Origin of the sequence: Pelagibius sp. 7325 (genome assembly GCF_037652055.1) — a bacterium.
In the GTDB taxonomy this organism is placed as follows: domain Bacteria; phylum Pseudomonadota; class Alphaproteobacteria; order Kiloniellales; family Kiloniellaceae; genus Pelagibius.
The window spans coordinates 1-112,299 of sequence record NZ_JBBKAH010000005.1 but is presented as its reverse complement, the minus strand read 5'-3'; the positions used below and the strand labels follow the sequence as shown (position 1 = coordinate 112,299).

The 112,299-nt window shown below is 65.2% G+C and carries 107 protein-coding genes (1 of these 107 only partly in view); 53 read left to right on the top strand and 54 right to left on the bottom strand.

Annotated elements, in window-relative coordinates; genetic code table 11:
• Window positions 1-45, bottom strand: the 5' portion of a protein-coding gene (locus WDC82_RS15530; RefSeq protein ID WP_340118264.1) for an ABC transporter substrate-binding protein. The gene continues 1,863 nt to the left of window position 1, outside the view; only the first 45 of its 1,908 coding nucleotides appear in the window; the start codon lies at window positions 43-45; the stop codon falls past the left edge of the window.
• 192 nt (window positions 46-237) lie between these two features.
• Here WDC82_RS15530 and fdhD (WDC82_RS15525) point away from each other — a divergent pair, with 192 nt between their 5' ends.
• From fdhD (WDC82_RS15525) to WDC82_RS15515, 3 genes are all read left to right on the top strand, one after another.
• Complete coding sequence (gene fdhD, locus WDC82_RS15525) at window positions 238-1,119, top strand: formate dehydrogenase accessory sulfurtransferase FdhD (protein ID WP_340118366.1); 882 nt, start codon at window positions 238-240, stop codon at window positions 1,117-1,119.
• A 43-nt stretch (window positions 1,120-1,162) separates the two neighbouring features.
• A complete protein-coding gene (gene mobA / locus WDC82_RS15520; RefSeq protein WP_340118263.1) occupies window positions 1,163-1,792 on the top strand; it encodes a molybdenum cofactor guanylyltransferase MobA in 630 nt (209 codons plus the stop codon).
• A gap of 423 nt (window positions 1,793-2,215) precedes the next feature.
• Entirely contained in the window at window positions 2,216-2,743 is a 528-nt protein-coding gene (locus WDC82_RS15515; RefSeq protein ID WP_340118262.1) for a PAS domain-containing protein, read from the top strand.
• Between the two features lie 752 nt (window positions 2,744-3,495).
• Here WDC82_RS15515 and WDC82_RS15510 read toward each other — a convergent pair.
• The 4 genes from WDC82_RS15510 to WDC82_RS15495 form a co-directional block, all read right to left on the bottom strand.
• Window positions 3,496-4,410, bottom strand: a complete 915-nt coding sequence (locus WDC82_RS15510; protein ID WP_340118261.1) for a HAMP domain-containing sensor histidine kinase — start codon at window positions 4,408-4,410, stop codon at window positions 3,496-3,498.
• A 55-nt stretch (window positions 4,411-4,465) separates the two neighbouring features.
• Window positions 4,466-4,849, bottom strand: a complete 384-nt coding sequence (locus tag WDC82_RS15505) for a response regulator (protein ID WP_340118260.1) — start codon at window positions 4,847-4,849, stop codon at window positions 4,466-4,468.
• 25 nt (window positions 4,850-4,874) lie between these two features.
• A complete protein-coding gene (locus tag WDC82_RS15500; RefSeq protein ID WP_340118259.1) occupies window positions 4,875-5,594 on the bottom strand; it encodes a response regulator transcription factor in 720 nt (239 codons plus the stop codon).
• 603 nt (window positions 5,595-6,197) lie between these two features.
• Window positions 6,198-6,563 (bottom strand): helix-turn-helix domain-containing protein, encoded by a 366-nt coding sequence (locus WDC82_RS15495; RefSeq protein ID WP_340118258.1) that lies wholly within the window; start codon window positions 6,561-6,563, stop codon window positions 6,198-6,200.
• Between the two features lie 99 nt (window positions 6,564-6,662).
• On the opposite strand from WDC82_RS15495, the gene WDC82_RS15490 reads away from it, so the two are divergent.
• From WDC82_RS15490 to WDC82_RS15460, 7 genes are all read left to right on the top strand, one after another.
• Window positions 6,663-7,676 carry a zinc-binding alcohol dehydrogenase family protein gene (locus WDC82_RS15490; RefSeq protein ID WP_340118257.1) on the top strand — a complete coding sequence of 338 codons (1,014 nt, stop codon included), beginning with the start codon at window positions 6,663-6,665 and terminating at the stop codon, window positions 7,674-7,676.
• 123 nt (window positions 7,677-7,799) lie between these two features.
• A complete protein-coding gene (locus WDC82_RS15485; RefSeq protein WP_340118256.1) occupies window positions 7,800-8,804 on the top strand; it encodes a zinc-binding dehydrogenase in 1,005 nt (334 codons plus the stop codon).
• 93 nt (window positions 8,805-8,897) lie between these two features.
• Entirely contained in the window at window positions 8,898-9,119 is a 222-nt protein-coding gene (locus tag WDC82_RS15480) for a response regulator (protein ID WP_340118254.1), read from the top strand.
• A 275-nt stretch (window positions 9,120-9,394) separates the two neighbouring features.
• A complete protein-coding gene (locus WDC82_RS15475) occupies window positions 9,395-9,850 on the top strand; it encodes a DoxX family protein (RefSeq protein ID WP_340118253.1) in 456 nt (151 codons plus the stop codon).
• A 136-nt stretch (window positions 9,851-9,986) separates the two neighbouring features.
• Window positions 9,987-11,360, top strand: coding sequence for an alginate export family protein (locus tag WDC82_RS15470; protein WP_340118252.1), 1,374 nt, complete (start codon window positions 9,987-9,989; stop codon window positions 11,358-11,360).
• 157 nt (window positions 11,361-11,517) lie between these two features.
• The gene (locus WDC82_RS15465; RefSeq protein WP_340118251.1) at window positions 11,518-12,459 is read left to right on the top strand and encodes an AraC family transcriptional regulator; all 942 of its coding nucleotides are present in this window, start codon (window positions 11,518-11,520) and stop codon (window positions 12,457-12,459) included.
• The gene (locus tag WDC82_RS15460) at window positions 12,456-13,367 is read left to right on the top strand and encodes an AraC family transcriptional regulator (protein WP_340118250.1); all 912 of its coding nucleotides are present in this window, start codon (window positions 12,456-12,458) and stop codon (window positions 13,365-13,367) included. The genes WDC82_RS15465 and WDC82_RS15460 overlap by 4 nt, the downstream gene beginning before the upstream one ends.
• Before the next feature lie 105 nt (window positions 13,368-13,472).
• Here the strand turns inward: WDC82_RS15460 and WDC82_RS15455 are convergent, their stop codons facing one another.
• A complete protein-coding gene (locus tag WDC82_RS15455) occupies window positions 13,473-13,868 on the bottom strand; it encodes a RidA family protein (RefSeq protein ID WP_340118249.1) in 396 nt (131 codons plus the stop codon).
• A gap of 193 nt (window positions 13,869-14,061) precedes the next feature.
• Window positions 14,062-14,715, bottom strand: coding sequence for a hydrolase (locus WDC82_RS15450; RefSeq protein ID WP_340118248.1), 654 nt, complete (start codon window positions 14,713-14,715; stop codon window positions 14,062-14,064).
• A 501-nt stretch (window positions 14,716-15,216) separates the two neighbouring features.
• On the opposite strand from WDC82_RS15450, the gene WDC82_RS15445 reads away from it, so the two are divergent.
• The 4 genes from WDC82_RS15445 (at window position 15,217) to WDC82_RS15430 (ending at window position 18,263) form a co-directional block, all read left to right on the top strand.
• Entirely contained in the window at window positions 15,217-16,233 is a 1,017-nt protein-coding gene (locus WDC82_RS15445) for a zinc-dependent alcohol dehydrogenase family protein (RefSeq protein WP_340118246.1), read from the top strand.
• 53 nt (window positions 16,234-16,286) lie between these two features.
• The gene (locus WDC82_RS15440) at window positions 16,287-16,583 is read left to right on the top strand and encodes an antibiotic biosynthesis monooxygenase (protein WP_340118245.1); all 297 of its coding nucleotides are present in this window, start codon (window positions 16,287-16,289) and stop codon (window positions 16,581-16,583) included.
• 28 nt (window positions 16,584-16,611) lie between these two features.
• The gene (locus WDC82_RS15435; RefSeq protein ID WP_340118244.1) at window positions 16,612-17,547 is read left to right on the top strand and encodes a pirin family protein; all 936 of its coding nucleotides are present in this window, start codon (window positions 16,612-16,614) and stop codon (window positions 17,545-17,547) included.
• Between the two features lie 74 nt (window positions 17,548-17,621).
• Window positions 17,622-18,263, top strand: coding sequence for a LysE family translocator (locus WDC82_RS15430; RefSeq protein ID WP_340118243.1), 642 nt, complete (start codon window positions 17,622-17,624; stop codon window positions 18,261-18,263).
• Window positions 18,264-18,299: 36 nt separating this feature from the next.
• On the opposite strand, the gene WDC82_RS15425 is transcribed toward WDC82_RS15430, so the two are convergent.
• From WDC82_RS15425 to WDC82_RS15355, 15 genes are all read right to left on the bottom strand, one after another.
• Window positions 18,300-19,820 (bottom strand): FGGY-family carbohydrate kinase, encoded by a 1,521-nt coding sequence (locus WDC82_RS15425; protein WP_340118242.1) that lies wholly within the window; start codon window positions 19,818-19,820, stop codon window positions 18,300-18,302.
• Window positions 19,813-20,655, bottom strand: coding sequence for a class I fructose-bisphosphate aldolase (locus WDC82_RS15420; protein ID WP_340118241.1), 843 nt, complete (start codon window positions 20,653-20,655; stop codon window positions 19,813-19,815). Before WDC82_RS15420 ends, WDC82_RS15425 begins: the two co-directional genes overlap by 8 nt.
• Window positions 20,646-22,352 (bottom strand): glycerol-3-phosphate dehydrogenase/oxidase, encoded by a 1,707-nt coding sequence (locus tag WDC82_RS15415; RefSeq protein WP_340118240.1) that lies wholly within the window; start codon window positions 22,350-22,352, stop codon window positions 20,646-20,648. The genes WDC82_RS15420 and WDC82_RS15415 overlap by 10 nt, the downstream gene beginning before the upstream one ends.
• An 88-nt stretch (window positions 22,353-22,440) precedes the next feature.
• A complete protein-coding gene (locus tag WDC82_RS15410) occupies window positions 22,441-23,436 on the bottom strand; it encodes an aldo/keto reductase (RefSeq protein ID WP_340118239.1) in 996 nt (331 codons plus the stop codon).
• Window positions 23,426-24,406: a sugar-binding transcriptional regulator gene (locus WDC82_RS15405; RefSeq protein ID WP_340118238.1), complete on the bottom strand. Its 981-nt coding sequence runs from the start codon at window positions 24,404-24,406 to the stop codon at window positions 23,426-23,428. The genes WDC82_RS15410 and WDC82_RS15405 overlap by 11 nt, the downstream gene beginning before the upstream one ends.
• 5 nt (window positions 24,407-24,411) lie before the next feature.
• Entirely contained in the window at window positions 24,412-25,416 is a 1,005-nt protein-coding gene (locus tag WDC82_RS15400) for an ABC transporter permease (protein WP_340118237.1), read from the bottom strand.
• A gap of 14 nt (window positions 25,417-25,430) precedes the next feature.
• Window positions 25,431-26,951, bottom strand: coding sequence for a sugar ABC transporter ATP-binding protein (locus WDC82_RS15395; RefSeq protein WP_340118236.1), 1,521 nt, complete (start codon window positions 26,949-26,951; stop codon window positions 25,431-25,433).
• Window positions 26,952-27,062: 111 nt separating this feature from the next.
• Entirely contained in the window at window positions 27,063-28,082 is a 1,020-nt protein-coding gene (locus WDC82_RS15390; protein WP_340118235.1) for a substrate-binding domain-containing protein, read from the bottom strand.
• Between the two features lie 353 nt (window positions 28,083-28,435).
• Window positions 28,436-28,609, bottom strand: coding sequence for a hypothetical protein (locus tag WDC82_RS15385; protein ID WP_340118234.1), 174 nt, complete (start codon window positions 28,607-28,609; stop codon window positions 28,436-28,438).
• Between the two features lie 33 nt (window positions 28,610-28,642).
• Window positions 28,643-29,428 (bottom strand): SDR family oxidoreductase, encoded by a 786-nt coding sequence (locus WDC82_RS15380; protein ID WP_340118233.1) that lies wholly within the window; start codon window positions 29,426-29,428, stop codon window positions 28,643-28,645.
• Between the two features lie 20 nt (window positions 29,429-29,448).
• The gene (locus WDC82_RS15375; protein ID WP_340118232.1) at window positions 29,449-30,159 is read right to left on the bottom strand and encodes an ABC transporter ATP-binding protein; all 711 of its coding nucleotides are present in this window, start codon (window positions 30,157-30,159) and stop codon (window positions 29,449-29,451) included.
• A complete protein-coding gene (locus tag WDC82_RS15370; RefSeq protein WP_340118231.1) occupies window positions 30,156-30,911 on the bottom strand; it encodes an ABC transporter ATP-binding protein in 756 nt (251 codons plus the stop codon). Before WDC82_RS15370 ends, WDC82_RS15375 begins: the two co-directional genes overlap by 4 nt.
• The gene (locus tag WDC82_RS15365; protein WP_340118230.1) at window positions 30,908-32,170 is read right to left on the bottom strand and encodes a branched-chain amino acid ABC transporter permease; all 1,263 of its coding nucleotides are present in this window, start codon (window positions 32,168-32,170) and stop codon (window positions 30,908-30,910) included. The genes WDC82_RS15370 and WDC82_RS15365 overlap by 4 nt, the downstream gene beginning before the upstream one ends.
• 1 nt (window position 32,171) lies before the next feature.
• Window positions 32,172-33,113: a branched-chain amino acid ABC transporter permease gene (locus tag WDC82_RS15360; RefSeq protein ID WP_340118229.1), complete on the bottom strand. Its 942-nt coding sequence runs from the start codon at window positions 33,111-33,113 to the stop codon at window positions 32,172-32,174.
• A gap of 67 nt (window positions 33,114-33,180) precedes the next feature.
• Window positions 33,181-34,410 carry a branched-chain amino acid ABC transporter substrate-binding protein gene (locus WDC82_RS15355; RefSeq protein WP_340118228.1) on the bottom strand — a complete coding sequence of 410 codons (1,230 nt, stop codon included), beginning with the start codon at window positions 34,408-34,410 and terminating at the stop codon, window positions 33,181-33,183.
• A 327-nt stretch (window positions 34,411-34,737) separates the two neighbouring features.
• Here WDC82_RS15355 and WDC82_RS15350 point away from each other — a divergent pair, with 327 nt between their 5' ends.
• The 3 genes from WDC82_RS15350 (at window position 34,738) to WDC82_RS15340 (ending at window position 37,591) form a co-directional block, all read left to right on the top strand.
• Window positions 34,738-35,457, top strand: coding sequence for a GntR family transcriptional regulator (locus WDC82_RS15350; protein WP_340118227.1), 720 nt, complete (start codon window positions 34,738-34,740; stop codon window positions 35,455-35,457).
• 243 nt (window positions 35,458-35,700) lie between these two features.
• Window positions 35,701-36,648, top strand: coding sequence for a 3-hydroxyacyl-CoA dehydrogenase (locus tag WDC82_RS15345; RefSeq protein ID WP_340118226.1), 948 nt, complete (start codon window positions 35,701-35,703; stop codon window positions 36,646-36,648).
• 10 nt (window positions 36,649-36,658) lie between these two features.
• Complete coding sequence (locus WDC82_RS15340; RefSeq protein WP_340118225.1) at window positions 36,659-37,591, top strand: 3-keto-5-aminohexanoate cleavage protein; 933 nt, start codon at window positions 36,659-36,661, stop codon at window positions 37,589-37,591.
• 109 nt (window positions 37,592-37,700) lie between these two features.
• Here the strand turns inward: WDC82_RS15340 and WDC82_RS15335 are convergent, their stop codons facing one another.
• Genes WDC82_RS15335 through WDC82_RS15320 form a run of 4 tightly spaced genes read right to left on the bottom strand, consistent with a single transcriptional unit; the run spans window position 37,701 to window position 42,307 of the window.
• Window positions 37,701-39,296 (bottom strand): gamma-glutamyltransferase family protein, encoded by a 1,596-nt coding sequence (locus tag WDC82_RS15335; RefSeq protein ID WP_340118224.1) that lies wholly within the window; start codon window positions 39,294-39,296, stop codon window positions 37,701-37,703.
• Window positions 39,297-39,308: 12 nt separating this feature from the next.
• On the bottom strand, window positions 39,309-40,829 hold the full coding sequence (locus WDC82_RS15330) for a tripartite tricarboxylate transporter permease (protein WP_340118223.1): 1,521 nt from the start codon (window positions 40,827-40,829) through the stop codon (window positions 39,309-39,311).
• The gene (locus tag WDC82_RS15325) at window positions 40,826-41,347 is read right to left on the bottom strand and encodes a tripartite tricarboxylate transporter TctB family protein (RefSeq protein WP_340118222.1); all 522 of its coding nucleotides are present in this window, start codon (window positions 41,345-41,347) and stop codon (window positions 40,826-40,828) included. The genes WDC82_RS15330 and WDC82_RS15325 overlap by 4 nt, the downstream gene beginning before the upstream one ends.
• Window positions 41,348-41,353: 6 nt before the next feature.
• Window positions 41,354-42,307 (bottom strand): tripartite tricarboxylate transporter substrate binding protein, encoded by a 954-nt coding sequence (locus WDC82_RS15320; protein ID WP_340118221.1) that lies wholly within the window; start codon window positions 42,305-42,307, stop codon window positions 41,354-41,356.
• Window positions 42,308-42,527: 220 nt separating this feature from the next.
• Between WDC82_RS15320 and WDC82_RS15315 the strand changes: the two genes are divergently transcribed.
• Window positions 42,528-43,439, top strand: a complete 912-nt coding sequence (locus WDC82_RS15315) for a LysR family transcriptional regulator (protein ID WP_340118220.1) — start codon at window positions 42,528-42,530, stop codon at window positions 43,437-43,439.
• Between the two features lie 255 nt (window positions 43,440-43,694).
• Here WDC82_RS15315 and WDC82_RS15310 read toward each other — a convergent pair whose 3' ends face one another.
• Window positions 43,695-44,846 carry a MurR/RpiR family transcriptional regulator gene (locus tag WDC82_RS15310; RefSeq protein ID WP_340118219.1) on the bottom strand — a complete coding sequence of 384 codons (1,152 nt, stop codon included), beginning with the start codon at window positions 44,844-44,846 and terminating at the stop codon, window positions 43,695-43,697.
• On the opposite strand from WDC82_RS15310, the gene WDC82_RS15305 reads away from it, so the two are divergent.
• The 10 genes from WDC82_RS15305 to WDC82_RS15260 all read left to right on the top strand — a co-directional run bounded on the left by WDC82_RS15305 (window position 44,833) and on the right by WDC82_RS15260 (window position 53,832).
• On the top strand, window positions 44,833-46,122 hold the full coding sequence (locus WDC82_RS15305) for an ABC transporter substrate-binding protein (protein WP_340118218.1): 1,290 nt from the start codon (window positions 44,833-44,835) through the stop codon (window positions 46,120-46,122). The genes WDC82_RS15310 and WDC82_RS15305 overlap by 14 nt on opposite strands.
• 75 nt (window positions 46,123-46,197) lie before the next feature.
• Entirely contained in the window at window positions 46,198-47,118 is a 921-nt protein-coding gene (locus tag WDC82_RS15300; RefSeq protein ID WP_340118217.1) for a branched-chain amino acid ABC transporter permease, read from the top strand.
• A gap of 4 nt (window positions 47,119-47,122) precedes the next feature.
• Window positions 47,123-48,145: a branched-chain amino acid ABC transporter permease gene (locus WDC82_RS15295; protein WP_340118216.1), complete on the top strand. Its 1,023-nt coding sequence runs from the start codon at window positions 47,123-47,125 to the stop codon at window positions 48,143-48,145.
• Window positions 48,145-48,888 carry an ABC transporter ATP-binding protein gene (locus WDC82_RS15290; RefSeq protein WP_340118215.1) on the top strand — a complete coding sequence of 248 codons (744 nt, stop codon included), beginning with the start codon at window positions 48,145-48,147 and terminating at the stop codon, window positions 48,886-48,888. The genes WDC82_RS15295 and WDC82_RS15290 overlap by 1 nt, the downstream gene beginning before the upstream one ends.
• Entirely contained in the window at window positions 48,888-49,583 is a 696-nt protein-coding gene (locus tag WDC82_RS15285) for an ABC transporter ATP-binding protein (RefSeq protein WP_340118365.1), read from the top strand. The genes WDC82_RS15290 and WDC82_RS15285 overlap by 1 nt, the downstream gene beginning before the upstream one ends.
• 3 nt (window positions 49,584-49,586) lie before the next feature.
• Window positions 49,587-50,213, top strand: coding sequence for an ATP-binding cassette domain-containing protein (locus WDC82_RS15280; protein ID WP_340118214.1), 627 nt, complete (start codon window positions 49,587-49,589; stop codon window positions 50,211-50,213).
• Window positions 50,210-50,536, top strand: a complete 327-nt coding sequence (locus tag WDC82_RS15275; RefSeq protein ID WP_340118213.1) for a cupin domain-containing protein — start codon at window positions 50,210-50,212, stop codon at window positions 50,534-50,536. Before WDC82_RS15280 ends, WDC82_RS15275 begins: the two co-directional genes overlap by 4 nt.
• Window positions 50,529-51,533, top strand: coding sequence for a Gfo/Idh/MocA family oxidoreductase (locus tag WDC82_RS15270; RefSeq protein ID WP_340118212.1), 1,005 nt, complete (start codon window positions 50,529-50,531; stop codon window positions 51,531-51,533). Before WDC82_RS15275 ends, WDC82_RS15270 begins: the two co-directional genes overlap by 8 nt.
• Window positions 51,530-52,357, top strand: coding sequence for an SDR family NAD(P)-dependent oxidoreductase (locus tag WDC82_RS15265; protein ID WP_340118211.1), 828 nt, complete (start codon window positions 51,530-51,532; stop codon window positions 52,355-52,357). Before WDC82_RS15270 ends, WDC82_RS15265 begins: the two co-directional genes overlap by 4 nt.
• Before the next feature lie 35 nt (window positions 52,358-52,392).
• Complete coding sequence (locus WDC82_RS15260) at window positions 52,393-53,832, top strand: NAD-dependent succinate-semialdehyde dehydrogenase (RefSeq protein ID WP_340118210.1); 1,440 nt, start codon at window positions 52,393-52,395, stop codon at window positions 53,830-53,832.
• Between the two features lie 116 nt (window positions 53,833-53,948).
• On the opposite strand, the gene katG is transcribed toward WDC82_RS15260, so the two are convergent.
• Entirely contained in the window at window positions 53,949-56,108 is a 2,160-nt protein-coding gene (katG, locus tag WDC82_RS15255; protein ID WP_340118209.1) for a catalase/peroxidase HPI, read from the bottom strand.
• Window positions 56,109-56,379: 271 nt separating this feature from the next.
• Here katG and WDC82_RS15250 point away from each other — a divergent pair, with 271 nt between their 5' ends.
• From WDC82_RS15250 to WDC82_RS15240, 3 genes are all read left to right on the top strand, one after another.
• Window positions 56,380-56,541 carry a hypothetical protein gene (locus WDC82_RS15250; RefSeq protein WP_340118208.1) on the top strand — a complete coding sequence of 54 codons (162 nt, stop codon included), beginning with the start codon at window positions 56,380-56,382 and terminating at the stop codon, window positions 56,539-56,541.
• Between the two features lie 167 nt (window positions 56,542-56,708).
• Window positions 56,709-57,224, top strand: coding sequence for a hemerythrin domain-containing protein (locus WDC82_RS15245; protein WP_340118207.1), 516 nt, complete (start codon window positions 56,709-56,711; stop codon window positions 57,222-57,224).
• A complete protein-coding gene (locus tag WDC82_RS15240) occupies window positions 57,221-57,517 on the top strand; it encodes a hypothetical protein (protein ID WP_340118206.1) in 297 nt (98 codons plus the stop codon). The genes WDC82_RS15245 and WDC82_RS15240 overlap by 4 nt, the downstream gene beginning before the upstream one ends.
• A 180-nt stretch (window positions 57,518-57,697) precedes the next feature.
• Here WDC82_RS15240 and WDC82_RS15235 read toward each other — a convergent pair whose 3' ends face one another.
• The 5 genes from WDC82_RS15235 to WDC82_RS15215 all read right to left on the bottom strand — a co-directional run bounded on the left by WDC82_RS15235 (window position 57,698) and on the right by WDC82_RS15215 (window position 64,353).
• A complete protein-coding gene (locus tag WDC82_RS15235) occupies window positions 57,698-59,347 on the bottom strand; it encodes an ABC transporter ATP-binding protein (protein ID WP_340118205.1) in 1,650 nt (549 codons plus the stop codon).
• A gap of 11 nt (window positions 59,348-59,358) precedes the next feature.
• Window positions 59,359-60,192 (bottom strand): ABC transporter permease, encoded by an 834-nt coding sequence (locus WDC82_RS15230; protein ID WP_340118204.1) that lies wholly within the window; start codon window positions 60,190-60,192, stop codon window positions 59,359-59,361.
• Window positions 60,193-60,214: 22 nt separating this feature from the next.
• A complete protein-coding gene (locus WDC82_RS15225) occupies window positions 60,215-61,189 on the bottom strand; it encodes an ABC transporter permease (RefSeq protein WP_340118203.1) in 975 nt (324 codons plus the stop codon).
• Window positions 61,190-61,273: 84 nt separating this feature from the next.
• Window positions 61,274-62,866 (bottom strand): ABC transporter substrate-binding protein, encoded by a 1,593-nt coding sequence (locus WDC82_RS15220; RefSeq protein ID WP_340118202.1) that lies wholly within the window; start codon window positions 62,864-62,866, stop codon window positions 61,274-61,276.
• A 17-nt stretch (window positions 62,867-62,883) separates the two neighbouring features.
• Window positions 62,884-64,353, bottom strand: a complete 1,470-nt coding sequence (locus WDC82_RS15215) for an amidase (RefSeq protein ID WP_340118201.1) — start codon at window positions 64,351-64,353, stop codon at window positions 62,884-62,886.
• Window positions 64,354-64,530: 177 nt separating this feature from the next.
• Here WDC82_RS15215 and WDC82_RS15210 point away from each other — a divergent pair, with 177 nt between their 5' ends.
• Window positions 64,531-65,466 (top strand): LysR family transcriptional regulator, encoded by a 936-nt coding sequence (locus tag WDC82_RS15210; RefSeq protein WP_340118200.1) that lies wholly within the window; start codon window positions 64,531-64,533, stop codon window positions 65,464-65,466.
• Between the two features lie 20 nt (window positions 65,467-65,486).
• On the opposite strand, the gene WDC82_RS15205 is transcribed toward WDC82_RS15210, so the two are convergent.
• From WDC82_RS15205 to WDC82_RS15195, 3 genes are read right to left on the bottom strand one after another with little or no spacing between them, the layout of a single operon-like run.
• The gene (locus WDC82_RS15205; RefSeq protein ID WP_340118199.1) at window positions 65,487-66,188 is read right to left on the bottom strand and encodes a hypothetical protein; all 702 of its coding nucleotides are present in this window, start codon (window positions 66,186-66,188) and stop codon (window positions 65,487-65,489) included.
• A complete protein-coding gene (locus tag WDC82_RS15200) occupies window positions 66,185-66,718 on the bottom strand; it encodes a tetratricopeptide repeat protein (RefSeq protein WP_340118198.1) in 534 nt (177 codons plus the stop codon). The genes WDC82_RS15205 and WDC82_RS15200 overlap by 4 nt, the downstream gene beginning before the upstream one ends.
• Window positions 66,719-66,767: 49 nt before the next feature.
• Complete coding sequence (locus WDC82_RS15195) at window positions 66,768-68,003, bottom strand: SLC13 family permease (RefSeq protein WP_340118197.1); 1,236 nt, start codon at window positions 68,001-68,003, stop codon at window positions 66,768-66,770.
• Window positions 68,004-68,148: 145 nt separating this feature from the next.
• Between WDC82_RS15195 and WDC82_RS15190 the strand changes: the two genes are divergently transcribed.
• From WDC82_RS15190 to WDC82_RS15150, 9 genes are all read left to right on the top strand, one after another.
• Window positions 68,149-69,069 carry a LysR family transcriptional regulator gene (locus WDC82_RS15190; RefSeq protein ID WP_340118196.1) on the top strand — a complete coding sequence of 307 codons (921 nt, stop codon included), beginning with the start codon at window positions 68,149-68,151 and terminating at the stop codon, window positions 69,067-69,069.
• 99 nt (window positions 69,070-69,168) lie between these two features.
• Window positions 69,169-69,645 carry a formate dehydrogenase subunit gamma gene (locus tag WDC82_RS15185; RefSeq protein WP_340118195.1) on the top strand — a complete coding sequence of 159 codons (477 nt, stop codon included), beginning with the start codon at window positions 69,169-69,171 and terminating at the stop codon, window positions 69,643-69,645.
• Window positions 69,642-71,192, top strand: coding sequence for an NADH-ubiquinone oxidoreductase-F iron-sulfur binding region domain-containing protein (locus WDC82_RS15180; RefSeq protein WP_340118194.1), 1,551 nt, complete (start codon window positions 69,642-69,644; stop codon window positions 71,190-71,192). The genes WDC82_RS15185 and WDC82_RS15180 overlap by 4 nt, the downstream gene beginning before the upstream one ends.
• Window positions 71,193-71,202: 10 nt before the next feature.
• Window positions 71,203-74,052 (top strand): formate dehydrogenase subunit alpha, encoded by a 2,850-nt coding sequence (fdhF, locus tag WDC82_RS15175; protein ID WP_340118193.1) that lies wholly within the window; start codon window positions 71,203-71,205, stop codon window positions 74,050-74,052.
• Between the two features lie 8 nt (window positions 74,053-74,060).
• The gene (fdhD, locus tag WDC82_RS15170) at window positions 74,061-74,903 is read left to right on the top strand and encodes a formate dehydrogenase accessory sulfurtransferase FdhD (protein WP_340118192.1); all 843 of its coding nucleotides are present in this window, start codon (window positions 74,061-74,063) and stop codon (window positions 74,901-74,903) included.
• A complete protein-coding gene (locus WDC82_RS15165; RefSeq protein WP_340118191.1) occupies window positions 74,900-75,115 on the top strand; it encodes a formate dehydrogenase subunit delta in 216 nt (71 codons plus the stop codon). The genes fdhD (WDC82_RS15170) and WDC82_RS15165 overlap by 4 nt, the downstream gene beginning before the upstream one ends.
• A 105-nt stretch (window positions 75,116-75,220) precedes the next feature.
• Window positions 75,221-75,970: a TylF/MycF/NovP-related O-methyltransferase gene (locus WDC82_RS15160; protein WP_340118190.1), complete on the top strand. Its 750-nt coding sequence runs from the start codon at window positions 75,221-75,223 to the stop codon at window positions 75,968-75,970.
• Between the two features lie 89 nt (window positions 75,971-76,059).
• Window positions 76,060-77,778, top strand: a complete 1,719-nt coding sequence (locus tag WDC82_RS15155; protein WP_340118189.1) for an ABC transporter ATP-binding protein — start codon at window positions 76,060-76,062, stop codon at window positions 77,776-77,778.
• A 190-nt stretch (window positions 77,779-77,968) separates the two neighbouring features.
• Window positions 77,969-80,071 carry an acyltransferase family protein gene (locus tag WDC82_RS15150; RefSeq protein WP_340118188.1) on the top strand — a complete coding sequence of 701 codons (2,103 nt, stop codon included), beginning with the start codon at window positions 77,969-77,971 and terminating at the stop codon, window positions 80,069-80,071.
• A gap of 22 nt (window positions 80,072-80,093) precedes the next feature.
• Here WDC82_RS15150 and WDC82_RS15145 read toward each other — a convergent pair whose 3' ends face one another.
• The 4 genes from WDC82_RS15145 to WDC82_RS15130 all read right to left on the bottom strand — a co-directional run bounded on the left by WDC82_RS15145 (window position 80,094) and on the right by WDC82_RS15130 (window position 85,213).
• A complete protein-coding gene (locus tag WDC82_RS15145; protein ID WP_340118187.1) occupies window positions 80,094-80,840 on the bottom strand; it encodes a hypothetical protein in 747 nt (248 codons plus the stop codon).
• A 172-nt stretch (window positions 80,841-81,012) separates the two neighbouring features.
• A complete protein-coding gene (locus tag WDC82_RS15140) occupies window positions 81,013-82,416 on the bottom strand; it encodes a hypothetical protein (RefSeq protein WP_340118186.1) in 1,404 nt (467 codons plus the stop codon).
• A gap of 278 nt (window positions 82,417-82,694) precedes the next feature.
• Entirely contained in the window at window positions 82,695-84,068 is a 1,374-nt protein-coding gene (locus tag WDC82_RS15135; protein WP_340118185.1) for a hypothetical protein, read from the bottom strand.
• Between the two features lie 2 nt (window positions 84,069-84,070).
• A complete protein-coding gene (locus WDC82_RS15130; RefSeq protein WP_340118184.1) occupies window positions 84,071-85,213 on the bottom strand; it encodes an ELM1/GtrOC1 family putative glycosyltransferase in 1,143 nt (380 codons plus the stop codon).
• Between the two features lie 209 nt (window positions 85,214-85,422).
• Between WDC82_RS15130 and WDC82_RS15125 the strand changes: the two genes are divergently transcribed.
• From WDC82_RS15125 to WDC82_RS15110, 4 genes are all read left to right on the top strand, one after another.
• Window positions 85,423-86,181, top strand: a complete 759-nt coding sequence (locus tag WDC82_RS15125; RefSeq protein WP_340118183.1) for a 2,3-bisphosphoglycerate-dependent phosphoglycerate mutase — start codon at window positions 85,423-85,425, stop codon at window positions 86,179-86,181.
• Between the two features lie 148 nt (window positions 86,182-86,329).
• Entirely contained in the window at window positions 86,330-87,040 is a 711-nt protein-coding gene (locus WDC82_RS15120; protein ID WP_370661556.1) for a sterol desaturase family protein, read from the top strand.
• Window positions 87,037-88,203, top strand: coding sequence for a dATP pyrophosphohydrolase (locus WDC82_RS15115; RefSeq protein ID WP_340118181.1), 1,167 nt, complete (start codon window positions 87,037-87,039; stop codon window positions 88,201-88,203). Before WDC82_RS15120 ends, WDC82_RS15115 begins: the two co-directional genes overlap by 4 nt.
• Window positions 88,203-89,045: an NTP transferase domain-containing protein gene (locus WDC82_RS15110; RefSeq protein WP_340118180.1), complete on the top strand. Its 843-nt coding sequence runs from the start codon at window positions 88,203-88,205 to the stop codon at window positions 89,043-89,045. Before WDC82_RS15115 ends, WDC82_RS15110 begins: the two co-directional genes overlap by 1 nt.
• Here the strand turns inward: WDC82_RS15110 and WDC82_RS15105 are convergent.
• Window positions 89,009-89,788, bottom strand: coding sequence for a phosphocholine cytidylyltransferase family protein (locus WDC82_RS15105; protein WP_340118179.1), 780 nt, complete (start codon window positions 89,786-89,788; stop codon window positions 89,009-89,011). The genes WDC82_RS15110 and WDC82_RS15105 overlap by 37 nt on opposite strands.
• Window positions 89,789-89,914: 126 nt before the next feature.
• Between WDC82_RS15105 and WDC82_RS15100 the strand changes: the two genes are divergently transcribed.
• Complete coding sequence (locus WDC82_RS15100; protein ID WP_340118178.1) at window positions 89,915-90,850, top strand: metallophosphoesterase; 936 nt, start codon at window positions 89,915-89,917, stop codon at window positions 90,848-90,850.
• A gap of 22 nt (window positions 90,851-90,872) precedes the next feature.
• On the opposite strand, the gene WDC82_RS15095 is transcribed toward WDC82_RS15100, so the two are convergent.
• The gene (locus tag WDC82_RS15095; RefSeq protein WP_340118177.1) at window positions 90,873-91,457 is read right to left on the bottom strand and encodes a DUF2141 domain-containing protein; all 585 of its coding nucleotides are present in this window, start codon (window positions 91,455-91,457) and stop codon (window positions 90,873-90,875) included.
• 211 nt (window positions 91,458-91,668) lie between these two features.
• On the opposite strand from WDC82_RS15095, the gene WDC82_RS15090 reads away from it, so the two are divergent.
• The 6 genes from WDC82_RS15090 (at window position 91,669) to WDC82_RS15065 (ending at window position 97,699) form a co-directional block, all read left to right on the top strand.
• Window positions 91,669-92,097 (top strand): HIT family protein, encoded by a 429-nt coding sequence (locus WDC82_RS15090; protein ID WP_340118176.1) that lies wholly within the window; start codon window positions 91,669-91,671, stop codon window positions 92,095-92,097.
• Window positions 92,098-92,142: 45 nt separating this feature from the next.
• Entirely contained in the window at window positions 92,143-93,351 is a 1,209-nt protein-coding gene (locus WDC82_RS15085) for an LptF/LptG family permease (protein ID WP_340118175.1), read from the top strand.
• 10 nt (window positions 93,352-93,361) lie between these two features.
• Window positions 93,362-94,444 carry an LptF/LptG family permease gene (locus tag WDC82_RS15080; protein ID WP_340118174.1) on the top strand — a complete coding sequence of 361 codons (1,083 nt, stop codon included), beginning with the start codon at window positions 93,362-93,364 and terminating at the stop codon, window positions 94,442-94,444.
• A 287-nt stretch (window positions 94,445-94,731) separates the two neighbouring features.
• Entirely contained in the window at window positions 94,732-95,769 is a 1,038-nt protein-coding gene (locus WDC82_RS15075) for a CDP-alcohol phosphatidyltransferase family protein (RefSeq protein WP_340118173.1), read from the top strand.
• Window positions 95,769-96,752, top strand: a complete 984-nt coding sequence (locus WDC82_RS15070; protein WP_340118172.1) for a diacylglycerol kinase family protein — start codon at window positions 95,769-95,771, stop codon at window positions 96,750-96,752. The genes WDC82_RS15075 and WDC82_RS15070 overlap by 1 nt, the downstream gene beginning before the upstream one ends.
• 5 nt (window positions 96,753-96,757) lie before the next feature.
• Window positions 96,758-97,699, top strand: a complete 942-nt coding sequence (locus tag WDC82_RS15065) for a hypothetical protein (protein WP_340118171.1) — start codon at window positions 96,758-96,760, stop codon at window positions 97,697-97,699.
• A gap of 6 nt (window positions 97,700-97,705) precedes the next feature.
• Here the strand turns inward: WDC82_RS15065 and WDC82_RS15060 are convergent, their stop codons facing one another.
• From WDC82_RS15060 to WDC82_RS15045, 4 genes are all read right to left on the bottom strand, one after another.
• Complete coding sequence (locus tag WDC82_RS15060) at window positions 97,706-98,920, bottom strand: aminotransferase class I/II-fold pyridoxal phosphate-dependent enzyme (protein WP_340118170.1); 1,215 nt, start codon at window positions 98,918-98,920, stop codon at window positions 97,706-97,708.
• Between the two features lie 4 nt (window positions 98,921-98,924).
• The gene (locus WDC82_RS15055; protein WP_340118169.1) at window positions 98,925-99,140 is read right to left on the bottom strand and encodes an acyl carrier protein; all 216 of its coding nucleotides are present in this window, start codon (window positions 99,138-99,140) and stop codon (window positions 98,925-98,927) included.
• Window positions 99,141-99,279: 139 nt separating this feature from the next.
• Window positions 99,280-100,254, bottom strand: coding sequence for an NAD-dependent epimerase/dehydratase family protein (locus tag WDC82_RS15050; RefSeq protein ID WP_340118168.1), 975 nt, complete (start codon window positions 100,252-100,254; stop codon window positions 99,280-99,282).
• Window positions 100,255-100,311: 57 nt separating this feature from the next.
• Window positions 100,312-102,126: a fatty acyl-AMP ligase gene (locus WDC82_RS15045; RefSeq protein ID WP_340118167.1), complete on the bottom strand. Its 1,815-nt coding sequence runs from the start codon at window positions 102,124-102,126 to the stop codon at window positions 100,312-100,314.
• Between the two features lie 927 nt (window positions 102,127-103,053).
• Between WDC82_RS15045 and WDC82_RS15040 the strand changes: the two genes are divergently transcribed.
• Entirely contained in the window at window positions 103,054-103,740 is a 687-nt protein-coding gene (locus WDC82_RS15040; RefSeq protein WP_340118166.1) for a response regulator transcription factor, read from the top strand.
• Here WDC82_RS15040 and WDC82_RS15035 read toward each other — a convergent pair.
• From WDC82_RS15035 to WDC82_RS15000, 8 genes are all read right to left on the bottom strand, one after another.
• The gene (locus tag WDC82_RS15035) at window positions 103,683-106,013 is read right to left on the bottom strand and encodes a PAS-domain containing protein (RefSeq protein ID WP_340118165.1); all 2,331 of its coding nucleotides are present in this window, start codon (window positions 106,011-106,013) and stop codon (window positions 103,683-103,685) included. The two genes, WDC82_RS15040 and WDC82_RS15035, sit on opposite strands and share 58 nt — an antisense overlap.
• Window positions 106,010-107,263, bottom strand: coding sequence for an FIST N-terminal domain-containing protein (locus tag WDC82_RS15030; RefSeq protein ID WP_340118164.1), 1,254 nt, complete (start codon window positions 107,261-107,263; stop codon window positions 106,010-106,012). Before WDC82_RS15030 ends, WDC82_RS15035 begins: the two co-directional genes overlap by 4 nt.
• Window positions 107,264-107,404: 141 nt before the next feature.
• Entirely contained in the window at window positions 107,405-107,755 is a 351-nt protein-coding gene (locus tag WDC82_RS15025; protein ID WP_340118163.1) for a hypothetical protein, read from the bottom strand.
• A complete protein-coding gene (locus WDC82_RS15020) occupies window positions 107,752-108,465 on the bottom strand; it encodes a hypothetical protein (RefSeq protein WP_340118162.1) in 714 nt (237 codons plus the stop codon). Before WDC82_RS15020 ends, WDC82_RS15025 begins: the two co-directional genes overlap by 4 nt.
• Before the next feature lie 2 nt (window positions 108,466-108,467).
• Window positions 108,468-109,064, bottom strand: coding sequence for a hypothetical protein (locus WDC82_RS15015; RefSeq protein ID WP_340118161.1), 597 nt, complete (start codon window positions 109,062-109,064; stop codon window positions 108,468-108,470).
• 8 nt (window positions 109,065-109,072) lie between these two features.
• The gene (locus WDC82_RS15010) at window positions 109,073-109,540 is read right to left on the bottom strand and encodes a hypothetical protein (protein WP_340118160.1); all 468 of its coding nucleotides are present in this window, start codon (window positions 109,538-109,540) and stop codon (window positions 109,073-109,075) included.
• Between the two features lie 35 nt (window positions 109,541-109,575).
• On the bottom strand, window positions 109,576-110,556 hold the full coding sequence (locus WDC82_RS15005; protein WP_340118159.1) for a PQQ-dependent catabolism-associated beta-propeller protein: 981 nt from the start codon (window positions 110,554-110,556) through the stop codon (window positions 109,576-109,578).
• A gap of 23 nt (window positions 110,557-110,579) precedes the next feature.
• Window positions 110,580-111,797, bottom strand: coding sequence for an ABC transporter substrate-binding protein (locus WDC82_RS15000; RefSeq protein WP_340118158.1), 1,218 nt, complete (start codon window positions 111,795-111,797; stop codon window positions 110,580-110,582).
• Window positions 111,798-112,299: the final 502 nt, after the last annotated feature.

The following is a 112,299-nucleotide window of genomic DNA, read 5'->3' as shown; positions in this document are numbered from 1 at the left end:
GGCGAGCGCCGGCAGCAGGGCCCGAAATCGAACTGGGAATCGCATGGATTTCTTATAGCTTTTCAGGGGTGCGGGACCAAATGAACTCTTGGCAACTCGTCTCTCAAGGGGGGTGGCCTTGCGGGCGCCGTCCCCGGCCTTCATAGTTGGGCCCCGGCACTAACAAGAGGTTACGACGTGAGCGCAGAAGAGCCGAAAGTCCTGCGGAAGGGCCGTGCCAAGGCGGACGAGGCGGCGCTGGCCGAGTTCACGCTGCGCCCGGATCCGGACGATCCGCGCCTCACCGAGCGCGTCCAAGGCATCGACCAGGATGGCCGGGCGGTGGAGACCGCGGTGGTGGTGGAGCGGCCGCTGACCCTGTTCCTCAACGGGCAGGAGATCGTCACCATGATGACCATCGGTGACTATCCCGACTACCTCGCCGTCGGCTATCTCTTGAACCAGAACATGCTGCGCCCAGACGACGTCATCGAAGGCATCGACTACGACGAGGAATTGGAAGTCGTCGTGGTGCGCACCCAGCGCGAGACGAATTACGAGGAAAAGCTGAAGAAGAAGGTGCGCACCTCCGGCTGTGCCCAGGGAACGGTCTTCGGCGATCTCATGGAAAAGTTCGAGACGGTGGCATTGCCTAAGGATGTGGTCCTGAAGACTTCGTGGCTCGTCAGCCTCTCGAAGAAGATCAATTCGGTGCCGAGCCTCTACCTGGAAGCCGGCGCCATCCATGGCTGCGTGCTGTGTCAGGGCGACCGCCCGCTGCTCTACATGGAGGACGTCGGGCGCCACAACGCCGTCGACAAGATCGCCGGCTACATGCTGATGCACGGCGTCAGCCCCGGCGACAAGATTTTCTATACGACGGGGCGGCTCACCTCGGAGATGGTGATCAAGACGGTGCAGATGGGCATCCCCATTCTGGTGTCGCGCTCCGGCTTCACGGCCTGGGGTGTCGAACTGGCCAAGCAGGCGGGCCTCACCCTGGTCGGCCGCGCCAAGGGCAGGCGCTTTGTCGCGCTGGCGGGCAGCGAGCGCCTGGTCTTCGACCACGATCCCGACGCCCTGGAAGACGAGGACCCGCGCCACCAGCGCAAGAGCGGCCGCGCCGATGACGCGGCGTAAAGAGGTTGGGCGTGAAGAGGGTGGGCGTGAGGGGCGCTAGCCTATGACCGATGGGAAACTGGTTGCCGGCGTGCTGCTGGCCGGCGGCCTGTCGCGCCGCATGGGCGGCGGCGACAAATGCCTGCGCGACCTCGGCGGCCGCCCGATCCTGGCGCACATCATCGAGCGCGCCGCGCCGCAGGTCGGCGCTCTGGTGCTGAACGCCAACGGCGACCCGGCGCGCTTCGATGCTTTCGGGTTGCCGGTCGCCGCCGACGTGGTGGAGGGCTACGCGGGACCTTTGGCAGGGGTGCTGACCGGACTGGACTGGGCGGCGGCGCAGGCCCCCGGCGCACGCTGGCTGGCGAGCTTTGCCTGCGACGCACCGTTCTTTCCGATGGACATGGTGGCGCGCATGCTGGCGGCGGTGGAAGCAGCGGGCGCGGACATGGCCTGCGCCGTCACCCACGGGCGCACCCACCCCGTCTTCGGCCTCTGGCCTCTCAGTCTGCGCGAGGAACTGCGCCGCGCGATGGTGGAGGAGGAGATGCGCAAGGTCGACCTCTGGACCGCGCGCTACCGCCTGGTGGCGGTCGACTTCCCGGACGTCGATACGGCACGGGGACCGCTCGATCCCTTCTTCAACACCAACCGCCCCGAAGACCTGGAAGAGGCCGCGGGGTACTTGCGTTAGGCGCGTGTCTGGCGTCTCACATAAAGACGCAGAATCTCACATAAGTCGGGTCACGCTGCGGGGTTGAGCTCGAGGGGCGGCGGCCTGTAGCGGGCGCAGGAAGTCTGACAGCAGCTTTGACTCTCCTGGACGCCTAGGTCGGGAAGATGCTCGTAAGCATTGTTGCCTGCCGTTTCCCAGTGGCAAGCAACAGCGAGACGCATCGCCATCTGCATCAGCCAACCAATCAGTGATTGAACGACGTTGCGCCTCTCTACACGCAAGGGGTGGATGAATACAGTCAAAACGCCATTGGTAGATCGGGGAAGGGCGGCTAGGGTATCTCTTGCATTTCTGTGCCCAAGAGTAGGTGGGGCTGCCTGTGGGCGCGCTTTTGACCTATGTCTGTCGCTCCCCACGGTCTCAGCTCTCGGGGAGCTGCTATTGGCGAAGGGGTTGAGTGTGTTGCGCAACTTGGCCATCACCCGGATTTACGGCGTGAACGAGGAGACGGTGACGGAGGCGACTGCGTTCCTCTCATCCAAGGTCGCGGGCCTCTATCGGTGGTGGCATTCTCATGCAGCGGAAGGGCGCCTGCCACTCCGACGCGAGTTCGACATCACCGAGCATACACCCATCGTCCCCGACCTTTTCCTGGTCGAGGTGCTGGCCGATGGGCAGTTCCTGATGAAGCTGGAAGGCGAGCGGGTGATTGAGCTTTTCGGGGTGAACAATACCGGCCGTATTATTACCGAGGCCGCAGGCGTGGGAGAGTACGGGCACGCGCTCGCCGAGTACTACCAGAGCATTGCCGATGAGAGGCAGTGTCGCCGCTGCACCGGCAATATGGAACACCTGAACCACCGCCGTTGGATCGAGTTCGAATCGATCGACTGCCCGCTGTCGCGCGACGGCCGTCAGGTGGATTTCATCCTCGGCGTCTCGGTGAGCGTGCGGGAAAATCGACTGTAAGCGATCCCCGGCAGGCGCTCCGCTACTGAATTGTACGCTTTGAACAAGATTGCCTCCTTCGCTTGAGGGAGCGAATGGATGGTACCGGCCTGGGCGCCGAACCTGATGTGTCCGCATTCGACTCATCTCAGATGTTTATCGGAAAGGTGTCGGAGGGGTCAGGTCTCAAGTTGACCCAGTGCGGACCTGCGGTTTGGTAGTGCTACAGCCGGCCCGCCGCGGCTTCCTTAATCGCTTTTTCCGAATTTGCCTCTGGTTCGGCGTTCAGGCGGCAGGTCGCGTCTTGTGCCACAGGCGGTCAAGGTGGCAACCGCGACGACGAGGGAACCAGCAAGAAGGCTCCGGAGGACCGAGCGTCGAGCAGGCCAGGATGGAGGAGATTGAGTCTCCGCTACATGGTGATTCATGGTCATCTGTCCCTTCTGATAAATGCTGACAATATTCAATAAGCGGGTCTTTGGTGGTTGGCCGAGAGGCCAGTACATCCCAAGCTCGCGAACTAACTATTCAGGCGGAAAAAGACTGCCAGGCTCAGGCGAACAGCCGGGAAGGGGTTGGCCATGAGGGCATTGGGGGATCGCGGTCTCATGGTCCTCGCTCCCTTCCAGGTGACAGGGGCTTTCTTCCCCGCCGTGCCGTTGCCTGAGCCTGGCGGCAAGTGGCAGGGAGGGTGTAGCGAGAGACTGCACTTCCCGAGAGGGATTCGGTATCATGCGGCGGGGCTGGTTGCCGTCGCCGATTGTCAGGTTAAGCTATGCGCCGGCAGAGGGCACCGCCGACCGGCCGGCGCAGACCTCATCGGACAGAGCGGGCAGGGAGACTGAAAACAGGGCGCCGCCCTCGCAATGGTTCGAAGCTGCGATGGTGCCGCCGTGCGCCACGACGATCGACTCGCAGAGCGCGAGCCCCACCCCCATGCCACCGGCCTTGGTGGTGAAGAAGCTTTGGAAGACACAGTCGCGAAGGCTGTCGGGAATGCCCGGCCCACTGTCACGCACCGCGACGGTCACCGCGGACGTCTCCGGCTGCGCTTCGACGCTCACGGAGACTTGACGTTTCGCGCAGCGTACCTGCGCAATCGCCTGAATGCTGTTGGACAGCAGGTTGACCACGACCTGCTGGAGCTGGATGCGGTCACCCAGCACCTCGGGCGAGGGTCGCGCAATCAGAAGCGACAGCTCGATCCCTTCGGATTCCAGATCGTGACGAACCAGCAGCAAGGCTTCTTCAACGACGTCACTCAGGTCAACAGGGATGTGCCGCGGCGCGTCGTCCGCGGCCATATCCAGGATACGCTGGACAATGTCGTTTGCACGGCGCGCGCTCGCAACCATGCGGCTGGTAAGGTTGCGGACCTTCTCGGCGTTCAGGTCGTCGCGCGACATCCAGCGCAGGCTAGTCTCCCCATTGGTCACGATGGCCGAGAGCGGCTGCCGGATCTCGTGAGCAATCAAGGTGGCAAGCTCGCCAAGGGCTCTATGGTACAGCAGCGAATGAACAGGGTCATCGCCCGGCTGCATCCGCGAGGCGGCCAGGGCGGCGAACTCCGCCCCCTTGTCCTTGCGTTCCCGACCGGTGAAGCTGCTACCGTTACCATGTCCCTTGTGAACTGAGCGTTCTCTCGACCGCATCGGCAGTTCCGATTCGTGCAACCGGGTTTTCGACATTTTAGAGATTCCCATCCCGCCTACCCTTTCCCGTGATCGAAACGCCTCCACTGAACTACACCTGAGCCTCACCCTCCCGCAGAGCCGACATGATGTGACCCACCAGGACTTTGTCCTTTACCGGCTTTTCCAGATAAGCGAAGGCGCCGTTTTCCAGGGCGCGTGTGCGCAGCATCGGATTTGACGTTGCCGTTACCACGATGATCGGCATCGACGAGCCGAGCGCGTGCAGTTTGCGCTGCAGCTCGAGTCCGCACATGCCCGGCAAACTCAAGTCCGTTATGAGACAGTCGAAGACCTGCGGTTCATAAGCAGCCAGGAATGCCTCCGCCCGATCGAAGTCGCGACAGGTAAGCGAAAGCACTTCAACCAGCTCCGAGAGTGCCAGCCGCATGGCTTCGTCATCGTCAACAACCGCAATTACGGGCGGATTTGGCAAACATTTTCTCCTCGGCACGGCACGCTCAGGCAATCTGTCCCGCCCGCTGCACGGGTCGAGGCTCCAGACTCTCCTTGAGGGCCTCGGGCAAGGCTTCCCAAGCTCGGACAAGGTCCCCCACGGAAACAACCTGCATCTTCCGCATGGCGTTGCCACGATGCAGCTTCACCGTGACTTCGCTGATACCCAGATCGAAGGCGATCTGCTTGTTGACCTGGCCGAGCACCACCTCACGCAGGACCTGCCGTTCGCGCGGTGTAAGCGTGGAGAAGCGCTCAACGATCTGGCCGGTACGCCGCGCTACGACGCGCTGGCTGATGTCGATTTGAATGGCGGTCATCACGGCGTCGATGAGGGTCTGGTCCCGGAAGGGCTTGGTGAGGAAGTCGACGGCGCCGGCTTTCATGGCCTGCACGGTCATTGGAATGTCGCCATGGGCCGTGAGAAAGATGATCGGCTTCGAGCAGCCGCGAGCCCTGAACTGATGCTGGAAATCCAGACCGCTGAGGCCAGGCAGCCGCACGTCGAGAATCAGGCATCCGGGCCGGTCTTCCATTTTGCCGGCAAGCAGTTCTCTGGCGGAAGAATAACAGATCGACGCCAGTCCGACGGACAGCATCAGTTCCTGCAAGGCTTCGCGCAGGTCGCTATCGTCGTCGACGATGAGCACAAGCGGAGCGTCCGCAAACGAATCTTTACCCGGGAAAGCTGCTTCACGCTGCTGCGGACGTTGAACCTGAGCCATTGCTGCTATTCCCTACTGTTCCCTCTGCCCAGCTATTGCGACAAGATTCGCCCTGCCCCCTTGCGGCGGCGGGGTGGCTTGTGGGCCGGGACTTTCACCCGTTCGTCGGCCAAGTTCCACACCTCGTCCTAGAGAGCAGCACGTGCCGTGCGTACGACCGCTGTGGCGATACTTGCCAGGGAGTCGCGGGGTAGTTCCTCGCGCATCGCCATTCCCGGTCCCATTCCGAACGAACGCGCTCGGTGGTTCCAGCCCCGATGACCCTAGCAAGCGTTCGAACAAGGTGCGGCGCGGAAGCTGCGGTCCGGTTGCCGATCTTGCGGGCTAAGCGCGGCGCGGCACCATCTCGGCGGTATGTGAAGCCTCATTTTTGCAGCGAAGCGGACTGCCTCGGATTTCACACAATACGGGATTCACTCGTTCGGGCCGCGGCGAGTAAGCGTCCCGAATTCCGCCGGTAGGCGGCAAATAAGCAATATGGGCACCTGCGCAGCAACCCCCGCACCGCAGTGTCGCGGCGGATCGATAAGATCGATTCGAAGCCACGCTCAACTGTTCTGCAAACGCCTGGTGGGCGCCGTGACGTTGCAAATTGGCGGGGAGTTACGAAGCCGTCGTTCCAGATTGCTGGAACAGGTCCATATTGGCTTCACCCCAGGCGGAGAGGGAAAGAAGGATCGGGATGAATGTTCGGCCCCGGTCGGACAAGCTGTATTCGACCTTGGGCGGCACCTGCGCGTAGACAACGCGGTGGATCAACCCGTCGGCTTCCAGTTCGCGCAACTGATTGGTCAACGTTCTCTGCGTTACGCCGGACATCAGGCGCTTCAACTCGTTAAAGCGGATGGTCCCTCTTTCCTGAAGATACCAAAGTGCAACGCATTTCCACTTTCCATCGATCAGACTGATCGCTGCCTCGACCGCGCAACCGGGGTTGCTGTCCAAACTGGTGTGCCGCCGCTTGACCATGACAGTATCCTTTTGTGCACTGAGAGCAAGTTTTGTGCGTATCGCGCATTTTATAGATACGCCCTAGATTGGTCTTTAACAAGATTTTGGGGTGCAGACATGAAGGCCATTGGATACGGAGTTCCAGGACCGATCGAAGTCGAGGCATCGCTGGTCGATATCGATCTTCCCGAGCCATCGCCCACCGGCCGCGACCTTCTCGTCGAGGTGAAGGCGGTTTCCGTGAACCCGGTCGATTACAAGGTGCGTCGCAGCGCGGCTCCACAGGACAGCAAGTGGAAGGTGCTGGGCTGGGATGCCGCCGGCATCGTGCGCAGCGTCGGCCCGGACGCGACCCTGTTCCAGCCCGGCGACGCGGTATTCTATGCCGGCTCGATCACCCGCCCGGGGACCAATTCAGAGCTGCATCTGGTCGATGAGCGGATCGTCGGGAAGAAGCCTGTCTCGCTGGATTGGGCTGAAGCCGCCGCGCTGCCGTTGACGACGTTGACTGCGTGGGAAGCCTTCTTCGACCGTCTGGACGTGAACAAGCCGGTTTCGGGCGCGGCACCCGCCATCCTGATCATCGGCGGCGCCGGTGGCGTCGGCTCGGTTGCGGTGCAGATCGCCCGCCAGCGCACCAACTTGACCGTAATCGCGACCGCCTCGCGTCCCGAGACGCGGGAGTGGGTAAAGACGCTCGGCGCCCATCACGTCCTCGATCACTCGAAGCCGCTGGCCCGCCAGATTGAGGCGCTCGGCATCGGTGCCCCTGCTTTCGTATTCTCGACCACCCACACGGATGACCACGTCGCCGAGATCGCCGAATTGATTGCGCCCCAGGGCCGCTTCTGCCTGATCGACGATCCTTCGGGCTTCGACGTCATGTCGTTCAAGCGCAAAGCGGTTTCAATCCATCATGAGCTGATGTTCACGCGGTCCATCTACGGCACGCCCGACATGGCCGAGCAGGGTCGCATCCTGAACGAGGCTAGCGCGCTCGTCGATTCGGGCAAGCTGCGCACCACGCTGAGCGAACGCCTGTCGCCGATCAATGCCGCCAACCTCAAACACGTTCATGCGCTGCTCGAGAGCGGCAAGGCGCGAGGCAAGATCGTCCTCGAAGGCTTCTGATCCGGCTCAGGCACGACCCGACCGATATCCCCCGCCCATAGGCAAGAGGCGTGCGTATTACATTTGGTACATTTGCTCCCCAGAATATCTCCTACCAATAATTGAGCATCAGAAGGCAAGATCATGACCGATACCATGAAGGCAATTGTGCTCGAAAAGTTCGGAGGCTTCGACGCTTTCGAGATGCGCGATGTCGCCGTAGCAGCCGTCGGGTCTCGGCAGGTCCGGGTGCGCGTACATGCTACCGCCATCAATCCTCTGGACTATCAGATCCGACGCGGCGACTACACCGACTACGTGCCGCTCCCCGCCATCATCGGTCATGACATTTCCGGCGTCGTGGAAGAGAAGGGGGCGGATGTAACCGAGTTCGACATAGGCGACGAGGTTTACTACACGCCAAAGATCTTCGGCGGCCCCGGCTCATATGCGGAGCAGCACGTTGCCGATGTCGAGCTGGTCGCCCGCAAGCCGCGCAACATCAACCACCTGGAGGCTGCCAGCCTGACGCTGGTTGGGGGGACGGTCTGGGAAGCTTTGGTGACCCGCGCCCAGCTTGCCGTTCATGAGACTATTCTGATCCATGGTGGCGCCGGCGGTGTGGGTACGGTGGCGATCCAGCTTGCCAAGGCGATGGGGGCGCGGGTCATCACGACGGCGCGCCTTAGCAACCATGAGTTCGTGCGTTCGCTCGGAGCAGATGAGGTAATCGACCATAGCTCCGATGACTACGTTTCGGCCGTGGCGGAACTGACGCGTGGAAAAGGGGTGAACGTCGTATTCGATACCATCGGCGGCGACACCCTGACGAGAAGCGCGCTCGCCCTTGCGGATGCCGGGAGGCTGGTCAGCATTGTCGACATCGCACAACCGCAGAACCTCATCGAGGCTTGGGGAAAGAACGCCGCCTATCATTTCGTCTTCACCCGGCAGAACCGAGGCAAGCTCGACGCGCTGACAAATCTTGTCGAACGCGGCTTGATCAAGCCTGTGGTTGGCGCAGTGCTGCCTCTGGCTCGGGTCGGCGAAGCGCATGAACTGCTCGAAGCCGGGGGCGCCCGCGGGCTTCGCGGGAAGGTGGCAATCGATGTTGCGGGCCAGACTGTCGACCTTCCGACGCCGCAATAGATAACTCGATAAGAAAGCGGTCTGTAGTCGGTGCAGGGACTTGGTGGATCGCCGCGACGGCTTCGCTGAGGCGACTGGCGTGGTGCTCCACGGGTGCCCGGTCAGAGAGGCCTAGAACTCCAGCACAAGCTGATGAAAGACGGCATTGACCTGCCTTTCGTCTTCATCCCCGGCCACGGCGACGTACCGATGTCGTTCGCCGTCATGAAGGCCGGCGCGATTGAATTTCTCAACAAGCCGTTTCGCCACCAGGTGCTGCACCATGAAGGTCCGCGGCAAAGTGATGCGCAAAATGCAGGCACAGTCCCTGCGTGAACTGGTTCGCTTCGCCGATCGTTTGGCTCTGGCTCCGCAGACATAGCCCGGATATACCTATGTATAATTGCTCGGATGCTGAACAAATGCTCAGTTTGATGGCTCTTTCGCGACAGCAGACAGAGCCAGGATGACCGTCACAAATAAGCCAGTTGCCGAAGGTTCGACCTTCCACTGTCGGCGCTTCCGCCGATCGTCGGTGCGTTGCTCGTGGTCGTGATGACCACAGGGTGTATCGGACCGAACTCGGCTCTTGCCCATTGGAGCGCCACACTATGAGCAGGTCGCACTCCGGGGATCGCGCGTCAGCCGATGCCACGACTGTTGATGCATGGGCCGACAGCCTGCTTCTCGCTGCTAGACTCTTTCTGGCTGCCGTATTCCTCTATAGCGGCGCGGTGAAACTACTGGCTTGGCAGGCTGCCGTGACCGAGTTCGGCCAGCTGGACGTACCGCTGCCGGTCATCGCCGTTACCGCGACCGTGGTTGTCCAGCTCTTCGGTGGGCTTGCGATCGGCCTTGGTTGGCAGGTTCGCGCCGCGGCCGCAGCGCTCGCGGCCTTTACCGTTATCGCCACCTTGATTGGGCACCCTTTTTGGTCCTTTGCGGGGGTGGAGTTTCAGCGCCAGCTGACGACCGCCCTCGAACACCTTGCCATCGTTGGCGGCTTTCTGCTCCTCGCGGTCACTGGGCCTGGGCGGCTTTCCCTGGAGGGTAAGGGCAGAGCATGATCGCAATTTGGGACCGCCACAGCCGGGGCCGCACCATGCTCGATGGAGCCGGGGCCGTCATCGATATGGTCCGAGGCGGCGGGCGGCCGTCCGTCGACAGAAGATGATCCATGCCGGGAGAAATAGGACCGTTTGCGTGTTGATCGCCTTCGGTCTCTCCGGTGCGGCAGCGCAGGCCGCAGAGGTGTGCTCGGTGAAACCCGCGAAGCTTCGCTATGATGACGATATCGGGTGTTTCCGCGATCCGTGGATGCGTGAGGAGATTCCCGGTATCTTCAAGTTCATTCCTCTGGACGAAAGCGGTGAGGCGTCTCTCGGCTTCGGCGGCGAGGTGCGTCAGCGCTATGAGTACACGCTCAACCCGGAGTTCGGCGAAGATCCGCAGGATGAGAAGGGTGTTTGGCTGCAGCGCTACACGCTGCACGGGGATCTCCGACTTGGGCCGCATCTCCGCTTCTTCGGCCAGATGTCGAGTGCGCTAGAGGCAGGCCGCGCGGGCGGGCCGAGCCCGGTCGACCAGAACGAGCTCGCATTGCAGAACGCCTTCGTCGACGTGAACCTTCCGCTTGGGCGTGACGCGGACCTTACCCTGCGAGGCGGCAGGCAGGAGCTGCAGTTCGGATCGGGCCGGCTGGTGGACGTGCGTGAAGGCCCGAACGTGCGGCGCACCTTCGACGCCGCACGGGCCACTGTGGAACTGCCGGGCTGGCGCGTCGACGCGCTCGCAGCACGGCCACGGCTGCCGCATCCGGGCGTATTTGATGACGAGGCGAATGACGACGAGGCACTCTGGGGCGCCTACGCCGTCGGTGACGAAGACTGGCTGCCTTTCGGCGCGCTCGATCTCTACTATCTTGGCTTCGAGAACGATGCTGGCGAATTCGCGCAAGGGACAGCGCGCGAGCGTCGTCACTCGATCGGCACGCGGCTCTACGGGGCGGAGCTCGGTTGGGACTGGAACTGGGAAGCGATCTACCAGTTCGGTAGCTTCGGCGACGGCAGCATCTCGGCTTGGACGATCGCCAGCGATACCGGCTTTACCTTCGAGAACGCGCCATGGCGGCCACGCATCGCGCTCAGCGCCAATATCGCAAGCGGCGACGGCGATCCGGCTGACGCCGACCTCGGCACGTTCAACCCACTGTTTCCGCGCGGCAACTACTTCTCCGAAGCCGCGGTGCTCGGCCCGCGCAACTTCTTCAACATCCACCCCTTCGTGACCGTCCGACCGACAGAAGCTTGGTCGCTGACTACCGACATGAACTTCTTCTGGCGACTGAACACAAGCGACGGCGTCTACGCACCCGCCGGCCAGCTGATCCGCGGACCGTCAGGCAGCGACGATCGCTTCGTCGGATCGGCCGTCTCGCTCACCTCTGAATACGCGATCGCGGAGAACCTGAACCTCACCGCGATTTACACTCATTTCTTCGCGGGCGATTTCATCCGCGCGACCGGCCCGTCCGAGGGCATCGATTTCTTCGAATTGACTTTGCAGTTCAAGTTCTGACCGCTGAAGGGACTTACCCCATGAGCAACGACCGCAATTTCAGAGAGTCCGACAAGAGGATCGCCCAGCAAGTCGGGCACTCGTCGAACCAGGTCCTCGCCCGGGTATTCGTCAATCATCGGCACATGAGCCCGTCCGACTTTCGGGAGACACAGCAATGACCGCGCCTGTCTACTCGTCGTTCGCCCAGTGGTACGGTGAAGGCCGCCTCGCGTCCTATGTGCGTACCATGAAATCCCCCGGAGGAATCCTTAATCTGCTTGAAGCGGTGCAACCGGCCGGGGACATGTCCGACCCGGCTGTGCCGGATCTTGTCCTGTATCAGGACCTGCTCGGCGGCAGCCGTGTCAGCGGGGACCTGGGAAGGGGGCGTTTCACTGTGACGAGCGAAAAAAGCGGCTTCTTTCTCGCTGCGCCGAACTTTGCCAATACGGTCATGGTCGACGCCAGCCACCAGCTCCGCAGCTTGTCGTTTCCTGTGGCGCAATGGCAGAAAGTGCTCGATGAAGCCGCTGACGGGCGGCTGTCGTTCGAATGCCTACAGGTCGACCGAGGGTTATTTCACGCTCCCGCCATTCAATCGGCGGTCCGGAACCTGTGGGTTCTGTGTGACGAGGAAGGGGCGCCGTCGCGTTTGCTGGCCAGGGCCGCAGGCTGCGTGATCATGGCCGAGCTGTGCCGATTAAGCGGAGTAACGTTCACGCCAGCGAGGGGCGGTCTTGCCCCCTGGGCAGAACGGCGCTGCCTGGAGCTGATGCGGACGCGGCTTTCGGAGGATATAAGCCTCGACGAGCTGGCGGCCGAGGTGCAGTTGTCGCCGTTCCATTTCGCCCGCATGTTCAAGCAGAGCGTCGGAGTTCCGCCTCGGGTCTACCTGACACGGCTGAGGGTGGAGAAAGCCTGCGAACTGCTCGAACATACCGACCTTCCGGTCACGGAGATCGCCTTGGAGGTCGGGTACTCGTCGAACCAGGTCCTCGCCCGAGTCTTCCGTAAACATATGCGCTTGAGCCCGTCAGATTATCGCCGGTCAGTGCGCGATCCGGTGCGCCCGGCGATTTCGCTTGGCGCGCATCCGGCTCTGGAGGGACGGCAATGACCGTCCATGCCCGTTCGTCATTCGCCCAGTGGCACAGCAATGGTCGACATGCGTCCTACTTGCGCACGATGAAATCCCCAGGCGGAATTATCGATCTTCTCGAGGTCCAGCGACCAGCCGGGGACATGTCCCGCCCGGCCCTGCCGGACATCGTGCTGATGGAGGACATTCTTGGCTGCAGTCGTGTCAGGGGTGACCTGGGAGGGGGTCGCTTCGATGTGACGACGGGGAAGGGCACCCTCGCTCTCGCTGCGCCCAATTTTGCGACCACGGTGATCAACGACGAAAGACATCGGCTTCGCAGCCTGGCGTTTCCTTTGTCGCAGTGGCAAGACGAGCTCGACGAGGCCGCCGACGGCCGCTTCTCGCTCGACACCTCCGGCATCTACGGCCGAGTGTTTGACTCGTCGGCGATCCGGTCGGCGCTTCGGAGCCTGTGGGCCCTATGTGAGGAAGAGGGGCCGCCGTCGCGGTTGCTGGCGCGGGCCGCGGGCTGCGAGATCCTCGCCGAACTCTGCCGGTTGGGCGGGGTTCCGTTCGCGCCCGCCAGAGGTGGCCTCGCGCCTTGGGCCGAGCGGCGCTGTCTGGAGCTGATGCGGGCGCGGCTTTCGGAAGACATCAGTCTCGACGAATTGGCGGCCGAGGCTCAGCTTTCGCCGTTTCATTTCGCCCGCATGTTCAAGCGAAGCGTGGGCGTGCCGCCGCGGGTCTACCTGACGCGACTGAGGGTGGAGAAAGCCTGCGAACTCCTTGAGCAGACAGGTCTTTCGGTCACGGAGATCGCCTTGGAGGTCGGATACTCGTCGAACCAGGTTCTCGCCCGGGTTTTCCTCAAGCACATGCGCCTGAGTCCGTCCGGCTATCGTCGGGCCGTTCGCGATTCGGTGCGCTCCATTGCGTTGCAGTGAGACCCGAGGGGCCCGCTTGCCGGCGGAAAACTTGTCCGGCACGCGCATGACAGGCCGCTGATCGTTTCGCAGGGATCTTGCATCTCCGCCGTGGCCGACGCCGGATCACCAATCGGGAATGCGGGCGATCACCTTGATCTCGAAGTCGAAACCGGCGAGCCAGTTGACGCCGACCGCTGTCCAGTTCGGATAGGGCGGCTCCGAGAAGATTCGGCTCTTTACGGTCATGAATGTTTCGAACTGGTTTATGGGATCGGTGTGGAATGTCGTAACGTCAACGATATCATCGAAGGTGCAGCCGCCTGCAACAAGCGTCGCCTCGAGATTGGAGAAGGCGAGGCAAACTTGCTCGGCAAAGTCCGGTTCCGGCGAGCCATCGGGACGACTCCCAACTTGGCCTGAAACATACAACAGGTCGCCCGACGCAATTGCGGCCGAGTAGCCGTGCATCTCGTAGAGGGCATGGCGGTTGGCAGGAAATACAGCATTTCGCGCGTTCATGTTCTCAGTCTTGCATTTCTTGTGTGTGATCCCTGCAGGACATCGGGTCAGAGAGCCAAGAGCAGGTTGGTCGGCCTGACGTCACGTTGCCCCGTCATCGCGCGGGACATGTCGGGTGGCCGCGAGCGAGGGGGGTGACGAGGGTCGATTCGCACGCTGCTTTCCGGGCGGATCGCCTGCCACCCCACGGAGATCAGGCCGCGACGCCCGGCACCGGCGTGTTGAGCAGCTGCTGCTCCCACAGATACGCAATGGCGCTGCCGCCGATGTGGTACTTGAGCGCATCGTTCAGGGCTGTCGCCGTCTCGGCGCGGGCCCAGTCGCGTTGCCATTCGGACGCCAGCGCCAGCCAGGTCATCATGTTGACGCCGGCGGCGATCATGCGCTGGATCGCGACCTCATGGGCCTCGACGGACGTGCCGCCCGACGCATCGGTGATGACGGTCACGTCCCAGCCTTCGCCGGCGGCCTGGATTGCCGGCATCGCGACGCAGATCTCGGTCCAGAGACCGGCGATGATCAGCTGGTTGCGGCCAGTCGCCTTGACCGCATCCACGACCTTCGGATCCTCCCAGGTGTTGATTGTCGTCCGGTCAATCACCTCCTGGTCGGGGAACACTTCGGTGACATGCTGAAAGAGGTCGCCACCCCGGGAGGCGATGACGGTTGTCAGGATCGTAGGCACGCCGAACACCTTGGCACACTTGGCGAGCGCGGTCGTGTTGTTCACCACCATGTGCGGGTCATGGCTGTTCAGGTTCGCGAGCTGATAGGGCTGATGGTCGATTAGAACGAGCACAGAGTCTTCGGGACGAAGAAGCGAGTCGAGGCCGTTACGGAAGGTCATGATGTCATCCTTTGCATCTGAGGAAGAGCCGAGCGCTGGTGGCTGAACCTAGAGAAGAAGCCTGAACGGCGCGGCGCGAAAGCTGCCGAGAGAGTGCCGATCTTGCTGTACCCGCCTGTTCGCCAAGCATCGATGTTCGGACAAGGCTCACATGTTGCTTTCCGATCCGTCGGGGTTTGCCCTGATGTGGTACTCGCCGCTTTCGCGGAAGCTGCGGACGCTGGTTTCGCCGCTAGACGGGGAAAAGCGCAAAATTGGCACCTGCGCAGCAGCCCCCGCACCGCATCGTCGCGGCGTTTCGATAAGATCCCTTCTGCGCCGCGATCAACTGTTCTGCAATCGGCTGGAGGGCGCCTTTGACCCTTTGACCTGTCACAAACGAAACGGGGTTGCGATGCGGCAGCGATCGGCGCTGATCTCTGAAAAGGGAGTGCAGGCGGGTCGCCGCCCGCATCGGCGCTATGGCATGGAGGCATTTCGATGCAACGAAAGGAACACATCATGTCCGACACAATGAAGGCCGTCGTCCTGACCCGCTTCGGCGGTCCTGACGCGTTCGAAATGCAGACCCTTCCCGTCCCTTCGGTCGGCTCGCGGCAGGTTCGCGTTCGCGTCCACGCCACGGCGATCAACCCGCTCGACTATCAGATCCGTCGCGGCGATTACGCCGATTATGTGCCGCTGCCGGCCGTGATCGGTCACGACGTCTCCGGCGTCGTGGAGGCCGTCGGCGCGGATGTCACCGAGTTCACTCCCGGCGACGAGGTGTATTATACGCCGAAGATCTTCGGTGGCGCCGGGTCCTACGCCGAGGTCCATGTCTCCGACGTCGATCTCGTCGGCCGCAAGCCCCGCAACCTGTCGCACGTCGAAGCAGCGAGCCTGACGCTCGTGGGCGGGACCGTCTGGGAGGCCTTCGTCGGCCGCGCTGGCCTGCGCGTCGGCGAGACGATCCTCATCCATGGCGGCGCGGGTGGCGTCGGGACGATCGCGATTCAGGTCGCCAAGGCCATCGGCGCACGGGTCATCACGACGGCGCTCGCCAATGATCATGAGTTCGTCCGGGCGCTCGGCGCGGACGATGCGATCGACTTCGCCTCTACCGACTACGTCGACGCCGTGGACGCGCTGACCGGTGGGCGCGGGGTTGACGTCGTCTTCGATACAATAGGCGGAGACACGCTGACGAGGAGCCCGCTCGTACTTGCGCCACTCGGGCGCGTCGTCTCGCTGGTCGATGTCGCGACGCCGCAGAACCTCATTGAGGCGTGGGGGCGGAATGCCTCTTATCACTTCGTCTTCACCCGCCAGAACCGCGGCAAGCTCGACGCGCTGACGAACCTCGTTGAACGTGGTCTCGTAAGGCCGGTGATCGGCGCTGTTCTCCCCTTCGACCGCCTCGCGGAGGGGCACGAGGTCCTGGAGACGGGGTCGCGCCGCGGACTACGAGGGAAGGTCGCGATCGATATTTCGGGCGAGGCAGAGACGATTGTGCCGCCGCTCGCCGCCGCAGCCTGATCTTTTCGGACGGCCCGAGGCGTGCCCGGGCCGTCCCCCGGAGGAGAGCCAGCATGGTCATCGAACTCGCGATATTGCGAGTCCAGCCGGGCAACGGATCGGGCTTCGAGGACGCCTTCGACTCGGTCCGTCCGCTTCTCGCCGCCGCGGACGGTCACCTCCGCCACCGTCTCGTCCAGACGTTGGATGACCGGAATACCTTTCTCCTGGAAGTCGCGTGGCGGGATCTCGAGGCGCATGTGAACGGCTTCGAGCCGAGCGAGGCGCATGCCCGCTTCATGTCGGTGCTAGAGCCACTGCTCCATGAAGAACCGATCGTGATCCACGTGGTGCAGGGATCCGTGACATGACTGTCATAGCAGGAATATTGGAGGTCGAATGAGCTGGAACCCAGCTGTTGAACCGGGCTGTCCCGATGAGGTCGGGATCGACGCGATCGAAACCCTCATCGTCCCGCGTTCCCGCGACCTCGGCGGTTTCGAGGTCCGGCGCGCATTGCCTGCGCCGAAGCGGCAGATGGTCGGTCCGTTCATCTTCTTCGACCAGGCCGGCCCTGCCGAATTGCTGACCGGACAGGGCGTCGATGTACGACCGCACCCACATATCGGGCTCGGAACTGTCACCTACCTTTATCGCGGTGACTTTCACCATCGGGACAGCACCGGCGCCGACCAGATCATCAGCCCTGGTGCACTGAACTGGATGGTCGCCGGGCGGGGCGTGACCCACTCGGAGCGTACCTCCGCGGCTGCCCGGAGCGGTCCGAACAGTCTGTTCGGCATCCAAACCTGGCTGGCCCTGCCTGACACGCATGAGGATGTGGCGCCCACCTTCGATCATTACGGCAAGGAAACGCTGCCTGTGGTCGGGGACCGCGGTGTCTCGGTTCGGCTTATCCTCGGCAACGCATATGGCAAGGTCGCGCCCGCGACGATGTTCTCCGAGACGTTCTACGCTGACGTGCAACTCGAACCCGGTAGCCGGCTGCCGATGCCAGACGATCACGAGGACCGGGGCATCTACATCGTCGAAGGCTCGATCTCGATCGCCGGCCAGGATTTTGCGGCACCTCAGATGATGGTCTTCCGCCCAGGCGACAGGATCACCGTCGCGGCTGGAGACCGGGGCGCGAGGCTCATGATCCTCGGCGGCGAGACCTTTCCGGGCCCCCGATACATCTGGTGGAATTTTGTCGCGTCGTCGCAAGAGCGCATCGAAGAGGCCAAAGCTGAGTGGCGCGCCGAGAACTGGGGCAGAGGGCGCTTCGATCTGCCGGTCGACGACCGGGATGAGCATATCCCTCTGCCCGATTGAGCTGCATTCCCGAAGGCGCGTGGTCGCGTCCGGTCCGTCAGGATCCCTGAAGACCTTACTGCCCCCGGTGTACGATGGAACTCCCAGCCTACCTCACATTCCTGATGGTCAGCGCGCTTCAGATCGCGAGCCCCGGGCCGTCCACGTTGTTCATCGTGAACAACGCCATTGCCCACGGATGGCGCCGCGCATTGGCTGCTCTGAGCGGCGATCTGCTCGCGATCGCGTTATTGGCCACTCTTTCCGTCGTCGGGTTGGGCGCTCTGCTCTTGGCCTATCCTGTGGCCTTCCTCGTCCTGCGCCTGGCGGGCGCTTCCTACATCATCTGGCTCGGATGGACTTTTCTTCGTTCCGCCCCGCGGCAAGAGAATCCGAGCATGGAAAGAGCCCGGGAAAAAGGCCACGGGGGAAGCGGGTTGGCGCTTTGGCTCCACTCCTTCGGTGTTGGGATCAGTAATCCAAAGGCCGTGCTTTTCTTCGCCGCGCTGTTTCCCCAGTTCATTCCGGCGGGGAGCGGTCCGTCTGTACTTGCCCTTCTGGTTGCAAGCTTCCTGGCCGTGAAGCTTATCGTCCTAGGCGGCTACGCGCTCGGAGCCCGGCATCTGGTCCGACTGCTCCGCGCGCCAGAGCATGCGAGACGCGGACGGATGCTGACCGGCATGATCTTCGTGGCCTTCGGGGTGCTGATGATCTGGTCTGCTCTGACCGCCGCGTAGAGCCGCGCGATGATGGAGCCCTGCTCCCGGCGGCGGTCAGGCACTGCCGCCGGCGCCGTCTTGCAGCGCCGCCCAGAAACCCCGCAGGTTTTCACTCAGGTCGCGGTAGAGCCGGTAACGCCGGTCATAGTGCGCCTTGCGCTGCCGGTCGGGCGTGAAGGCCGCCTTGGGCCGAGTCATGGCCCGGATGCCGGCTTCGTAGTCGGCGAAGAAGCCAGCGGCAATACCGGCGCCGATGGCCGCGCCCAGCGCGCCGGTCTCCGAGGCCTCCGCCACGCCGATGGGCAGGCCCAGGCCGTCGGCGAACATCTGGGGCCAATGAGGACTGCGCGAGCCGCCGCCGGAGAGCACGGCGCGTTCAAAGGTGACGCCGGCCGCAGCCAGCACCTCGATATGACGGCGATGCTCGAACATGACGCCCTCGAAGAGCGCGCGCAGAAGGTGGGCCTCGCCGTGCCAGCCGGCGACGCCGTAGAAGCCGGCGCGGCAGTCCGCCCCCTGGCCCGAGCCATAGAGAAAGGGGTGGAACAGAGGATCGTCGGCGGCCGGCGTCAGCGACCCGACACATTCGTTGCAGAAGGCGAAGGGATCGCCGGTGTGCCCCGCACGCTCCACAAAGGTCCGCACGTACCACTCCAGGTTCGCTGCGGAGGTGGCGCTGGACTCGATGTTCACGTATCGCTGCGGGCCGAAAGCGGCGACCATGAAGACCTTGGGATCGACGACCGGCCGGGCCGAGAAGACCTGATTGATCGACCAGGTTCCGGCTATGATCGAAGCCTCGCCGGCGCCAACCACGCCGGAGCCCATGGCGCTGGCCACGACGTCGAAGAAGCCGCCGATCACCGGCGTGCCCTCGGCCAGACCCGTGGCCTCGGCCGCCGGGGCGTCGACCCGGCCCGCTATGTCCGTCGGTTGCACCAGGCGGGGCAACAGGCCGCGCGCCTCCGCGAGTCCATAGGCCGAGAGCAGGTCGTCGTCGAAGACGGCGTCGGGCAAGCGCAGCAGGCCGCAGCCGGACATGTCCGAAATGTCGCTGACGCGCTCGCCGGTCAGCTTAAAGGTGATGAAATCCTTGCACAGCATGGCCGTGCCGGCGCGGGCGTAGACGTCGGGGGCGTTGTCCTTGACCCAGGCGAGCAGCGTCGGGGTCTGCGATGGCCAGGGCTTTTGCAGGCAGAGGCCGTGCAGCCGGTCGCCCCGCTCTGCCGCGAGCCGTCGGGCGAGGGCGGCCGCGCGGGTGTCGAGAGACTGGATGCCGAGCAGCGGTCGGTCGGCCTTGTCCAGCAGGTAGAGGCCGTTGCCGTGGCCGGCGCAGCCGATCGCTGCGATCTGCCGGGCGTCTATCCCCGCCATTTCGATGCAGCCGCGGATCGCCTGCCGGGCGTTGGCCCAAAGCTCCTCCAGGTCGCGCTCGACCATGCCGGCCTGTGGCGTGATCGAGCGGCCGTCGAGGGCCTGCATGGCGCAGATGCGCCCCTCGAGGTCGAAAATGACCGCCTTGATGACCGTGTTGCCGGCATCCAGGCCCAGCAGGTAGCGCTTGTCTTCAGCCACGGTTGTAGATGTCCCAGGCTTCCTCGCCGCCGATACCCTTGTGGATCATTGCCAAAAGCGCATTGACGACGGCTTTGGGGTTGTCGTGCTGGTAGATGTTGCGGCCGTAGACCAGTCCCCTCGCGCCTTGGGACAGCAGGGCGGCGGACTTCATCAGGACATTCTTCAGGTCCTCCTTGCCGCCGCCGCGCACCAGCACCGGCACCCGTGCCGCCTCCACGACCCGGTGGAAATCTTCGGGGTTTTCGGTCGGATCGGCCTTGATGATGTCGGCGCCCATCTCGCTGGCGAGGCGCACCAGGGTGACGATCTTCTCGGCATTGCCGTCGACCTGATAGCCGCCGCGCACGCCATTGGGCAGCATCACCAGGGGCTCGATCATCAGCGGCATGCCGTAGCGGTGGCAGGCGGCGCGCACCCGGCTGATGTTCTCGACGCACTGGCGAAAGAGCTCCGGCTCGTCGGGGAGCATGAAGAGGTTGACCACCACGCAGGCGGCATCCATCTCCAGCGCGCCGACGATCGGCTCTTCGTGGTTCTGCAACTGGGACCACATCACGCGGTGGCGCTGGTCGTTGTAGGGGTTGCCCATGTCGATGCGCATCACCAGGGCCGGCTTGTCCTTCTCCGGCCGGCGCTGCAGCAGGTCTGCCTGACCCTGATTCATCTGGATCGCATCCGGCTTCGCCGCGATGAGGGTGTCTACGACGCGGGCCATATCCTCGAGGCCAGCAAGGAAGCTTGGTTCGTTGCAGACGCCATGGTCGACGGCCACGTCCAGGCAGGCACCGTGGGTGAACATGCGGTTCATGCGGGCTTTGGGACTTACGCGCATTCAAGACTCCTGTCGCGGGTACGCTGTTCCAGCGTCTCCTCAGAGACGCCGTGGTAGTCGCCGAGTTCGGCAATGAAGTCGTCGATGTTGCGGTCCTTTTCTTCTCCGCTCCAGCCGAGCTCAATGGCGGCGACATCGGCCACCTGTCGGATCAGTTGCGACGAGATCTCGCCGCGGATTGCCAGGGGCGTGCGGCGTAGCAGCAGGTCGCCGAGCCCGGTGGCGAATTCGTGGCGGATCAGGAAGGCGATCTCCGCTGCGGTCGTGGTGCAGCGCCCGTCCAGCGGACGGTCGTCGTTGCGCCGCGAACAGAATTGCAGCACCTCGTCCGACCGCGTCCCATAGAGGTCCACCAGGTAGGCCGCCCGGGTCGGGGTGATGCCGTGGCGCGCCGCCAGCCGGTTCTCCAGGTCGGCGGGAGATTGCGGGAACTCGGCCCCGCCGCCTATGGAGAGATCGAGACTCTGCGCTTTACGCCGGCGGCCGATGTCGGTCAGAACGCGGTCTGCGGTCTGCTCGGCAAAAGCGCGGAAAGTTGTCCACTTTCCGCCGACCATGCAGTACTGCGGCAGCGCCCCGTCGATGCGGTGCACGAAGTGTCCGCGGGAGATGCGGCCGGTGAAGTCATGGTCGCTCTTGGGCAGCGGCCGGATTCCACTGTAACTGTAGACAACCTCTTCGGTGGTCAGCGCAATGGTGGGGAAGACCAGGCGGAGCGACTCCAGGATGTAGTCACGCTCCTCATCTTCGCAGCGCACGCGGCTGACCGCTTTTACCCGGATGTCGGTAGCGCCGGCGAGCACGCGCCCCAGGTACGGAAAGACAATGCAGATGCGGCTGTCCGAGTTCTCGAAGAAGATCATGTGCCCGCCCAGTGCGTCGAAAAGCCGCGGGTTGTCGATAATCAGGTGAGAACCTTTGGTGCCTGATACCAGCGCCGCCGCCGGACCGCCGCCGCGGTTTAGCTGCGCGATGGCCTCATCCAACCAGGCGCCTGTGGCGTTCACTACGGCCCGGGCTGTAACAGGCAGGCGCTCGCCGGTTTGCTTGTCGATTACGCAAAAGCCAGTGCTCGCCGGAAGAATCTCGGCATAGTTCAACGATACGCTCTCAGGCGACAGGTGCAGGCTGTCCAGTATCAGCTCGATACCGAGGCGCTCAGGATAGCTGATCCAGGCATCGTGATAGGTTGCCGAAAAGCGCACGGCCGTGGTCAGCTTTGGCCAGCGCCGGTGTGTCTCGGCCGCGCTGCGAAAGGTATGGCGCGGCAGGATGCGGCGATGGCGCGTCACCCAGTCATAGAGGGAAAGACCGAGTTTCACCGGCAGCGCGCCCCGAGGGGCCGGGCGGCTGCCCAAGCCGAGCAAGCCGGCAGCGCCGTTCATCAGTCCGGAGAGGAGCGAGGTAATGGGAATGGTCGTCGGCAGCGGGCGGACCATATGGGGTGCATTGGCCAGCAGGGCATCGCGCTCGCGCAGCGACTCCCGAACCAGCCCGTACTCGCCGTTTTCCAGGTATCGGAGCCCGCCGTGGATCATGCGCGAGGGCGCCGCACTGCAGCCGGAGCAGAAATCACCGCGCTCGACCAGGAGCACCCGCAGGCCCTGTAGGCAGAGTTCCCGGAATACGCCGATTCCGTTGATGCCGCCGCCGACGACGATGACGTCGAAGGCCGCATCCGCGCGGAGCCGTTCCATGTTTTCGCTGCGTCGTCCTGGCATAGCTGTCCTGGTCATCGCCCCACCGGAGCGATGTGCGTTACGGTCGTTGCGGTTTGGCCCACGCTCAGGCGTCGAGATCCGAAAGGTGTGTCGTCGCCGCCTCGCTGATGGCTTGCAATTCGTCTGCATCAAGGCGAATGCGGGCCGCCTTCGCATTCTCCTTCGCCTGATCGGGGTTGCGCGCGCCGCAGAGCGAGAAGGTGATGCCCGGCTGCTGCAGAGTCCAAGCGATGACCACCTGGGCGGATGTCGCCTGGTGCGCCTCGGCTACGGGAGCGATGCTTTCCATCAGGCGCGCGACCTTCTGCCGGTTCGACAGCGAAAAGCGTGGGCTGTCACGGCGTTGGTCGTCGCCCTCGAACTTGCGCCCCGGCCCGATCTTGCCGGACAGCAGGCCGAGGGCGAGGGAGGAATAGCTGAGCGTCGAGACGCCGTGTTTGGCGCAGATCGGCAGCAGTGTCGACTCGATGTCGCGCTTCACCATGCTGTATTCTTCCTGGATTGCATCCAGCGGTCCGGCTGCAACGTAGGCCTTGAGGTCTTCCGGCGAGACGTTGCTGGCTCCGAAGGAGCGGATCTTGCCCTGTTGCTTCAGGCTCTCGAGCGCCTCCACAGTTTCGGCGATGGGCGTGGTCGGGTCCTGCCAATGGGTGATGTAATGGTCGATGTAGTCGGTGCCGAGGCGCTGCAGGCTCTGCTCGACCTCGAAGAGGATAGATTCTTTGCCAAGGTAGCGGTGAACCGGGCGTCCTTCGTAGTCGAAGAAGTGGTTGCCCTTCTGCGTATGCCAGACGAGGCCGCACTTGGTCGCGAGCACCACGCTGTCGCGCCGGCCTTTGATCGCCTTGCCGACGATCTCTTCCGAGAGTCCTTGTCCGTAGGCCGGGGCGGTATCGACCAGCGAGATGCCTTCGTCGAGCGATGCCTGGATCGCCGCGATGGACTGCGCCTCGTCGGTGCCGCCCCACATCCAGCCTCCGATGGCCCAGGTGCCAAGCCCCACGGCGGAGGCTTCAATGCCGGAGGATCCGAGGGTACGGGTAAGGACTTCATGCGACATTCTGTACACTTCCCATGGTTTTGAGGACGGCCTCTGCGGTTTTCTCATCGAGGATGAGAGAGTCGAGATAGTCTCCGTTCAGGGCCGCGTGGATCGGTTGGACCTTCTCCGGGCCGGCCGCCACGCCGATGGTGCAGGGGCAGCGCGCCAGTTCCTGCGGGTCGAGGGCGACGAGGCGCGAGTTGAGCGGATAGTCCGCCAACGAACCGTCCTCGCGGATCAGGTGCGCCAGGAATTCGCCGACGGCGCCGCTGCTGACGAGCATCTCTCGCTCCGGGTTGGGGAGCGGGTGGAGATCGTAGTAGCTGGAGGCTGGCGGCTGGATCGAACCGATGCCGACCAGTGCCACGGATGCCGAGCGCGCCAAGTCGAAGACTTCTTTTACAGAACTCATGGCCATGAGCATGTCCCGCTGCTCCTGGCTCTCGGCGAAGAGCGGTGCATGAACCAGGAGGGTGGAGCCTCCAAGGCGCTCGGCGAGCTGCGTGGCGAGGTGGTTGACGTCGGTGTAGTACTTGCCCTGTACGCCGCCGGTCAGCGGCACCACGGTCACTTTAAAGGCCCGCTCCGGCGTCAGGTTGTCGACCACGGCGCTGACTGCCTTGCCGCCGGTGATCGCGATGACGTCGCCGTCCCGCAGGCTCTGCAGAAGCAGGTTGGCGGCGGCCCGTCCGACCTGCTGCAGGTTGGTGTCGGGATTGCCGGAGATTGTCGGTGCGACCACGGATTCCGTGAGCGAAGTCGCCTCCACCAGGGCGGTTTCCAAATCGACAAGGCGCTGGAAGGGGCTCTCGACAGCGATCTTCACCATGCCCAGCCGTCGGCCCTGGGTGATCAACCGGTTCACCTTGGAGGTCGAAAGATTGAGCTTCCTGGCGATCTCCGATTGCTTCATTCCCTCGAGGAAATGCAGCACGAGCACCGTGTGTATCTGCCGGATCGACTCGAAGTCGTCTTTTCTGTCAGCCATCTGGGTCAGCCGCGCCGCTTGTTGAGATAGTGATCGATGGATACGGCGGCGAGCAGGATCGAACCGCGAATGATATCCTGCCAGTAGACCGAGACGTCCAGCAGGGCGAGGGAGCTGGAAACAACGGAAAGCAGGATGGCGCCCAATATGGCGCCAAAGATGGTGCCCGTCCCGCCGGACAGGCTGGCGCCGCCGATCACCGCCGCGGCGATCACGTTCAATTCCATGCCGATGCCGAAGGTCGGCTGGGCCGAGCCGAAGCGGGCCATGTAGATGATGCCCGCGACGCCGCAGAGCGCTGAGCAGAGCGTGGTGGTCAGGAAGACGACCTTCTTGGTGCGTATGCCGGAGTAGGCAGCGGCCTTTTCGTTGCTTCCGGTATAGAAGACCTTCCGGAACAGCGTCGTGCGCCGCAGCATGAAGTCGAAGCCAACCACGACGACGACGAAGATCACGATGACGACGGGAATCACGCCGATCGATCCTTGGCCGATGAACTTGAACTCCGGCGGCAGGGTGAAGAGGCCGAGCGGTCTGCCACCGGTTCCGAGCAGGCAGGCGCCGCGGGCGATGACCATGACCGCGAGGGATACGATGAAGTGGTGCAGGCCGACCCGCGTCACGAAAAAGCCCATGCCGGCGCCGATGGCAGTACAGGCGGCGATGGAGATCAGCGAGGCGGTCCAAGGGTCGACCCCGTTGAGGAACAACAGGCCGGCGATGACCATGGCGAGCGCGGTCACGGAGCCGACGGAGAGGTCGATGCCGCCTGACACCAGCAGGATGGTCATGCCGACCACGACGATGCCCTCCACGGCGAAGGCCATCGCCATGGCGCGCATGTTGACCCAGGTCAGGAAGTAGGGTGATGCGAAGGACATCACCACAAAAAGGGCGAGAATGATGAGGATCAGGCCCGTTTCGCGCATGCGGAAGAGCCTCTTGAGCAACCCGATCATGCCGCTGGGGGCCTTCTTCTCGTGGTCCATGGGTGTGGCAGTCGAGACCATAGGATGAACCACCCTCATACCGCCAGGCGCTGCTTTTCCAGGACGGAGGCGAGGTGCATGATGTTCTCCTCCGTCATGGCGTCGCCCGACACCTCACCGCTGATCTGGCCCTCGCGCACCACCAGGACACGGTCGCAGACCCCGATGAGCTCCGGCAACTCCGAGGAGATCACCACGATGCCGACGCCGCTGCGGGCGAGTTCGCGCAGGATGCGGTGAATCTCCGCCTTGGCACCAACGTCGACGCCGCGGGTCGGTTCGTCGAGAAAGATTACCTGCGGCTTCACCGAAAGCATCTTGGCGATGGCCACTTTCTGCTGGTTGCCGCCCGAGAGGGCCGAGGCCGGCTGCCCGATATGGCCGCACTTCAGGTTCAGGCGTTCGCCGAGGCGGATGGCTTGGTCGCCCTCACGGCGGTCGTCGATGATACCCAGTCGGGTGGCGACTTGCCGCAGCGCCAGGGCCGACACGTTGGCTGCGATGGACATCTCGAGGAACAGGCCGTCGCCCTTGCGGTCCTCCGAGAGGTAGACGATGCCTTCGGCGATACTGTCTTTGTAGTTCCGGCGCGCCAGTCGGCGGCCTTTCAGGCGGACCTCGCCGGTCACGTCGCCCTCAAGGGCGCAGATGCCTTTGGCGATCTCACTGCGCCCGGCGCCGATCAGGCCGGCGAAGCCGAGGATCTCGCCCTTTCTCACATCAAAGGTGATGTTGCTGAAGCGGCGCCGCTCGCAGAGGTTCTCGACGGCGAGGATGACCTCGTCGGAGCGTTCTGCTGCGCTCTGTTTCTCAGGGTAGAGGTTCTCGATCACCCGGCCGACCATCGCGTTGACGATCTCGCGTGGGGTGGTCTCCGCCACGTTGCGGGTGGTGATGTACTGGCCGTCGCGGAACACGGTCACGCGGTCGCAATTGTCGAAGATCTCCACCATACGGTGCGAGATGTAGATGATTGAGATGCCCTGCGCTGCCAGCCGGCGCATGATGCCGAACAGCACCTGCGCTTCCTTCTCGGTCAGCGCGGCGGTGGGTTCGTCCAGGATGAGCACGCGGCAGTCCAGGGTCAGAGCCTTGGCAATCTCCACCAACTGCTGCTGGGAAATCGAAAGGTCGCGGGCGAGGGACGTGGGATCGATGTCGCCGAGCTGGCCCAGCACGGCGGTGGCACGCTGCTCCAGGTCCCGGTAGTTCATCAGCAGGTGAGGGTTGGTATTGGTGGTGGCCATGAAAATGTTCTCGGCCACGGTGACGTCCGGGCAGAGCGCGATCTCCTGGTGCACGAAGCCAATTCCGAGGCGTTGTGCCATGGCCGGCGAGACGATATCGACCGGCGCGCCGTCGAAGCGGATTTCGCCGCTGTCGGGGCGCAGGATGCCGTCGACCACGTTCATCAGGGTGGACTTGCCGGCACCGTTTTCGCCGGCAATGGCATGAATTTCACCTCGACGCAGCTCGAAGCTGACGCCTCGTAGGGCCTGGACCGGGCCGAAGGCCTTGCTCAGGTTCGATATCTGAAGGATTGGATCGTCTGCCATGGTCCAGGTCGTCAGCAGGGAACTGGGGTGCGGCCTCCGCTTGGCTGCCCGCACCGCAAGAGATGCATGGTGCGGACAGCCGAGGCGGAAGAATCCTTGCGAGAGCGGCCCTCAGCTGGGGTCGCGGCCCTCCATGTAGGCGTTGAGGTCGAAGGCGTCGGCGTTGTCCTTCGTGATCACCGCAAAGCCGTTGTCGATGAAGGGAATCTGCATCGGATTGTAGCCGGAGACTTTGTAGTCGTTGAAGGGATCGAACATCTCCGCGTGCGCGGCCATGAAGGTGGCGACAAAGCCCATGAAGCCCTGCACGCCCTGATTCGGGTTGAGCGACATGTGGATGTTGCCGGCCTTGATGTGCTCCAACGTCGTCGGGGTGATGTCCGCGTGCATGATGAGCACATCGGCCTTGGCTTCCAGCACGGCGGCGACGGCCCCCTCGGCGGAACCGGCCTCGGGGATCCAGAGCGCATCGAGGTTGGGATTGGCTTGCAGGATCGAGGCGGTGGCGCGGTAGGCGGCATTGCTGTCCTGGTTGGTCGCCTGGCGGCCGACCAGCTTCATGTTCGGATAGTTTTCCTTCATGTAGTCGATGAGCGCGGTGACCCGGAGGTCGTGGTTGCTCTGGCCCGGATTCTCGAGCACGGCGTATTCGCCGCTCTCGCCGACCTGCGAGACGATTTCCTCCGAGGCGAACTTAGCCTCGGCAACGTTGTCCGACGTGATGTAGGCGGAGCGCCTTGACTTCGGCGAGTCGGCGGCGAAGGTCACCACCTCGATACCGCTGTCGATGGCGCGGTTGATCGGTTCGATGAACGGATCCGACTGCATGGGGTGCAGCAGTATGCCCGCGGGCTGCTTCACCAGGTCCTGCTCGAAGGAAGCGATCTGCTTCGTGATGTCGTAGTCCGGCGTGCCCGAAAAGATCGTCTCGCAGCCCATCGCCTCGGCGGCCTGCTTGAAGCCCTGATAGACAGGGACCCAATAGGGGTGGGCAGAAACCATCACGTTCATGATGTAGGTTTCTCCCGGTTCGCACTGAAACTTGCTCTGAGCCGCAGCCTCGTTGGGGGGCGTCAGGGTGAACGCCATTGCGGCCGCGGTCAGCACCCCGGCCAAACCGAAGAGTCTCATAGTGTTCCTCCGCTTTATATCCCGGCGTTCGGGCCGGGACTGTTTTTATTCAAGATGGTATGCGATTTTTTTCATTACACGAAATTTATCGCATACTCACAATCCAAAGCAGGGAGAGCGAATGCTGTCAACAGGAATCGGGAGATAAATCATAGACTGAAATTTATTTCATGCCTCCGATGATGCGCCTGCCGCGCTGGCGACGCGTCCGATTGCGCGCGCCTCTGAAAGACAGGGACCTAGGACCCGAGGGGGCTGCCGGGCGATCAACGACTATCTGAACGTGAAGGGGTCGCCGCTTATGCCGGCGTCCGAACTGTGCGGCGGTTGCGCCGGGCCTGCGGCGTTTCCTGCTATTGGCCCACCGTTGAGCGCAAAAGCGTTTCCTTGGCCGAGGCGAGGTGAGCGCCGCAAGCGGCTTCGACTCGTGCCACGTCGCCGCTGGTCAGGGAGCCGAGGTAGGCGAGGTGTTCGCGGATCGCCACTTCGTTGCGCTGGCAAAGTGTCGGCACATAGCGCGGATGCATCCAATGCGAAACCGCCGCGCTCCCTGCGATCCTTTACAGCGTCTCCACGTTTGCGCAGACACTGATCGCCTGACCAGAGAGATTGGCCCCGGCGGGCGAGCAAAGGAACAACGCCATCGAGGCGATGTCCTCCGGTTCGACCATGCGGCGCAACGAGGTGTTCTGGAGATACAGTTTCTCCATCTCGTCATAGGTGACGCCCTCAGCCTTGGCTCGGGCCGTCAGGACCTTTTCGATGCGATCGCCACGGACGATGCCCGGCAGAATTGCATTGACCCGTACGCCATCGGGGCCTAGTTCGCGGGCCAGGCTTTCGGTCAAGCCAACGATGCCCCATTTTGCGGCGGCATAGGGTGTGCGCAGGCTGATCCCCAGTCGGCCCGCCACTGAGGACATGTTCAGAATTACGCCACGGCTTTCGCGCAGCATGCCGGCGCTCCGCCGGGTGACGAGAAACTGACTCATCAGGTCGATCTCGATCGTGCGGCGGATGTCGTCGACCTCGAGCGTGTCGATCCTACCCGTCGGTCCGGCGATCCCCGCGTTGTTGACCAGAACATCGAGCCCGCCGAGCTGCGTCCGGACGGAGTCGATCAGGGTCTCGACAGCCCCCGCGTCCGAGACGTCGGTGGTTTCGCTCAGCAGGCCGGGATGCGCGGCGGTAAAGGCGGTCAGCGCCGGGGTGTCGATGTCACAGATCATTACCTTCGCATCCACCTCGAGGAAGGCTTTCGCGATGACCGCGCCGATGCCTGACGCGCCCGCGGTGATCAGCACCCGCAAGCCGGCGGCGGGGCGCATCCGATCGATAAAGTTCATCGCATCTCCTTCTTTCTGGATCACGCGACTTCCAGCCAGTTGCGGCGGACGTCAGGATTGTCGGAAAGCGTCTCGGGCGTGCCGCGGAACACGATTTCGCCATGGCCCATGACCAGGACCTCGGCGGCCACCTTCAGCGCGATTGTCAGCTTCTGCTCGACCAGGAGGACAGCGACGCCACGGCGGCCGATGTCCAGGATCACTTCCATCACAACGTCGACGATCTGCGGCGCCAGGCCCTCGGTCGGCTCGTCGATGAGCAGGACCCGCGGATTGCCGAGAAGCGAGCGGCAGATCGTCAGCATCTGCTGTTCGCCGCCCGAGAGGTGTCCGGCTCGGACCGAGCTGCGCTCTTTGAGGCGAGGGAAGTAGCCGTACATCTCCGCGATCGACCAGCAATGTGCGCCCGGTGGGGATGGCTGGATCCCCATCCGCAGGTTCTCCTCGACGGTAAGGTTGGGAAATACCAGCCTTTCCTCGGGAACGAACCCGATGCCCCGGCGGCAGATGTCGTAGGGCCGGCGGGCCGCCAGTTCGGTTCCGGCGAGCCGTACAGCCCCGGCGCTGGGCCTCACCAGCCCCATGATCGTCTTGAGGGTCGTCGAGCGGCCCGAGCCGTTGCGGCCCAGAAGGGAAACGATGGCGCCATCGGGAATGGCTAGGTTCACGCCGTGCAGCACGTGGCTCTTACCGTAGTGCGCGTGCAGCCCGCTGACCTCGAGAAGGGTCATGTTGCCGTCTCCTCGCCGAGATAGGCCTTCTGGACCTCTGCATTGGCGCTGATCGCCGGCGGCGTGTCGGTCGCCAGAACCGAACCGTAAACCAGCACCGAGACGCGATCGCAGAGCGAGAACACAACGCTCATGTCGTGCTCGATCATCAGCAGGGTCTTGTCCGTCGTGACCTTGCGGATCAATTCGACCGTCTGATCGGTCTCGTCGCGCGACATGCCCGCGGTTGGCTCGTCGAGCAGGATCACGTTGGCTCGGGTAGTGAGCGTCATGCCGATCTCCAAGGCGCGCTGCTCGGAGTAGGTCAGATCGCCGGCCATGTCGTGCGCCCGCCGCTCAAGGCCCACGACGGAGAGCAGTTCGGCGGTTTCCTCATTGACGGCCCGCATTCTCGACACGGGCCGGAACAGGCCGTAGCGGATGCCGTGCCGGGCGAGCACGCCCAAGCGGAGATTCTCGAACACGCTGAGCCGCCGGAAGTTGCTGGTGATCTGGAAGGACCGGGCCAGGCCTGCGCGATTGATCACGTGGGGCGGGAGACCGCCAATGGCACGCTCCTGCAGCCGTATCGTCCCGCTCGTGGGCGCAAACATTCCCGAGATCAGGTTGAAGAGGGTCGATTTGCCGGCGCCGTTCGGCCCGATGACGGCGTGGCGCTCGCGGGACCGCACGTCGAGGTTGACCTCCTGCAGCACCGAGATGGACCCGAACGACTTAGCGATCCCATTGAGTTCAAGGAGTACCTGCGTCATGACGGGTTCACGCCGGGTTCGGATCCCGCGCGGACTCGCTGCCAGAGCGCCCCGATGGGGTGGCGGGCTTGAAGGACAAGCCAAAGCCCAGCGGTGAAGAGCGCCAGCGGCAGCAGCCACGGCACCGGGCTGAGCGGCGTCCAGTCGAGACCAAAGACCTCATAGGTGGGAAAGCCGCCGCCGGCGTCCCGGCGCGCCACCGCATAGTCTCGGCTGAAGACCACGGCAAGCGTTTCGATGAGGAAGATGGCCGCTGAGGCGACGAGCAGACTGCCCAGAGTGGCTTGTGCATAGGGCCTGGCAAGACGAGGCCAGTCGAGTTGCCCGCGGTGACGCAGATGCTGGTGGATCAAGCCACCAAGTCCGTTCGGAGCGTAAAGCATAACAAGCACGAAGATCAGGCCTTGGTAGAGCAGCCAGGAGCGTGTGAGGTCGGAGACGAGGTAGGCGAAGAGTGTGAAGATCACCGCGCCGACCGCCGGACCGAAGAAGATCGTCGCTCCTCCCACGAAGGTATAGAGGACGACCTGGGCGGAGACGCCCGAGGCGAAGAGGACATAGTTCGCCGTCTCGTTCGAAATCGCCTGCAGCGCGCCCGCCACGCCTGAGAACATCGCCGAGATGGCGAAGATGATGACCTTGGTGACGTGAGCGTTGTAGCCGAGGAAGCGCACTCTCTGCTCGTTGTCGCGGAGCGCCAGCGCCAGGCGCCCGAAAGGTGTGCGGGTGAGGCCCCAGAGCAGCAGGATCGAAAGCGCGACCCAGGCGAGGGTGAGGTAGTAGACCTCGATAAGCGAGCCGAAGATGAGACCGCCCCAGGGCATCCGCATCGATGACAAGCCCGCCTCGCCGCCGAACACGCCCTGCCAGTGGGGGGCGAGGGAGTGGAACAGTTCGGCGATCGCGAGGGTGACAAGCGCGAAGTAGACGCCCGAGCGCATCGTGGCGAAGAATCCGGCGACGAGACCGATGAGCAGCCCGGCCGCGGCCCCGGCCAGCGGCAGGAGTGGGGTGGGAAAGCCGAGGCCGTCCTCGATGCGCGCCATCAGGTGCAGCGCGGCGAAGGCCCCGACGCCGAAGTACGCGGCGTGTCCGAACGACAGCAGCCCGGCTTGCCCGGCAAGAAGATTGAAGGCAAGCGCGAAAAGGCTGGCAATCAGAATGTTGATCAGCGCGTTCTGCCAACCGAGGTCGAGAAACGGGGGCGCCACAAGCAGGAACGCCCCGACAAGGGCGAGCGGCAAGAGAGCACGCGCCATTCTAGCCTCGCTCGCCCATCAGGCCCGCGGGCCTGACCAGCAGCACCAGGAGCATCAGCGCGAAGGGGATTGTCGCCGAAATCGAAGAGATCTGCATGATCATCAGCCCCCCCAACGACCTTGCCCAATCGCCCAGCCCCACCAGCGCCAGGAGGTCGGCGGCGGACCAGTCGATCCCGACCGCAAAAGACGAGAAAAGCCCGATCAGGAGCGAGGCCAGCAGCGAGCCTTGCAGCGAGCCCAGGCCGCCCACCACGACGACCACGAAGACGATGACCCCAAGCTCCAGCGCCATATTCGGGTTTGTCGGGTAGAAGGCACCCGCGACGGCACCCGCCAAGCCTGCCAGCGCCGCACCGGCACCGAAAACGCTGGTGAAGACGACGGGGATGTTATGCCCCAGCGCTTCGGCCATCTGCGGCAGTCTTTCGGCGGCCCGCACCACGATCCCGATGCGGGTGCGCGAGAGCAGCAGCCAGAGCGCCACGAACATCACGATCGCGACAATGCCCATGAACACCCTGTAGAAAGGGTAATCGGTGCCATAGACGGTGAAGGCGGCAAACCGCAGCGTATCTGCCATCTGGTAATTCACCGGGAAGTCGCCGAAGACCAGCTTGACCGCTTCCTCGACGATCAGCGCCAATCCGAAAGTCAGCAGCAGTTCGTGCGCGTGCCCGAAGGCATGCACGCGGCGCAGGAGGAATCTTTCGACAAGCATGCCGACAATGCCCACGAAGACCGGCGCGACGAGAAGCCCGACCCAGAAACCGGCGGTCGAAGACACCGCGTAGGCGACGTAAGCGCCCAACATGTAGAACGAGGCATGCGCGAAATTCAGCACGCCCATCATGCCGAAGATCAGGGTCAGCCCGGCGGAGACCATGAACAGCAGCAGGCCGAAAATGACCCCGTTCAGAGTCGAGATTAGGAAGAATTCCATTGCCAGCTCCGGAGGAGGGGGCGCGACGGTCCGGCAGGCTGTGCCCTGCCGGACCCTCAGGCTTGGTTTAGCCCGGTCGCTTCATCTCGCAGCTGGGCTGCACGGGATAGATCGCCTCTGCGCCGGGCACGACCTTGACCGTCTGGAAGCCCATGTCCGTGTCGTCGGCGGGGTATTTTGCGTTCTTCACGACCTTCGAGACAACGACCGGCCGGATCGTCTGGTGATCTTCCTTCCGCACCGAGATCGGACCGACGGGGCTATCGTACGTCGTGTTCTCCAGCGCCATGGCGATCTTCGTCACATCCACCTCGCCGCCATTCGACGAGACCTTGGCCAAGGCTTCCTCGAGGGCGCCGACCGCGAAAGCAGCCTGCGGCTCGACGAAGGTGGGGAAGTGTCCCTCGGCAGCTTTGTAGTCATCGGCAAAGCCGCTGTCGGCGGCGGAATTGTCGTAGGCATTCGCTATGTAGTGGCCGAGCGCCGTTTCGCCCGCATTCGCGATGTTGCCCGGCTGGTCGAGAAAGGCGGTGGCGAAGCGGACCTTGAGTCCCGCGTCTCCGGCGGCCTTCATCAACAGGAGCAGGTCGTTGGACCAGTTCCCTGTGATCACCGTGTCCGGGTTGGCGGCCTTGATCTTTGCCACGAAGGGGGCGAAATCCTGAATTTTGTTGACGTCGTGCAACACCTCACCGACCACCTCGTAGCCGCCCATCTCGGCGTTCGCGGCGGTCGCCGCCTGCATGTCCTGGCCCCATGAATAGTTTTGGTTGATCGAATAGACGCGGCTGCCCAGGCTCCCTTGCTCCTTCATGGTGGAGATCAGCGCGTTGACCCGCATCGGCGCCGTTGACGTGTACCGGAAGTGGTAGAAGTGGCACTTCTCGCCGGTCAGCTCCATCGCTTCAGCGCCGACGTTGATGTACATCATCTCGTTCCCGGGATTGCGGATATTGTGCTTGCGCACATCCTCGGTGAGCTGGCCGGCGATGGCCGACGATGCGCCTTGGATGATGATGTTGATTCCGTCCGCCTGAGCCTGGCGGAATTTGTCGGCCGCCTCGGTCGGCCCCCCGGCGTTGTCGTACTCGACCACCTCCACCGGCTCGCCGTTGAACCCGCCCGCGGCGTTGATCTTCTCGATACCGTAATGGACGCCATTGGCAAACATCCGTCCGGTCGATGTCTGTGCGCCCGACAAGCTCTCGATGATGCCGATTTTCAGCGGTTCCGCCGCCAGCGGTGCGGCGGTGAAGCTGCCGGCAACGGCTAGCGCGATCAGGGAAATGTGTCTCACAGGTTTCCTCCTCCGATATTTTTTTATCTTCCGCGATGGGCGACCCATTCTTCGTGGGGCCTCTTCCCGTCGCGAGTCGAACCTAGAAGATTGTCCTGGTACGTGTAAAGATAATATATTATTGATCTGTGATCACAGTCGTTGGCGAACGCTGATGGCGCGGGCCCGTCCCGGCCGGAGAAATTGAAGACACCGGCATGCAATCAAAGATTGTGATCACCTATCGTAGATGGGCGGTAGTTTATTTCCGGATCGGGAAGCTTTAAGTTGGTGGCGGGAGACTTATGGTCCCCGATATCGCCGACCCGCCCCGGATGAAGAGAACAGATGAACGACAAGGTCAGACCGATCGACGTCACGACCGTGCAGGAGCGGGTCTATCAAGAGTTGCGCAACGCGCTCTTCCAGGGGCGGTTCATGCCGGGCGAAGTCCTGACCATCCGAGCCCTTGCCGCGGCCCTGGGTACGAGTCCCATGCCGGTGAGGGAGGCGATTCAGCGCCTGGTGACCGAGAACGCCCTGACCCAGTTGCCCAACCGCACCTTCCAGGTCACGGCGCTCACGCTCGAGAACTACGATGAGTGGATTCGCCTGCGATGCGAAGTGGAAGGGTATGCTGCGCAGCGTGCTGCCCTGCGCGCGCCGGCCTGCGTTTGCAGCGAGCTGAGGAAGATCAACAAGACATTTGAACGCGCGGTCGAGGCGGGCGATTCCGTCGGCATGCTGCAAGGCAACCAGCACTTCCATTTCGCAGTCTACGAAGCTGCGGAGTCTGATGCGTTGCTGAAGATGATCGGTTCCCTTTGGCTGCGCTTCGGCCCGGTGCTTTCTTTCGTGCAGAACGTGTCCGGCTCGACTGAAATGTTCCGGCGCGGTGCCACGGTTCATGAGCGGGTAGTCGCTGCGATCGAACGCCGTGATGCCAAGGAAGCGCGCTTCGCTCTGGCGCTCGATATCCGCGCGGCGTCGTCGTGGTTCCGTCTCCATCACTTCGGCTCCGCGGGAGCAAGTCAGCCCCAACCCGCGCCGCGTCAAGGTCGGCACTAAGACCACCCGCGCTGAGGCGGGATCCCCAGCAACGCACCGCGAGCGCGATTGCTCCGTCCGGGTGCTGCTATTTCCGCCGGGCGGGGGCAATCGGAAGCCATTCTGTGATCACAGATATGAGATAGGACATTGACCACGCTATGCCCGATGGCATACTTGGCGACATGCGGGCGCCTGCGCGCCGCGCTGACTGGCGTGCCACCGAACGAGCCGCCAACGCAATGACATGCGGGAGCTAACGCTTTGGAAAAAATCGCCATCATCGGCAGCGGCTTGATTGGGCGAGCCTGGGCGATCAGCTTCGCCCGCGCTGGTTACGAAATTTCTCTCTACGACGAGGTGGCCGGCGCGGCGGAGAGGGCGATCGCCTTTGCCCGCGACATGGCAGCGCCACTCGAGGCCGAGGGCCTTCTCGAGGGGCAGAGCGCCGACGCGCTTGCCGCGCGTATCAAGCCGGCGGGAAGCCTCGAGGCTGCCCTGGAAGGCGCCATTCACGTGCAGGAGAACACACCCGAAGACGTCGCAGTGAAGCAGCGTGTCTTTGCGGAGATGGATGCTGTTGCGGCGCCGGAGACGGTGCTGGCCAGCTCGACTTCGGCAATTCTGCCTTCGCAATTCACCGGGCATTTGAAGGGCCGAGCCCGTTGCCTGGTCATGCACCCGATCAATCCCCCTTACCTTGTGCCGGCGGTGGAGATCGTCCCCGCACCCTGGACCGACCCCGCGGCGACCGAGAAAGCACGGCAGCTTGCGATTGCTTCAGGCCAGGCCCCCATCATGATGAAGCGCGAGATCGACGGATTCGTCATGAACCGGCTGCAGGGCGCCCTGCTGGAAGAGGCGTTCCGGCTGGTGGCGGACGGCTACGCATCGGTCGAGGATGTCGATGTCGGCATCCGCGAGGGCCTTGCGTTGCGCTGGTCCTTCATGGGGCCGTTCGAGACCATCGATCTCAATGCGCCGGGCGGGGTGAAGGACTACTGCGAACGCTATCAGCAACTCTACTCCCGGCTCTTTGGCTCTATGCAGCACAGGGTCGACTGGACTGGTGAGGTGTTGCAGACCGTTGAGAAAGAACGCCGTGCGAAGCTGGCCGCAGCCGATCTGCCGGAACGCCATCAGTGGCGCGACCGTCGCCTGATGGCGCTGGCCGTCCACAAGCGCAAGGCGGCGAAAGAAATCGGTACCTGAGGAAGACACCATGGCAACGAAACGCAAAGTCATCATCACCTGTGCCGTTACCGGGGCGATCCACACGCCCTCAATGTCGCAATACCTTCCCGTGACGCCGCAGGAGATCGCTGACGCGGCGATTGGAGCGGCGGAGGCTGGGGCCGCCATCGTACATCTGCATGCCCGTGATCCGAATACGGGCAAGCCCGATCAGTCACCGGAGGCCTTCGAACCCTTTCTCAAGGTGATCAAGCAGCGCTCTGATTGCGTGGTGAATCTCACCTCCGGCGGCGCACCCTGGATGAAGATCGAGGAACGCATCCAGCCCTCCGTCAAGTTCAAGCCGGAGGTGGCGTCGCTCAACATGGGATCGATGAACTTCGGCCTGTTTCCGATGCTGAGTCGCTTCAAGGAATTCAAGCACGCGTGGGAGAAGGAACATCTCGAGAATTCCGTCGACCTCATCTTTCGCAATACGTTCAAGGATATTGAGTATGCCTTGCGTACCTTGGGCGACAGCGGCGTTCGATTCGAGTTCGAGTGCTACGACATCGGCCATCTCTACAATCTTCACCACTTCCTCGAACGCGGGCTGGTGAAGCCGCCGCTTTTCGTGCAGACCGTGTTCGGCATTCTCGGAGGTATCGGTCCGCATGCCGAGGACGTCCTCCATATGAAGCGAACCGCCGACCGATTGTTCGGCGCGGATTATCAGTGGTCGGTGCTGGGGGCGGGGCGCAACCAGATGCCGATCATCTCCATGGCCCTCGCGATGGGGGGCAATGTTCGTGTTGGCCTCGAAGATTCGCTCTGGGGTGGGCCGGGCCGGCTTGCGCAATCGAACGCCGAGCAGGTGACGAACGCCCGCAAGATGATCGAGGGCCTCGGTATGGAGGTCGCGACCCCTGCGGAGGCGAGGCAGATCTTGAAGTTGAAAGGCGCCGACAAAGTCGGATTCTAAGCGACGGGCAGCCTATGGCCCTAAGTGCCGACGCGGCGCGCAGGCCGCACGGAGTATGTCCGCGCTGATCTGCTTAAACCTGCAGCAATGCCTTCTCGCCCATCTCCACCTACAACCCGACCGCCTGGCCGTCCTTGCGGGGGTCGGAGCCGGCGGCATAGCCACCGCCTGGCAGGCGGTGGACGAGTTGGGCGCCGCCGAATCCGAAGGCTGTATCGGGAGACTCCAGCGTAATAACGTGACCGAGGTCGCGCAGGACCTGCAAGGTGTCCGGCTCGATGGAGGTTTCGCAGGCGACGCCGAGGCCTTCGGTAACGCGCCAGCGCGGTGCATCGATGGCGCTCTGCACGTCCTGGCCCCAGAGCTGCGTGCGGAGCACCATGGCCACATGACCCTGGGCCTGAATCGGGCCGCCCATGACGCCGAAGCTCATCAAGGGCGCGCCGCCCTGCATCAGCATACCGGGGATGATGGTGTGGAAGGGCCGCTTGCCCGGACCGACCTGGTTGGGGTGCCCGTCCTGCAGCGAGAAGGCGGCGCCGCGGTTCTGCAGGCTGATCCCGGTCTCCGGCACCACCACACCCGAGCCGAAGCCGGAATAGTTCGACTGGATGTAGGAGACCATCATGCCCGAAGCGTCGGCGGTGGAAAGATAGACCGTGCCGCCCTGTTTTGGCGCACCGGCGCCGAACACCTGCGCGCGCTGCGGCGATATCTCATTTGCTCGTCGTGCAAGGTAGTCGGGCGCAAGCAGCTCTTCCGCGGTGACCGCGCGCATGGAAGCGCCTTCGGCGACGTAGGCAGCGGCGTCGCGCAGGGCGAGCTTCAGCGCCTCCCACTGGTAGTGCAACGCCATAGGATCGTCGGCGCCGAAGTCGCGCAGGGGTGTATGCGCCAGGATGCCGAGGGCCATGAGGGCGACAATGCCCTGGCCGTTGGGCGGGATCTCGTGCAGCGTGACAGCGTCGAAGTCCTGCGACAGCGTGCCGACCCAGTCGCAGGTATGCGCGGCGAGATCGTCGGTGCAGAGCGAAGCGCCGTGCTTTTTGGCCCAGGCGGCAATCTTCTCGGCCAGCGGCCCTCGGTAGAAGGCTTCGCCCTTGGTCTCGGCGATGGCGGTGAGGGTCGACGCCAGTGGCCGGTTGACGAAGCGTTCGCCGGCCTTGGGCGCCGCGCCGCCCGGCAGGAAGTGGTCGGCGAAGCCCGGCTGCTTCGACAGGATGTCACCGCCGCGCTGCCACAGTTCTGCGATGATTGGCGAGACGAGAAAGCCGTTCTCGGCGTAGCCAATGGCGGGCTGGAAGAGGTCGGCGAAGTCGAGCCGGCCGAAGCGCCGCGAGAGCTCGACCCAGGCACTGACCGCGCCGGGCACGGTTACGCTCTCCCAACCGCGCTCGTCCATTGCGGTGCGCCCCTGGAAGCGCCCGGGCGTCCAACCTGCCGGCGCGCGTCCGGAGGCGTTCAGGCCATGGAGTTTGCTGCCGTCCCAGAGGATGCAGAAGGCATCCGAGCCGACGCCGTTGCCGGTGGGCTCTACCACCGTCAGGGCGATGGCGGCGGCTAGAGCAGCGTCGACGGCATTGCCGCCACGGGCCAGCATGGTAAGCCCGGCCTGGGCGGCCAGGGGCTGCGAGGTGGCGACGACGTTCTCTGCCAGCACGGGCGAGCGGCGCGAGGCGTAGGGCGGGGTATAGGGAAAGCGCATCGACGGTACTCTCTAGCCTGACTCTTTCGGATCTGTGAGGCTCTTCCGGGCGCGCGACTGGCGGTGGCGCCAGACTGCCCAGGCGACGGACGCCACGGCGGCAACCAGCAGCAGCAAGCTGACCGGGCGCGTCAGGAAGACTGTCCAGTCGCTGTCAGTCATCAGGGCGCGGCGCAGGTTGGTCTCGGCGATGGGGCCGAGGATGACGCCCAGAACCAGCGGCGCCAGCGGGTAGTCGAGGGTCTTCAGCAGGTAGCCCGCGAGGCCGATGAAGCCGAGCAGGTAGAGATCGGTCACGCGGTTGTTCAGGGCGAAAGAGCCGACGACGCAGCAAACGATGACCGCCGGCACGATGGCCCACTTTGGAATCTCGGTGACGCGCAGGAAAAGCCGCAGGGAAACCATGCAGACGATCAGCATCATCAGGCTGGCCACCACCATGGCGATGAACATGCCGTAGACGAGGTCGGCGTTGTCCATGATCAGGCGCGGGCCCACCGAGATGCCGTGCACCATGAGGGAGGCCATCAGGATGGCGTCCACGGCTGAGCCGGGGATTCCCAGCGCGATCAGGGGAATGAGGCCGCCGCCGGCGGTGGCGGAGTTTCCGGCCTCCGAGGCGACGACGCCCTCGGATATGCCGGTGCCGAACTTCTCAGGCGTCTTGGAGGCGCGCTTGGCCTGGTCGTAGGCCAGCAGGTTGGCAATGGAGCCCCCGGCCCCCGGCAGCGCGCCGATCAACACGCCGACGATGGAGGAGCGGACAAGGTTCACCGGCCGCACCAAGATCTCGCGCATCATGGCCCAGGTCTGGAAGTCGATGTCCTTGGTGGCGAGAGAGGTGCCGGAGCGCACGGCGCGGACGTCCTCCACCTCAGAAACCAGTTGGGAGATGGCGAAGATGCCGATGAGCACCACGAGGAACGGCATACCCGGCGCCAGCATGTCGAGGCCGAAATCAAAGCGCGGTCGGCCCATCATGGGGTCGGGCCCGACGGTGGAGATGGCGAGTCCGATGGCGCCTGCCATGAGGCCGCGTAGCAACGAGGCACCGACCAGGCTGGCGATGATGGTGAGGGCGAAAAGGATGAGGGAGAAGTATTCCCAGGGGCCGAGTTTCACGGCGATGAGCGCCAGCGGCGGCGCGGCGACGATGAGCACTACGGTGGAGATCAGCGTGCCGAAGAAGGAGGCCCAGACGCCGAGCGAAAGGGCGCGGCCGGGCTGGCCCGCGCGGGCCATGGGAAAGGCATCGAAAGTAGTGGCGACCGAGGACGGCGTGCCGGGAATGCCGAGCAAGGCCGCCGAGATCAGCCCCCCCGTATAGCCGCCGACGTAGACCGAGAGCATGACCGCGATGCCCTGCAGCGGCGGCATCGCGAAAGTCAGCGGCAGCGTCAGGATGATCGCCATGGTGATGGTGAAGCCGGGAATGGCCGCGGCGACGATGCCGGCGATGGAGCCGAGCAGCATGAAAAGGAGGGTGGAGACCGTGAAGATCTGCTCCGCCCCGAGTAGGAATTGATCAATCACGTCCACCACCTTCCGCGTGGCAGAAAGACGTTGAAGGCCTCGGCGAAGAGCGCGTTGAGGCCGAAGGAGAAGAGCAGGGCCAGGATCAGAAGGACGGCGATGACTCGGGGCCGGCGCGGCGCGAGCAGAAGCTGGGCGGCGAGAAGGAAGCCGAGCGTGGTCCAGGAGAAGCCGGCGCGCGGCAATATGGCGAGGTAGAGGCCGAAGAGCGCCAGCAGCGCGACGACCAGATAGCGCGCACGCAGCCACGGCACGGCGGCGGCGCCGAAGCCGGCGAAGGCGCCCGGTGGAAGCTTGCGCAGGGCGTCGGCTATGGCGACGAGGGCGAGGACACCGAGCGTCGCGAAGACGAGCTGTGGGAAGGCGCCGGCGCCGAGCACGTCCCAGCGGCTGGTGGGCAGCGCGCGAGCGTCGAAGAACAACCCGACCGAAGCGGCCAGGATCACGAGATAAGAGAGGAGGCGGGCGACACCGCCCGCCTCCTGCTTCTCAGGTGTTGGATTCTGGTCCGCCTGCATGGGGGACTAGGGCTGCAACTTGTTCGACAGCTTATCGATTGCCTTCTGCAGGCCTTCGAGATAGGCCGTATAGGCGTCTTGCCCGCGGAAGTTCACCTCGCCGCCGGCGTTGTTCACCTGCGTCACGAAGGTATCATCGGCGGCCAGCTCCTCCAGGGCGGACTCGAGAGTGCCGCGCGCTTCTTCAGGGCTGCCTTCGGGCATGAAGATGCCGCGGGTGATGAGCAGTTCGAGATCGCTGTCCAGCTCCTTGAAGGTCGGCACGTCGGGCGTCTGTGACAGGCGCTCCGGATTGCCTGTGGCGAGGAAGATGAGATCGCCATTGTCGACGAACTGCTTGGCCGAGGCGATATCCCCGATGGCCGCATCGAGATTGCCGCCGACCAGCGCGCGAATGCGTTCGCCGGTGCCCTCGTAGCCGACATAGGAGAACTCGACGCCGTAGGCATCTTCAATCATGGCCGCATGGAGGTGCGGCACGCCGCCCAGCGTCACACCGAACTTCACCGCGCCAGGATTTTCCTTGGCGTAGGTGATGAACTCCTCAAAGGTCTTGTAGGACTTATCGGCGTTGATGACGAGGAACTGCGGCGAGACCGTCATCATGCCGATGGGGTCGAAATCGTTCCAATTCACGTCAGTGAGATCGACGGCGTTAGCGACCAGCAGGCCTTCGTGGATCTGCACGACCGTGTAGCCGTCTGCCGCGCGTGTCGAGGCCTCCTTGATGCCGGTGGTGCCGCTGACGCCGGGCATGTTGATGACCGGCATGGGCTCGCCGAGATAGGGCTCGACGTTGTTGGCGACTATGCGCATCAGAGTGTCACTGCCGCCGCCCGGCGACCAGGGCACGATGAACTCAACGGGCCGCTCTGGATAGTCTGCCAGTGCCGGCCCTGCGCCGCCGAAAAGCGCTGCGGCACTCAGGCCCACAGCAAGTGCCAGGATCTTCTTCTTCATCTCGCTCTCCCTTCGTTGATGCCTCGATTGCGCCACCGGTGGGTGCGGCGTCCAGCGTCTGCCGTTCGCACCTGCGCTTTGTCTCGTGTCGCACCTGTGCAGTGCGAGATCGGGCGCGCTCGTGTGCTGTGACGCTCCTTGAAGAGATGCTAACAACGAATTTTTTCATCCAAAGCGAAAAAAACTCCAGCTTAGATGCAGAAAAGCTTAATCTGATGGTATGGACACGAGGCAACTGAGATCGCTCATCGCCATCGCCGATCAGGGTACCTTCGCCAAGGCCGCGCGTGTGGTGAACCTGACGCCTTCGGCCGTAAGCCAACAAATGCAGGCCCTCGAACGCGAACTGGACGTGGCGCTGTTCGATCGCTCCAGCCGGCCGCCGTCGTTGAATGCCAAGGGCCTCGAGTTCTTGGAAACGGCACATTCGATCCTGCAGATCGTCGAAGATTCCACAGCCTCGATCTCGGGGCGAAGCGTATCCGGCACGCTGAGTATCGGTTCGATCCGCACGAGCACGATCGAAATCCTTCCGCGCGCCATCGTCAGCCTGCGCGAGTCCTTTCCCAAGCTGAAGGTTAAGCTCCAGGTGGGCTTGTCAGAGGCGCTGATGAACGACGTCGCCTCCGGCCGCCTTGACCTCGCAATTGTGGCCGAACACGTGGGCGTGGCGCCGATCCTGAAGTGGAGCCCCTTCCTGCGTGAGCCGTTGGTGGTGGTCGCGCCGCCGGGCACGCCGGCGACCGCGGCCTGCGACATGATCATGGGCAATCCCTTCGTGCGCTACCGCACCGCGGTGCCCTTGGCCAGCCAGATCGACACTGAGCTTTCTCGTTTGGGCTTAGTGCCCAACACCATCGCCGAGGTGGACACGGTGCCGGCCACCATCGAGTGTGTGAAGGCTGGCTTGGGGGTCGCCGTGGTGCCGCACATCGCTACCCTGGCTGCCGGAGCCCGCGACCTGCCACGCAGCACCTTTGGCAGCCCGACGGTCTACCGCCAGCTCGGCATCGTGCAGCGCATCGGCTCGGCGCGCACCCGCCTCATCGCCGAGATGCACGCCAGGCTGGCGGCCTTTGCACACCCCTACGGCGTGGCGGCGACGGAGGGCACCGAGGCGAGAGAAAGCTGAGCCGACAGGAGGAACCCCGGACGCATCGTTGGCGCACTAGTCGGCCCAGTATCCAAGGATCTTGAGGTAAGTTCCTCGTCGCTTGAAGAAGAACAAGATTACTCAGATATAGTCAGCGCGCCAGGAGCCTTGTGCTTTTGAGTGATAGCAGGCATGTGGGATTTTTTTCAGCTAAATCATATGCTTGCAAGGTGCTTGGACAGCAGCGTGCCACAATCCGGCGGTAAGGCGCGGTCGGACGCCTTCAGCTTGATGTTACTCGGTATGCCGGGCGGGCTCCTGACCTTCGCGCTCCAATTCTGCGCTCAATTCCACAATGATTGCCTGCACGAGGCCGATGGCCCCGGAGATCGGGCGAAACTGACCGCCTGATTCGTTGTCCACGAAGAAGGCCAGGCTGGCATTGGCGGCCAGCGGGCTGGACGTCGTATCGGTGAGCGCCACGATCGGCAGGCCGCGCAGGCTGGCGTCCCGGACGATATCCACCACCAGGGCCGTATAGGGTGTAAAGGCGATCGCAACCAGGAGATCGTCGTGTCCCATGTTGGCGACCTGCTGGGCCGCCATGCCGCCGGCAAAGTCGAGCAAGCTGCATCGCCGCTCCAGGCGGTTCAGGCCGTAGGCGAAGTAGGTGGCAATGGGATGCGAGCGCCGCAGACCAGCCACGTAGATATGCCGGGCGCGCGCGCACATGTGCACCGCCTGGTCCACCTGCTCCGGGCGCACGTCCCGCCGCAGGGCCTCGAGCGACGCGGTCAGCGTGTCGATGCAGGCGCCGAGGCTGTCGGCCGTTCCGCCGCCGCGGTTGTCGGCATGACTCTCTTCATAGACCTGTTCGCGATAGCGCGCGCCGCCTTCGATGAGCCGCAACTTGAATACCTGCTGCATCCCGCTGAACCCGTCGTAGCCGAATTCCTTGGCGAAGCGGATCACGGTGGAGGGTTGGATCTTTAGCCGTTCGGCGATGGCCGCGATGGTCTGCAGGGCGAATTGGTTCGGCTCGTCCAGCGCCAGCCGCGCGATGCGCTGGAGGTGCGGGCTGAGATCGTCGAAGCGGTCGCGGATGCGCTCGCGCAGGGCGTCGAAGGGCTCCGGCGTGCCGCCATTGCTGTCGGTAATCACTTGTCTCATGGGCGCGAAAATGAATGAATTTTTCTTCAATTTCAAGAACAAAGCATTTCCTGACATCAAATAACGTTCAGTTTTTCCAAGATTTCTGCGGGCTTCAGCGACTGACACGGCCTTTTCGGGTTGCAGAAGTGAATGAATTTTTGATAAAAGAATGAATATTCGTTTTTTTATGATCTGGCGTCGCAGGATCCATGCGACGCCGCCAAGCAACAAGCGGCGGGGTCCGTCGACCCGAAGTCCGCAGCGAGGGAGGGAGGCAGCTGTGAAGAAACTCATCGTAACCCGTCGAGGGCTCCTGGGAGCGACCGCCGCCGCGACCGGCATCGCCGCATTCAACGGGCCCTGGAAGTTCAACCGGGTCTATGCGGCTTCGAGCGACAAGCCGATCAAGCTCGGCCTCACCTCCGATGCCAGCGGTCAGTACGCCAACTCCGGCGCCAGCGACCGCCGCGGCATGCTGATGGCGGTGGACGAGTTCAACGCCAAGGGCGGTGTGCTGGGGCGCAAGATCGAAACCGTCCATATCGACACGGAAACGACGCCGGCGACCGGCAGCCGCGTGGCCGAGCGCATGATCAGCCGCGAAGAGTGCGGTTTTCTGATCGGCGCCGTGAGCTCCGGCGTTGCCAACGCGATCAGCCAGGTGGCGCAGAAGTACGGCACCATCTACCTCAACACCAACTCCAGTTCGCCGACGGAATCGGGCGAGAACTGTCACCGTGTGAAGTTCGTGTGGGACGGCAACGGCACCAACTTCGCCAAGGCCGCGGTGAAGAACTCGATCGACAGCTTCGGCAAGAAGTGGCTGCTGCTGACCAACGATTACGTCTGGGGCCACAACACCGCCGCTGCCACGCGCGAGCTGGTCGACGAGTATGGCGGCGAAATCATCGACGAGATCCTGGTGCCGCAAGGCACCCGCGACTTCTCGTCGGCGCTGTTGAAGATCCAGCAGGCCGGCCCGGACGTCGTTGCCGCGGCGGTCGGAGGCGACGACCAGAAGGCGCTGCGCCAGCAGGTCGCCGACCTGGGCATGGGCGACAAGCCGGCCTGGATCAACAACCAGCAGGACTGGCCCGACGTCTACGGCCTGCCGCTGGACAACCTGTTCGGCGTCTTCGGGACGACCTGGTACTACAAGCTGGACCTGCCGGGGGTCGCCGACTTCGTGAAACGCTACCAGGCGGCCTACCCGGACACCTCCATGCGGGTGCCGGGCAATGTGTTTTACAACGGCTACATGGCGACCCGCGAACTGCTGCGCGCCATCGAGCGGACCGGGACGACGAACAACATCGCCGTCATCAAGGCGCTGGAAGGCCACAAGATGCCGGCGGCCGAGCGCATGCAGCATCATGACGCGGTGATCGATCCGGTCACCCACCAGGTGCAGCAGACAATCTACCTGGCGACCGCCAACCGCGGTGCGGAAGACCCTGACGATATGTTCAAGATCCTGACCAGTTCGGCTCCCGAAGCCGTGCAGGACATGGGGGCTCAGGGCGCCTGCAAACTGGAGTCCTACGCGGACACGCCGACTCTGGACGTGTGATCTCCTGCTGCTGGCGGCGGGGTCCAAGCCGACCTCGCCGCCATTCTTTCGTCGCCGTGGACAGCCCTGCCGACCATGATCCAGCTCGCCCCCCATCTATTCAACGGTCTCACTCTGGGGCTGCTGTTCGCGCTGATTGCGCTGGGATTCACCCTGATCGTGGGGGTGATGGAGGTGCTGAATCTGGCGCACGGTTCGCTCTTCGCGCTGGGCGCCTACATTGCCCTCAGCATGATCGATCCGGCCTGGGCGCAGGAGACGGCCCTGGGCGGCTGGTGGCTCGGCCTGCCGATCACGGCGCGCTACGGGGTGGCGCTGGCTTTCGCGCCGCTGGCCGTCGGCCTTGCCGGCATGCTGCTGGAGCGCTGCCTGCGCCCGACCTACGACAAGGCGCCGCTCTATGGCCTGCTGCTGACCTTCGGCGCCGCCCTGGTCATCGAGGAACTGATCCGCCTGGGCTGGGGCACCGGCGAGCAGCACTTGCCTGTGCCCGACGGCATCAACGGGGCCTTTTTCTTCGGCGGACTGATCTTCTCCAAGTACAAGATTTTCGCCGCGGTCTTCGCCCTGGCAGCCATTGCCGCGGTCTGGGTGTTTCTGGAGCGCACGCCCTACGGCGCCATCATCAAGGCCGGCGCCCACGACAGCGAGATGGTGCGGGCCCTGGGCTATGACCTGGCACGCCTGCGCATGTTCGTCTTCGGGCTGGGGGCCGCCCTGGCCGGCATCGCCGGCATCGTGATGGTGCCGATCTGGGGCCTGCGCCCGCATGTCGGCATCGACGTGGTCATCCCCGCTTTCCTGATCATCGTGCTGGGTGGAGTCGGCAGCTTCTGGGGCGCCGTCGTGGCCTCGATCCTCGTCGGCCTCGCCGTCGGCATCACCGGCGCCTACGCTTCCGCCTGGTCGCTGATGTCGATGTACCTGCTGCTGATCGCCGTGGTCGGCTTCCGCGCGCGAGGCCTGTTCGGCCGCAAGAGCGCGCTGGAGCGCTGATGCCGTGCTGACCCTTTCCGATATCTCGCCGCGCAGCACCGCCTGGGTGACGCCCCAGATGCTGGTCCTCGCCCTTGTGATGCTCAGCGCGCCGCTGTGGCTGGGCCCGGTCGGTCTTTACCAGTACCTCGGCATCGAGATCGCGATCTGGATGGTCTACGCCCTGGGCTTCAACCTGCTGTTCGGCTACACCGGCCTGCATTCCTTCGGCCACGGCGCCTACCTGGGCGTCGGCGGCTACGCCTTCGGCCTGTTTCAGCACCATGTCGGCACCAGCCTCGTGGGCGGCTTGGCGGCGGCTATCCTGGCGTCGGCGCTGGCCGGCATGATCGTCGCCGCCGCGGTGTCGCACCGCCGCGGCATCTACTTCGCTCTGCTGACCATTGCCTTCGGGCAGGTCTTCTGGTTCAGCGCCATCAAGCTGCACTGGCTGACCGGCGGGGAGGATGGTCTGCTCAACATTCCGCGTCCTGCTCTGGATCTCGGTGTCGTGCAGGTCACGCTAAGCGACAATCTGTCCTTCTACTACTTCACCGTTGCGGTTCTCGGGCTCTGCGTGGTGGCGCTGTGGCGCATCGTGAACTCGCCCTTCGGCCGCATCCTGCAGGCCATCCGGCAGAACGAGATGCGCGCGTCCTTCATCGGCTACGAGGTCTGGCGCTTCAAGTTCGCAGCCTTCGTTCTCTCGGCGATGTTCGCCGGGTTGGCCGGCGGCCTCTTCGCCATGGCGCAGGAAAGCGCCTATCCGGACGTGATGAGCCTGCATCAGTCGGGACTGATCGTGATGATGGTGCTGGTCGGCGGCGGTCTGGTCAGCTTTTGGGGTCCCGTCCTGGGGGTGGTGCTCTATTTCGTCGCGCGCGACGTGCTGGGCGCTCTCACGGAGACCTGGCTGCTGTGGTATGGGCTGATGTTCGTCGCCATGGTGATGTTCCGGCCGGAGGGCCTGGCCGGCGTGCTCCATCGTCTGCGCCGCCGCCCGCCATCTGCGGCGCAGACTCGCCCTGTAACTTCGGGAGGGGCGTGATGGCTCTTTTCGAAGCACGCAGCATTCACAAGCGTTTCGGCGCCCGCGTGGTGCTGGAGAACGTGAACCTGAGCTTCGAGGCCGGGCAGGTCAGCGGCATTATGGGGCCGAACGGTGCCGGAAAGACCACCTGCTTCCACGTGCTGACCGGACGCTACGCGCCCGACCGCGGCGAGATTCTGCTGGAGGGGCAGTCGATCGGCGGCCTGCCGCCGCAGCGCATCGCGCGCCTGGGCGTCGCCCGCTCGTTCCAGGTTATGAACCTCTTCGACGATTCGACCGTGCTGGAGAACATCCTGCTTGCCCTGCCGGACTTTCGGGCGCGTCGTCACAAAGCCCTCACGGCGGCTTTTGCCGATGCTGCCCTGATTGACGAAGCCCGCGAGGTGCTGGACCAGGTAGGGCTGACCGGGCGCGAGTGGGAGCCCTCGGTGTCGCTGTCCTACGGCGACCGCCGTGCGCTGGAGATCGGCGTCGCCCTGGCCGCACGGCCGCGCATCCTGTTCCTCGACGAGCCGACCTCAGGCCTGGGCACCGAGGCGACCCTGAACCTGGCGCGCCTGATCGCGCGGCTGCGCCAGCGCTACACCATCGTGGTCATCGAACACGACATGCGCTTCCTGTTTCGGATTGCCGACCGCATCGCAGTCATCCATTGGGGCCAGGTCATTGCTGAGGGGACGCCAGCGGCGCTCAGCACCAACAAGTGGGTTCAACGCTCCGCCCTGGGGGAGCTTGTGTGATGCTGGCGCTCAATCGCATCGAAACCTTCTACGGCGAAACGCAGGCCCTGTTCGGCCCCTCGCTGCAGATCGGCCGCGGCGAAGTGGTCTGCCTGCTGGGGCCGAACGGCGCCGGCAAGACCACGACGATCCGTTCGATCCTCGGCCTTACCCCGCCGCGCCGTGGCACCATCGAGTTCGACGGCGCCGACATTACTGGTCAGGCTACCCACCGCATCGCGCGGCTGGGAATCGGCTGGGTGCCCGATGACCGGCGGATCTTCCCCAGCCTCACGGTAGCGCGCAACCTCCAGATCGCTGTGAAGAAGACGGCTTACCGATCCTGGACCACCGAAGAAATGTTCGAAATCTTTTCGGCGTTGGAACATCTCATGGGGCGGGAATGCGAAAACCTTTCCGGCGGCGAGATGCAGATGGTGGCGATCTCGCGTGCGCTGCTGGGCGCCCCCGGACTGGTATTGTTTGATGAGCCGAGCCAGGGGCTGGCGCCCAAGATCGTGCAGGATGTCATGCGCACGGTGCGCCGCCTGAAGGAGGAGGGAATCGGCGTTCTCATCGTCGAGCAGAACGCCCTGGCGGCGCTGGAGGTCTCCGACCGCGTCTACGTGATGGATCGAGGCAAGATTGTCCATGAGGGCGATGCGGCCGCGCTGCTGAGCGACGCCGCCTTGCGCCAACGGCTGATCGGGATGTAGCGCATGACCGCGATGCTGGAAGTGAAAGGGCTGGAGAAGGTCTACACTCGCGGCAGCCCCCTCAAGCGGAAGGTGAGCTTCCGGCTGACCGCAGACTTTACCGTGGCGGAGCCCGCCATCGTCGGCATGATGGGCCCCAACGGCTCCGGCAAGACGACGCTCTTCGAGTTGATCACCGGCTCCAATACGCCGAGCGCCGGCAGTGTACTGGTCGACGGCCGCGACATCCACAGGGTGCGCACCGACGAACGCGACCGCCTGGCGATCCACTACCACCAGTCCTATCAGGTGCGCCATTTCCGCTCGCTGGTTCCGAACCTGCTGCTGCAGCGCGCGGGCAGCGACTATCCCCTGGTGCACCTCTTCGATGAGCCACAGTTCAACACTCAGGACGGCTATATCGGTTTCATGCTCGATTTCTTCCGCAAGCTGCGCGACCAGAAACGCCTCGTATTCCTCTGCGTCCATCCCAACGAACGCCTGCATCTGGAAATCCTCGAGGAGGCCTGCGACAGCTTCATCTTCGTTCAGCAGGGCAGCGTGACGCCAGTGCCGGACTACCAGGCTCTGCTAAGCCATGCGCCTGTGCGCGGATACCTGGGCGACCTTCTGGGAGGGCGCGCGGCATGAGCGGAGTTCTGCGGAGTGGAGCCTACAGCGCCCCGGTTGACCACGAACGCGTTCGGCTCGACTGGGCGGGTGAAGGCTTCAGCTTCGGCGTGTTCCGCGATCCGCCGGGCCAGGAGTGGAACGACTTCGTGCACGAGAGCGATGAATACGTTCTGGTCGCCGAGGGCGCGATGGAAATCACCGTCGGTGCCGAGCGCTTCAAGGCCGCGCCGGGAGACCTGGTGCGTATTCCGCGCAATACGTCGCATTCCCTGCGGACTCTCTCGGCGTCCGGCAGCGTGTGGCTCTATGGCTACGGCTTTTGGGAGGGCGGTGATGGCTAACATACCGCTCCGTGCCGCCCTGCTGGGGGCGGGTATGATCAGCCTCTATCATCTGCGGGCCTGGCAGGCTGCCGGCGTGCCGGTGGTCGCGGTCTGCGACTCGGACCGCGGCCGGGCGGAAGAGCGCGCGCGCGAATTCGGTATCGAACGGATCTACAGCGATGCTGCGGCGCTCTTCGCCGACGGCGGCTTCGAGCTGGCCGACATCGCCGCCTCGGTCGAGGCGCACGATCCGCTGACCCGCATGGCGGCGGACAATGGCATCCACGTCATGCTGCAGAAGCCGATGACGCGGACGGTGGCCGAGGCGGAGTCTCTGGTCGACTACGTCGGCACGCGGGTACGCTTCATGGTGCACGAGAACTACCGCTTCCGACCGCACTACATGGCGGTGCGTCGGTGGATCGGCGAAGGGCGTATCGGCCGGCCGCGCCACGCGGCGATCGCCGTGCGGGGCTCCGGCCTTTGCCCGCGCCCCGAGGGCGAGCCCTTCCTGTTGGAGCGCCAGCCCTACCTGCGCCAGTTCGACCGCAACCTGGTGTTCGAGACCATGATCCATCACCTGGACGTTCTGCGCCTGCTGGTCGGCCCGCTGCAGGTGGTCGCTGCGCGTCTCAACCACCTTGCCGAAGGGTTGCCGGGCGAAGATACCGCCGCGATTTTGCTCAGGGGCCCCGATGGCTTGATTGCCACCGCCGACGGCTGCATCTGTGCGCCCGGCTATCCGGCGCTGCACGGCGACCGCCTGGAGATCGTCGGCACCAGGGGCACGGTGGTGATGGACTACAACCGCGTTTTCCTGGTCGGCGAAGAGGACGATGCCGTCGAAGTGGATCTGCTGGGCCGCTACCAGGAGTGCTTCGACCATGCCGTCGGTGATTTCGTTGCGGGCGTCCGTGACGGCAGGCCCTTTGAGACCGACCGGCTCGATAACCTGGAAACGCTGCGCCTCATGGAAAGCGTCTATGACGCGGCGGGAGTGGAGGTTTCACCGTGAACAAGCAGGACGCTGGCGCGCCGCTGACGCCTCGGATCGACGTGGCCGCGCTGGATCGCCTCTTCGATCTGGAGGGGCGGCGGGTTTTCATCCCCGGCGGGTACGGCGCAATCGGTGAGGCCGTCGCCTGGGGCTTTGCACGGCGTGGAGCCCGCGTCGCCGTTGCCGGCCCCAAGGGCGACAAGGCCAAGGCCCTCGCCGCGCAGATCACCGCGGCAGGGGGCCAAGCCGTCGGCCTGCCCCTCGATGCCCGGGAACCGGCACAGATTGCAGAGACCGTCGACCTGCTGGCGGTGGATTGGGGCGGCATCGACATCCTGGTGAACTGCGTCGGCATCCAGCGCGAGCAGAGCATCCTGGAGGTGACGGAGGAGGTCTTCGACCAGGTCTACGAAACCAACCTGAAGTCGGCGATGTTCCTGGCCCAGGCGGTGGCCAGGCACCAGATCGCGGCCGGCCAGGGCGGGCGCCATGTGCACATCCTGTCGGTGCGTGCCCAACTGGCGCTGCGCGGGCGCGGTTATTCCGCCTACTGCGCGACCAAAGGCGGGCTGCTGATGCTGGTGAAGCAGCACGCTATGGAGCTGGCGCCCCACAACATCACGGTAAACGGCGTGGCGCCGACCTTCATCCAGTCCGACCGCATCCGTCCCCACCTGGAGCGCGAGCGTTTCCGTGAGTTCATCCTGGAGCGCAATCCGCTGGGGCGCATCGGCGATCCGATCGAGGTCGTGGGCCAGGTGATCGCCTTTGCCAGCCCGGCCGGCAGCTACATGACCGGTCAGACCATCTACATCGATGGCGGCGTTACGGCGAGCCAGTAGCACGGCGAAACGACGAATGACAGAGAGGTGAAATGATGTCCGCCACGACCCCAGCGCTGCTGATCGGCGGGGAGTTCCGCAAGCGCAGCGCGCAAGAGCCGATCGCAGTCGTCAACCCCTGCACGGAAGAGGTGCTGTGGACTGCGCCGGCCGCCGCCGCGCCGGAGGTTGCCGAAACCCTGGAGCACGCACGCGCGGCCTTGCCGAGGTGGTCGGCGGTGCACGGCTGGAACCGCGCCAAGGTCCTGCGTGCCATCGCGCGGGCAATGGAGCGGCGCAAGGTCGATCTGGCGAAAGCACTGTCGCTGGAGATCGGCCGTCCGATCGCGCAGTCGGAAGGCGAGGTTCTGATCGCCATCGAGCAATTCGACTGGTTCGCCGGGGAGGCAGAGCGCCTGTTCGGTGAAACGATCCCGTCGCGCCAAGGCGGGCGCCTTTCAGCGGTACCGGAGCCGGTCGGCATCGTCGCCGCCTTCACGGCGTGGAACTTTCCGATCAATCTGGTGGCGCGCAAGATCGCGCCGGCGCTGGCGGCAGGCTGTCCGATCATCTGCCGGCCCTCCGAGCAGACGCCGCTGACCTCCACGCTGATTGCCGAAGCTTGCGTTGAAGGCGGTGCGCCGTCAGGCGTTGTGCAGATGCTGCATGGGCCGGCAGAGGCGATTACACCCCACCTGATGGAGGCCGACGAGGTGCGCAAGATCTCGCTCACCGGCTCGACGCGGGTCGGCAAGCTGCTGCTGGCCGAGGCCGCCAAGACGGTAAAGCGCACCTCGATGGAACTGGGCGGCCATGCGCCTGTCGTGGTCTGCGAAGACGCCGATGTCGACGCGGCGGCGCAGCAGTGCGCCGCCTTCAAGTTCCGCAACGCCGGTCAGGTTTGCATATCGCCCAACCGCTTCTATGTGCACGAGAGAGTGTCGCAGCGCTTTGTCGACGGCATGGTTTCCGCCGCCGAGGCGCTGGTGCTGGGCGACAGCCAAGACGCAGCCACGACCATGGGGCCGCTGACCTTGGCCGCGCAGCGCGACCGGGTGGAAGCGCTCTGCGCCGAGACGGTGGCCGACGGCGCGCGCTGCCTGACCGGCGGCAGTCGCCCGGCCAATCGCAACAAGGGCTTCTTCTTCGAGCCGACGGTGCTGACCGAAGTGCCCGACGACTCGCGGATCATGCGCGAGGAGCCCTTCGGCCCCCTGGCGCCGATCGTCACATTCCGCGAACTCGACGACGCCATCGAAAGGGCGAACTCGACGCCTTACGGCTTGGCCGCCTACGGCTTCACGGCGAGCCAGTCCAAGGCCGAAGCTCTGAGCCGCGGGCTGCACGCCGGCATGGTCGGCATCAACACCTTCATAATCGCCCACGCCGAGGCGCCCTTCGGCGGGATCGACCATTCTGGCATGGGGCGCGAGGGTGGCAGGCAGGCGATCCACGACTACATGAACGTGAAGCTGACGCATCTCATGCCGGCCTGAGTCACCGAGCGAGGCAATTTGAGATATCCGGGTCAGACGGGAATTTGGCTAAGGGACCTCAGCGGACATGCATGCAAGTGCGGCGGCTCAATCTGAGTTGAGCTGCCGCACCTGATTTACGCCAGGTCGAAGCGGTCCGCGTTCATGACCTTGGTCCAGGCCGCCACGAAGTCCTTCACGAATTTCTCTTTGCTGTCATCCTGGGCATAGACCTCGGCGTAGGACCGCAGGATCGAGTTCGATCCGAAGACGAGATCCATGCGTGTCGCCGTCCACTTGACCTTGTCGGTCTTGCGGTCACGGAGCTCGTAAAGACCGTCGCCGCGTGGCTTCCAGGCATAGCTCATGTCAGTCAGGTTCACGAAGAAGTCGTTCGTCAGGGCGCCTTCGCGGTCGGTGAAGACTCCATGCCTGGTGCCGCCGTGGTTGGTGCCGAGAACCCGCAGGCCGCCGACCAGCACGGTCATTTCCGGCGCGGTCAGCCCCATGAGCTGCGTGCGGTCGAGCATGAGCTCTTCGGGACTGACGACATAGTCCTGCTTCAGCCAGTTGCGGTAGCCGTCGGCCAGCGGCTCCAGCGCGTCGAAGGAGTCGGCGTCCGTCATCTCGTCCGTGGAGTCTCCGCGCCCCGGCGCAAAGGGCACGGTGATGTCGACGCCCGCGGCCTTGGCCGCCTGCTCGATGCCGACATTGCCGGCCAGCACGATGACGTCGGCGACGCTGGCGCCGGTCTCCGCCGCGATCGGCTCCAGCACTGCCAGCACCTTGGCGAGTCGCTGGGGCTCGTTACCCGCCCAGTCCTTCTGCGGGGCGAGGCGGATGCGCGCGCCGTTGGCGCCGCCGCGCATGTCCGAGCCGCGGTAGGTGCGTGCCGAGTCCCAGGCGGTCGCCACCATCTCGCCGATGGAAAGACCGCTCGCCGCGATCTTCGCCTTCACGGCGCCGATGTCGTAATTGCGGGGGCCGGCCGGCACGGGATCCTGCCAGATCAGGTCTTCCGCGGGCACCTCGGGGCCGAAATAGCGCACCTTCGGTCCCATGTCGCGGTGCGTCAGCTTGAACCACGCGCGGGCGAAGGTGTCGGCGAAGTAGGCCGGATCGTCCATGAACTTCCGGCAGATTGCGTTGTAGGTCGGGTCGACCTTCATCGCCATGTCGGCATCGGTCATGATCGGCATGCAGCGGATCGAGGGATCCTCGACGTCGACGGGCATATCTTCTTCCTTGATCGACACCGGCTGCCACTGCCAGGCGCCCGCCGGGCTCTTCTTCAGCTCCCATTCGTGGCCGAACAGCATCTCGAACCAGCCCATGTCCCACTTGGTCGGATGGGCCGTCCAGGCGCCCTCGATGCCGCTGGTGATGGCGTCGCGGCCGCTGCCCTTGCCGGTCGGATTGAGCCAGCCGAAGCCTTGGTTCTCGACGTCCGCGCCCTCGCAGTCGGCGCCCAGCAGTTCGGCATCGCCATTGCCGTGGCACTTGCCGATGGTGTGGCCGCCGGCCGTCAGCGCGGCCGTCTCCTCGTCGTTCATCGCCATGCGCGCGAAGGTCTCGCGCACTTCCAGCGCGGTCTTCTGCGGGTCCGGCTTACCGCCGACGCCTTGCGGATTCACGTAGATGAGGCCCATCTGCACGGCGGCCAGCGGGTTCTCCAGCGATGTCGGATCGTCGTCGCTGTCGTAGCGGCCGCGGCCCAGCCACTCCTTCTCAGAGCCCCAGTAGACGTCTTTCTCGGGGTGCCAGATGTCCTCGCGGCCGAAGCCGAAGCCGAAGGTCTTCAGGCCGGCGTGCTCATAGGCGATGTTGCCGGCCAGGATGATGAGGTCGGCCCAGCTGACCTTGTTGCCGTACTTCTTCTTGATCGGCCACAGCAGGCGGCGCGCCTTGTCCAGGCTGACGTTGTCGGGCCAGGAATTGAGCGGCGCGAAACGCTGGTTGCCGGTGCCGCCGCCGCCGCGGCCGTCGGCCAGCCGGTAGGAGCCGGCGGCGTGCCAGGCCATGCGGATCATCAGGCCTTCGTAATTGCCCCAGTCGGCCGGCCACCAGTCCTGGCTGTCGGTCATCAGCGCGTGGAGATCCTTTTTCAGCGCCGCGACGTCGAGCTTCTTCAATTCCTCACGATAGTTGAAGTCCTTCCCCAGCGGGTCGGTCTTGGTATCGTGCTGGCTCAGGATGTCGAAGTTGAGGGCCTTCGGCCACCATGACATGACGTTGCTGGCGAGCGATGTGATCCCGCCATGCATTACCGGACATTTGGCTTCGACTTTTGCGTCCATGTCGCTCTCCCATAGTGTTTGTGTTGAGTGGACGGCCCCGCTGTCCTAGATGCGACGCTATTTTTAGAACGTTTCCAAGGTAGACGGCAAGTCCTTAGCTGGAATATAGGAAATAAGCCCTAAAACTCAGATCCACGATCGGCCCTGCTGCAAAAGAGGATGCGATGCGGCGGAATAACGGCGCTGCCGTCTGGGTCTGTTAAGGGTGGCGCGTAATGGGGGAGAGAATCCCAGAACCCCGCCTCAGGGGGCGGAAGAAGGAGGATACTCCATGACCATGCCCGATCCTTTCAATCCGGGCCCGCTGCCCGGCGGCGACCGTCATCAGTACTACCGCGACCTGGAGGCCGGAGAGAGCGGAAAGGCTTTCCTTTGGGTGCCGCTCGCGGTCGTCTGCGGCATAGCGGCCTTCGCGATCATCGCCGCCCTCTAGTGTTTCACCCGTTAAGCGGCCAGCTTCTCAAGATGCCATCTTCAAGGCACGCTCTCCGTGCCGCCATTCCAGTGGCGGCCGGAGACCGGCCGACGTACGCCCTGGAACCAAGCCACGCGATCCCCGTTGTCCGAAGCTTGAATTCGCTCAACACACGGAGTGATCCCATGGCCTCTCGAAAACAAGATGATGCTATCGCCCTTCTGAAAGCCGACCACCGCAAGGTCGAAGAGCTGTTCTCCCAGTACGAAAAAGCCAAAGACGGCAGCCGGAAGAAGTCTCTGGCCGAAGAGATCTGCAAGGAACTCTCGATCCATGCGAAGATCGAGGAAGACATATTCTATCCCGCCTGTGAGGGGGCTGTCGAAGAGGACATGCTTTGCGAAGCCCATGTCGAACACGACAGCGCCAAAGTCCTGATCGCGGAGATCGAAAGCGGCGAACCGGCCGACACTTTCTTCGATGCCAAGATCAAGGTGCTCTCGGAGATGATCAAGCACCACGTGAAGGAAGAGGAAAAGCGGGTCGAGGGGCTGTTCAGCCAGGCCCGCAAGGCCGGTCTGGATATGGAGGCCCTCGCGGTGCGCATGACCGAGGAGAAGGAGCGCCTTGCCGCTTCCTATCACGTCGGTGCGCTGCCGACGCCGGAGACGCCGAGCCTGGAAGGGACGCAACTGGCGTGAGGCGACGGCGCAGAACCACCACTTGGGCCAGCGTGGCGCTGGACGCCTGGACGCTCGGCATTGACGCCAAGACGGTCGTCGGACTGCGGAGCTTGAAGCTCGCCGCCGGCGGCCGCGCGGCCAAGGCAGAGAGCCGCCGCATGCTGAGCGAAAAGGCGGCCGCCGCGCAGGCGTGGCAGTGGCTCGCCTTCACCGGTGGCCTCGGCACAAGCGCGCCGGTCGCCGCTTCGAAGACCCTGCGCCACTACGGCCGCAAGGTAAGGGCCAATCGGCGCCGGCTCGAGAAGGGCTAGGCGCCGCGCTTTTATCAGCGGAACCCTTACGGGCGCCCGCGCGTTTTTCGGTCTCTCACTCCTGAAAAATAAGGAACAGGAACATGGGTCGCGGACTCCTCCTTTGGCTTCTCGGCGTGCCTCTGCCGATCATCCTGCTTATCCTGTTGTTCTGGAACTAGCACCGCCGGCGCGGCTTCTCTAGAGCACGCTGTCCTTGGCGGCTATCCAGCTTCGGCCCGGGATCGATTTGAATAACGCCTTGGTATAGTCGTGCTTCGGCGCGGCGAAGACTTCGGCTGTCGCACCGCTCTCCACCACCTCGCCCCGCCGCATCACCATGATGTGGTCGCAAACCTGTGCGGCGACACAGAGGTCGTGGGTGATGAACAGCATGGAGAGGTTGAGGCGGTCGCGGATATCGGCCAGGAGCCGCAGCACCTGGGCTTGCACCGAGACGTCCAAGGCGGACACCGCCTCGTCGGCGATGAGAATCTCCGGATCGAGGGCGAGCGCGCGGGCGACGCCGATGCGCTGTCGCTGGCCGCCGGAGAACTCGTGGGGAAAGCGGTCGGCCGACTTGCGGTCAAGGCCGACGAGATCGAGCAGTTCGTTGACGCGCCGGCAGGCCTCTATCTTCGGGGTGCCGCGCAACAGCATGCCCTCGGCGATGATATGGCCCACCTTGTAGCGGGGGTTCAGCGAGGCGAAGGGATCCTGGAACACCATCTGGATGCGCTTGCGCTCGCTGCGCACCTGGCGGCTGTTGAGTTTCAGGAAGTCGGTGCCGTGCAGCAGGACCTCGCCCTTGTCGGCCTGGATGAGCCGGATGATGAGGCGGGCGAGGGTCGACTTGCCTGAGCCGGACTCGCCGACGATCCCGATGGTTTCGCCGCGCCTGAGCGTCAGGTTTACGTCCTGTACCGCCTTGACCTCACGTTTGCGCCCGCCGAAGAGGCCTCCGCCGGAGCTGAAGGTCTTGCTGAGCCCCACTGCCTGCAGAACCTCCTCGCGCCGGCCGGACACTGAAGGCGCGCGCGGCCTCAGGCTGGGAACCGCAGCGATCAATGCCTTGGTATAGGGCTGCTGCGGCCGGTTCAGGATATCCGCGGCCTTGCCCAGTTCGACCAGGCCGCCGCCCTGCATGACGGCGACGCGGTCGGCGATCTCCGCCACCACGCTGAAATCGTGGGTGATGAAGATGACGCCGGTCTTGTGCTTGCGCTGGATCTCTTTGATGAGCTGAAGGATCTGTGCCTGCGTGGTGACGTCCAGCGCGGTGGTCGGCTCGTCGGCGATGATCACCCGCGGTTCCAGGATCAGCGCCATGGCGATCATCGCGCGCTGGCGCTGCCCGCCGGAAAGCTGGTGCGGAAAGGCCGAGAGGATCGTCTCCGGATCGGGCAGGTGAACGTCGGCGAGAATGGCCAGTACCCGCTGCCGCCGCGCGGCGCGATCCAGTTTCGTGTGGATGCGCAGCACTTCGTCGATCTGCTGACCGATGGTCATCAGCGGGTTCAGCGCGGTCATCGGCTCCTGGAAGATCATGGCGATGCGGCTGCCGCGGATATCGCGCATGTGCGCCGGCGAGGCGGCCAGCAGGTTATTGCCTTCGAAGCGCACTTCGCCGTTGCTGGCGAAGACCATGGGGCCTGGCAGCAGGCCCATGATGGCGCGCGCCATCATCGACTTGCCGGAGCCGGACTCGCCGACGATGCAGAGGATCTCGTCCTCGTGCAGGTCCAGGCTGACGCCGTCGATGGCGAAGAGGCGATCGCCGCCGGTCGGCAGGGAGACCTGAAGGTCGCGGATTTCGAGGACCGGGCTGCGGCTCTTGGAGGTGGCGTTCATGGCGTCTTCCCTCACGCGGCACGCTCCCGCAGGCGCGGGTTCAGCGCGTCGTTGAGGCCTTCGCCCACCAGGTTTATGGCCAGCACCGTCAGCAGGATGGCGATGCCGGGAAACGTGCAGACCCACCAGGCGCTGCGCAGCACCGAGCGGCCGGCGCCGATCATGAAGCCCCAGCTCATCACGTTGGGATCGCCGAGGCCGAGGAAGGCGAGGCCTGACTCGATCAGAATCGCGGTCGCAACCATCAGCGAGCCGGCAACGATGATCGGCGAGAGGCAGTTGGGCAGGATCTGCTGGAAGATGATGCGCCCGTCCGACATGCCCAGCGTGCGCGCCGCCTGCACGAATTCCCGGCTTTTCATGGACAGGAACTCGCCGCGTACCAGGCGCGCGACCGGCGGCCAGGAGACCACGGCGATGGCAATCACAACCGATTGGATCGACGGCGACAGGATGGCCACCAGCAAGATGGCGAAGACGAAGGAGGGAATGGTCTGAAAGATCTCGGTGATGCGCATCAGCAGGTCGTCCACCTTGCCGCCGAAATAGCCGGCGAGGGCGCCCAGCACGGTGCCGAACAGCACGGCGGCCAGCGAGGCGACGAATCCGATCATCAACGAGGTGACGGCGCCGTGGGCGATGGCGGCGGCAACGTCGCGGCCCAGCGTGTCGGTGCCGAAGAGGAAGTCCGGCGAGGGTGGTGACATCGGCTTGCCCGCCAGGCTGAAGGGATCGGCGGGGAACAGCACGGGCGCGAAGAGGGCGAGCAGCAGGACGCCGGCCAGCAGCACCAGGCCGAGGGCCGCGGAGCGGTTGCGCAGGAAGCGGGCGAGGAAGGCAGCCATGGGTTATCTCGTCCTTGCGCGCTCAGCCCACCTCGATCCGCGGATCGAGGAAGGTGTACAGGATGTCGACGAAGAGGTTCACCGCCACCACCAGGCAGGCCGAGACGAAGAAGATGCCGAGCAGCAGGTTGAGGTCGCGCGAGAAGAGCGCATCATAAGCGAGCAGCCCGAGGCCGGGCCAGCCGAAGACCGATTCCACGATGACCGAGCCGCCGAGGAGGCCGCCCATCTGCACGCCGGCGACGGTGACGACGGGCAGCAGGGCGTTGCGCAGGATGTGGCGGTAGGTGATGGCGCGCTCGGTGAGGCCCTTGGCGCGCGCGGTGGTGACGTAATCCATGCCGGCCTGCTCCAGGATCGAGGCGCGCATGAGGCGCGTATAGGCGGCCAGGTAGAAGAGCGAGAGGGTGGTGGCCGGCAGGATGAGGTGCACGGCGATGTCGAGCACGCGGTCCCAGCCCTCGTAGAAGGCGCCGATGGATTCCATGCCGCTGGCCGGCAGCAGGTCCAGCTTGATGGAGAAGACCACGACGAACATGAGGCCGATCCAGAACAGTGGGGTCGCGTAGGACACCAGCGCGAAGACCGAGATCAGGTTGTCGCGCCAGGTGTTGAGCCCGCGGGCTGCGAGGATGCCGAGCAAGGCCCCGAAGCCGACGGCGATGACGAGCGTGGTGATCATCAGCAGCAGGGTCGGGCCGAGGCGCATGAGGATCAGCTCGGAGACCTGCATTTCCTGGCGGAAGGAGTAGCCGAGATCGAGCGACAGGATGTTGGTGACGTAGCGGACCAGCTGCACGTGGACCGGCTGATCGAGGCCGAAGCGCTCGCGCAGCTGGGCGATGTATTCCGGTGTTGCCGAACCGGCTTCGCCGGCCAGCACGTCCACCGCGTCGCCCTCGGCAAGCTGCAGCAGCAGGAAGTTCATGACGACGATCGCCAGGACCACCGGGATCGCCTGGACGATGCGGCGCAGGATGTAGCGCAGGCGCTTCAAGGGCGGACCTCCAGCGAATTCACGAAGAAGCGTGCGGCCGTCCGGTCACCACCGGACGGCCGCGCCGCTCAGGACAGCCCAAGACTACTTGGCGAGCCAGGCCTTGTCGAAGGAGGCGTAGACGCCGAGCGGGCTTACCACGGCATCCTTCAACTCGTCGCGATAGACGGTGATGAAGTCCATCTCGACCAGGGGAATCACCGGGACCTCTTCGGCCAGCAGCTTCTGCAGCTTGGCGTAGGTCACCGAGCGTTTCTTCGGATCGGGCTCGGTGGCGGCGGAGTCCATCAGCGCGTCGGCCTCCGGATTGCTGTACTGCGCACCGTTCACGAAGACCGTGCCCTTGCGGATCTCGCGGGTGAGATACTGGCGATGCACGCCGATCACCGGATCCGAGAGCTGATAGAAGAAGTTCAGGTTCAGCTCGAAGGCATAGTCGGTGTAGGTTCGCTTCAGCCAGGTTGGCACGTCCTCGTAGCGGATGGTCACCTTGATGCCCAGTTCCGCCAGTGCCTGCTTAATGTACTCGCCGATGCGCTGCCACGACTCGCCGTAGGGCAGTACATCCAGCGTCATCTCCAGACGGGTGCCGTCGCCGTCGCGCTTCAGGCCCGCTTCGTCCAGCAGGGCGTTGGCCTTGTCCAATCGGTCGGCGACGCCGTAGTCGCGAACGTCGCTGGAGTAGAGGCCGACGGAATCGAAAGCCGAGACCACGGCACCGACCGCCGGCTTGCCGTAGCCGAAGAAGATATTGTCGATGATGAACTGGCGGTCGATGGCGTAGGAGATCGCCTGGCGCACTTCCTTCTTGTCGAAGGGCGCCACCGTGGTGTTGACCTCCAAGAGCGTCAGCGGGTTGATCATGGTGTAGCCCTCGGTGGTGACCGAGATACCGTCCATGTCGTCCAGCCGCTGGGCATCGACGTTGGGAATGGCGTTGAAGGCGGCGAACTGCACCTCGCCCTTCTCGATGGCGGCAGTACGGGTACTGGCATCGGGAATGAAGCGGGCGACCACGCGGTCCAGGTGCGGCAGGCCTTCCTTCCAGTAGTTCTCGTTCTTGTCGAGGCGGACGTATTGCCCCTTCTTCCACTCGACGAACTTGAAGGGGCCGGTACCGATCGGCTTGTTGGCCGTCGGGTTGTCGCGGAAGTCGGTTCCCTCGAAGGATTCCTTGGAGAGGATCGGCGTCTCGTAGCCGGAAAGGCCGCGGATCAGGTAAGGCGCCGGATTGCTCAGGTGGAAGACGACGGTGTAGTCGTCCGGCGTCTCGATGCTCTCCAACTCCTTGAAGGTGTTGGCGCCGCGCGGGTGGACTTCCTTCAGCACCGTGCCGATGGAGAACGCAACGTCGGCGCTGTTGAAGGGTGTGCCGTCATGGAAGGTGACGCCTTCCTGCAGCTTGAAGGTAATGGTCTTGCCGTCCTCGCTGATGTCCCAGGACTTGGCGAGGCCGGGCTGCGGCTGCAGGTCGAAGTCGTATTCCAGCAGGCCTTCATAGACCTTGGTCGTGACCTGGCCGATGGGGCCCGAGGTGGAGAGATAGGACGCGAGCGTGGGGGGTTCCGGCTGGACCAACATGATCAAGGTGCCGCCATCCTCGGCGGCCTGGCCCCCCGCGGTCGACCACAGCAGCGCTGCGGCGGCCGCACAGAGATTCCTGGCGAAGCGTTTCAACGTGGTGCCTCCTGTTCTTATGCGATTTGTACGGACGTAATCCCTTCTCCCTCCGGGCTCTCTTGGTGGCCCGGATTGACGATGACTGGAAAGCGCGGCGGGCAGGCGGCCTCGAAGGCGCTCGCGGCGCGCAGAACGGCGGCGTCCTGGTGCATCGGCCCGACGATCTGCAGGCCGACGGGCAGGCCGTCCGAAGTGAACCCGCAAGGCACCGAGGCGGCCGGCTGCTGGGTCAGGTTGAAGGGATAGCTGAAGGCCGCCCACTCGGTCCAGCGACGGTAGCCGCCGCCGGCCGGGAACTCCAGCCCCGCGTCGAAGGCGGGCAGGGGCAGCGTCGGCGTGATCAGCAGGTCGTAGGTCTCGTGGAAGCGGCGCATCGTGCGGCCCAGCGCGGCGCGGCGGTCGACCGCCTGCATATAGTCGAGCAGGCTGAAGCCGCGCGCTTCCGCGATGATCTCCTGCAGCCCCGGGTCGAGGTCGCCGATTTGCCGCGGCGTCAGGTCGCGGGTGCGGTTGAGCGCGCCGGAGAACCAGTGCTTGTGAAAGATGTCGAGCGGGCAGTCGAAGCCGGGGTCAACCTCCTCGACGCTGGCACCCAGCGCCTCGAAGAGTTTCGCGGCTTTGGCGACGACGGAAGCGACCTCCGGGTCGACCTTCACGTAGCCGAGATCGGGGCTGTAGGCGACGCGCAGGCCCTTGATGCCGCAGCCAAGGCCGTGCAGGTAGTCGATACCGTCGCCCGGCAGGGCGAACCAGTCGCGGACATCGGGTTTGGCCAGCACGTTCAGCATGGCCGCGCAGTCGGCGATGCTGCGCGCCATCGGCCCGACATGGGCGACGGTGCCGAAGGCGCTGGCCGGATAGGCGGGCACGCGCCCGAAGCTGGGCTTCAGGCCGGCGATGCCGGTGAAGCCGGCGGGAATGCGGATCGAGCCGCCGCCGTCGGTGCCGATGTGCAGCGTGCCCATGCCGAGCGCCGCGGCGGCCGCCGCGCCGCCGCTGCTGCCGCCCGGCGTCCGTTCGGTGTTCCAGGGGTTGCGCGTGACGCCGAAGGCGGGGCCATCGGTGACGGCCTTCCAGCCGATCTCCGGCGAGTGGGTGGTGCCGATGAGGATCGCGCCGGCTTCCTTGAGGCGCGCCACCGCCGGCGAGTCCTCGTCGGCCGGCGCGGTCAGCCTCATCACCTTGCTGCCCATGCCGGCGCTTTCGCCCTTCATGAGCAGCAGGTCTTTCACGGTCGTCGGCACACCGTCGAGCGGCCCCACCGGCGCGCCCGCCTGCCAGCGCCGCGCGGAGGCTTCCGCCGCGGCCAGGGCGCCCGCGCGGTCGACCCTCGCGAAGGCGTTCACCGCCGCGTCGACGGCGTCGATGCGCGCCAGCACCGCCTCGATCACGTCCTTCGGCGACAGCGATCGTTGTTTGTATCCGTCCAAAAGTTCGGCGACGGAAAGATAAGTGAGTTGCCCCCGGGTGGAAGTCGACTGCATCGACGCCCCTTCTGCTGATTGCCCGAACCCCTTCGGGCAATGGCCCTCATGCCGACCCCCGCGTCCCTTGTAGTGTCGGGAATGCTTCGGGGAGTGTGGTGAGATTGGTGTCGAGTTTACAGCCGGCCCTTTGCATGGAATAATATTTTTAATGAGGTAACTTAATCGGAAAAACAGATGAATGTGCCGGCCAACGTCTCCCTGCGCCAGCTGCGCTACGTGGTGACCGCCGCGCGGCTGCGCAGCATCGCCAAGGCGGCACAGCACCTCAGCATTTCGCAGTCTTCCATTGCCGCGGCCATCAACAACTTCGAGGAAGAGTTCAACGTCACCATATTCGTTCGTCAGCAGGCAAAAGGATTGGTGCTGACGACGGTGGGCTCGCAGGTGCTGGGCCGCATAGGGCGTTTCCTGTCGGAGGCGGACAATTTCGTGCAGGACCTCTCCGGGCTCGGCGAAAACCTGGAGGGCGCCGTGAACGTCGGCTGCTTCGCGCCGGTGTCGCCGCACTTCCTACCGCCGATCATCCGCGACATGACCCGTAAGCACTCGGACGTTTCCGTGCATATCCACGAAGGCGACCTGCGCAGCGTGCAGGATCACCTGCGCGACGGCGTGGCGGACATCATTCTCACCTACGACCTGGGACTCGACAGCGCCTTCGAGGCCGAGCCGCTGCGCGAGGCGCCGCCGCATGTCATCCTGGCGGCCAACGATCCTCTGGCGCAGCAGGAGGTGGTTCACCTGAAGGATCTCGCTGGACGTCCGATGATCCTGCTCGACCTGCCGGAATCGCGCACCTACTTCGAGCTGATGTTCGAGGCGGCGGGGACGCAGCCGAGGATCGTCCACCGCACGCGCACCTACGAACTGGTGCGCGGCCTGGTGGCGACCGGGCTGGGCTTCAGCATTCTTAATGTGCGTCCGCTGATCGACAGCACCTATACCGGCCGCCGCATCGCCTGCCGCAGACTGGCCGGCGCGGTCCGCACGCCCAGGTTCGTGATCGCACGTCGCGCACACGACTATCCGAGCCCGCTGATGGAGGCCTTCTCCGCAGCCTGCCGGGCCTTCTTTCACTCAGACCGGGCGCTGCGTCATATCGTGACTTAGAAGAGGTTGGGAAAAGGCCGCTATCGCGCGACGCGGTAGAGGCGCTTGTACTCGCCGGGGTTCTCGTTGATCGAGCGGGTGGCGTCGAGGAAGACGCGCAGCTCCTCCGGCGTCATCGCCGCGGTTTCCAGTTCGACACTTTCGCGGCGCACCGGGATGCATTGCGCGATCGGCGTGCCTGCCGGCAGGGTGCCGACGAAATCCGGGTCGGTCCATACCGCCGGGATGTGGGTGAAGACGTCGTGGTAGCGGTCGTTGTCGACCAGCCCGGTGATGGTGCGGTAGGGCAGGTCGAGGCGGTTCAGCGGATGGGTGTAGAGGATCGACCAGCCGTCCTCCGGCTCGGCGGCCCAGAGGTTGCGGAACTTCACCGGAATCCAGCCGGGCCGAAACAGCGGCGAGCCCTCGACCTGCTCGGCGACATGGAAATGGATCGGCGAGCGCGGCACGTGCGGCGGCAGGTCCGCCGGCAGACCTTCCCAATGCCATTCGAAGCGCCCCCGGTCGACGTGCAGGTCGCAGGCCAGCGGCAGCATGTAGCCGTGGGTCATGGCGTCGATCACCGGCGGGCAGCCCTTCACCGTCTTCACCTCTTCCTCGAAGTCGGTGGCCCAGGCGGTCAGCGGCATGGTCTTCAGCCAGTCCGGGGTGGCGCGCTTGGCCGGCCGCGGCTTCGGCAGGTAGGGCTCGAGCTCGGGAAAGCAGCGGAAGGTGATCTTCATTCGGTTTTGTTCCCGATATTTTCGGCGTTGCTCGCGGCGGCCGGCGGCGCGTCGCCCAGCAACTGGCGTTTCAGTTCGCGGGTGTCGAGCCAGAAGCGGCCGTTCGGCTGGTCGACGATGGCGAACAGCACGGTCTTGTAGAGCTTGGGATTGTGCCGCACCGCCTGACGGTAGTGGTCCAGGGCGTCCTCGGCGCGGCCTTCGCGCTGCAGGCAGATCGCCAGTTCCAGGTGGGCCCAGGCGTAGTCCGGCTTGATGGCCAGCGCGCGGCGGTAGCGCGCCTCGGCCCCGGCGGCATCGCTCAGGCCGCGGCGGATGTTGCCGATGCGGATCTCGGCCTCGGCGAAACCCGGAAATACCCTGAGGGCCTCCTCCAGCAGCACCTGCGCCTCGCCGGGGCGGCCCTCCCGCAGCAGCGCCACGGCGCGGTTGCGCAGCACGGCGGCCTGCTTGATCTGCGCCGGCGGGCCGGCAGGCGTGGGACCGGCGGGGGTGGGGCCGGCGGGTTGCTGGGAAGAGGCGGGTTTCATGGCTGCGACCCTAGTCCCGCCGCTGCGGCAGGGCAATGGGCTGAGCCTCCTAGAAGTCCCACAGCGCCAGCCAGGCGAAGGCGAGAGCCAGGGTCACCGCCGTCATCGGCACGCCCGCGCGCAGGTGATCCAGGAAGGAAACCCTGACGCCTTCACGCTTGGCCCGCTCGGCCACGATGAGGTTGGCCAGGCTGCCGATCAGCAGCAGGTTGCCGGCGAAGGTCGACAGCAGGGCGAGGCTGTAGAGCGCGGCCGGGCTAAGCCCCGGCAGTGCCGAGAGCAGCAGGATCACCAGCGGAACGTTGCCGACGGTGTTGCTGCCGGCCAGCGCCACGGCGCCCAGCAGTGCCGGGTCCTCCAGGCTGAAACCGCCGGCCTGCAGCAGGGCAATGGCTTGCGCATTCAGGCTGCTGCCGCTGAGCGCCCCGGTTACCACGAAGAGGCCGCCGAACAGCACCAGCAGGTGCCAGTCGACCGAGGCCAGCATTTCGCGCGTCGACAGGCGCCGGCTGATCAGCAGCACGCCGGCGATCAGCAGGGTGCTCTGCCAGCGCGGCAGGTCGGTCATGTAGAGCCCCAGCAGGGTCAGCGTCGCGAGGATGCCCTTCACGAGCACGGCCTTGTCGAGGGCGATGCCGGGGGGAGCGAAAACGGGGCCAGCGGCGGTGGTGTCGTGGTGCAGCGCGCGGCGCCAGGTAACGAGGACCACCAGGTAGACGGCGGCAAGGCCGGCCAGCGAGATCGGCGCAGCGAAGAACAGGTAATGCCAGAAGTCGAGGTTGCCGTGCTCGCCGATCAGAATGTTCTGCGGGTTGCCGACCAGTGTCGCCGCCGAGCCGACGTTGGCGGCACCGGCGTGGGCGAAAAGATAGGGCCGCGGGTCGCGCCCCGCTTTCACGAGGCCCTGGCACAGCACCGGGGCCATGGCGAAGACGACGATGTCGTTGGCGAGCAGGCTGGAGAGCCCGCCGGTGACGGCGACCACCAGGGCCAGCACCGCGGCGGGCGAGGCCGCTGCGGCGGCGAGACGGGCGGCGCACCACTCGTAGAGGCCCGAGGCGGCGAACTGCGCCGAGAGCACCATCAGGCCGAACAGCACGGCCAGGGTGCCGGTATCGATGGCCGCCGCCGAGGCGCCGGTCTTTTCGTCGAAGAACAGCAGCACGATGGCGCCGCAGAGCGCGATCCCGGTGCGGTCCAGCGCCAGCGCCGGCCAGCGCCCCAGCGCCATACCCAGGTAGACGCCGGTGAAGACGGCGAGCACGAGAATTTCGTGGAAATCCATGGCGGCGGGCGGGCCTTTCTCCGGCGCGACTCGAAGCGGACGGCTTGTCTCTCACTCTCTTGATGGTTGCCGCCGTTCGGTCAAGCCCCTATGAGAGGGTCAGCGCCTTTCACGAGAATCGGCGGCAGCGGGGGGACTTCTCAGGATGCAGCTTCGCCATCTTCGCTTTTTCGTGGCGCTGGGCCGGGAAAAGCACTTCGGCCGCGCCGCCGAGGCCTGCCACGTGACGCAGTCGACCTTGTCTGCGGCGGTGCGCCAGCTGGAGGAGGAGATCGGCGCGCCGCTGATCGAGCGCGACAAGCGCTTCAAAGGATTTACCGCCGAGGGCAAGGTGCTGCTCGACTGGGCGACCCGCGTGGTTGCCGGGCGGGCGGTGCTGGACCAACAGATCGGGCTGCTGCGCGGCGAGCTCACCGGCGAGCTGGCGCTGGGCGTCATCCCCTCCGCTCTGCCGACCATCGGCCTGCTCACCACACCCTTCAGCGAGGCACACCCGAAGGTGACGCTGCAGATCCACTCGCGCACCTCCGACGAGATCCAGCGGACCCTGGACGCCTTCGATTTCGATGTCGGTATCACCTACCTGGGCGCCGAGCCGCTGCACGGGGTCACGACCTACCCGCTGTATGAGGAGCGCTATATCCTGTTGACGCCGACGCGCGGACCCTTTCGCGGCCGCAGCTCTGTGACCTGGACCGAAGCGGCGGAGACCCCGCTCTGCCTGCTGACCCCGGACATGCAGAACCGCCGGCTCATCAACTCGGTCTTCGCCAGCGTCGGGCGGACGCCCAACGTTCATGCCGAGAGCAATTCGCTGATGACGCTCTGCTCGCACATCCGCACCGGCTTTTGGTCCAGCGTGCTGCCGTACAACCTGCTGTGGCTGTTCGGTACGCCCAAGGGCATGCTGGCCCTGCCGCTGGTGGAGCCGGAGCGCAGCTTCACCGTGGGCATGGTGGTGCGTCAGCAGAAGCCGCAGCCCCCGCTGGTCGAGGCCTTCGTGAAATCAGTGCGCGAAAGCGACCTGGAGCGCCAGATCAAGCCGCGCGGGGCCTCCAACGGTTAATCGATAAACTCGATTATGAATTCAATAAAACTCGTTTGAAGTCGATTTCATTGGCGGCGATCATAGCCGACAAGAAAAACAACTTCATGCGAGAGAGCAATGCCCTGGGATCCCGATCTCGTTCGTGAGATCGCCGACGCGCTTAAGCACGAACCCGGCGCCCTGATGCCGATCCTCCATGCGCTGAACGAGCGCTTCGGCTTTGTGGACGAGCGGGCGGTGCCGCTGCTGGCCGACACGCTGAACCTGTCGCGCGCCGAGGTGCACGGCGTGGTCTCCTTCTACCACGACTTCCGCAAGGCCCCGGCTGGCGCGGTGGTGGTGAAGATCTGCCGCGCCGAGGCCTGCCAGTCCATGGGCGCGCTCAGCCTCATCGAGCGGTTCTGCGCGCGCCACGGCATCTCCCTGGGCGACACCTCATTGGCCGGCGTCACCGTCGAGCCGGTGTACTGCCTCGGCAATTGCGCCTGCGCGCCGGCCGCCATGGTCAACGGGCGCCTGCACGGCCGCCTCGATGCCGACAGGCTCGGCCGCCTGGTCGCGCAGGCGCAAGAAGCTGCGGAGCGGCAGTCATGAGCATCACGATCTACGTGCCCGCCGATTCCGCCGCCCAGTCCGTCGGCGCGGAGGAAACCGCCGCCGCGATCGTCAAGGAAGCCGAGGCGCGCGGCTTGGATATCCAGCTCATCCGCAACGGCTCACGCGGTCTGTTCTGGCTGGAGCCGCTGGTCGAAGTGATGACCTCCGCCGGCCGCGTCGCCTACGGTCCGGTCATGGCTGACGACGTGCCAGGCATGATGGGCGCCCTCAGCGTCGCCGGCGACCATACGCTCTGCCTCGGGCCCACCGAAGACATCCCCTACCTGAAGAACCAGGAGCGCCTGACCTTCGCGCGCATCGGCATCACCGATCCGCTCGACCTCGCCGACTACGAGGCTCACGGCGGCCTCGCCGGTCTGCGCAAGGCCCTCATCATGGACCCGGCGGTCATCTGCGAGGAGGTCACTGAGTCCGGCCTGCGCGGGCGCGGCGGCGCAGGCTTTCCCGCCGGAATCAAGTGGAAGACGGTGCACGATCAGCCGGGCCCGCAGAAGTACGTCTGCTGCAACGCCGACGAGGGCGACAGCGGCACCTTCGCCGACCGCATGGTGATGGAGAGCGATCCCTTCATGCTCATCGAGGGTATGATCATTGCCGGGCTCGCCAGCGGCGCCACCGAGGGTTACGTCTACATCCGCTCCGAATATCCGCGCGCGGTGTCGCAGATGGAAGCCGCCGCGAAGGTGCTGGAGCGGGCAGGCTGGCTGGGCGACAGCGTCGGCGGCTCCGGCCGCGTTTTCCGCCTGCACGTCCGCAAAGGCGCCGGCGCCTACATCTGCGGCGAGGAATCCTCCATGCTGGAAAGCCTGGAGGGCAAGCGCGGCACGGTACGCGCCAAGCCGCCGATCGCCGCCATCGCCGGCCTTTTCGGCAAGCCCACGGTCATCAACAACGTGCTGACGCTCGCCTCGGTGCCGGTCATCCTCGCCAAGGGTGCCGCTTTCTACCGCAACTTCGGCATGGGCCGCTCGCGCGGCACCCAGCCGTTCCAGCTGGCCGGGAACATCCGGCAGGGCGGCCTGGTCGAGAAGGCTTTCGGCGTCACCCTGCGCGAGTTGATCGTGGACTTCGGCGGCGGCACCGCCTCGGGACGGCCGTTCCGCACCGCGCAGCTCGGTGGCCCCTTGGGCGCTTACGTTACGGAAGACATGCTCGACCTGCCGGCCGACTACGAGGGCCTGGCCGAGGCCGGCGCCATGCTGGGCCACGGCGGCATCGTGGTGTTCGACGAAACCGTCGACATGGCCGAGATGGCGCGCTTCGCCTTCGAGTTCTGTGAGATCGAGAGCTGCGGCAAGTGCACGCCCTGCCGCATCGGTGCCATCCGCGGCAAGGAGACCGTGGAGAGGGTGCTGCGCGGCGAGGATGTCGCGCGGAACATCGCGCTGATCGACGATCTCTGCGAACTGATGCGCGACGGCTCGCTTTGCGCCATGGGCGGCCTCACCCCAATGCCCGTGCTTTCCGCCATCCGTCTCTTCCCGGAAGATTTCGACCGCGCACCGCGGCTCGCGGCCGAGTGAGGTAAAGATCATGACCCTGCATCCCGAGACCGACTACGGCACCCCGGCGCGTGAAGGCGCCGATATTACCCTCACCATCGATGGCGTTGCAGTGACGGTGCCCGAAGGCACCTCCGTCATGCGCGCCGCCGCCATGGTCGAGCGAGAAGTACCCAAGCTCTGTGCCACCGACAGCCTGGAGTCCTGGGGCTCCTGCCGCATGTGCCTGGTGGAGATCGAGGGCGTGCGCGGCACGCCGTCATCCTGCACCACACCGGCGCGCGCGGGCATGAAGGTGACCACGAACTCGCCGCGCATCGAAAAACTGCGCCGCGGCATCATGGAGCTCTACATCTCCGATCATCCGCTGGACTGCCTGACCTGCGCGGCCAATGGCGACTGCGAGCTGCAGGACACCGCCGGCGCCGTCGGCCTGCGCGAAGTACGCTACGGCATGAAGGGCGAGAACCACTTCGACGCGGACCACAAGGCCGCCGTCGACGTCTCCAACCCCTACTTCCAGTACGATCCTTCGAAGTGCATCGTCTGCTCGCGCTGCGTGCGCGCCTGCGAGGAGACGCAAGGGACCTTCGCCCTGACCATCGAGGGCAGGGGCTTCGAGAGCCGCGTTTCGCCCGGCGCCGGCACGGACGACTTCTTCTCCTCGGACTGCGTATCCTGCGGCGCCTGCGTACAGGCTTGCCCGACGGCCACCCTGGTGGAGAAGTCGGTGGTCGAGCACGGCACGCCGACCCGCTCGGTGCTGACCACCTGCGCCTACTGCGGCGTCGGCTGCTCCTTCAAGGCCGAGTTGCAGGGCGATACCGTGGTGCGCATGACGCCGTGGAAGGACGGCGGCGCCAACGAGGGCCACTCCTGCGTGAAGGGCCGCTTCGCCTGGGGCTACGCCACCCACAAGGATCGCAAATTGTCGCCGATGGTGCGCGACAGGATCACCGATCCCTGGCGCGAGGTCTCCTGGGACGAGGCGATCGGGTTCGCCGCCGCGCGCTTCAAGACGATCCAGGACAAGTACGGCAAGGACTCGATCGGCGGCATCACTTCCTCGCGCTGCACGAACGAAGAGGTCTACGTTGTGCAGAAGATGATCCGCGCCGCCTTCGGCAACAATAACGTGGACACCTGCGCGCGGGTCTGCCACTCGCCGACCGGCTACGGCCTGAAGCAGACCTTCGGCACCTCGGCCGGTACCCAGAACTTCAAGTCGGTGGAGAAGGCGGACGTCGTCCTGCTGGTCGGCGCCAATCCCACCGACGCGCACCCGGTCTTTGCGTCGCGCATGAAAAAGCGGCTGCGCCAGGGCGCCGAGATCATTGTCGTCGATCCGCGGCGCATCGACCTGGTGCGCACGCCGCACATCAAGGCGGCGCAGCACATCCAGCTCAGACCCGGCACCAACGTCGCGGTGATGAATGCGCTGGCCCATGTCATCGTCACCGAAGGCCTGGTGAACGAAGACTTCGTGGCCGAGCGCTGCGAGACGGCTGAGTTCGAGCGCTGGCGCGCCTTCGTTGCCGAGGATCGCAATTCGCCCGAATCTCTGGCCGAGAACATTGGGGTCCCGGCGGAGCTGCTGCGCCAGGCGGCGCGGCTCTATGCGACCGGCGGCAACGCGGCGATCTACTACGGCCTCGGCGTCACCGAGCATTCCCAGGGCTCGACCATGGTCATGGCCATGGCCAACCTCGCCATGGCGACCGGCAACATCGGCCGCGAGGGCGTCGGCGTGAACCCGCTGCGCGGCCAGAACAACGTGCAGGGCTCCTGCGACATGGGCAGCTTTCCGCACGAGTTCCCCGGCTACCGCCACGTCAGCGAGGTGGCGACCCGTGAACTCTTCGAGGGCGCCTGGGGCGTGCCGCTGCTGGACGAGCCGGGACTGCGCATCACCAACATGCTGGCCGCCGCGGTCGATGAGACCTTCAAGGGCATCTTCATCCAGGGCGAGGACATCGCCCAGTCGGATCCGAACACGCAGCACGTCCAGGCCGGCCTGGAGGCGATGGAATGCGTCGTCGTCCAGGACCTGTTCCTGAACGAGACGGCGGCCTTCGCCCATGTCTTCCTGCCCGGCACCTCCTTCCTGGAGAAGGACGGCACCTTCACCAACGCCGAGCGCCGCATCAACCGCGTCCGCCCGGTGATGGAGGAGAAAAACGGCATGTCCGAGTGGGAGGCGGTCTGCCGCCTCGCCGCCGCCATGGGCTACCCCATGCACTACAACTCGGCCGGCGAGATCATGGACGAGATCGCCCGCCTGACGCCGTCCTTCAGCGGTGTCAGCCACAAGCGCCTCGACGAGGCGGGCTCGCTGCAGTGGCCGGTGAACGACCAGTTCCCGAACGGCGCGCCGATCATGCATGTCGGCGGCTTCGTGCGCGGCAAGGGCCGCTTCATGCTGACCGAGTACGTGCCGACGGAGGAGCGCGCCTCGCGCTACTACCCGCTGATCCTCACCACGGGCCGCATCCTCAGCCAGTACAACGTCGGCGCCCAGACCCGCCGCACGAAAAACTCGCGCTGGCACGACAAGGACATCCTGGAAGTCCATCCCTTCGACGCCCAGGAGCGCGGCATCGCCGACGGCGACATGGTGACCATTGCCAGCCGCGTCGGCGCCACCACCCTGGTGGCCGAAGTTTCCGAGCGCATGCCCCAGGGCGTGGTCTACACCACCTTTCACCACCCCTTGAGCGGTGCCAACGTCATCACCACGGAGAACTCCGACTGGGCGACCAACTGCCCCGAATACAAGGTGACCGCTGTACAGGTGACGCGGTCCAACCAGCCCTCGGACTGGCAGGAGCGCTATCACCGCATGGTGGTGGAGAACTACCGCGTCGCCCCCGCGGCGGAGTGAGGCGTTCGATGACCATGGAAATCCGCCGCCTCACCGGAGCGCCGCTGCCTGTCTCGCCGGCCGTACGCGGGTCGATGGTGTCGCGCGGCGACTCCCGGGCCCCTCAACGACCTGCAGTCTGGCGCGTGCCGGAGGAGACGCCGCTGGCCATCCTGCTGAACGGCGAGTCCTTCGCCGTGATGATGGGGACGCCAGCGGACCTAGAGGACTTCGCCGTGGGCTTCGCGCTGACCGAGGGCATCATCGACGATCTCGCCCAGCTGACCAGCCTGCGCATCGCCGAGGCGGCCGACGGCTTCGTCCTGAACCTGCGTCTCGATCCGGCCCGCGTCGCGGCGGTGGCCGATCGCCGGCGCAGCCTGCCGGGGCGGGCCGGCTGCGGCGTCTGCGGTGCGCAGACCATCGCCGCCGCGCTGCCGCGTCCGCCAAAGGTCGCGGGCGCGTATCCCGCCGTGGCGGCGCTAGAAGCCGCCTATGCGGCCCTGCCGGAATTTCAGGCGATGAAGGCGGAGAATCGCTCCACCCACTCGGCCGCTTTCTGCGACCTCACCGGCGCCATCCGCCTGCTGCGCGAGGATATCGGCCGCCACAACGCCCTCGACAAGCTGGGCGGCGCCTTGGCGCGGGCGGGTCGCGATGCCGGCGGCGGCTTCATCCTGCTGTCCAGCCGCATCTCCGTTGAACTGGTCCAGAAGGCGGCCGTGCTGCGCGTGCCTTTCCTCGCCGCCGTCTCGGCGCCCTCGGCGCTGGCGCTGCGCCTGGCGAGCGATGCCGGCATGGGCCTGGCGGGCCTGGCCGGCGACGACATCATGCTCTTCGAAACCGCCTCGATCCGGGAGACTGCGGCATGAATGCCCACGAACTCGTCCGCATGGCCAACCAGATCGCGGACTACTACCAGGCCTACCCGCAGGACGAAGCGGTGGCCGGGATCGCCGCCCATATCCGCAGTTTCTGGGACCCGCGCATGCGTGCCGGCCTGGAAGGCTACATCGCCGGCGGCGGCGAGGGCGTGAAACCCCTGGTGCTGGCCGCGATGAAGCGGATGGAGCAGGCGGCCTAGCCTGCCCGCTTCACAGCCACCCCCGCCGGTGTGGCGGCTCGATGCGGCTTGCACCCTCGGCGGAATGCTGCCAAATACGGACTTTTCCAGGGGGAATGGTCACCCGTGCAGCTTAGCAAACTTGCCCGCTACGGCTGGCGGGCCGTAATCGGTGAACAGCACGAAAAGCGGGACTTCGCTTTCTATGTGATGACCCAGCTCGCGAAGTGGCTGGACATGCGAATCTACAACAAACACAACTCCTGGCAGGATGACCCGGAAGTCCTGGCGGTCGTGCGCCGCTTCGATCCGAAGTATCCACGGATCAGGGAGCGTCATTTCTTCCTCTACAACATGGCCCGCAGCCTGCGGCATTTGCCCGGCGAGACCGCCGAGTGCGGGGCCCTGGGCGGCATCTCCAGCCACATCATCATGGCAGCTTTCGAGGATAGTCGTCCGCATCACATCTTCGATTCCTTCAGCGGCCTGTCGCAGCCGACCGAGCACGACAAACCGAAGACCGAAAGCGTGCGGGCCCTGCAGGCGGGAGAGTTTGCCAGCCCGCTGGAGCGGACCCGGCAGAACCTGGCGGCGCATCCGCAGGCTCTGTTCTACCAGGGCTGGATCCCGGAACGATTCGCCGAGGTCGCCGACAAGCAGTTCTGCCTGGTGCATATCGACGTCGATTTCTTCGAGCCGACCCGCGATTCCTTCGATTTCTTCTTTCCGCGCCTGGTGGCCGGCGGCGCCATCGTCTGCGACGACTACGGCCAGAAGACCTGCCCGGGCGCCAGAAAGGCCCTGGACGAAGCGGCGGCCCGTGTCGGCCGCAAGGTGATCCACGTTCCCACCGGCCAGGGGCTGGTCCTGAAGTAGGCTCCGGATGCCAGCCAGCCTTCCGGGGGCGGCGGTCGGGGCCGGAATTGGCCTTGACCCCCCGCCGGATTCCCGCAAATAGATGGGCGATGATCGGAATCCTGCGTATCTTCTACGGCGCCCGGGGCACCCGCCCCTGGGTCGTTCTGGCCTGCCTGCTGGCAGCCGGCATCGCCGAAGGCATCGGCCTAGCGACGCTGCTGCCGCTGCTCTCCCTCACCATCAACGACGGGGCCGTCGAGTCCTCGGCCATGGCGGACTACGTCTCGGCGGTCCTGGCCTTCTTTGGCCAGACGCCGGAGCTGGGACTGCTGCTGACCTTGGTGGTCGGTGGCATCGTCGTGAAATGCGTGCTGACCATCGCCGCGATGAGCTACGTCGGCAAGGCTGTGGCCGGGGTGGCGACGGGTCTGCGGGCCGAGTTGATCATGCGTCTGCTGAACGTGCGCTGGGGCTATTTCACCCATCAGCCGCTGGGGCGCATCGCCAACGCGGTCAGCGTCGATGCGACCCGCGCGGGCCAAGGCTACCTCATGGCGGCCAATTTCCAGGTCAACGCCATTCAGACGGTGATCTACAGCGTCGTCGCCGCGCTGATCTCCTGGCAGTTGGCGATTGCCGCTCTGGCGCTGGGCGGTACCATCGCCCTCTCGCTTCATTTCCTGGTCCGCACCAGCAAGAAGGCGGGCCGCCGGCAGGTGGAGCGCACCTCCGAACTGGTAATTTACCTGAGCGATGCGCTGAGCAACATCAAGCCGCTGAAGGCGATGGCCAAGGCCGGCAAGTTCGCCAACCTCTTCGACCGCAAGATCGAGCAGCTGAACCGCGCGCTGCGCCGCCAGGTGGTCAGCCAGTATGCCCTGCAGAACCTGGAAGAGATGCTGGTCGCCATCGCCGTCGGCATCGGGTTCTACGTCGCTACCACACACTGGGACGTGCCGATTTCGCAGCTGCTGGTCATGGGGCTGCTGCTGTTCCAGGCGGTCTCAAGTGTCGGCAAGATGCAACGGCAGTTTCAAAAGGCGGTGCTGTTCGAACGTCCCTACTGGGCCATGTACGAACTGATCGAGGAAGCCGAGAAAGCGCAGGAGGAGAACCCGGGCACGGCCGTTCCGACGCTGGAGCAGGGCTGCCGCTTCGAGTCGGTCACCTTCTCCTACGGCGATCATCAGGTGCTGGACGGGGTGACGCTGGACGTGCCGTCGAACTGCCTGACGGTGATCACCGGCACCTCAGGCTCCGGCAAGACGACGCTGACGGATCTGCTGCTGGGGCTTTACCAGCCGACCGGCGGCCGCGTGCTGCTGGACGGTGTCCCGCTCAGCGAGATCGACCTGCAGGCCTGGCGCGGCATGGTCGGCTACGTCCCGCAGGAACTGATCCTGTTTCATGACACCGTCCTGGCCAACGTCACCCTGGGCGACCCGCGTCTGGGGCTCGAGGAGGCCACGCTTGCGCTGAAGGAGGCGGGCGCCTGGGACTTCGTCTCGGCACTGCCCGAAGGGCTGAACAGCATCGTCGGCGAAAGGGGCGCAAAGCTCTCCGGCGGTCAGCGCCAGCGCATCGCCCTGGCCCGCGCCCTGGCGGGGCGGCCGAAGCTGCTGATCCTCGACGAGGTGACCTCGGCCCTGGACCCGCGCACCGAACAGGACATCTGCCGCAACATCGATGCACTCGGGCGCGACATGACGATCCTGGCGATCACCCACCGCGAGGCCTGGACCGAAATCGCCGAGCGGACCTACCGCCTGGAACACGGCAAGGTCGAGCTGGTAAAAGACGGCCGCGGACTCAAGCGTCCGGCATAAGCCCGCCAGGATAACCCTCCGGGGATAAGCCCCCCACATAAGGATTGAGAAGCATTCGCTTTCGCACCCATTGACGTTGAGGCTGACCGCCGCCGGTTGAATTTCCTGGCCGGCCTCGCTTAACCGCTTCATTCTCCTGCGCTAGATTAACTTATGTTATTGCGCGTCGAGCGAGTCGGGGCTTTGGGGAATGCGGGACTTTGAATCCGGAAGAGGTGGCGGGGCTTCTCTTCTACGTTATCGCGCGGAGATCGATGGCCTGCGGGCCGTTGCCGTCCTCGCCGTCGTTTTCTTCCATGCGGGCTTCGAGGTTTTCCGCGGCGGCTTCGTCGGTGTCGATGTCTTCTTCGTCATCAGCGGATTTCTGATCGCCTCGATCATCGCCGGTGAACTGGACAAGGGCACCTTCAGCCTGATGCGCTTCTACGAGCGCCGGGCACGGCGTATCCTGCCGGCGCTGTTCTTCATCACCGCCGCCTGCATTCCGCTGGCCTGGCTGTGGCTGGCGCCGCGCCACATGGAGGGTTTCGCCGAGAGCATCATCGCCGTGGTGACCTTCTGGTCGAACTTCCTGTTCTGGGATCAGAGCGGCTATTTCGATACGGCCAACGAACTGAAGCCGCTGATTCACACCTGGAGTTTGGCGGTCGAAGAGCAGTACTACATTCTGTTTCCACTGTGTCTCATGCTGCTGTGGCGGCTGAGCGCGCGGAAGATCGCCATGGTGCTGTCGGCGGTGGCGGTGGTCAGCCTGGGCATCGCGCACTGGGGTGCCTATGCCTTTCCGACCGCCAGCTTCTATCTGCTGCCGACCCGGGTCTGGGAATTCCTGATCGGGGTGCTGGCGGCGCTCTATCTGCGCAAGAAAAGCGAGGGGGCCGGTGCCGGGGAGGGGGCCGGGTCGGGCGGGCAACATGCCTGGCTGAGTCTGCTCGGCCTGGGGATGATTGCTGCCGCCGTCTTCACTTTCGACCGGCATACGCCGTTTCCCAGCCTCTATGCGCTCGTCCCGACCGCCGGCACGGCCCTGATTCTGCTGTTCGCGACGCCGGGAACGCCGGTTCATCGTGTGCTCAGCGGCCGGCTTGTCGTCGGCATCGGTCTCATCAGCTACAGCGTCTATCTGTGGCATCAGCCGCTGCTGGCCTTCTATCGCCACTGGTCGCTCAGCGACCCCACGCTGCCAGTGAAGGTTACGCTCTGCGTCGCTTCGGTCGTCCTCGGCTATTTCACCTGGCGGCTGGTCGAACAGCCTTTTCGCAACCGGCAGACCGTCGCCGCAAAAAGCATCGCCTACACCGCACCAGCCTGCGGCGCCCTGCTGGTCGGGCTGGGCGTTGCCGGGTTCATCTACGAGCCGCCGATGGAGATCCAGGTGGCCTTGGAGAAGCTCGTGGTGCCGCACAAGTTCGGCGGCATCGAGATCGACGGCCAGGACTGCAGCTTTCCCAAGCTGCCGGACGGATACTGCCGGATTGAGGGGGCGCGCGTTGCGCCGGAAAATGAGATCTCGCTTTTCGTCATCGGCGACAGCCATGCTCGCGTACTGACCGAGGCAATCTACGGGGACCGTTCGTTCTATACGGAATTCTTCGATCTGACGGCCGGCGGTTGCCCTTTCCTCCTGGGGCTGACCGTCTTCATCGGGCCGGAAGCCCACCGCTGCGACCCGGTCTACCAGGAACGGCGCCTGGAATTCCTGGCCGCACAGGGCCGTTACAAGAAGGTCGCCGTGCTGGCCGCGCGCTGGCCGCTTTATCTCTACGGAGACGGCTTCGACAACGGTGTCGGCGGTGTTGAGCGGCGCGACCGCATCATCGCGGCTAAGTCGATCGCGGCAGAGGGCGAAACGCTGAGGCGGGATTATTTCCAGTCCCTGGAGGAGACCATGCAGGGTGTCCTGGCCGTTGCCGACCATGTCGTCTTCGTTCTGCCGACCCATACCAATGGCTGGAACGTTCCGGACAAGGTTCTGCGGCTGCGCAAAAGCGTCGGCAGCCTGAAGGAGCTGGAGGCGAAGCTGGCGATCCCGAGCGCGGTGGTGGCGGCGCGCCTAAAGGAGGTCAACGACTTCGTCGACAGCCGCTACGGCGGCAGTCCGAAGGTCAGCATCGTAGACCCGCGCAAGTTCACCTGTTCCGAGGACGTGGGGCTCTGCTACGGCGTCAAGGACAAGGTCCTGATGTTCGCCGACTCCGACCATCTATCGCTGCCGATGAACGAGCGGCTTTCAACGGAGATCGCCGGTCTGCTGAAGACCCTGTACGCGCGAAAGGCCTCGACGGCAGACTGAGCGGCCCCAGTACGATTGGGGCCTATTCGCTCTCGATGTTGATGGTCAGCGTGCGGCGCAGGATGGACGGGTCGTTGCCGGTCATCGGCCAGACCGCGTGCCAGGAATTGTACGTCTTCACGAAGACCATGCACTGGTTCGGCTCGAAGGGGTAGGTGCGCAGGCACTCGACCTCGTCGAAATCCATATAGCCGTTGGTGAAGTTGAAGCTGCGGGTGCGGTCCTTCGGCCAGACGACGCTGGTGCCGCCGCCGTATTCGTCATTCCACTCGCCCTCGCGCAGGAGCGGGATCACCATGGTGACGACCTTGGAGGGGGCATCAGTGTGAGGGCGGATACTGCCCCCGGTAATCGGCATCGAAGAGAACTCGAAGCGCGAGCGCAGCGTCGGGAAGTGCGGTTGCGGGCTGCCCTTCCGAAACGCCTTGAAGCGCTTGATGAGGCGTTCTTTCGCTGAGGAGTTGGCGAGACCGAGGTCGATGTTGTGAGATTTCAGCATCGCCATGGTTTCGGCGATGAAGCCCTCACTCTTGATGTAGTCGTAGAAGCGCTTCCAGGCCGCGCTTTTGCTCAGGTGGGCGTAATAGCCGGCCCGGTTGTTGACCTGGGAGAGAGACAGCTTAACCCCGTGATAGTCCTTCGACACAAAGATGTCGTCGGCCGGATAGCTGTCGATCAGTTCCTCATAGAAATCGGGGGCGATGGCACCCCGCGCGATTCCGATGGGGTAAGGATCGTAGTCGAACTTGATATTCTTGAAGTTCAGCATGTTGATGGCACGGACTCCGCTGGCCGGAAACTAGCACTGCAGGCAACCAGTCCGGCCCGGCCCCCGCATTGATATGGCGCAAGCCGCCTATCGCCTCTCTGCCTTCGGCAAAACAACGCCGTGGGCCTTCCATGGAGCCGTAGACCGCATTGCGCTCGCCGATGGGCCGGAATCAGCCGCGGAACACCCTGTCGCTCTTGCCAAACTTGGCCTTCAACTGGGCACAGAGCTGCCACTTCACACCCGGATTGCGCCGCGAGGCGGCTTCCAGCTGTTCGCGCCACCATTCCGGCGGCAGTACCGTGCAGTGGGCGTTCTGGCCGTCCGGCAGGAACTTCTTGGCTGGATAGCAGGCCGCCACTGCATAGACAAAGTGGCGCGCGTGGTGGAACAGCTTGTCCAGCACCCAGGGAATGTCTTCTTCGGTGATGTGCTCCAGCACGTCAGTGCAGATGACCCCGTCGTAGGCCGGCTCGATCGGCCCGGAGAAGGGTTCGTAGCCCGGGTCGTAGCAGGTCACCTTGGTATCGCCCCATTCCTTCTGGGACTTGAAGCGGGAGTCCGCGGCCTCGCCCGGATAGGGCGCGTAGTAGAGCGCCTTGCCAGAGCCGTAGTCGAGCAGCGTCTTGGTGCCGGTCTCCTGGATCAGCGCCGCGATCGGGCCGAGGTGCTCGCTCAGCGACTTGCCGGAGAAGGTCTTCTCCGGCGGGCGGCCGACGTCCGGCGAGCCTTCCTGATGCATGGTCTTGTACATCTCGACCAGCTTGCGGTAGCTGCCGCTCGGGTTTTCCTCGGTGAACAGGGTGAAGCCGGCGGCGTCGGCCGCCTTTTCCATTTCGAACCAGATCTCGCCGTTGGGGTTCTCTTTGTACTTAAGAACCTTGGGGAAAGGCCGCCACGGCTGCATCTGCAGGGTGGTGTAGTGCAGCAGCTTGGAGACGCCCGGTTCGTACTCGTGGTCGCGCGAGTTCCACACGCCGGGCAGTTGACGCCACATGCCGTCGATGGCCTGCACGCGGTGGCGGAAGAACTTGTGGCGCTCGCCGCGCTGGGCGTCCTCGCGGTGCCAGATCTTGGCCATCTTCTCGCAGTCCAGCAGCATCACCGCGGTTTCCCGCTCTGTGATGCACATCTGGCCGGCGCCCTGCATGTCCATGTCGAACATCTCGGCCGGGTCGGTCAGGTAGATCTGGTCGACGTCGTTATAGATCGCCCGCCCGGTTTTGCCGGCCATGTCGGGGATTGCATAGCGGTAGGCGGTGAAGCCGGTCTTCCACTTCAACCGGTCGTAGCCCTTCAGGTCCTTCATCAGGTAGATCTCGTAGCGCCGCGACGGGTCGCGGACCTGCAGGATCGACCACACGAAGATGCGCTCGGCGCGATGCTGCGCCGGTTCGGTGCCCAGGAAGATGCGCACCGGCGGTTTCGTGCTGGGGGTAACGCCGGGCAGCGGGTCGAGAGCCACCAGTTCCGGTTCGTTGCGGAAGCCGGCCGGGCGGTCACGCTCCAGGCGCAGCAGGTGCCCGATCTTCTTGTGGTAGTACTTGGTCTTGAAACTGGGTTGGGCGAGGGTCACGGAGCTACACTCTCTTCAGCAGAAATTGGGCACAGTAGGCGGCGGGCTGCCCGTCCGCTTAGATATCGTGGCAGGATATCGCAGCGGTAACAGCCGGCCACAGACCGCTTCTCAGCCTCATTCCGGGCCCCGGCACTTGCGCCCCCATCTGGCAAAGCCGGTACCAGCTTCAAATTCGGTCGGCAGATAAGGTCACGTTTAGATCAGAGCCGCCCCTCAGGCAAGATTCAGATCGTCGCGACCGCCCGGATTCTGGCGCAAATCGCCGTCAGACCGGCTCAGTCCGACCCCTGAGGGCCCGGGCTGCCGCTGCGGTGCTCGTCCCAGCGTTCCTGCAGGGCCGGGCTCAAAATCACCAATTCGCCCTGGTAGAGGCTCAATGCGGCCATCAGCAGGGCCAGTTCCGACTCGGCCTCGTGGCCTGGCGTATACGCGTTGGGGGTTTGGGTGTCCCCCGGATAGGTCCCAGCCGGATGGCTGAACAGGTCGATGCCGGCGATCACCAGTCGGGCCGGCTGCAGGGCCACCGCGACCGCCAGCATGGAGGCGCCGTTGGTCGGCCGTATGCCGTGCCAGCGCGGCTCCGAGAGATAGAGGCCGAAACGCTCGACGGTTGCATAGCGCATCCGCCCGGACTGCGGCTGCAGGAAGCGGGTGACCAGCAGGCGGGCCTCCGACTTGATGCTTTGCAGGCCGAAGATTGGCCCTTTGACCAGGCCCAAGGTGGCCTTGGAGCCCGTGAACACCATGTCTGGTCCGGTCAGGAAACCGCGGGCGAGCCAGACGTGGTTGACCCGAAACAGGCAGTCGTGGCGAACCTCTGCCACCGCCGGACCCTCGGAGGAGGGCCCGTTACCGAGGCAGAGGATGGTCTGCGGGTTGCCGAGGGCCCGGCGCAGCGCGGGGATGTCGTCGATGCGTTGGACCTTGGGGGCGAGCAGGCGCCGCAGCCGCGGTTTTTCCATGGCGCTGAGGGCAAAGCGCTCCAGCCGGCGACGGATCGGGCGCAGCTTGCTGCGGATCAGTTTCAGATCCTGCGCCAGCAGACGGGCAATGACCGTCATGAAGGCGGTGCTGCGCGCTTCTTCCTCGGCCGGCAGTTGGGTGATCCGCTCGGCCGCGACACCGGCCTCGAGGAGTCGCGTTTGCGCGGCCGGGGTGCTGACAAAATGATGCTCGATACGCTCCGGCAGGGCCCCCAGCGCCGTGGCAGAGGCGGGCCCTGCCGCATCGCTTGCCGGGCATTCGGCGATGACAGCCGGCGTTGCCCGGCTGTTGGCGGCCCGCAGAACGGCGCGGTCTCTGGCGGTCGCCTCGCCGAGGATCATCAGGCCGCGGACGTTGAGATTGACGAGGTAGCGCCCGCCGATGACGGCCAAGGGCAGCGGTGGTGGCAGAACGACGGCACGGGGAAAACGTGCCCGCAGCCAATCCCGCGTAGCCGCTTCTGGCGCGGTGAACAAGATGTCGAGGCGCGGGTAACGCGCCATGATCGCTTCGACAAGGTCAGCGTTGGCCTCGAACTCCTCCTGACGGTGGCCGAGCAGCCAGAAGGTACGTTCCCCGGGGCAACTGACCCAGCCCAGGCGGACGAGCGGACCTTCGGAGATGGGCGCCGGTGCGGCGCTTTCGGACGAGGCTGTATCAGACAAGGTTAGCGGGACTCCAGAAGCTGGCGAATGCGGGCGACCAGGGCGCCGAAGCGGGCGGGCTGTGCGGCGCCCGCGGTGCCGGTATGGGCCGACTCGTCGCCGAAATTGCGCGCAATGCCGGCCTCGACCATGCCGCGGTGCATGACCGTGAGATCGCGCGGCGGCACCAAGATACCGTTTTGGATGAGCCGGTCGCAGGCTGCGCTGCCGCGCCGTGCCGCTGCCAGCACCGCGCCGGCGACGCGGGCGCGCCAGCCGGGCGGCTTGGCGGGAATGGGATAGATGTAGAGCGGCTTGGCCGCGTCGGCCGCCTCCGCCAGCATCGACTCGCTCTCGCCGGTCACCACCAGGATGTCGGCCAGGGCGAGGTAGCCGAGATAAGGATTCTCCCGGCGCTCGCGGCGCCAGAAATGGAACTCCGCGCGGGGCGCCGCCTGCTGCAGGGCCGCCTCGACGGCGGGCCCGCTGCGCCGGCTGGTGACACAGGTCAGCGAGCCGCCCAGTGATTCGGCGAAGGCCTGCACCTCGGCGGCCATGCGCGCGGCCGTCGCGGCGTCCAGGCGGTGATGTGCCGTGGTACCGCCGACCAGCAGGGCGACGCGCGGCCGGGCAGCGTCGCCGAACAGGCCGGCCCAGCGCTCGGCGGCCTGCCGCAGCCGCGCCGAGTTGACCTGTGTCGGCGGCAGCAGCAGGTCGATCCGCTGGGGGTGCGGCGGCAGCTGGAAATGCCGACAGGTGACGGCGAGGTCGAAATCGGCGGCCACGTTGGCCCCTTTGCGGCCCAGCTGGACGAGTTTCGTGCGCCCGCCGCTGCGGCGCTTCACCCAGCGCGCGATCGGGGCGCAGCGCCGGCCCATGGCGATGACCAGGTCGGGCCAGGGCGGTCCCAGGCGGTCCGACTGCCCGGCATCGAGCGACAGCAGGCCGGCGCCCAGCAGGCGGTTGCTGAGGCGATTCAAGGCCGTGAAGCGCAGCTGCTTGGCTTCGTAGGGCCAGCCGAGGGTCTCGGCCAGGCCGATCACCTGGGTGTTGTGCCCGGGGCGGTCGTCCAGCAGCAGCCAGACCCGCGGTGCCGAGGGCGCCGACTCCGCGGCGGCCGAGTCTGCTGGGGCCGCCTCGACAGCGTGTGATTCGTGGGCAGGCATGCAGGAACGGCCGGTGGCCTCTTGGAACGGTTGCGGGCAGGCGGCGCGTGCAGGGAGCGGCACCCCAGAGCATCGTTGCCGACGTCAGGCTATAGGGTTTATATCCAGCGGCCAGTGGGGTAAAGCGCGCGCTGATCCCAGTCCCAGGCAGGCCCCTCCGTTGCACGCGCTGGCCTGTCCGCCAAATGCCGCAAGAGATACGAGAATTTATGTCTACGCTGGTCCTGGTGCGTCACGGCAAGACCGAATGGTCGAGCCAGAACCGCTTTGCCGGCTGGGCCGACGCGCCCCTCAGCGCCACCGGAATCCAGGAGGCCCGCGGCGCCGGGCACGCCTTGGCGGCGGCCGGATTGCGCTTCGACCGAGCCTATACCTCCTACCTCAGCCGGGCCGTGCGGACCCTGGAGGTCATCCTGGACGAGCTTGGCCAGGGCGCTATCCCGGTGGAGCGCAGCTGGCGCCTCAACGAACGCCACTACGGCGCGCTGCAGGGCTTCAACCGAGCCAAGATGGCACTGCAGTACGGCAACGACCAGGTGGCGCAGTGGCGGCGCAGCTTCACCGCCGAGCCGCCGGCACTGCCGGAGGGCGACCCGCGCCTGCCCAGTCTGGACTCGCTCTATGCCGCAGTCGATCCGGCGCTGCTGCCGCGCACCGAGAGCCTGCAGCAGGCGGCCGAGCGGGTCGGCCTGTGGTGGCATGACACCCTGGCCCCGGCGCTGGCCGGCGAGGGCCGGTTGCTCGTTGTCGCCCATACCAGCAGCATCCGCGGCCTGGTGCGCCAGATCGAGGGGCTCGGCGACGACGCGGCGGCCAGTTTCCGTATCGCCACCGCCCTGCCGCTGGTCTATACCCTCGACGACCGCCTCCAGGTTCTCGACCGCCAGGAACTGGCGGAGGGTTGGTCGGGCCGGGTGCGCCAGTTCATCAACAAGCACAAGCCCGGCAAGCGGATCTCTTGGATCTAGCGCCGGCGCACGGCGGCCTTGAGATTGATTGTTGGGGCCGCTCGACTTACGTTTGGGCGCAACCCGGCGCACGCAGAACAAAGGCTCGTCCCTTCCCGTGTCATTCGTTTCAACTCCCTGGTCCGGCCGCAAGTACTTCCTCGACAAGATGTCCCTCAGGGACCTTGTCGTGGCTTATGTGACCTATCCGGCGATTCAGGCCTATGCGCTGCTCGCCGCGGCAGGCCTCGGGCTGGCTGTCTATTGGGGCGGTGAGCCTCTGCGCCTGCTGGTGGCGGCGGCGGCCACTGTGCTGATCTATCCGCTGGTATGGTACCTGCTGCACCGCTGGGTGCTGCACAGCCGGCTGCTCTACAAGTTTCCGCAGACGGCCTCCTTATGGAAGCGCATCCACTTCGACCACCACCAGGATCCCAACGACCTTGGGGTGCTGTTCGGTGCGCTCTATACGACGTTGCCGACCATCCTGGCGGTCACCCTGCCGATCGGCTGGCTCATCGGCGGGCCCGGTGCGGCGGCGCTGGCGGCGGCCACCGGGCTGCTGACGACCTGTTTCTACGAGTTCTGTCACTGCATCCAGCACCTGCCGTTCAAGCCGAAGCGGGAGTGGCTGCGCCGCATCAAGCGCTACCACCTGGCACACCATTTCCACAGCGAGCACGGCAACTACGGCATCACGAACTATTTTTGGGACCGCGTATTCGCCACGTTCTATGCCGAACCCAAGGGCTTCCCGCGCAGCGAGACGGTGTTCAACCTCGGCTACACCGACGTTGAGTCCGCCCGCTATCCCTGGGTGGCGGAGCTGTCGGGCCTGGTGCCGGGCGAGCCGGTGCTGCGGCGCGGCCGCGCGGAATGAGTCGCCTCACCGGGGCGCCGAACGGGGCCTCGCTGACCCTCCGGCCTGTCGAAACCCGGGCGGACCGGGAGACCTTCATTCGCTTGCCGTGGTCGGTCTACCGCGACGATCCGGCGTGGATTCCACCTTTGCTGATGGAGCGCCGCGAGCATCTCGACCCGCGCAAGAACCCCTTCTTCGAGAATGCGCAGGCACAATTCTGGCTCGCGCTGCGGGACGGCCACCCGGTGGGGCGGATCTCGGCGCAGGTGAACCGTGCCTACCTTGCGCGCTACAACGACGCCACCGGCCATTTCGGCATGCTGGAGGCGGAGGATGATCCGGAAACCTTCCGCGCCCTGCTGGCCGCGGCGGAAGGCTGGTTGCGGCAGCAAGGCATGCGCCGCGTCATGGGGCCCTTCAATCTCTCGATCAACGAAGAGTCGGGCCTGCTGGTGGAAGGTTTCGACCGTCCGCCATCGATGCTGATGGGCCATGCCCCGCCGTACTACGCCGCCCACCTGGAGGCGCTGGGCTATGCCAAGGCCAAGGACCTCATCTGCTACTGGTACGACGCCAAGACAGAGCCGCCGGCCTCGGTCGGTTACATGCTGCACAAGGCTGCGCGTTCGGCGCAGATGACGGTGCGTCCGATCGACATGCGGCGTTACGAAGAGGACCTCGCCGTCATCATCGACATCTTCAACGACGCCTGGTCGGACAACTGGGGCTTCGTCCCGATGTCGCAGAGCGAACTGAAGCACATGGCCAAGGCGCTGAAGCCCATCGTGCGGCCCGAATTCATCGCCATTGCCGAGTTGAACGGCACACCCGCCGCCATGGCCATCAGCCTGCCCAACGTGAACGAGGCGATCGCCGATCTGAACGGCCGGCTTTTGCCTCTCGGCTGGCTGAAGCTGCTGTGGCGCCTGAAGGTGAAGACGACAAAGTCCGCGCGGATGCCGCTGATGGGCGTGCGCAAGGCCTACCATAGCTCCAGGCTGGGCGCGGCGCTGGCCATCGGCGTTATCGACAGCGTGCGCCGCGCCCAGGTCGCCGTTGGCACCGAAGGCGGCGAACTGTCGTGGATTCTGGAGGACAATTTGCGTATGCGCCGCATGATCGAACAGATGGGCGGCATCGCCTACAAGACCTACCGGGTCTACCAGCGCGGGCTCGACTGATGGGCGCCACGGCCCGGCAGGTGCGGCGTTTCACCGTGCTGGTGCTGGCCGGCGACCGCGGCCCGCAGGACCCGGTAAGTCAGGTGGCTGGCGTCGCGCACAAATGCCTGGCGAAGATCGCCGGCACGCCGATGCTGGAGCGGGTGGTCGCGGCACTTGCCGCCAGTCCTTCGGTCGACCGCATTGCCGTCTCCTTGAACGATCCCTCGGTGCTGCAACGGATGCCAGCGTTGGCGCCGCTCATCGACGGCGGCCGGCTGAGGCCGCTGCGGGCCGCCGGCTCCCCGAGCGAGAGCGTGCTGGAAGCCGTCGAGCAACTGGGCGAGCCCTTCCCGCTGCTGGTCACCACGGCGGATCATGCTCTGCTGACACCGGCAATGGTCGAGCATTTCTGTGCCGAGAGCCTTGCCTCAGGTGCCGTGGTGACAGCCGGCCTGACCGCCTCGGCGACGCTGCTGGCGCGCTATCCGGAGTCGAAGCGGACTTATCTGCGGTTCCGTGACGAGCGCTATTCGGGCAGCAATCTCTTCACGCTGATGGTCCCGGAGGCCATGGCGCTGCCGGCATTGTGGCGGCGCGTGGAGCGGCAGCGCAAGAAGCCCTGGCGCGTCGCCGCGGTCTTCGGGCCGGTGCTGCTGCTGGGCTACCTGCTGCGGCTTTTCACCCTTGATCAGGCGATGGCACGCATCTCGGCGCGTCTCGGCGTCAAGGTGGCGGCGGTAACGATGCCGATGGCCGAGGCGGCGATCGACGTCGACAAGGCCGCGGACCTGGAACTGGTCGAACGGATTCTAAAGCGGGGGTATCAGGACTCGGCGGCCGCGAGACCGTCGTCTTCCTGAGACGAAACGGCCAGCCAGCCCGCCACCATGCGCTTGGCGGTCTGCACGTCGACGGGATAGTCGACTTCGCACCAGGGGCTGCCGCTGATGGTGACGGCCTGGATGTGGACCTGCGGGGCCAGTGCGGCAATCACCGAGAGATACCACTGGCGGATCGCCTCCGGCTGCAGCATGGCCGCTTCCAGGGCGGCGACGAAGCGCGCCGGGCCGTCGCCGCGGAAGTAGAGCATGCCGATCGACTCGCCCTGAACCCGCTCCGCCGGCAGCTTCTTGCCGATGTCGAGGAGGCGGCCGCCGTCCAACTGCACCTTCATGTCGTCGTCGTCGTAGCGGTCCTTGTGGTCGACGGCGAGGCTGATGGGGGCAGGGGCGCTCGCCAGCAGGGTCTGCAGCACCGGCAGGCTGAACAGGGTGTCACTGTTGAGCAGCAGGAAGTCGCCGGCCATCTCCTGGCGCGCCATCCAGCATGTCGCCAGGTTGTCGGCGACGTTGTAGAAGGGATTGTAGACGTGGCTGAAGCGCGCCGAGGGATAGCGCCGGCGCAGCAGTTCCAGACTGCGTTCCACCGCCGGCAGATTGAAACCGGCGAGGAACACGATGTCCTCGACGCCGCAGTCGACCAGGGCGCTGACCTGCCATTCCAGCAGGGATTTTCCGCCGATGTTGAGGAGAGCCTTGGGGTTCTCTTCGGTAAGCGGGAGCAGGCGTTTGCCTTGCCCGGCGCCAATAATCAGTGCTTTCAACGTGTAATAGAACCCTTCTGGCGAAATAGGCTTTGACCCGGCCAGTAGTTTTGATCACATGTTCCTTCGGTTTCGTCAACCTTTGAGCTGACCGTCGGCAATCGGCCCGCGGGAAGCCGGATCTGGATGTTCACGCTCGCCCACATCTCCGACCCGCATCTCGGGCCCCTGCCGACGGTCCGGGTCGCGGAGCTGCTGAACAAGCGGCTTTTCGGCTATCTTTCCTGGGTGCGCCGACGGAAGGCTCTGCACCGGCCCGAGGTGCTGGCCGCTCTTTCCGACGACCTGGGGACGCTGACGCCGGACCACCTGGTGGTGACCGGGGACCTCACCAATATCGCCCTGATCGACGAGTTCACCCAGGTCGCCGAGTGGCTGCGCGGCCTCGGCGCGCCGGAGGCCGTCTCCGTGGTGCCCGGCAATCACGACGCCTATATCGCGGTGCCCTGGGAGGCCTCGCTGGCCAAGTGGCAGGCCTTCATGAGCAGCGAAGAGGGCCCCGCCGTGAACGGCGTCGCGGGCATGCCCGCCCGGCTCCCCCTGGGCCGGCCGGAGGACTTTCCGTTCGTGCGCTACCGCGGGCCGGTCGCCATTGTGGGCCTCAGTTCGGCTCAGCCGACGCCGCTGTTCTGCGCCCACGGCACGCTGGGAGAAGCCCAACTGGCCCGCCTCGGCCCGCTGCTGCGCCGTCTTGGCGAGGAAGGCTGGTTCCGCGTGGTGCTGATCCACCACCCGCCAAGTCTCGAAAAGATCGCTTGGCGCAAGCGCCTGATCGACGCCGTTCCCTTCCGCCAGGTGATCGCCGAGAGCGGTGCCGAAATGGTGCTGCACGGCCACGATCACATCTTCGGGGCGGAACGCATCGCCGGGCCGGGCGGCGGGGAGGTGCCGGTGATCGGGGTGCCTTCGGCCTCTGCCAGCCGGGACAGCAAGCATCCCGTAGCGCACTATCACCTCTACGGCATTGAGCAGGCCGGCAACGGGTGGCGGGTCGGCGTCACCGCGCGCGGGTTCGACCCCGCCAGCGGCCGCTTCCGCGAGATGCGCAGCTACCCTCTGTGAGCGCCGGCCTCGGCGGGAGGTTTCAGGACCTCTGATCGTCGGGAGGGGAGGCGTCACCGTCCAGGTAAAGGACTGAAATCCTGAGATCGGTCTTTTCGCCGTTGATCGTGAAAAGGGTCTCCTCGATATCCGGCTTGCCGAAACGGAAGCCGGGATTCTGGGAGAAGCCGTAGCCTTCGGTGGGAATGCCGAGGAAATTCCGATCGAACTCTTCGTTGCCGTTCTCGTCATGGTAGATTGCGACGGTATAGCGCCCGCTTGCCGGCGCCTGCAGACACAGCAGCGTTTCGCCCTTGTGGGCGTCGACGCGGATGCGGTCCAGCCGCGCGCCGCGTTTCAGAAAAGTATCCGGATTGTCGTTGTAAAGGACTGCTGTTATTAGGCCTTTGGAGCTGCGGACGTTTTGCACCGTCACCTGAATGGCGGTCGGAACGGCGGCTTCGCAGACCTGCTCCGGGGTCTCCGCCCGCGGCGCCGAAAAGGCGGCAAGGACACCGATCGACAGTGCCGTCAGCGCCGCAAAAAGGGTCCTTGGGAAAATGCTGTGGCGGGCTGGATTTCGGGAGATCGACAGGACGCAAGCACGTATCATCGCGGCAACCTTCATCTTTCAACCGGAAGTCACTTGGGACCTGCCGACCGGCGGCCCACTTTAGAGAATACGGCGAAGACGCTTCCAGCATCCCCGTTGCAGTCCCGCCAGGGCTGCCACCGCGGCCCTGGACCGTCCGTTTCAAGCGAGGTATGACCGTCCCGTGAGTTTGTCAAGCCAGCCGCCCCAGGGGCCCTCTGCGGCGTCCAGCGCCCCCAATGCAACCATGACCAAGTTCGGCTATCCGCAGAGCCTGGTCCGCGACTATGCGCGCTGGGTGGTGCTGCTGCGTCCGCAACAGGCCACCCTCGGGGCACTGGTCCTGGTCTGCAAGGAGCCGGCGAGCGCCTTTGGCGACATCTCGGCGGCGGCCTTCGCCGAACTGCAGGCGGTGACCGGCGATATCGAGGCGGGGCTCAGCGCCTTCCGGCCGTACCAGAAAATCAACTACCTGATGCTGATGATGGTCGATCCCGACGTGCACTTCCATGTGCTGCCACGCTATGCGCAGACCCAGGTATTCGAAGGCACCGACTTCCCCGACAAGGGCTGGCCGGCGGTGCCCGACTTGGCTTCCGGCGTGCAGCCCGATGCCGACACCCTAGCGGCACTCGCCGCGGCGGTGAAAGCCGCCTGGCCTGGCGCCCGAAGCTAGACCGATCGAACGCGAGACGAAGAGGACCCGCCGGCGCGCCAGGTGATGTCGACGATCAACGCTTACATTCTGCGGCAGACCATGGGGCCGCTGATCGCGGCCATCGCCGTAGCTCTGCTGGTGTTGCTGACCGAGCGTATGCTGCGCCTGCTGGACATGGTGCTCGACACCGGCAGCGGGCTCACGCTGCTGCTGCAGATGCTGGCCTTCCTGATACCGCACTACATGGCGCTGGCGCTGCCGGTCGCCTTCTTCCTCGGCGTACTGCTGGCGTTCGGTCGGCTGCATCAGAACCGCGAGCTCGAGGCGCTCGGCTCGGCCGGAATCGGCCTGCGCCGCCTGCTATCGCCGGTGCTGTTGCTCGCCTTGATATTGATGGTGATCTCCGCTGCCAACTTCGCCGTCGGCCAGCCCTTTGCCCGCTACATCTATCGCGCCCTGGTGCACGACGTCGCCGAGGCGGCTGCCAACGTCTACCTGCAGGAGCGCACCTTCATGGAGGTGAACGGCATCACTTTCATGGCCGAGCGTATCTGGCGCAACAGTAAGGAGTTTTCCAGCGTCTTCATCTACGAAGAGGATGAGACCGGCAAAGCGACCGCCATGACGGCGCGCCGCGGCAGCCTCAGTGTTGCGCCGAAAGGTGAACGGTCCACCCTGTTCTTGGTCGACGGCGCGCGGCTGGAAACGCGACCCGCCAAACCAGATGGCGACGGCGCAGCGGGCGGCAGCGGCGCCCTGACCTTCGACCAGTTCCAGGTCCCCATCCACCTGATGGGGCAGGAGGGCTTCCGCCCGCGCGGCGAGGATGAGCGGGAGCTGACGCTGACAGAGTTGTGGCGCTACCGTGACACGCCGCCACCGGGCGTGCGCAGCGACGAGATGATCGGCGAGTTTCACGATCGCCTCGTCCGCAGCTTCTCCGTGCTGTTTTTACCGTTCCTGGCGGTGCCGTTCGCGCTCGGTCCGCGGCGCGCGCGTCAAGCCTATGGCATAGCGGTGGGTATCATCATTCTGATCGGCTACAATCAGCTGCTCAGCGTGGGCAAGTCGCTGGTCTCGTTCAACGGGCTTTCGCCTCTGGTCGGTCAGTGGCTGCCCTTTGCCGTTCTGGCCTTGGGCAGCGGCTACCTGTTCTATCGCTCCGCCTACAAGGTGCCCCGCGGTGCAGGCCGATGGTCGCTTCCCGCCGTCTTGCAGAACCTGCTGCCGGGCCTGCGTGGCGCCACCCTGAAACGGCAGCATCCGGAATGAGGTTGCCGGGATGAGCGTACTGGCGGTCTATCTGGCGCGGCTGGTGCTGGTGCGCTTCGCGCTGCTGCTGGTCGGCCTGACGGCGTTCCTGCTGGCGCTGGACCTGATGGCCAATGCCGAAGCGGTGCTGTCGGAAGGGGACAGCGCCTTTCTGTTGGCCCGCTATGCCGTGTTGCGCGCTTCGATCGTTGCTTCGGACATGATCAAGATCGCCGCCTTGCTGGCCGGCCTGCTGAGCTTCGCCACGATGATCCGCCACGGCGAACTGGTTGCGGCCTGGAACGCCGGTGTCTCACAGGTCGGACTCTTTCGTCACCTGCTGCCGGCAGCGCTGCTCATCGGCGGCCTGCAGTTCGTGATTGACGACATCGCCGTTCCCTTCAGCGTCGATGCGCTGAAGGCGTGGGGGGTAGCCGACTACAGGCCCGGCCGCGATGGCAATTCTCGCGGGAAGATCACCTGGATCCACGTCGGCGACGATATCGTCCGCGTGCCGACGGCGAACATCGTGGGCAGCAGCCTCAGTGACTTCGCCATCTTCCAGCGCGATCCGGAGGGCACGCTGCTCGCACGCCTGGATGTCGCTTCCGCGCAGTACCGGAACGGCAGCTGGGAGCTCAATGACATCACCGTAACCACCAGCGGCAACGGCGCGCGACACCACGAGGCGAGACGCGACTGGCCGATCCGCCTGAACCCCGACAGCTTGGCGCACCTCAGCAGCCATCCGCGCCAACTGTCCTTCGGGCAGACCCTGCGGTTTGCCGGCGGTGACGGGCAGGGCACCTTCGCGCCCTACGTCTACCAGACCTGGCTGTACGAGAAGCTGAGCGCCTGCCTGGTGCCCCTGCTCATGCTGCTTCTCAGTGCCGCCCTGGCGCAGCGCACCCAGCGCGCCGGCCATGTCGAGCTCATTTACCTCTTCGGCGCCATCATCGGCTTCGCCTTTTTCATCTTCAATGGTGTTGCGCTGGCGATGGGTGAGGTCGGGATGCTGCCGCCGCTCTTCGCCAGCCTGTCGCCGGTCATCGCCTTCACCGCGGTCGCCGCCAGCGTCATCTTCTGGCATGAGCTGAAGCCCCGTCCGGCATGAGCGGGCCGGTTGCGATACCCTGCGTCCAGGACCGGCGATCTTCGGCCCGGCTCTACTTGACAAGCCGCGGGTGGGCCGACTAATGGAGCACGGCCTGCCCGCCGCGGTGCCGGGCCCTTCCCGCGCGTTCTCCGACCAAGAGAGAGACCTTGTGCGCTGATTCCGCTTCTCGTCCCCGATTTGCCTGCATTGTCGGCGACAGCGCGCCCGGAAGTTCCCTGCAGGTATGGTGCGGCAGCGCCGCCGACCGACTGCGTCGCGGCCTAGCCCGTGCAGGCGTGGTGAACATGGTCGAGGAAGGTGCTCTGGGCGGCCTCGACGGGTCTGTGATCCTACTGCGCGCCGACGTAGTGGTCGACGGGCCGCTGCTGCAGGCGCTGCTGCGCGCGCCGGGCGCGGTGCTGCTGTCCAACGGCGAGCCGGCGGGCCTGCCGGTCGCGGCGCACGCGCCGGCCGGGCAGGCGGCTGCGGCTGCCGAGGTTTTGCGGGCGGGCGGCAAGGCGGCGCTGCCCGACGGCTTGCGCGCCGTCACCAGCGGCGATCTCGGCGCCTCCTACTGGGAAGCGTTGCGCAAGCGCGAGGAGCCCTATGCGCTGCTCCTGCGGCCGGAGGCGCTGAAGCGTATCGAGTGGCGCATGTTCATGGGCACCTACAAAGGTGCCACTGACGTGGTGACCAAGTATCTCTGGCCGCGCCCGGCATTCCACGCCACCAAACTCTGCGCGCGTGTCGGGATCACGCCGAACCAGGTGACCGCGCTCAGTCTTGTGCTGGTGATCGCCGCCTTCTGGTGGTTCTGGCAGGGCGACTGGCTGCCCGGCCTTCTGGCGGCCTGGGGCATGACCTTCCTCGACACGGTGGACGGCAAGCTCGCACGCATTACCCTGCAGTCCAGCAAGTGGGGCAACGTCTTCGACCACGGCATCGACCTCATCCATCCACCGTTCTGGTACTGGGCCTGGGCGGTCGGCCTGCAGACGGGGCCGCACGTCTTGGCGAGCGAGTACATGCTGCTCATGCTCGCGGTCATCGTCGCCGGCTACGTGTTGCAGCGGGTGATCGAGGGGATCGCGATCTGGCGCCTGGGCCTGGAGATCCACGTGTGGCGGCGCATCGACACCTGGTTCCGCCTGATTACGGCGCGGCGCAATCCCAACCTCCTGCTGCTGACGGTGTTCACCGCCCTCGGACGGCCCGATCTCGGCTTCGCCGCCGTGGCGCTGTGGACCGCGGTCTGCCTGCTGCTGCATGTCCTGCAGTTGCTGCAGGGCCTTGCGGCGGCCAGGCGCGGCAAGCTGCGTTCCTGGCTGGCGGGTCCGGCGTGATGATGGCGGGCAGCGGTGCGCGCATCGGGGTCATCACCAATCCGGGTAGCCAGCGCAACAAGCAGGGCCTCGCCGAGATGAAACGCCTGCTCGACGGGGTGCCCGGAACGCATCATGTGGTGCTCGACAGGATCACCAACATTCCCGCGATCCTCGCCGACTTCGCGCGCGAGGGGGTTACGGTCCTGGCGGTCGCCGGCGGCGACGGGACGGTACAGGCGGTGCTGACTGAGCTCTATGGGCAGCGTCCCTTCGCCAAGGCCCCGATGCTGGCGGTGGTGCCGCGCGGCATGACCAATATGATCGCCGCCGATGTCGGCCTGAAGGGGGGACTGAAAGGCTTGCGGCGCATGCTGGAGGCTTCGCCGGCGGCCCTGGCGGAGTCGGCGGTGCCTCGCCGCATCCTGCGCACAGAGAACGTCCTGAACCGCCCGCCGCAATACGGTATGTTCTTCGGCGGCGCCGGGATCTGCCGCGCCATCGATGCCTGCCGCAGCAAGGTTCACCCCTTGAAGCTGGAGGCCGAGACGGCGGCAGCGGTGACGCTCGCCGGCCTTCTCGGCGGCTGGCTGCTCGGGCGCCGCAAGCAGCCCGGCGAGGCCGGCAGGATCTTCTACGGGGACCGCATCACCATGCGTTTCGACGGCGCGCAGAGCGAGACGGTGGAAAGCCTCATCATCCTGGCGACGACGCTGGACAGGCTCATCCTGCACAGCCGGCCGTTCTGGGGTGGCGGGGAAGGGCACCTGCGCTTCACCGCCATCGCCTATCCGCCCAAGGGGCTGCTGCGCTACGCCCTGCGCACCCTCTACGGCGGAGAGCACCGCCGGCTGCCTGGAGACAGCTACCTCAGCCGCACGGTGGAACGCGTCGCCCTGGCGATGGACTGCCCCTTCACCCTGGACGGCGAGATGTTCCAGCCCACGCCCGGCAAGGAGCTCGTCCTGACGGCGGCCGACGAAGCCCGCTTCGTGCGGTTGTAGCCGCCATGGCCCGCGGCGGTACGAACGACCCGCTCACGTCGCTGCGACGCAAGGAACTCGCCTTGCCGGTGGCCGCACCGATCGCCGCAATCACCGAGGCGGCGCGGCAGCGCCATGGCGCTGCGGTGGCGGCGGTTCTTTTCTACGGGTCCTGCCTGCGTCTCGGCAACGATGAAGGCAAGATCGTCGATCTCTACGTGCTGGTGGACGGCTACGCCGCGGCTTACGGAGCCGGCCTGCGGGCGGCGCTGAATTGGCTGCTGCCGCCCAATGTCTTTTATCTCGAGGCGCCCTTCGAGGGCCGCACCGTGCGCGCCAAGTATGCCGTTGTGTCGCTGGCAGACTTCGCCAAGGGAGCTTCCGGTGGCTGGTTCCATCCCTATCTGTGGGCACGCTTCGCGCAGCCCTGCCGCCTCAGCTACTGCCGTGACGGGGCTGTGCGCGAGACGATGGCGGATGCGCTCGCGGGATCTGTGACGAAATGCGTGAGGGAAGGGTTGGCGCTGGTCGGCGAGCGCTTTTCCGTCCGTGACCTCTGGGTCGCGCTGTTCCGCCAGACCTACGGTACCGAGCTGCGTGCCGAGCCGCCTGCGCGTGCCGGTGAGATCTACGACGCCAACGCGGCGCACTACGAAAAAATCTCGGCGGCGGTCCTGGCCGGGCAGGGCGCCGTTCAGGCAGCGGAAGCGGGGCGCTGGCGGCAAGGGCAACGTCCGCCGGCCAGCGGCGGCAAATGGCTGGCGCGTCGCGTGCTGGGCAAGCTTCTGTCGGTCGCCCGGCTGATGAAGGCGGCCTTCACGTTCCAGGACGGCGCCCACTACCTGCTGTGGAAGATCGAGCGGCATTCGGGCGTCACGATCACGCTGACGCCCTGGCAGCGCCGCCATCCGATCCTGGCCTCGACGGTGCTGTTCTGGCGCCTCTATCGCAAGGGCGCCTTCCGCTGATTTCGTCTACTCTGCCGCGGATTGCGTGTCGCGCCAGTCCTTGAGGGCGCGGTGCGCCTGCTCGAAGACCTCGCAGACGCGCCGCACCTGGGCCGACGTATGGGCGGCCGAGAGGCTGCAGCGCAGCAGGCAGGAGCCGTCGGGCGTCCCCGGCGGCAGGGCGAGGTTCACGTAGACTCCGGCGTTGATCAGCGCATTCCACATGAAGACGGCCGATTCCTCGTCGCGCAGGCGCACGGCGATGATGGGGCTGGCCTCAGCGCAGATCTCGAAGCCGAGGTCGGAGAGACCCTTGTAGAGCGCGCGTGCGTTGTCCCACAGCTGCAGGCGCAGGCCCGGCTGTGCCTTGATCTTCTTCAGGGTGGCCCGCGCGGTCGCGATGCTGGAGGGCGACGAAGAGGCCGTGAACATGTAGGGCCGGCTGGTGAAGCGCAGCCGCTCGAATGCCGGGTTGTCGGACGCCCCGAAGCCACCGACCGCGCCAAGGCTCTTGGAGAAGGTGCCGACCACGTAGTCGACGTCCTGCTCGACGTTGTAGGCCTCGGCGATGCCGCGCCCGTTGTCGCCGAACACGCCCAGCGAGTGTGCCTCGTCGACCAGCAACTCGACGCCGTGGCGGCGCTTTACGTCGACGAACTCGTCGAGCGGGGCCTGGTCGCCCAGAATGGAGTAGATGCCCTCGACGATTACCAACTTGCTGGTGTTGTCGTCCTTCAGGCGCGCGAGGCGCTTATCCAGGTCGGCCGGCGAATTGTGGCGGAAACGGATGAGCGTGGCGCCGCTGAGACGGCAGCCGTCGTAGATGCTGGCGTGGGAATCGGCATCCAGCAGGATCGTGTCCTTGGGTCCTGCGAGGCCGGCAATAATGCCCAGGTTCGCCTGATAGCCGGTCGGAAACACCATGGCCGCCTTGCGGCCGAGGAAGCCGGCGATGTCCTGCTCCAGGTCGCGGTGGCTGGAGTAGGTGCCGTTGGCGATGCGCGAGCCGGTGGTGCCGGTGCCTTCGCGGCGCACCGCCTCCACAGTCGCCTCGACGCAGTCAGAATCGAAGGTCAGGCCCAGGTAGTTGTTGGTGCCGACCAGGATGACCTCGCGGCCGTCAATGATGGCCTCGGTGGCGGAGACGATGCGGTCCATGCAGATGTTGAAAGGGTCGCGTCCGGCGGCGATCAAGCGGTCGTGGCGGGCGTTCACCTGGTTGTATTTGTCAAAGAGACTCATAGCGTTAGCCCTTGCTCAATTGCGCAAGAACGACGTCGACCAGATCTTGCAGGTTGTTCACGTCCGGCAGCAGACTGATGGGAACGTCGATTTCGAAGCGGTCTTCGATCTCCATCACCAGGTTCATGGCGGCGACCGAGTCCATCATCAGGTCGGCCGAGAGGTCCGTATCAGGCGTGATCGCGATGTCCTTCGGGTTGAAGGGCTGGAGGAGCTGCACAATCTCCTCTTGGACCTTATCGGCAGTCCACTGCATGTTGCTTCCTCATCGTCAGTCCGCCCCCATTGGACGGGCCGTTTTCCTCTGTGCGCGGGCGGTCCCCGCCGGATCGCGGCCACAGGACTCCGCGCTGGTTCGGTCAAAGCCAGCCAGCAGCCTTATACCATGCGGCTGTTCGGGAAAAACCCTCGTCCAGGCCTACAGCCGGCGACCAGGAAATGCAATCACTCAGCAGGTTGTGGCGGCAGACCCAGTCGGGATGGGCGATTTCGTTGACCTTGCCTTGGGAGAGGATGGCCGGGCGCCCGGTCACGGCTGCCCCCAGGGTGCCGAGCGCGGCGGCCGCCCGCTGCACCGCCCGCGGCACCGGCAACGCCCGGACGCGCCGGCGGAATTGGCGCTCGGCCACGGCCAGAATATCGTCCCAGCCGTAGCCCGCCGCCCTGGCGTCGTGCAGTTCCATGACCCGTCCGGAGGGCAGGGCCTGCGTCAGCAGTGCCGCGACCGCCTCGGCGAGGTCCTCCACGTAGAGCATGGAGAAGCGGCCGTCACCGGCCGGACGCAGCACCAGGCCGCGGGCGAACTGCCGGAACAGCGGCAGGGTCGCCCGGTCGCCCGGTCCGTAGATCACCGGCGGGCGCAGCACCTGCCAGGCCAGACGGTCGCCCTCGGCCCGCAGCACGTCCTCGGCTGCCCGCTTGCTGGCGGCATAGCCGGAGATTTGCGGCTCGCGGGCGGCGAGGGAGGAGATCAGCACGAAACGCCTGACTCCGGCGGCGCCGGCGGCGCGCAGCAGACGGGCGGTGCCCTGCGCATTGATCCGGTGAAACTCGGCGTCGCTGCGGGCGGCGACAAGGCCCGCGCAGTGCACCACCGTGTCGGCGCCGGTCACCAGGGCGGCGAGGGCCGTTTCGGATTCCAGATCGCCGGTCACCGTGGTCGCTGCGCAAGTTTCCGGCAGGGCGCCGGCCCGGCGCGCCAGGGCACGAACTCGCCAGCCCGCTGCGGCGAGCCGGCGCAGGATGTGACCGCCGACGAAACCGGTGCCGCCGGTCAGCGCGACGCAGCCCGGAGGGGCCGGCGATGCGGCGGGTGGTGGGGAAGGGCTGGTCACGGTGCGGACGGGTAGGGCTCGCGCGGGACCCGCCCGGCGCTGGCGGGCGCGCGGAGACTAGCTGCGCTGTTCGGAGTAGGCCGGGGCGGGATTGTCGCGCTCCGCGTAAGCGAGGTTGAGGTCGCAGATCTCTCCGGTGATGTAGTCCTGCTTCACTGCCGAGCGGCTGAGCTTGCCGGAAGAGGTGAATTTCAGCGTCTTCGGCGGCACCAGCACGACGCGGCAGTCGGCGCCGCAGGCACGGCGCACCGTCGCCGCCACGCGCTTGCGCAGGTCTTCCCGCGCGGTGGCATCGTGCAGGCGGCACTGCAGCACCACGATCATGCGTTCGTGACCGTCGGTTTCGATGACAGAGAAGCAGGCGACGTCGCTGCCGCGGACGTCGTCCAGGGCTTCGACCGCCCATTCCACGTCCTGCGGCCAGATGTTGAGGCCGTTGAGGATCACCAGGTCCTTGCGGCGGCCAGTGACCACCAGGCGACCGTCGACCATATAGCCGAGATCGCCGGTATCGAGCCAGCCGTCCGGCGTGGTGACCGCCGCGGTGGCCGCGGGATCGTTGTAATAGCCATCCATCACGCTGGGCCCGCGCACGACGATGCGGCCGACATTGTGGTCGCCCAGGGGCGCGTTGGTTTCGCTGCGCACCTCGACTTCGTGGCCGGGCATCGGCGCGCCGCAGATAACGAAGGAGCGGGCTGCCCTGGCCTTGGCGTGGCCATTCGCTTTGCCGTTGGCTCTGGCGTTGACGGAACCGTTGACCGGCGAAACGTTGCCGGTATGGGTGTAATGTTCCTGGTCGATGCGGTCGACCTCGATGCCTTTGCCGAGCGGCGCGAAGGTGACGGCCAGGGTTGATTCCGCCAGGCCGTAGCTCGGCAGGAAAGCCTTGGGAGAGAAGCCGGTCACCGCGAATGTTTCGGTGAAGCGCTCGAGGATTTCCGCGCGCACCATCTCGCCGCCGATGCCGGCGGCCCGCCAGCGCCTGAGGTCGATGGTCTTGGCCGAGCCGTTCAGGCCGCGGGTGGCGCAGAGCTCGTAGCCGAAGGTGGGGCTGAAGGAGATCGTGCCGCCGTATTGGGAGATCAGCTTCAGCCAGGTCAGCGGGCGCAGGGCGAAGCTCTTGGTCGCCAAGTAGTCAATGGTGACCTGGCTCAGCATCGGCGTCAGGCAAAAGCCGACCAGGCCCATGTCGTGATAGAGCGGCAGCCACGAGGTCGCCCGGTCGCCGGGGCGCAGGTGCAGGCCGTGCTGGCCGATGCCGCGCGCGTTGCTGGTGATCGAGCGCTGCGAGACGAAGACGCCGCGCGGCAGGCTGGTGCTGCCGGAGGAGTACTGGATGTAGCAGGCCTCGGTCTTGGCGAAGGGGCGCAACTCGCCGCCCTCGGCTGGTAGGGCATAGAAGTCATCCGGCGTGCCGACCATCTTCAGGCCGCGCGCCGCTTCTTTCAGGTAGTGCAGCAGGTCGGCGGGGGCGACGGCAATTTCGGCGCCGGCCTTGGCCAGCATGCTGCGCAGGCGTTCGACGTAGGCGTCGTGGCCGCCCAGGTGGATGGTCAGCGGCAGAGGTACGGGGATGAGGCCGGCGTACTGGCAGCCGTAGAAGAAAATCAGGAAGTCGGGGCTGGTTTCGGCGACCAGGGCGACGCGCGTGCCACGCGCGATGCCGGCACGCGCGAAGCGCTGCGCCAGGGCGATGGCGCGGTCACGCATTTCCCGGTAGGTGAGCGCTGTTTGCAGTTCGCCGCGCGGGGAGAAGAAATTGCACCCGGTTTCCCCTTTGGCGGCGTAGTCCAACCCCTCGACCAGAGTTTCGAATTCTGCAATGCGAAATGACAGGTTGCTGTTGTTTGATGCCGTAGCACTTGGCATTAATCGATCCCTAGCTTACCTACTTCGGTTCTCATCCGCGCTCTCTTGGGGGTCGGCCAGCGCGCCCGACGCTGACTGCGGTAGCCGCTCTTCTTGGTCTTTGCGAGCTTCCGGCGTGTTCCCCGAACGAATCGCCCGTTCAAGCAAGTGCCTTAAAATTTACACATTGGCGTCGTAAAAAGCACTGCGGAATTTGATCCGACAGTCCTATGACACTTGAGCGATGTCTTGAAAACGTCAAAGAGAACATTCGCCCCAGGTTTTCCGACCGCTCCGCTCCCAACATTGCCTGTCAAGTCGCGGTCCCGGCGACGACCACGGAGGCGGACATACATGCTGAATCCGAGATGTACGACAGAAGCAGTGGCGGATCAATCGAGAGGTAGCATCAAGACCTGACCAGAAGCTGACGGCCTTTCCGGCGCCCGGCGAAGGTCCAGCGACCTGCGGGATATGGGGGGTAACGAGGAATTTGCAAGCAATCCCGCGACATTTCGACCACCGGCCGCGGCAATCGCGCCGTGCTTGAACGCCCCGCAGGCAAGCCCGAGCGGTGCGAACTAAGCCTTTGTAATAAATCGTAACAATTTGTTATCCATAAAATCCAGCCGCGCGGCTCGGTTTTGCAGCCACGGGCTGATCGCGGCCGGCGTTTCCTCGCGCAGGCAGTGTCGGAGTCTCGGTCCGGTTTTTGGCCCTCGCGGCACCGAGCCAATCGGCGCAGGCTGTCCGCTGGAGGAGAGGAGCCGGCCCGGCGTCCGGCGTCCGCAAGTCACTTGCCCGCGCCCGGCGGAGGCGGGGAAGCAGCGGCTATTCTGCAATTGTGAATTGCATGTGAGCCCCAGGCCTCACTATTGTGTGGATAAGTAAAAAAAGCGGCCCGCCAACGAGCAAAAATCGAGGCCGCGCAAGGGAGGAAGTAACGCGATGCTCTTCTTGATTGTCGACGACCACCCCTTGGTATGTTCGGCCCTCGACGGCATGCTGAGGACGGCCTTCGAACCCTGCGATCTGCTGCAGGCTCATTCCGCCGGCGAGGCGCTGGAGACGGTGCGGCGGCTCGAAGATATCGATCTGGTGCTGCTGGACCTGAAGTTGCCCGATGTCGAGGGCTTCCAGGGCTTGGTGCAGTTGCGTCAGGAGGCCCCGAGGATTCCCATTCTGGTGCTTTCCGGCCTGGAAGACGTGCGCCTGGCACAACTGGCCCAAAGTTATGGCGCCCTCGGCTACGTCAGCAAGAAATCGAGCGCCGCCGAGATCGTTTCGGCAGTGCGCGAAGTGCTGGCGGGCAATACGGCCTTCGGCGGGGTCTCGGTGCCATATGAGCCGGAGGAGCTGGCGGAGAGCGATCAGGTCTCGCGGGTGATCGGCACCCTGACCCCGCAGCAGACCACGGTGCTGCGCCTGCTCGGCGAAGGGTTGCTGAACAAGCAGATCGCCTACGAACTGTCGATCAGCGAATCGACAGTGAAGGCGCACGTCTCGGCCATTCTGAAGAAACTCGAGGTGTCCTCGCGGATGCAGGCGGTGCTGCTGGCGCAGCGCGGCATGCTCGGTCAGCCTTCGGTGCCAATGGCCAGCTCGGCGGGCGTCTTCGCCTCTGCCGACAGGTGAGAAAGATACGCGCGTAGCTGCGCCGGCTTCATCGGCTTTGAGAAATACTCGATCCCCTTGGCCTTGGCGCGCTCCTTCACTTCGCGCGACTGGTCGGCGGTCACCAGAATGCCCGGCACATCGCGGCCCAGGCGTTCACGCAGCAGGATGATGGCGTCTATGCCGTCGATCTCGCCGTCGAGGTGCAGATCGGCGACAATCGCCATCGGCTTCAAGGCGTTGCGCTGCGCGATTTCCAGCAGCGCGGGATAGGAGGGCGCACGCACGCTGGCCAGATTCCAGTAGTCGAACAGGGTCGTCATGGCATCGGCGACGCCGGCGTCATTCTCCAGCAAGAACAGCGGCCCGTCGCCGAACGGCACGGCGGGCCCGACCGCCGCGGTGCTGTTTCTGTCTTCGGTCTCGGCATTGCGGGCGGCGGCCTCCAGTCCGGCGCGTGCCTCGGCCGGCAGCAGCGACACCGTCACCGAGAAGCATGATCCGCGCCCGACGTGGGAGGTGAGGCCGATCTGGTGACCCAGGAGGTCGGCCGCCCGCTTTACGATGGCGAGGCCCAAGCCGAGCCCGGTGGTGCGCGTACCCGGCGGGTTGGCCCGGCGGAACTCCTCGAAGATCGCCAGGTGGTTCTCCGCCGCGATGCCGGGGCCGCTGTCATGGATCTCGATCGACAGGTTGTCGCCGCAGCGCCGCGCGCCGATCAGGATCGAACCGCTGTCGGTGTACTTCAGGGCGTTGGACAGCAGATTCTGCACGATGCGGCGCAGGAGTTGCGCGTCCGAGCGAACCACCGCCGAGCAACCGACACGGCGCAGCCGCAGGCCCTTCTGCCGTGCCAGCGCGCCGAACTCGGCTTCCAGAGTCTCGAACAGGTCGCCGACGCTGACGGCGGCGATGCGCGGGTGATAGCCGCCGGCATCCATCTTTGAGATGTCCAGCAGGGTGCTGAGCAGCGCCTCGGTCGACTGGAAGGCCTTGGCGATGTTGTCGAGCAGGGGACGCGCGCCCGAGGCGACCAGCGGAGATACCTCCAGCGCCGAGAGGTAGAGCCGCGCGGCGTTCAGCGGCTGCAGGAGGTCGTGGCTGGCCGCTGCGAGGAAGCGGGTCTTGCCCAGGTTCGCCGCCTCTGCCGCCTTGCGGGCGCGTTCCAGGTCGGCGGCGGTCTGCTCGTGGCGGCGTACCTCGTCCTGCAGGATCTCGTTCAGGCGGCGCAGTTCGTGGGTGCGCTCGTCGACGCGCTTTTCCAGCTCTTCCTTGCTCTGCTCCAGCAGCTTGGCGGCTTTGATCTGGGCCGAGATGTCGGTCATGGTCACGACGAAGCTGTCGTCGGGCATGGTGCGGAAGTTCGCGGCGACGAAGCGCCGGCCACGGTAGGAGAGCTCGATGCGCAGCGGCAGGCGCTTCTTTACGACGCCGATCCACTCGTAGATCTCGCGGCGGCGCTCCTTGGGCACTTCCGCGCCATAGCGCCAGACTTCACGTGCCAGGTCCTTCAGGCGCATGCCAGCGTGCATGCCGGCGTAGGGCAGGTTCAGCAGCATGGCCGCCTGCGAGTTCCACGCCACCAGCTTCCGCTCGGCGTCGAACACCACAACGCCCTGGGCGATGTTGGCTACGGTGGTCGCCAGCAGGCCGGATTGTTCGGCCACTTTGGCGAGGCGCCGGGTTTCCTCCAGGCGGCGGAAGTGGGTGATCTCGGTGACGATGGTCACTCTGCCGCCATCGTTGGTGGCGCGCTCGCTGATCTGAATCCAGCGGCCGTCGCTTAGCAGCTGCTGGAACTGGCAGGACTTGCGGCGGTGATACTCGTTGCGCGAGGTGATCCAGGCTTCGGGATCGGTCACCGCCTCGACGATGACGCCGGCTTCCGCCGCCGCCTGGATCATGTCCTTGAAGTGGGTGCCGGGCTTCAGCAGGGACGCAAGAGCCGGGAAGAAGTCATGGTATTTGCGATTGCACAGCACGATACGGTCGTTGCTGTCGTAGAGGATGAAGCCCTCGCCGATGGCGTCGATCGCCTGCTGCAGCTGCTGGCGCGCGATCTTGGCCTCGCTCATGGCGCGGGCGAGCCGCTGGATGCGCTTTTCCACGCTGGTTTCCATCTCGGCAACCGACTGGAAAAGCTTGTAGGCGTTGCCGGTGAAGTCGTGACTGCGGTCGACCTGGCGGATGAGCGCGTCGCGTACGGTCTTCAGCTTGGCGTTCTCACGCTCCAGTTCGGCGACGCGCGCTTCCAGTTCCGCCGCCGTCGGGCGGGTGAGCTGGACCGCGCTCATTCGATATCTCCCTCAGCGCCGCCACTGAGCTCGGTGCCGATAGCCAGCCCGGTCAGGGTCTGGCTGAGGTGCAGAAAGCGGTACTGCTCGCCGTAGGTGTTGAAGCCAATCATGTTGTAACGCGCGAAGATCGGTAGCAGGTTCTCCTTGATGTTGAGGCGTTCGGCCTCGAGGCGGCGCAGAATGCAGTCGAAGCACAGCACCGTGTCCAGCTTGCCGATGCGCTCGGTGATGCGCTCCATATTCTGCACCAGGTTGTCGCGCATGTCCTCCGGGTGGGCGAGGGTCAGCACGATCCCTTCGTCGACGGCGCAGTAGAAATGCAGGGCGCCTTCGCGGTCGGCCTGCTGGATGGCGCGCACGTGGTATTCGCCGCCGATGCGCACCAGCATCGGATTGGCGGCGAAGACCTCCGGCGTCAGATCGTCGGGGGTCACGCCGATGAGGCGCGCATATTCCTCGGCCGCCGGCTCGGCATTCAGTGACCACACGATGCGGCGCTCCGGGTCGGCCGAGGTGACGACGATCTTCTGCTCCGTCGGGCTGAAGTGCTCGAACTTGAAGACCTCCATCTGGCGGCTGGAGGCACCGATCACCACGAGAGCGGAATCCTCCAGGACCTCGCCGTTGAAGAAGATCTGCGTGGTGTCGAAATTCAGGTTGTCGCCGGCCGAGGCGCCGAAGATCGGCACCTCGTCGAGCGCGGCATAAGTGCTGGCGGCGATCTCCTCCTCGCGGCGCGACAGGCCGTCGACCAGCAGCATGGCGAAGAAGTTCTCGCGCTCCGGTTCCAGCTTGCGCAGCAGGCGGAAGTAGGCGGCTTCGATGGCTTCGCCACCCTGCGCCATCGAGTAGGTGCGCAGCGAGGTGAGCAGGCAGGTCTCGAAGCTGAAGGCGGAACGGTCGAAGGCGATGGCGATGGAGCCGTCGGCTTCGTAGCTCTCCCGCGTCAGGCTGCCGGCGGTGGTGCAGCCGACAAGCGGAACGCCGGGATAGGCCGCAGACAGCGGGGCGACGATGTCCTCGTAGGGCAGGTTGGACGAGACGAAGACGGTGATCAGCGCCGGATCGCAATCGGTGATACCGGCATTCAGCTCCTCGATCACCCGAGCCGGATTGCGCGCGGCGGACCAGGCGCGGGCGATCGCCGGGCGGGCTCCGGTATCCGGGCGGCCTCCCTCAGGAGGCACGGACGACCGTTCGGCTGTGCCCGGATCGGCGCCGTCGCGGTCGGTTTCAAGCGTTGCCATAGGGTCATCCCCTGGCTGTTCTTCCCTGTGAGCGGCCATCTGCGCGGCCTTCTGCACGCCCGATGCTAGCATATCCCGGCTGGACGCCAGGGGTTTTTGCAGGCCGCTGGTGATCGGCGGCCGCCCCGCAACCCTCAGATTCTAAAGGAAGCAGCGGACCTCGGCTTCGACCTGGGCGCGGCGCAGCCGGTCGATGGTCCCCTTGGCAAAGGGCGTTTCGCGGAACAGCGCCATTTTCTCGCCACCCCCGGCGACCTGGCGCATGCGCAGCACGGTCTCGGCCATGGAATAGTCCTCATAGCTGAGCAGCGAGGCCAGCACGTCGATGGAGCAGGAGCACTGGCGCAGCGCCTCGGCGGTATTGTTGTTGGCCGCCATGCAGGCCAGCACGTAGTCGGCGATCACTTCCGTCGGATAGTCGTTGGCGCTGCGCGCCGGGGAGGCGCAGACGACGGCGGCGGCGAGCGGCAGGGCCAATAGGATGTTTCTCATTTCCGCACCTCGCGCAGCCGGTAGGTCTCGCGCAGCAGCACGCCCTGGCCGTCGCCGGCTGGTGTTTCGGCACCAACCTCATAGACGCCGCCGGGGACCTCATCGGAGATGATGACGTGATAGCTCTTGTCGGCAAATTCCCGCAGGCGCGCCCGGTTGGGATCGTCGGCAAAGGGCCGGAAGGTAATCTCGCTGGCGGCACGGTCCTTGCCGTCGAATCGGATGCTGATCGGCTTCACGCTGTCCGGGTCGGGTGTTTGCAGCACGCGCCGGATGGCATTGCGGAAGTAGTGCTGGCTGCCGCCGGTTCCGTTGCTCAGCTGCGTCGCGTCGCGCTGGAAGAAGATCAGCAGGATCGGGTTCACCGCGGCGGCGGACAGCGGACCGATCTGCAGATTGCGGGTCCGCGGGAAAAGGGTGGCGGCGACGTCGTAGCCGCGCGCGCCGCCGGTATCGGCCGCGCTGTGGCGGGTGAAGTCCAGGACCACGTCGTCGTCGAAGGGCTGCTCCATCATGGTCCCTTCGAAATGGTAGTCGAACACCAGGACGGTCTTGTCGGGCAGGCCGGCCAGATGGTCGGTGCCGTAGATGCCGGCGGCGGGCGAGCCGGCCACCAGACCTTCCAGGCCGTCGCCGGCGGCGTGCGCCGGAGCGGCCACGAGAGCCAGAATCGCCAGAACGGGGAGCAGGCGGCGGCGCCAGGTCCGCATGGTCAGTCCTCCACGAAGAAGTAAATGGTGCGCCCCAGGGCGAAGGCGCGCTGTTCGAGCAGCACCGGCTGCTCGCAGAGATAGGTCATCGACTTCTCCCGCTCGTCGAAGATTCGAAGGTCCCAGGTCAGCATTTCCCTGAGTTCGTTGTCGGAGGCTTCGCCGCTGCCGTCTCTCAGCTTCGCGCGGGTCTCGCGGATACGCTCGGCCAGTTGGCGCTGGCGCTGGGCGAAGCGCTTGATCCCGGCGATGATCGAGGCGCGGTCCTGGTTGATGACGTACAGGGTGCGGCCAAAAAGCGCTGTCAGCTTGGCGTTGACGGCATCCTTGGCCTGCGCCTCGGCGAAGTCCTCGACCAGCTTTTCGGTCTCGTTCAACGGCGTGCGCCGCGCTGCCAGCCGGGCGGCGAGGCGGCTGACCTCGATGTCGCCCTGCCAGGTGGCCGCGTCGGGCTCCGGGCCGGCCCAGACCTGCGCGGCGGAGATGCGCGGCACCAGGCGCTGGATGCAGGGCCAGTCAGGATCGTCGGACGCTGCAGCCCGCGCGGCGGCGGGCAGAAGCGTGAGCAACGCAAGACAGAGGGTGGCCGGAATCCGCAACAAATACCTCACTTCACGTTGATGGTGACCACGGTGCCCTTTTCCTTCAAGCCTTTGGCATAGAGCTCGTAGGTGCCCGGGCGGATCGGCACGAAGAACAGCTCGGCTTCGCCCTCATCTTCGAACTCGATCTCGTAGATCGAGTTGGCCTTGATCTCCAGCCCGCCGGCCTCGACCTTGCGCAGCCAGATGTAGTCGAAGAAGTCCGGCGCCACGATGGCGTATTCCTTCACGCCTGAAGACTTGATGAGCAGGCTGTAGGCCTTGCCGGTCTCCAGGTTGTATTCCTTCACCGAGACATTGTAGCCGATCTGATCGGTGCCCAGAACGAGCTCTTCCAGCTCTTCCGGCTGGGTGGCGAGGTAGCCCTCGGCATGGCCCTTGTTCGGGCACAGCGCGACGATGCCGGCGGCGGAGAATACAACGGCGGCCAGGGCGGCGAACCGGAAGGCGGCGGGTGCGGTTCTTTTCGACATTCTCTTATCGGTCTCCAGAGCAAGATGATGACGGGTCACGGCTTGATGGCGATGCCCCAGGGATAGCTGCCGACGGGGATCGACTTGCGCGCCCTGTCGCGCTCCACGTCGATCAAGGTGATGTCGTTGCTGACGCCGTTGGAGGTGAACAGCTGCTTCTCGTCCGGGCTGAGGGCCAGCTGCCAGACACGCTGTCCGACCAGGACGTAGTCGAGCACCTCGTAGCTCTGGGCATCGATGACGGCGACCCTGTTGGCCGGACCGAGGGCGACATAGGCCTTGCTGCGGTCCGTCAGGATGCGCACGCCGACCGGCTGCAGCGCCTCCGGCTGCAGGCCCGGCACGGAAAAGGAGATCTTCTTCTTGATCTCCAAGCTCTGGGCATCGATGACGCTGACTGTTCCGCCGATCTCCGCCGAGACCCAGACTTCCGCACCGTCGGCGGTAAACTCGGCGATGCGGGGACGCTGATCGACCAGTACGTTGCCCGTGATCTGAAGCGTATCGGCGTCGATGAAGTGCGCCATGTTGGTGGTCTCGGAGGTGTTCACGATGGTCTTGCCGTCGGGGCTGACGCCCATGCCCTCCGGCTCGACACCGACCGGGATCTCCGCGATGGCTTCGCCGGCTTCGAGATCGATCACCGTGACCAGGTTGTCGTCCTCGTTGGCGGCGTAGAGGCGCTTGCCGTCCGGCGAGATCACCATCAGTTCGGGATCGGGGCCGGAGGGCAGGGTGCCGATGATCTTCAGCGTCTCGGTATCGAGAATCTCGATGTGGTCGTCGTCGCTGGCGCAGATGTAGAGATAGCGATGGTCCTTGGAGAGGGCGATGCCGCGCGGTCGGTTGCCGACGTCGACCGTGGCCGTCACCTCCAGGCTGTCGCCGTCGATGACGGTGATCGAGTTGCCTTTCTCGTTGGAGACGTAGAGGGTCATCGCCTCGGCCGCCGGCACGGCGGGCAAGGCTGCCGCCAAGGTTGCGGCCGCAATGGTTTGCGTCAGTCTTGTTCGCATGGATCGCTGTCTCCCATCCGGGGTCATTGCAGGGCGCAATCGCTTTCGGGTTCGTCGTAGCCCAGGCTGTCCAGCGGCGTGCGCTGGTGCAGGAAGCCGTCCTGCGGCGACACCGAGACCATGACACGTTTATTCACCAGCAGGACGGGCTGGCGCATCTGCTGGTTCCACGGGCGGAAAGACAGGCCGACGCCCTTGAAGCCGCCCAGCGCGAAGTCCGGGCTGCGCAGGTAGGTGCGCAATGTCGGGATGTCGCCGCTGCCGGTGCGCGTCACCGCCTCGCCGATGGCGCGCACGCCCAGCCAGGCACCGTAGTCGCGCTCTTCCATCCAGCGTCCGGCGATCTCCGTGAAGCGGCGCTGGAACTGGGTCGATCCCCACTGTTCCTGCGCCCGGTGCCAGGACATCGGCACCAGACCGTGGGTGCCGGCGACCGGGCGCGGCGCGTAGGTGTTGAAGGGCAGGTACTCGCCGAAGATCTCTTGCTCGTCGACGGCAACCATGACGTCGTAATCGTCATCGGCCGACTGAGTTGCCAGAGGCATCTGACGCTGCACCTGGATGTGGCCGCTGTCGGTGCGTCGGGCGATGGGGTCGTAGGCATAGCTGTCCTCGGTGACGATCTCGGCGCCGAATTTTTTGGCCGCCCGGCGGATCGCCTCGCCATAGGCCATGTCGCCCTCGGTCGAGCCGGCGAAGAGAAAGATCTCCGGCCACTTCTTCCACACCAGGAACTGCACCAGGGCGTCGGCGCGCATGGCGCGGCTCAGCGCGGTGTGAAAGACCGGCGCGAAGCAGGTGGTGGTGCGCAGGTCGTCGTCGCCGACGCGGCCGTTGAAGATGAGCGTCTCGGCGGCACTGGGCTGCTGCGCGATGGCGAGCAGGTCAGCGCGTGCCAGATCGGCGATGAAGAGCTTGCGGCCGGCGGCAAGCTGCTCGGCGAAGGTTGCTGCGACATCGCCGTCGGCGGGCACCGTCACCTCGACCAGCTCGTAATTGTGGCCCAGGAAGCTGCCGGTGGTCTGGTTGTCTTTGATTGCCAGGCGCGCGCCCCAGACGCCCGGATCCGCGACCACCGGATCGACGAAAGCCAGCGGCAGGCGCGGTTCCTCGGCGCGCGTCAGGAACACGATGGGCAGATCGAGTGCGGCGGCAAGGGCGGCGCCGGAACGGGGGCCAGGAAGCGGCACCGCCAGCACGGCCAGGATGAAACCGGCGGTGGCAAGTAATCTCGTCAGCAAAAGTCCTCCCGCTCTCCCGCTGCGGTCTGCCGCCGCCTGTTCTATGGGAGATGCTGCGAGCGATTATCAGCGAAGCAGGGGGGACGCCAAATAGGCCTAAAGTGCTATAGGCAAAGAAGACTTGTGAAAGAGGCGAGCGGCGGTCGTCGACTGATGCAGCAGTCCGCTCGATCGGTGCCGAGCGTGCATACCCCTGCACGCCAACCTCAACCCGCGGCTGATCGTCCCCTGTGCGCCCAAGGAGTGCTGCGCGACCCGTTCCGCCGCCCTTGAGGTTACCCCCAATGCAGCGCAGCGAGACCACCCCAGGGCGTACTTTAGGACTATGGAGAGCGCACCCGCGTTTCCCGTAAAAACAAGGGGATCGGTCGGCGAAGAACGGCCGTCGGTCGATGCGTTGGACGATTGTGACTCAAAGGACAGTGGGGAGACGTCGGTTATGGATGTACGGGCAGCGGTGGCGATTGCGGCGGGCAAGCCGCTGGAGGTGACGACGGTGCAG

Excerpts from the sequence above, each read along its gene's own strand:
- WDC82_RS15095 (WP_340118177.1), bottom strand. The coding sequence starts at position 91,457 with ATGAAGGTTGCCGCGATGATACGTGCTTGCGTCCTGTCGATCTCCCGA.
- WDC82_RS15405 (WP_340118238.1), bottom strand. The coding sequence starts at position 24,406 with ATGGCTGACAGAAAAGACGACTTCGAGTCGATCCGGCAGATACACACG.
- WDC82_RS15465 (WP_340118251.1), top strand. The coding sequence starts at position 11,518 with ATGACCGCGCCTGTCTACTCGTCGTTCGCCCAGTGGTACGGTGAAGGC.
- WDC82_RS15070 (WP_340118172.1), top strand. The coding sequence starts at position 95,769 with ATGATGGCGGGCAGCGGTGCGCGCATCGGGGTCATCACCAATCCGGGT.
- WDC82_RS15080 (WP_340118174.1), top strand. The coding sequence starts at position 93,362 with ATGAGCGTACTGGCGGTCTATCTGGCGCGGCTGGTGCTGGTGCGCTTC.
- WDC82_RS15230 (WP_340118204.1), bottom strand. The coding sequence starts at position 60,192 with ATGGCTGCCTTCCTCGCCCGCTTCCTGCGCAACCGCTCCGCGGCCCTC.
- WDC82_RS15245 (WP_340118207.1), top strand. The coding sequence starts at position 56,709 with ATGGCCTCTCGAAAACAAGATGATGCTATCGCCCTTCTGAAAGCCGAC.
- WDC82_RS15315 (WP_340118220.1), top strand. The coding sequence starts at position 42,528 with ATGGACACGAGGCAACTGAGATCGCTCATCGCCATCGCCGATCAGGGT.
- WDC82_RS15185 (WP_340118195.1), top strand. The coding sequence starts at position 69,169 with ATGCCCTGGGATCCCGATCTCGTTCGTGAGATCGCCGACGCGCTTAAG.
- WDC82_RS15120 (WP_370661556.1), top strand. The coding sequence starts at position 86,330 with ATGTCCCTCAGGGACCTTGTCGTGGCTTATGTGACCTATCCGGCGATT.
- WDC82_RS15180 (WP_340118194.1), top strand. The coding sequence starts at position 69,642 with ATGAGCATCACGATCTACGTGCCCGCCGATTCCGCCGCCCAGTCCGTC.
- fdhF (WP_340118193.1), top strand. The coding sequence starts at position 71,203 with ATGACCCTGCATCCCGAGACCGACTACGGCACCCCGGCGCGTGAAGGC.
- WDC82_RS15385 (WP_340118234.1), bottom strand. The coding sequence starts at position 28,609 with ATGCATCCGCGCTATGTGCCGACACTTTGCCAGCGCAACGAAGTGGCG.
- WDC82_RS15090 (WP_340118176.1), top strand. The coding sequence starts at position 91,669 with ATGACCAAGTTCGGCTATCCGCAGAGCCTGGTCCGCGACTATGCGCGC.
- WDC82_RS15400 (WP_340118237.1), bottom strand. The coding sequence starts at position 25,416 with ATGGTCTCGACTGCCACACCCATGGACCACGAGAAGAAGGCCCCCAGC.
- WDC82_RS15485 (WP_340118256.1), top strand. The coding sequence starts at position 7,800 with ATGACCGATACCATGAAGGCAATTGTGCTCGAAAAGTTCGGAGGCTTC.
- WDC82_RS15280 (WP_340118214.1), top strand. The coding sequence starts at position 49,587 with ATGACCGCGATGCTGGAAGTGAAAGGGCTGGAGAAGGTCTACACTCGC.
- katG (WP_340118209.1), bottom strand. The coding sequence starts at position 56,108 with ATGGACGCAAAAGTCGAAGCCAAATGTCCGGTAATGCATGGCGGGATC.
- WDC82_RS15360 (WP_340118229.1), bottom strand. The coding sequence starts at position 33,113 with ATGGAATTCTTCCTAATCTCGACTCTGAACGGGGTCATTTTCGGCCTG.
- WDC82_RS15145 (WP_340118187.1), bottom strand. The coding sequence starts at position 80,840 with ATGCTGAACTTCAAGAATATCAAGTTCGACTACGATCCTTACCCCATC.
- WDC82_RS15020 (WP_340118162.1), bottom strand. The coding sequence starts at position 108,465 with ATGCGGACCTGGCGCCGCCGCCTGCTCCCCGTTCTGGCGATTCTGGCT.
- WDC82_RS15380 (WP_340118233.1), bottom strand. The coding sequence starts at position 29,428 with ATGAACTTTATCGATCGGATGCGCCCCGCCGCCGGCTTGCGGGTGCTG.
- WDC82_RS15045 (WP_340118167.1), bottom strand. The coding sequence starts at position 102,126 with ATGCCAAGTGCTACGGCATCAAACAACAGCAACCTGTCATTTCGCATT.
- WDC82_RS15450 (WP_340118248.1), bottom strand. The coding sequence starts at position 14,715 with ATGACCTTCCGTAACGGCCTCGACTCGCTTCTTCGTCCCGAAGACTCT.
- WDC82_RS15250 (WP_340118208.1), top strand. The coding sequence starts at position 56,380 with ATGACCATGCCCGATCCTTTCAATCCGGGCCCGCTGCCCGGCGGCGAC.
- WDC82_RS15150 (WP_340118188.1), top strand. The coding sequence starts at position 77,969 with ATGCGGGACTTTGAATCCGGAAGAGGTGGCGGGGCTTCTCTTCTACGT.
- WDC82_RS15270 (WP_340118212.1), top strand. The coding sequence starts at position 50,529 with ATGGCTAACATACCGCTCCGTGCCGCCCTGCTGGGGGCGGGTATGATC.
- WDC82_RS15420 (WP_340118241.1), bottom strand. The coding sequence starts at position 20,655 with ATGCGCGTAAGTCCCAAAGCCCGCATGAACCGCATGTTCACCCACGGT.
- WDC82_RS15495 (WP_340118258.1), bottom strand. The coding sequence starts at position 6,563 with ATGGTCAAGCGGCGGCACACCAGTTTGGACAGCAACCCCGGTTGCGCG.
- WDC82_RS15130 (WP_340118184.1), bottom strand. The coding sequence starts at position 85,213 with ATGCCTGCCCACGAATCACACGCTGTCGAGGCGGCCCCAGCAGACTCG.
- WDC82_RS15370 (WP_340118231.1), bottom strand. The coding sequence starts at position 30,911 with ATGACGCAGGTACTCCTTGAACTCAATGGGATCGCTAAGTCGTTCGGG.
- WDC82_RS15290 (WP_340118215.1), top strand. The coding sequence starts at position 48,145 with ATGGCTCTTTTCGAAGCACGCAGCATTCACAAGCGTTTCGGCGCCCGC.
- WDC82_RS15200 (WP_340118198.1), bottom strand. The coding sequence starts at position 66,718 with ATGAAACCCGCCTCTTCCCAGCAACCCGCCGGCCCCACCCCCGCCGGT.
- WDC82_RS15195 (WP_340118197.1), bottom strand. The coding sequence starts at position 68,003 with ATGGATTTCCACGAAATTCTCGTGCTCGCCGTCTTCACCGGCGTCTAC.
- WDC82_RS15065 (WP_340118171.1), top strand. The coding sequence starts at position 96,758 with ATGGCCCGCGGCGGTACGAACGACCCGCTCACGTCGCTGCGACGCAAG.
- WDC82_RS15460 (WP_340118250.1), top strand. The coding sequence starts at position 12,456 with ATGACCGTCCATGCCCGTTCGTCATTCGCCCAGTGGCACAGCAATGGT.
- WDC82_RS15275 (WP_340118213.1), top strand. The coding sequence starts at position 50,210 with ATGAGCGGAGTTCTGCGGAGTGGAGCCTACAGCGCCCCGGTTGACCAC.
- WDC82_RS15475 (WP_340118253.1), top strand. The coding sequence starts at position 9,395 with ATGAGCAGGTCGCACTCCGGGGATCGCGCGTCAGCCGATGCCACGACT.
- WDC82_RS15500 (WP_340118259.1), bottom strand. The coding sequence starts at position 5,594 with ATGGCTCAGGTTCAACGTCCGCAGCAGCGTGAAGCAGCTTTCCCGGGT.
- WDC82_RS15100 (WP_340118178.1), top strand. The coding sequence starts at position 89,915 with ATGTTCACGCTCGCCCACATCTCCGACCCGCATCTCGGGCCCCTGCCG.
- WDC82_RS15210 (WP_340118200.1), top strand. The coding sequence starts at position 64,531 with ATGAATGTGCCGGCCAACGTCTCCCTGCGCCAGCTGCGCTACGTGGTG.
- WDC82_RS15440 (WP_340118245.1), top strand. The coding sequence starts at position 16,287 with ATGGTCATCGAACTCGCGATATTGCGAGTCCAGCCGGGCAACGGATCG.
- WDC82_RS15060 (WP_340118170.1), bottom strand. The coding sequence starts at position 98,920 with ATGAGTCTCTTTGACAAATACAACCAGGTGAACGCCCGCCACGACCGC.
- WDC82_RS15010 (WP_340118160.1), bottom strand. The coding sequence starts at position 109,540 with ATGTCGAAAAGAACCGCACCCGCCGCCTTCCGGTTCGCCGCCCTGGCC.
- WDC82_RS15085 (WP_340118175.1), top strand. The coding sequence starts at position 92,143 with ATGTCGACGATCAACGCTTACATTCTGCGGCAGACCATGGGGCCGCTG.
- WDC82_RS15215 (WP_340118201.1), bottom strand. The coding sequence starts at position 64,353 with ATGCAGTCGACTTCCACCCGGGGGCAACTCACTTATCTTTCCGTCGCC.
- WDC82_RS15410 (WP_340118239.1), bottom strand. The coding sequence starts at position 23,436 with ATGTCGCATGAAGTCCTTACCCGTACCCTCGGATCCTCCGGCATTGAA.
- WDC82_RS15005 (WP_340118159.1), bottom strand. The coding sequence starts at position 110,556 with ATGCGAACAAGACTGACGCAAACCATTGCGGCCGCAACCTTGGCGGCA.
- WDC82_RS15205 (WP_340118199.1), bottom strand. The coding sequence starts at position 66,188 with ATGAAGATCACCTTCCGCTGCTTTCCCGAGCTCGAGCCCTACCTGCCG.
- WDC82_RS15300 (WP_340118217.1), top strand. The coding sequence starts at position 46,198 with ATGATCCAGCTCGCCCCCCATCTATTCAACGGTCTCACTCTGGGGCTG.
- WDC82_RS15435 (WP_340118244.1), top strand. The coding sequence starts at position 16,612 with ATGAGCTGGAACCCAGCTGTTGAACCGGGCTGTCCCGATGAGGTCGGG.
- WDC82_RS15075 (WP_340118173.1), top strand. The coding sequence starts at position 94,732 with ATGGTCGAGGAAGGTGCTCTGGGCGGCCTCGACGGGTCTGTGATCCTA.
- WDC82_RS15415 (WP_340118240.1), bottom strand. The coding sequence starts at position 22,352 with ATGGAACGGCTCCGCGCGGATGCGGCCTTCGACGTCATCGTCGTCGGC.
- WDC82_RS15190 (WP_340118196.1), top strand. The coding sequence starts at position 68,149 with ATGCAGCTTCGCCATCTTCGCTTTTTCGTGGCGCTGGGCCGGGAAAAG.
- WDC82_RS15455 (WP_340118249.1), bottom strand. The coding sequence starts at position 13,868 with ATGAACGCGCGAAATGCTGTATTTCCTGCCAACCGCCATGCCCTCTAC.
- WDC82_RS15025 (WP_340118163.1), bottom strand. The coding sequence starts at position 107,755 with ATGAGAAACATCCTATTGGCCCTGCCGCTCGCCGCCGCCGTCGTCTGC.
- WDC82_RS15040 (WP_340118166.1), top strand. The coding sequence starts at position 103,054 with ATGCTCTTCTTGATTGTCGACGACCACCCCTTGGTATGTTCGGCCCTC.
- WDC82_RS15030 (WP_340118164.1), bottom strand. The coding sequence starts at position 107,263 with ATGGCAACGCTTGAAACCGACCGCGACGGCGCCGATCCGGGCACAGCC.
- WDC82_RS15350 (WP_340118227.1), top strand. The coding sequence starts at position 34,738 with ATGAACGACAAGGTCAGACCGATCGACGTCACGACCGTGCAGGAGCGG.
- WDC82_RS15155 (WP_340118189.1), top strand. The coding sequence starts at position 76,060 with ATGATCGGAATCCTGCGTATCTTCTACGGCGCCCGGGGCACCCGCCCC.
- WDC82_RS15165 (WP_340118191.1), top strand. The coding sequence starts at position 74,900 with ATGAATGCCCACGAACTCGTCCGCATGGCCAACCAGATCGCGGACTAC.
- WDC82_RS15490 (WP_340118257.1), top strand. The coding sequence starts at position 6,663 with ATGAAGGCCATTGGATACGGAGTTCCAGGACCGATCGAAGTCGAGGCA.
- WDC82_RS15125 (WP_340118183.1), top strand. The coding sequence starts at position 85,423 with ATGTCTACGCTGGTCCTGGTGCGTCACGGCAAGACCGAATGGTCGAGC.
- WDC82_RS15390 (WP_340118235.1), bottom strand. The coding sequence starts at position 28,082 with ATGAGACTCTTCGGTTTGGCCGGGGTGCTGACCGCGGCCGCAATGGCG.
- WDC82_RS15325 (WP_340118222.1), bottom strand. The coding sequence starts at position 41,347 with ATGCAGGCGGACCAGAATCCAACACCTGAGAAGCAGGAGGCGGGCGGT.
- WDC82_RS15430 (WP_340118243.1), top strand. The coding sequence starts at position 17,622 with ATGGAACTCCCAGCCTACCTCACATTCCTGATGGTCAGCGCGCTTCAG.
- WDC82_RS15235 (WP_340118205.1), bottom strand. The coding sequence starts at position 59,347 with ATGAACGCCACCTCCAAGAGCCGCAGCCCGGTCCTCGAAATCCGCGAC.
- WDC82_RS15110 (WP_340118180.1), top strand. The coding sequence starts at position 88,203 with ATGGGCGCCACGGCCCGGCAGGTGCGGCGTTTCACCGTGCTGGTGCTG.
- WDC82_RS15285 (WP_340118365.1), top strand. The coding sequence starts at position 48,888 with ATGCTGGCGCTCAATCGCATCGAAACCTTCTACGGCGAAACGCAGGCC.
- WDC82_RS15340 (WP_340118225.1), top strand. The coding sequence starts at position 36,659 with ATGGCAACGAAACGCAAAGTCATCATCACCTGTGCCGTTACCGGGGCG.
- WDC82_RS15115 (WP_340118181.1), top strand. The coding sequence starts at position 87,037 with ATGAGTCGCCTCACCGGGGCGCCGAACGGGGCCTCGCTGACCCTCCGG.
- WDC82_RS15335 (WP_340118224.1), bottom strand. The coding sequence starts at position 39,296 with ATGCGCTTTCCCTATACCCCGCCCTACGCCTCGCGCCGCTCGCCCGTG.
- WDC82_RS15310 (WP_340118219.1), bottom strand. The coding sequence starts at position 44,846 with ATGAGTTTCTTCACAGCTGCCTCCCTCCCTCGCTGCGGACTTCGGGTC.
- WDC82_RS15510 (WP_340118261.1), bottom strand. The coding sequence starts at position 4,410 with ATGTCGAAAACCCGGTTGCACGAATCGGAACTGCCGATGCGGTCGAGA.
- WDC82_RS15395 (WP_340118236.1), bottom strand. The coding sequence starts at position 26,951 with ATGGCAGACGATCCAATCCTTCAGATATCGAACCTGAGCAAGGCCTTC.
- WDC82_RS15260 (WP_340118210.1), top strand. The coding sequence starts at position 52,393 with ATGTCCGCCACGACCCCAGCGCTGCTGATCGGCGGGGAGTTCCGCAAG.
- WDC82_RS15445 (WP_340118246.1), top strand. The coding sequence starts at position 15,217 with ATGTCCGACACAATGAAGGCCGTCGTCCTGACCCGCTTCGGCGGTCCT.
- WDC82_RS15320 (WP_340118221.1), bottom strand. The coding sequence starts at position 42,307 with ATGAAGAAGAAGATCCTGGCACTTGCTGTGGGCCTGAGTGCCGCAGCG.
- fdhD (WP_340118192.1), top strand. The coding sequence starts at position 74,061 with ATGACCATGGAAATCCGCCGCCTCACCGGAGCGCCGCTGCCTGTCTCG.
- WDC82_RS15365 (WP_340118230.1), bottom strand. The coding sequence starts at position 32,170 with ATGGCGCGTGCTCTCTTGCCGCTCGCCCTTGTCGGGGCGTTCCTGCTT.
- mobA (WP_340118263.1), top strand. The coding sequence starts at position 1,163 with ATGACCGATGGGAAACTGGTTGCCGGCGTGCTGCTGGCCGGCGGCCTG.
- WDC82_RS15035 (WP_340118165.1), bottom strand. The coding sequence starts at position 106,013 with ATGAGCGCGGTCCAGCTCACCCGCCCGACGGCGGCGGAACTGGAAGCG.
- WDC82_RS15375 (WP_340118232.1), bottom strand. The coding sequence starts at position 30,159 with ATGACCCTTCTCGAGGTCAGCGGGCTGCACGCGCACTACGGTAAGAGC.